Here is a 114235-nt window from a genome sequence, read left to right as displayed (position 1 = left end):
TGTCCAGTGCCATTGAAAAGCGCGTGCCGTTGGGGCACCTGGAAGGCAATGGGAAATGACACTGATCAACTGTGGAGCGAGCTTGCTCGCGATGGCGGAGTGTCAGTTACAGAGAAGCTGACTGATCCGACGCTATCGCGAGCAAGCTCGCTCCCACAGTTGTCCGGCGGTGTGCCTAAAAGCCGCGATGGCGCTTGAGATGCTCGTTGATCTTCGCCGCCGGCACTTTCTGCAAGCTGCACAGCAAATCATGGGACAACTCCCGCAACCCATGCTTTTGTCGCAACTCCGAGGCCAGGTGCGCGGTGAGGTTGGCGGCCATTTCGGCGTCGGCCATGGCCCGGTGGGCCTGGCCGGTATGGGGCAGGCCGGCGAAGGCGTTGAGCGTACCCAGCTTGTGGTTCGGCGCCGTCGGCATCAGGCGCCGGGCCAGCAACAGCGAACAGGCGAAGTTCTGCAGGCGGGTGCGTTTGATCCGCCCCAATTCGAAATCCCAGAATTTCTGGTCGAACGCGGCGTTATGGGCCAGCAGCGGCGTGATGCCGACGAACTCGTTGACCTCGTTCATCACCCGCTCGGCCGGCGGCGCGCTGCGCAGCATGGCATTGCTGATGCCGGTCAGTTGTTCGATGAACGCGGGCACCCGCACACCGGCATTCATCAGGCTCTGGTAGCGGTCGACGATGCGGCCCTGTTCGAGAATCACCACGGCGATCTCGGTGGCCCGGCAACTGCTGCTGGGGGTGATACCGGTGGTTTCAAAGTCGATGACTGCGATGCGTTCCAAACCCGTGTGAACTCCGTAACGATCAATTCTTGAGCAGCAACGCGCCTTCGATGGGCACGTAGCGACTGGCGGCGCGGATCAACGAGTTGGCCGTCAACCCCGGTACGCCATAGGCCACGGCCTGGACACCGTGCTTGCGGATGATGCGTTCGAGCAGCATGTCGAAATCGCCGTCGCCGGAAGCCAGCACCACTTCGTCGACGTGGTCGGCGGCGTCCATGATGTCGAGCGTGATGCCCACGTCCCAGTCGCCCTTGGCCGAACCATCGCTGCGCTGGATGTAGGGCTTGAGTTTCACGGTGAACCCCAGGTTGCGCAGGATCTGCTGGAATTGCTGCTGCTTGCTGTCACCGCGGTCGATGGCATAGGCATAGGCCTCGACGATCTGACCTTGCCTGCTGACATCGGCCCACAAGGCCGCATAGTTGAAATGGCAGCCATAGGCCTGGCGGACGGTGTAATAGAGGTTCTGGACATCGGCGAACACAGCGATTTTTTTCACCGCGGATCCTCTTGAATGCACAAGCGCGCAGGCTCTGGGTCAGGCCACCAGGCCCGAAAGGCGCCCAGTATGCCAGCCCCGGGGATCGTTCCGCGAATAATCGGTCCGAGGTGCCTGGCACCCCGGACGAATGGCGGGCTCAGACGAAGGAATCGTCGTCGCCGAAGAAAGACGAATCGTCGCTGTAGTCCGCGTCGCTGAAACCGTCCTGGTCACTGCCCCAGCTCTGGTTGTCGGCGACGCGCTGCTCGTCGCCCCAGCCGCTGTCGCCGCCACCGGTGTCATTGACCGGCTGGGCCGGCTCTTGCTGGAGAATCTCGACGATTTCCTGAGGCTGCTGGCTGTTATGGAACAGGCTGCTGATGCCCTGCGCCAACATCACGCCACCGGCCACGCCCGCCGCGGTTTTCAGGGCGCCGCCCAGGAAGCTGCTCGTCGCCGGGGCCTGCTGCTGCGGCGCGCCGTAGCCAGCCGCAGGCGTGCCGAAGCCCTGTTGGGCCGGGGCGCTATTGAAGGACGGGCGCGCAGGTTCGCGCCAGCCGCCGGAAGCCGGAGCGACCGGAGCGACCGGAGCCGGAGCCGGAGCCGGAGCCGGCCGGGAATCGCGGTTGCCGCCGAAAATGCTCGAGAGAAAGCCACCACCGCCGCTGGGCGCCGCGCCCTGGTTGCGGGCATTCTGCAGGTCGGCCTGCAATTGTTCCACCTGCTGGGCGAGCTGCCGATTCTGTTCGTCGAGGCGCTTGATCGCCGCCTCCTGCACCAGGATCGCCTGGGCCATGAAATAGCCCGCCGCCGGCTGGTTGACCATATGCTCCTTGATCCGCGCCTCGGCCTGGGCATCGCGCGGGGCTGAGTCCTTTTCGGCCTGTTGCAGCCGTGAAAACAGTCCATCGATCAGGGTTTGTTCTTCGCTGTTCATGGCGACCTCATCAGATTGCCGGGTAAAAAACCATGCCGGTCCCGCAGGACCGCTGCCAGCCAGTAATGGGGCTCGCCGGGAAGGTTTCAATGCTCTTTACCAGATGTTTACGTTTGCTTGTGCGGTGGCTTGATCGGTTAAAGTGTCAGACCGCTTTGTTGAACTGCGATACCGACCCATGAATCCGTTAGACGTGCTGCGCGACTCCCTGTATTTCTTCAAGCGCCATCTGGGCCGGATTGCCGGCTTGTGCCTGCCCCTGGTGATACTCGAAGCCGTGCTGCAGCAAGGCGTGGACAGCGCCGTCGGTCCCGACGGATTTCCTGGCTACAGCCTGATCGTCGGGCTGCTGGTATATCCGCTGTACACCGCTGCACTGATCCTGTTTCTCGATGCACGCAGCCGCGGCGAATCGCCCCGCGCCCGTGACCTCCTGGCCGCCGCCCTCACCCTGTGGCCACGCTTCGCCGTGCTGACAGCCCTCAACACGCTGCTGATCCTGCTGGGTATCTCGCTGTACCTGCTGCCGGGCCTGTGGCTGATGGTGACGCTGGCATTCAGCGAATACCTGCTGGTGCTCAGGGGCCTGGCGCCCCTGGCGGCGATGAAGCAAAGCCTGCGCATGAGCCGCGGTCGCTTCTGGCGGATCCTGTTGTGCATTCTTGGCGTGATGGGCCCGCTGTGGCTGCTCAAGGGGGCCAGCGTCTCGGTGTATCCGCCACCGCAGAACCCCTGGGTCACCTTGCTGATCGACAGCGTCCATAGCTTCCTGCAGCTGTTCACCAGTGTGGTGCTGTTCCGGATGTTCATGCTGATCGAAGAAAAAACCGACAACTCGTGACAGGTGCCATGCAGGTATCGGGGTTGGGCCTGGGAAGCGCTCTCGGTTATGCTCGGGATCACTTTTGCGTACCGCCCAAAGCCGAGCCATGACCCGTTTACTGCGCTACACCCTGCTGGGCCTGCTGTCGATCCTCTGCCTGGCCGCCCTGTCGATCTACAGCCTGACCTGGCGTCCGCAGGACCGGGAAACCCTGCCGGTCAGCTGCACTGCCAATGCGGCGCCGCTGATGCCCGGCCAGGCCTTGAAGGTGATGACCTGGAACGTCCAGTTCCTGGCGGGCAAACGCTATGTGTTCTGGAACGACCTGGCCCGGGGCGACGATGAAAGCCCGACCCTGGAAGACATGGCCTTCAGCCTCGATGAAGTGGCACGTGTCATCCGCGACGAGCAGCCGGACATTGTCCTGCTCCAGGAGCTGGACAACGGCGCCAAGGCCAGCGACTACCAGAACCAGTTCAAGTTGCTGCAAGAGCGGCTCGCCGATCTCTATCCATGCAGCACCAGCGCCTTCGACTGGAAAGCCGACTTCATCCCCAACCCGCGGATCTTCGGCAGCGTCGGCCGGCAACTGGCGACGCTCAGTCGCTACCGCATCGACCACGCCGAACGGGTGCAACTGCCCGTTGCCAACGCCAATGTCGTCAGCCGCCAGTTCCAACCCAAAAATGCCTTGCTCATGAGCTACCTGCCACTCAACGGTGGCGGTCAGTTGGCAGTGCTCAACACCCATCTGGAACGGGCTGACGAGTCGGATGAAACCCTGCCCAAGCAGGTCGCGGCCGTGGCCAGGGCCCTGGACAGGCTCGAATCGGCAGGCACGCCCTGGATGATCGGCGGCGACTTCAACCTCCTGCCCCTGGGCCAGTACCTGCGCCTGCCGGTCGAACAACGCACGCCCTATTCCGCAGACAGCCCGCTGCATCTGCTATGGGACAAATACCCGATGATTCCCACCAACAACGAGGCCAGCGGCATCGACCGCAAGCACTGGCTGACCCACTATCCGAACGACCCCGGCCTCAACGGCCCCGACCGCACCGTCGACTACCTGTTCTACAGCCCGCAGATCAAGCGGGTCGCAGCCAGGGTGCGGCAGGACGATACCTTGCGCATTTCCGACCATCTGCCGGTGATTGCACGGTTCCTGCTGCCGGCATCGCCTTGACCCAGGCCGCATCGCCGCCACAACTGGACCTGCGCCGGGGTCAGCTCACTTGCGCGGCTTGACCCGTGCCGTCGCTTCGGCCACCAACGGATCATCCGGCCAGTAATGCTTGGGGTAGCGCCCCTTCAAATCCTTCTTCACTTCGACATAGGTGCTGCGCCAGAAGTTGGCCAGGTCCTGGGTCACCTGCACCGGCCGGCGTGCCGGCGACAGCAGGTGCAGCTTGACCACCTGGCGTCCGCCGGCGATGCGCGGGGTATCGGCCAGGCCGAAGAGCTCCTGCAAGCGCACCGCCAGGATGGGTGGATGCTCACTGTAGTCCAGGCGAATCGACGAGCCCGAGGGCACGCTCAAGTGATGGGGAGCCAGCTCGTCCAGGCGCTGCGGCAATGGCCAGGGCAGCAGGTTGTGAACGATGCTGGACAAATCCAGGTTGGCGAAATGACTGAGGCGCGAGACTCGCCCCAGATAGGGCATCAACCAGTGTTCGAGGCTGTCCAGCAACGCCCCGTCGCTGACATCGGGCCATTCGCTTTCGCCCTTGGCGTCCAGGTCGAGCCGACGCAGCAGCGCAACCCGCGCCTGCCATTGTCGCAGCTCCGGGGTCCAGGGCAGCAGCTCCAGGCCCTTGCGCCGAACCAGGTTCACCAGCGCCTGGCTGCGCGCCGATTCGTCCAGGCCGGTCAGCGGTTCGCGGCTGAGGACCAGCTCACCGACCTTGCGCTGGCGCTCGGCCCGCAACACGCCTTCGCGTTCATCCCAGTCCAGTTGATCCACCGTGCGAACCTGCTCGGCCAGCACCGAATCGAACAGCGTCGGGTCGAAATCCGTCGCCAGATAGATGCGCTCCTCCCGCTGGCCCTGGCGGCTGCCGAGGTCGGCGATCACCAGCCACGGTTGCTTCATCAGGCTGTCAGCCTCGGCAAACAGCGCGGCACGGCCGTTGGCCAGGCGATATTCCGCACCACCGGGCCGCCGCTGCTGGGCGACGCGATCCGGATAGGCCAACGCCAGCAGCGCACCGAGCCAGCGCGGATGATCGGGGTCGGCTACGGCCTCTTCGGCCTTGCCCCGCAGATAGCCGCGATATTGCCGGGCCAGTTGCCGCGCCCGTTGCACCCCGCCCTGGGCGCCGCGTGCCGCACGCTCTTCGCCGGACAACAGGGCCAGGCGATTGTGCAGGTCGGCGCCGGCGCCCCGGAGAATGTCTCGCTCACCCAACAGCGCCGCGACGTTGCACGCCATCTCCGCCAGCCCCAAGGCCTGGCCGCGCAGCAGCAGATGGGCAATGCGCGGATGGGCCGGCAACTCGGCCATGGCCTGGCCATGGCGCGTCAGTTGCTCGCCTTCCAGGGCGCCTAGGCGTTGCAGCAGGTCCTGGGCCTGGGCGTATGCGGCGGCAGGCGGGACGTCGAGCCAGACCAGCTGTTGCGGCGCCACGCCCCAACGTCCCAATTGCAAGGCCAGCCCGGCCAGATCCGCCGAAAGAATCTCGGCGCTGCCGTAGGCCGCCAGTTGTTCGTGCTGGTCCTCGGACCACAAGCGGTAGCACACCCCCGGCTCCAGCCGCCCGGCGCGACCGGCCCGCTGGGTGGCGCTGGCCCGGGAGATACGCTGGGTGTCGAGGCGGGTCATGCCGCTGCCCGGGTCGAAACGTGGCACTCGGGCCAGTCCGGCATCGATCACCACCCGCACGCCGTCGATGGTCAGGCTGGTTTCCGCGATATTGGTGGCCAGCACCACTTTGCGTCGGCCCGCTGGCGCGGGGTCGATGGCGGCGCGCTGGGCCGCCAGGTCCAATTCGCCATGCAGCGGGCACAGCAGCACATCGCCGCTCTCGCCCAAGGCATCGGCCAATTGCTGATGGACGCGGCGGATCTCCGCTTGCCCAGGCAAAAACACCAGTACGCTGCCCGTTTCATCGTGCAGGGCTTGCAGCACTGTCTGCACCAGCCGCGGCTCGATGAATTCGCCGGGCTGGAACGGACGGCCCCAACGCACCGTCACGGGAAACATCCGCCCCTGGCTGCGCAGGATCGGCGCGCTATCCAGCAGCCCGGCCAGGCGCTCGCCTTCGAGGGTGGCGGACATCAGCAGGATCTTCAGCGGCTGCTCTTCGCGAAACAGCTCCCGGCCGTTGAGGCTCAAGGCCAGGGCCAGGTCGGCATCGAGGCTGCGTTCATGAAACTCATCGAAAATCAGCAAGCCCACGCCTTCCAGCGCCGGATCGTCCTGCAGGCGGCGGGTGAGGATGCCTTCGGTGACCACTTCGATACGGGTTTTCGGGCCTACCTTGCTGTCCAGGCGAATCCGGTAGCCCACCGTTTCACCGACCTTTTCCCCCAGTTCGCTGGCCAGCCGCTCGGCCGCCGCCCGGGCCGCCAGGCGCCGGGGTTCGAGCATCAGGATGGTCTGTCCGGCCAGCCAGGGCTCGTTCAGCAAGGCCAGGGGAACGCGGGTGGTTTTACCGGCACCGGGCGGTGCTTCGAGCACGGCTTCGTGGCGCGATGCCAAGGCTTGGCGCAGGGCGGGTAAAACTTCATCAATCGGCAAAGAAATCATGCGGGTGGCCTGTACGGTTAATTCAAGTGCTCAACTTCGAGTGCCAAGGCTTGTCAGGCAAGGCGCATGACGACTCGTAGCCCGCTACGGCGAGGATTGGCAACGCAGCCTGGCAAGTTCTGGCGCCGAAGTTGAGTGCACAAATTAGCCACACAGGCCACTAGCTCCAGAACGGAGGGCCGAGTATAACGGCGAACTGTTTCGCGTGGTCTGGACTCCAACCAGCAACGCCTTTACCTGCTCGGGAGATTGTTATGCGTATGCCATTTCGCGTGATCGGCGGCGTCCTGGTCGCCACCCTGCTGACCCAGCTCAGTGCCTGCGGCTCGATCTTCTATCCCGATCGCCGTGGACAGATCGATGGCAAGATCGACCCGGCCATCGCCGCCCTCGATGCCGTCGGCCTGCTGTTCTACATTATTCCCGGCCTGATCGCGTTCGCCGTGGACTTTGCCACCGGCGCCATCTACTTCGAACCGGGCAAGAGCGCCCAGATCGCCCCGGAGAAACTCAAGCCGGCCATCAACGCCGACGGCAGTGTCGACAACCATAAGCTGCAAGCGATCCTGGAAAGCGAACTGGGCCGCAGCTTCCCGCTGGACGATCCACGGCTGATCCAGCACAAGGGCAGCGCCCAGCAACTGGCTGCCTTCGGCCTCAAGCCTGCCGCATGAAGGGCGCCGCCGAAGGAACGAGCGCGTCATGACTACCAGCACCGAGCATGCCCGTTTGCTGCGCCTGGCCACCCGCGCCTCGGTGGCCGTGGCGTTGATCCTGATCGTCGCCAAGGCCCTGGCCTGGTGGTTGAGCGGGTCGGTGAGCATGCTCGCCGGCCTGACCGACTCGGCGCTGGACGGTGTCACCTCACTGCTCAACCTGTTGGCGGTGCATTACGCCCTGCGCCCCGCCGACGACGACCACCGCTACGGGCACGGCAAGGCCGAGTCCCTGGCCGGCATGGCCCAGGCGCTGTTCATCGGGGGCAGTGCCGTGCTCATCGCGCTGCAGGCGTTCGAACGCATGAAAGCGCCGGTCCCGGTGGATGCGCCCTGGCTGAGTGTCGGTGTGATCGTGTTTTCGTTGGTGCTGACCCTGGCGCTGCTGGCGTTGCAGCATCGAGTCATCCGTGCCACTGGCTCCAACGCGGTGCGTGCCGACTCGCTGCATTACCGCTCCGACCTGTTGCTCAATGGCAGCATCCTGGTAGCACTGGTGCTGGCCGGGCTCGGCTGGTTCCAGGTCGATGCGTGGTTCGGCCTGGGCATCGCCGCGTACATTCTGTGGAGCGCCGTGCAGATCGCCCGGGAAAGCTTCGCGGTGCTGATGGACGAGGAACTGCCGCCCGATGTCAGCCAGCATATGCTGGAACTGGCTTGCGCCGTGCCGGGCGTGCTCGGTGCCCATGACCTGCGTACGCGAATCTCCGGCAACCACTGGTTCGTGCAGTTGCACCTGGAGTTACCAGGGGACCTGACCCTGTCCGTGGCCCATGGCCTCAGCGACCAGGCCGCCGACGCCATCCACCAGGCCTATCCGAAGGCAGAAGTGTTGGTCCATGCCGATCCGTCGGAAGTGGTGAAGCACACCAGCGCTTGATGCCGGACACAGAAGCAGGTGTCGACGCTGATTCGGTTGTGGGTATCAGTAGGTCACCTGATACCCACGGCTGCTCAAGCAACCACCCTGGGCCTGGCGATAGGTCTGTACCACTTCCGGTGCCGGCGGGTAGGTGTAGTTGCGCGGGTCGAAGCCGCTCTGCTGCACTGCCCAGCGATAGCACTCGTAGCCATCCTGGTTGACCTGTTCGGGGGACTGGCCGTTGGCCGGATAAGCCAACACGTCGAAACCGTTACCTTGGGGCTGCGGCTGCGGGTTGGCCACCGGCGCGTCGACCACCACATAATCCCGGGTGTTGGCTTCATAGATGTAATAGGCCCCGGCAGCGAGGAAAAACAGCGAACTGCCGATCCACACTTCCCGGGCGTAATCGGGCAGATAACGGGTACGAATGCCTCGTGGCGGCTGCACCACGACGTAGCGCGGCCCCTGGGGTCGATACCAGTAGCCACCCGAATAGAAATAATCCTCGCCGCGATAGGGCACGCGATAGTGACGGTCCGGAAAACGGTCGATCACATACCCGGGACGATACTGCGGCCCTGGGCCCCAGCCGTTGCCATGCCCGTCCGGTCTACCGGCCCAGTGCGGATCGGGACGGCTGTCATGGCCAGGTCGCGACCCATTGGCCGGGTAACCCTCGCTGCGGCGCGGAATATCGCGGTAGTAACCCGGTTGCGGCTCCCGGGTCTGGGTCACGCTGTCGGGACGGCCCTGGATCGGCAGGTTGTTGCCGGGTTGCTGCTGCGGCGGGCGACCGTAGGCGTTGGGATCGTGAGGTGGACGAACGTCCTGCTGCCCACTGGGGTACTGCGGCTGGACCTCGAACTGCCGACTGTTATCGCCACGAATGATCTCGTTGCCTTGGGGCCGGGGCTGGCCTGGGTAACCCTGCAGGCCGCCACGATTCTGCTGATCGTCGGCCATTCCCTGCGCACTGACACTTGCCCACAACAGACCAACACCTGCCAAACGCCAGATGCGCGACTTCATGAAATTCCTCACACGGGTTCAGGGCCTGAACATGAGACTGGAAAAGCCCAGGCCGGTTCTGCACAGATTATCAGCCCCGGGGCTTATTTCGCAGGCATAAAAAAGGGAGGCCCGTCGGCCTCCCCTTGTGAATTTTGTCCGTGCTCGACGCTTTTGACGTCGGCTCACCTCACGCCGTCTTCTGGACAGTGTGCAGCTCGGGGGCCTGCCGGCACCGGTGGGTGCCGCGACCGCAGCCGGCCTGATTCGGCGGGCTGCACTGGACTGTTTGTCCGAGCAGTGATCTTGGTGATAAGGATAGGCTTCACGGGCCGACAGATGATTGCGAAGATTGCTGCTTTAAACATCACTTGCGCAATTTTTAACCCCAGAGAGATAATCTGCCGCAATTATCAAGATAAAGGCCCGACCGATGAGCAAACTCGACCGTTACGACCTGAGCATATTGGCGGAATTGCAGCGCGATGCGCGGATCTCCAACCAGGAACTGGCCGAGCGCATCGGTCTGTCGCCCTCCCCTTGCTCGCGACGAGTCAAGCAGCTGGAAGACGACGGTTATATTTCACGCCAGGTCGCCCTGCTCGATCGCAAGATGCTCGGCCTGAGCCTGACGGCCTATGTGCTGATCGGCATGGATCGCCACACGCCCGAGCGTTTCGAGAATTTCGAGGCGGCCATCCGCAACCTGCCGCAGGTCCTGGAATGCAGCCTGGTGACCGGCATGGACGCGGACTACCAGCTCAAGGTGGTGGTACCGGACATGGACCATTACCAAAAGCTGCTGCTGGGACACCTGACCCGGATCGACGGCGTAACCAGCGTGCGTTCGAGCTTCGTACTGAACCAGGTGCTCAACAGCACCGAGTTGCCGTTGACTCACCTGCGTAACTGAACATCCCTCTGAAATCCTGAGCAAGCGATGGCGGTGGACCGGCCAAATCACTGACAGCGGTAATGCCGCCATCGCGAGCAAGCTCGCTCCCACAGGGGGGCCGGGCGCATGGATATTGCGCTTGTCATAAATCCAACGTGGGAGCGAGCTTGCTCGCGATCGCGTCAGCCCAGGCGATGAATAGCTGCGACACACCGCCGCAGGCCAATCCCCCGCGCTTGCACCATGCCGTATACTCGCCGCGCCTTTTCAACCCCGCCCACGCCGGAGTGTTTCGATGGATCCTGCCGTTTTCGAAGAGTGGATGATGACTGGCCTGGTCAGCATCCTGATCATTTTCATGGGTTTCATCGTCTGGGACCTGGCCAAGAAATCCAAGGCCGGACGCTTCGGCTCGTTCATCCTGTTCTTCGTGCTGGGCCTTGGCGTGGCAGCGTTCATCATCAAGAGCGTGGTGATCGGCCTGATCGAATCCGGGACGCTATAAGCGCGCCGGCACTTCCTTCCACTGACCCTGGTCGAGCCCTTCGATCGTCCAGTCGCCGATCCTGACCCGCACCAGGCGCAACGTCGGCAAGCCCACCGCAGCAGTCATGCGCCGGACCTGGCGGTTGCGCCCCTCGCGAATCACCAATTCCAGCCAGCTCGTAGGCACGCTCTTGCGAAAGCGCACGGGTGGGTTGCGTGGCCACAGCTGCGGCTCATCCAACTGCCGCGCCTCGGCCGGCAAGGTCATGCCGTCGTTCAACTCCACGCCATCGCGCAGACGCTGCAACTGCCCGGCACTCGGCTCGCCTTCCACCTGCACCCAATAGGTCTTGGCCAGCTTATGCCTAGGGTCGGCAATGCGCGCCTGCAATTGCCCATCGTTGGTGAGCAGCAGCAACCCTTCACTGTCGCGATCCAATCGCCCGGCCGGATAAATGCCCGGTATGTCGATGAAATCCTTGAGCGTCGCCCGCCCCTGGCCATCGCTGAACTGGGTCAGCACATCGAAGGGTTTGTTGAACAGGATCAGCTTCGGCTCCGCCGGCGGGGCCTTGGCCACGCGGCGCGGCGCGGTTGCCTGTGGCTTCGCGCCGGGACGATGGGAAGCGGGACGAGGAGAACGGGGCATAGTGGCACGGCATCTAGCGATCAGGGCCGCCAATGCTAGTGGCCCGACCGCTAAATAACCACCGTCACATCAGCGGAACGGAGGCTCGTCGAAGCTGCGCAGCTTTCGTGAGTGCAAGGAGTTCAGCTCGGTGCGCAGCAGGTCCAGCGCGGCGATGCCGATCTTCAGGTGCTGGTTGACCGCCCGTTCATAGAACGCGTTGGCCGAACCGGGCAGCTTGATCTCGCTGTGCAGCGGCTTGTCCGAAACGCACAGCAACGTGCCATACGGCACCCGCAGGCGATAACCCTGGGCCGCGATGGTGCCGCTCTCCATATCCACCGCCACGGCGCGAGACAGGTTGATCAACGGACGTTCCTGGGCCCAGCGCAGTTCCCAGTTGCGGTCATCGTAGGTCAGTACCGTGCCGGTACGCAGGCGCTTCTTAAGCTCGTCGCCCTTCTCGCCGGTGATATTCGCCGCGGCCTGCTGGAGCGCCAGTTGCACTTCCGCCAGGGCCGGAATCGGAATGTTCGGCGGTACCACCCGGTCGAGGATGCCATCGCGGCGCATGTAGGCGTGGGCCAGGACATAGTCGCCGATGGTCTGGGACTGCCGCAGGCCGCCGCAGTGACCGATCATCAGCCAGCAATGCGGTCGCAGTACCGCCAGGTGGTCGGTAATGTTCTTGGCGTTGGACGGACCCACCCCGATGTTCACCAGGGTCACGCCATGGCCGTCGCTGGCCTGCAGGTGATAGGCCGGCATCTGGTAGCGGTGCCAGACCACGCCGGCGGCGATGGCCGAGGCTTCGCCGTGGTCCATGTTCTTGTCGATGATCACGTTGCCCGGCAGGACCATACGCACGAAACGCGGATCGCTGCGCAACTGCTCCAGGCCGTGGACGATGAACTGGTCGACATAGCGGTGATAGTTGGTCAGCAGGATCCAAGGTTGCACATGGCGCCAGTCGCTACCGGTGTAGTGCACCAGTCGGCGCAGGGAGAAGTCCACGCGGGCGGCATCGAACAGCGCCAGGGGCAGCGGGTCGGTATTTTCCCAGTCATAGAGCCCGTCGGCGATGCCGTCGGTGGCGGCCGACAGGTCTGTGCTGGGGAAAACCCGCGCCAGCACCGCTGCCGTCACGCCGGAGCCGGCCAGTTCGTCACCCTGCTCGACCACGTACGGGTACGGGATGTTCTGTTCGCTGACACCCACTTCCACGGTGACGGTAAAGTCATGCATCAGCGGGACGAGCTGTTCCAGCAGGTATTTACGGAACGCGGCAGGGTGGGTAACGGTGACGCAATAAGTGCCCGGCAGCTGGACCTTGGCGTAGGCCCGGGTGGTTTGTGGGACTTCGCCGTGGCAATGGTAGGTCAGGCGCAGGGCGGGATAGCGAAACAAGGCCCGCTGCTCGGCATCCGGTTCGATTCGATCCTTGAGGTAACGCATGAGCGCCTGGTTCAGCGCGGTGGTCGCACGCTCGTGCAGTGCCGCGAGCCGGTCTACGGCTTGCTCGGCGGTTTGAACGACAATAAACGCTTCGGTCACGATCAGCTTCCTGTGTTCTGACTTGCAGGCCTTCATCTTGCCTGCATCGCCGCCCGACGGGAACAGTGGCGTATTGGCGCGCTCGACCATTCACCCACAATTGATCTTCAGCCCCTGTGGAAGCCAGCTTGATCGCTCCCACAGGGAGAGGCGGTGTTTCTAAAAGCCATGCGGAGTCGAGCGCGCCACGATCGCCTCGACATTCAACCCCCGAGGCAGGGCTCCATACGCCCGGCCGGTCGAACCCAGGCGACTGGCGATGAAGGCATCGCTGACCTCGCTGTTCCCCGCCTCCAGCAACAGCCTGGCTTGCAGGCCCACGGCGATGTCTTCGGTCAACTGCCGGGCACGGTACTGGATGTCGTCGGTGTCCTTGAACGCCGTGTGCAGTCCCTCGATATGGGCGGCCAGGCGTTTGTCGCCGTGGCCGTCGCCCAGTTCGCTGAACAGCACTTCCAGCACCCCCGGCTCCTTGGACAGGGCCCGCAATACATCCAGACATTGCACGTTGCCGGAGCCTTCCCATGTCGAGTTGACCGGCGCTTCCCGGTACAGGCGCGGCAGGATGCTGTCTTCCACGTAACCGGCACCGCCCATGCATTCGGCGGCCTCGTTGATCATCCCGGGGGCGCGCTTGCAGATCCAGTATTTGCCCACCGCCGTCACCAGCCGGGCGAACCTGGCCTCGTGCTCGTCACTCAAGTGATCCAGCGCCCGGCCCATGCGCAGGCTCAGGGCCAGGGCGGCCTCGCTTTCCAGGGCGAGGTCGGCCAGGACGTTCTGCATCAGCGGCTGCTCGCTCAGCAACCGGCCGCCGACCTGGCGGTGCGCGCAATGATGGCTGGCCTGGGTCAGGGCCTGGCGCATCAGGGCGCTGGAACCGACCATGCAATCGAAGCGTGTCATGGCAACCATCTCGATGATGGTCGGTACCCCCCGCCCCTCTTCGCCCATCATCCAGGCCAGGGCCCCACGGAACTCGACTTCGCTGGAGGCATTGGAACAATTGCCCAGCTTGTTCTTCAACCGCTGAATGTAGAACTGATTGCGGGTGTCGTCCGGGCGGTGGCGCGGCAGCAGGAAACAGCTCAACCCCTTGTCGGTCTGGGCCAGGGTCAGGAAGGCATCGCACATCGGTGCCGAACAGAACCATTTGTGACCCACCAGCTCATAGGCCTGCCCCGGACCGCTGGCGCCCACCGGATAGGCCTTGGTGGTGTTGGCGCGCACATCGGTGCCGCCCTGTTTCTCGGTCATCGCCATGCCAAGGGTGACCCCGGCCTTGTGCGCCATGCCGACATTGCGCGGGTCGTATTCGGTGGCGAGCACTTTCGGCAGCCAGCGCTCGGCCAGGTCCGGTTGCAGGCGCAACGCCGGCACGCTGGCGAAGGTCATGGTCAACGGGCAACCGGTGCCCGCTTCGGCCTGGCTATGCAGGTAGGTCATCGAAGCCCGGGCGACGTGGGCACCGGGTTGCGGATGGGCCCAAGGCAGACTGGGCAGGCCATGCTCGATGGCGGTGCGCATCAACTGATGGTAGGCGGGATGGAATTCCACCAGGTCGATGCGGTGGCCATAACGGTCATGGCTGGAAAACACCGGCTTGTTCTGGTTGGCCAGGAAGCCCGCCTCCATCAACGGCCCACCGGCCAGCGCGCCGTACTCATCGATCCGCGCCTGTGCCCAGCCAGCGCCAAAACGCTGCGACCACTGTTGCAGCGGCAGGTCGATGCGATACAGGTTGGCACCGTCCAGGGAGGGGGGCTGATTGGTGACGTCGTGGGTTTCGGCGAACTGGTGCAGGTTCATGACGGGGCTCCTCGGTCGGCCAGCAGACATTCAGTTAAGCACCGCCTCCAGGCCGAACAAAGTGTCATACCTGCCTAAATATCGGCGCTTTCACCCTGCTTCGGACAAAGCACCCGCCGTTGCAGGATCGTCTGCAACACCTCGAATTTCACCGGTTTGCTCAGGTAATCGATCAAGGAACCCGAGGGACAGAAAGGCTGCTCCAGGGAGGGACTGACCACCAGCACCGGTACATCTTCACACCCGGCCAAGGTACGGATCTGGCAGCAGACCGCCGCCCCGTCCAGCGGGGGCGACTGGCAGTCGAGCAACACCGCATCGAAACTGTCTTGCTGCAACAGTTCCAGTGCCGCATGCCCGTTGTCGACCGTACGCACCCGATAGCCAAGCTTGAGCAACATGCCGCGCATGACCAACTGATCGACGCTATTGTCATCGGCCAACAGCACCGTGCAGTCCTGGGGCCGGCGAGCGCCCTGCCGAGCGCCGAACGAAAACGGCGTGGGCACGGACACGGGCAGTGCCGTCTCGAATTCGACGTCCAGCTGGAAACGGCTGCCACGGCCGGGCTCGGAGGTATGGGTCAAACGGCCACCGAGCAACTCCACCAGTTGCCGGCAAATCGCCAGGCCGACGCCGAGACCACCGAACTCACGGGTCATCGAGCCGTCGAGCTGGAAGAACCGCTGGTACAACGTCGCCTCGCCCAGGTCGGTGAAGCCGATGCCGGTGTCGATCACGGCGAAGGACAGCGCCCATCGATCGAGCGCCGTAGGCTTGCCACTGACTCGCAGCGCAAGGCCCCCCACCCGGGTGAACTTGATGGCATTGTCCAACAGGCACTCCAGGCATTGCGCCAGCTTGCCGCTGTCCCCCAGCAGGCGATCCACCACGCCGGATGCCACGTCAACCTTGAAATCCAGCCCCTTGGCCCCGGCATTGCTGCCGAACTGCACCTGCAGGGCATCGATCATCCCGCGAAGGCTGAACGGTGCCGGCGAAACCTTGAGCTTGCCCGCCTGCAACTCGGTGAGGGTGAGCATACCGTTGACCATGCGCATCATGTCCCGCGCCGAACCGGCGGCGGTCTGCTGGTACTGGATCAGCTCCTCCCCCATTTCGACGGTTTCCATCAGCTCCAGGGAACCGATCACACCATTCATGGGGGTACGCAGCTCGTGGGTCAGGGTGGCGAGGAATTCGTCCTTGAGCTTGTTGCCCTGGGCCAACTGCTGGTTGAGCATTTCCAGTTTCTGCCCGGCGTCGAACAGCGTCTGGGCCTGCTGTTCACGCATGGCGTTGATGCGGTCGGCCAGGGCCAGGGACAACAGCGCCACCTCGATGGCCGAGCCGATCTGGCTGGCGTACATGGTCAGGAAGACGTTCGGCAGGTAGCCGAGCACCATCATCGTGTTGACGATGCCCCCCAGCAAGAACGCCGACCAGGCGATGATGAAGTAACGAGCCACCCGCAACCCGCGCCACCAGGCGAACAACCCGGCGGCAAAGATCACCACGGTGAAGACCAGCGCCAGTAGTGTCGCCAGACGCAGTGCCAGGGCGTAGCTGGTCATCAAAGACAGGCCGATCACCACGGCGCTGTAGGCGATCAAGGCCAGCAACAGCCGGTCCATCCAGCGGCAGTACTGGGTGGTCTGCAGGAAGCTGCGGGCGAACTGGCTGCCGAACAGTCCTGCGCAACCGATGAAGAACGGCGTCGCGGCGTTGGCCCACCAGGGGCTGTCCGGCCAGAAGAACTCCACCGCCGCGCCGTTGACCGACAACTGATAGAGGCCGAACGAAGCGATGTAGACGATGTAATAGAGGTAGCTGGTGTCCCGCACGCTCAGGTAGATGAACAGGTTGTAGACCAGCATCCCCAGCAACACGCCATAGATGATCCCCAACACATACAGGCGCACCGGTTGCTGTTCGAGGTAAGCGGTGCTGGACCACAGCGTCAGCGGCGCCTGGATCGACCCCTCGCTCTGCAGGCGCAGATACACGGTCTGGCGCTGGTCGGGCTTGAAGTCCAGGCTGAAGACATAGTTGTTCTGGCGAATTTCCCGGGCGGCGAACGGCAGCGCATCGCCGGTCCGGCGAACCAGGCGATACGCTCCCGTGGCGTCCGGCAGGTACAGGTCGAGGTGGTCCAGCGGCGGATACGCCAGCTCCAGCAGCCAGGTGCGCTGGGCCTGGGGATTCTCGGGACGGTAGTGCAGGTCGATCTTCAGCCAGAACGCCGACCGTGAATAACCGGCGTTGAGGGTGTCCTTGCCATGGGGCTTGAAGCCACCGGTTGCGGCCTGGGCCATGACATCGTCGAGGGTGGCCGTGCCGTTGACGTCTTCGAAAACCTGCATGGCCTGACCCAGGGACAGGCGTTGGGTGAACTCATTGAATTCGAGGGCGCTCGCCAAGGGGGGCAAGCACAGCAGCAACATCAGCAAATAGCGCATTTAAGCCCCAGCGTGGCCTGTCCGGTTGAGTCAGGAAGCCCCCCATTCCCTGAGTAGACGTAAAACCGGCATTACCTGTTATGTGTTGGATCCATCTTTAGCATAGCCGCTGATGGCCAATCTGCACCATTGAAATTTTTCCACCAGAACGCTCTAGAACGGGCGTTTCAGCGCAATGCATTGAGCTAGAGCTGTTGCTTTGGTCAGATTGCGATGCGCCCCTGCAGCCAGGCTCGAGGGTGGCGAGGGGAATTTAGCGTTTCGCCAGGCTCTGTACGAAAAGTCTTGAGACGAAGGTCAGGCAGTGCGGGGCAGTTTTCAACGCAGCATGAACAGGCATCAAGGCTTTTGGTACAGGGCCTTGGATCCCTCGCCACACATAAATCCTGCCTGCAGCTGTTTCCCCTGCTACAGGCGTGCGCCGATCGAATGGGTTTGGTGGTAAGCTCGCGCACCATGAATATCTACAGCTCTCGCCCCGTTGTCCTCTGTCTCTCCGGCCACGACCCCAGTGGGGGCGCCGGCCTGCAGGCAGATATCGAAGCCTTGCTCGCCCAGGGTTGTCACGCCGCTGCGGCGGTTACCGCGCTGACCGTGCAAGACACGGTGAACGTGAGCGATTTCCGCGTACTCGACCGGGAGTGGGTCCTGGCGCAAGCCAATGCCGTGCTCAACGATTCGTCGGTGGCGGCAGTCAAGCTGGGCATGCTCGGCTCGCTGGAAATGGTCGACACCGTGGTCGAGCTGCTCCAGGCGCATCCGCATTTGCCGACGGTCTGCGACCCGGTGCTGCGCGCCGGCGGCGGTGGTCGCCTGGGCAAGGATGAAGTCGGCTACGCCATGCGCGAACGCCTGTTGCCCTTGTCGATCATTGCCACCCCCAATCTGCCCGAAGCCCGCATCCTCGCCGAACTGCCCGAGGGCAGCGCGGATGAATGCGCCGAAAAACTGCTGCCCTTCGTCAAGCACCTGTTGATCACCGGCGGTCATGGCGACGAACATGAAGTTCACAATCGCCTGTATAGCCGGGACGGTCGTCGCGAAACCTTTACCTGCCAGCGCCTGCCCGGCAGCTACCATGGCTCCGGCTGCACCCTGGCCAGCGCCCTGGCCGGCCGACTGGCCCAGGGCGAACAGCTTGCCAGCGCCGTGAAGACAGCCCTGGACTACACCTGGCGCACCTTGCGCGATGCCGAACAGCTGGGCAAAGGCCAGTTCGTGCCGCGTCGCCTGCCGCTGGATTTCTGCTCCTAGCACCGGAGGCCTGCTGCATGAAACTACGTGGCCTTTACGCCATCACCGATAGCCAGTTACTGGCCGGCAAGTTCCTCGCCTATGTCGAAGCGGCACTGGAAGGTGGCGTCACCCTGCTGCAATACCGCGACAAGAGCAGCGACGAAGCACGGCGCCTGCGCGAAGCCGAAGCGCTGCGCAACCTGTGCGAACGCTACAAGACCCAGCTGATCATCAACGACGATGCCGAGCTGGCTGCGCGCCTGGGCGTCGGCGTGCACCTGGGACAGACCGATGGCCCGCTGGCACCGGTGCGGGCGCTGCTCGGGCGCAAGGCGATCATCGGCTCCACCTGCCATTCCAGCCTGGAGCTGGCCGAACAGGCGGCCAGCGAGGGTGCCAGCTATGTCGCCTTCGGACGCTTCTTCAACTCCAACACCAAGCCCGGCGCGCCCAGCGCAAACCTTGAACTGCTCGAACAGGCCCGCGTCAAACTGCATATCCCGGTATGCGCCATTGGCGGCATCACCCTGGACAATGCCGCCCCGCTGGTGGCCCACGGTGTCGACCTGCTCGCCGTGGTCCACGGCCTGTTCGGCGCCGACAGCACCGCCGAGGTGACGCGCCGCGCCCGCGCCTTCAACAGCCTGTTGCACATCAACTGATTCCGATTTCGAGAGACCGACCATGTCCCGTTCCGAAACCCTGTTTGCCAACGCCCAGAAACATATCCCCGGCGGCGTGAACTCCCCCGTCCGTGCATTCAAGAGCGTCGGCGGCACCCCGCTGTTCTTCAAGCACGCCGAAGGCGCATATGTCACCGACGAAGACGACAAGCGCTACGTGGACTACGTGGGCTCGTGGGGCCCGATGATCCTCGGGCACAGCCATCCGGACGTGCTGGATGCCGTACGCCGGCAACTGGAGCACGGCCTGTCCTACGGTGCCCCGACCGCGATGGAAACCGAGATGGCCGACCTGGTCTGCTCCATCGTGCCGTCCATGGAGATGGTGCGCATGGTCAGCTCCGGCACCGAGGCGACCATGAGCGCCATCCGCCTGGCCCGCGGCTACACCGGTCGCGACAGCATCATCAAGTTCGAAGGCTGCTACCACGGCCATTCCGACAGCCTGCTGGTCAAGGCCGGTTCCGGCGCGTTGACCCAAGGCGTGCCCAGCTCGGCCGGCGTGCCGGCGGCATTCGCCAAACACACCCTGACCCTGCCGTTCAACGATCTGGAAGAAGTCGAGAAGATGCTCGGCGAAGTCGGCCAGGAAGTGGCGTGCATCATCGTCGAGCCGGTGGCCGGCAACATGAACTGCGTTCCGCCGGCCCCAGGTTTCCTCGAAGGCTTGCGCAGCCTGTGTGACCAACATGGCGTGGTGCTGATCTTCGATGAAGTGATGACCGGTTTTCGCGTGTCCCTCGGCGGAGCCCAGGCCCATTACGGGGTGACTCCGGACCTGAGCACCTTCGGCAAGATCATCGGCGGTGGCATGCCAGTGGGCTGCTTCGGCGGCAAGCGCGCCATCATGGAATGCATCGCGCCGCTGGGCCCGGTCTACCAGGCCGGCACTCTGTCGGGCAACCCGCTGGCCATGGCCGCCGGCCTGACCACCTTGCGCCTGATCAGCCGCCCCGGCTTCCACGCCGAGCTGACCGACTACACCACCCGCCTGCTCGACGGCCTGCAGATTCGTGCGGACGCCGCAGGCATCCCGTTCGTGACCACCCAGGCCGGCGGCATGTTCGGGCTGTACTTCAGCGGCGCAGACGACATCGTGACCTTCGAAGATGTCATGGCCAGCGATGCAGATCGCTTCAAGCGCTTCTTCCACCTGATGCTCGAAGGCGGCGTCTACCTGGCACCGAGCGCATTCGAAGCCGGCTTTACCTCCATCGCCCATGGCGAGGCCGAGCTGAAGATCACCCTCGATGCGGCCGAACGAGCCTTCGCTGCGCTGAAGTAAGCCTGTGGATAACTGACGCTGGCTGACACCAGCGTCAGTGATTGACGATAGCCCCCGGCCTCTTTTCCTACGCCTTTACCCCTGAAGCCGCCATTGATGCCCATCAGCAGCAGAAAAACGAGTAAAGACTTTGTAAGGATGGCCCTGCTTATTTCATAATGCGCGCTTATTGGATCCCCCGGAGGGTCCGCGCGCCCCTCAGAGGTAAGTCGATTCCCATGAACCGCACCGGCCGCACCCTTGCCCTGGGCTGCCTGTTGCTCCTTCAGCCCCTGCTGGCGAATGCACAGGCAGGCGGCAACTCGTTGTTGATCCCGGCGATGGGCCGTTGCACGCTCAACACCCAGCCACAAGATCTCGCACCGGCGCTCGACGCCTGTCGAAAAGCGGCGGACGCAGGCGATGCTCAAGCGCAATACGAGCTGGGTGAGTTCTACTACGACGGCAAGGCCGCGCCACGCGACCTCAAGCTGGCCCTCGACTATTTCGAAAAAGCCTCGCTGCAAGGCCATGCCCAGGCGCAGTTCAAGCTGGGCGGCATGTTCTTCCATGGCGAAGGCGTACCCGCCAATAACGTCCAGGCCTACATTGTCCTGAAGATGGCAGCGGTCAATGGCGCCGAAGAAGCCCTGGACACCGCCGACGAAGTCGCCGAGCAGATGCCCCGCGACGAGCTGGAAGTGGCAACCCAGGTGCTGGGACAGATCTTCCGCAAATACCTGATGGAATTGCAGAACGCCGACGGGCGCACGCCTTTTTCACCACTGCCCTGACTATTCTTCGGCCTTGATGGCCTCATCGCGAGCAAGCTCGCTCCCAAATGGGCTCTCTGTGCGCACAAGTTTGCGAGCATCGACAATCCAGTGTGGGAGCAAGCTTGCTCGCGATTGGGAGCACCTCGGTCTTGACTTACTTCTCGGGCATCGGCATCGGAAATGGCATCACGTTGCCAACCGTGCCACGGGCTTCGCTGATTTTCGGGGTGCCCAGGCGCTCCACCTCGTCGATACGCACGATCGAGTGCATCGGCACAAAACTGCGCACCACGCCTTCGAACTGTGCCTTGAGCTTTTCTTCACTCGGATCGACGACCACCTGCGTGCGCTCGCCGAAGACGAACTCTTCTACCTCCAGGAAGCCCCACAGATCGCTCTGGTAGATCTGCTTGGCGTACATCTCGAACACCTGGCCCTGGTTGAGGAAAATCACCTTGTAGATTGGAGCTTCACGTTTGGTCATGGCAGGCGAAACACATCGGCGGGTAAAAATGAGGGCGCGAACTATAGCATAGCCGTTGCTCGCACAGCGGTAGGAACCGGGGGACTTGTTCCCTATAATGCGCGGTTCTTTGAATCACGTGAGACCCAGGTCCATGGCCAAGAAGCTTTACATCGAAACCCACGGTTGCCAGATGAACGAGTACGACAGCTCGCGCATGGTGGATCTGCTGGGTGAGCACCAGGCCCTGGAAGTCACCGCGCGCGCTGAAGACGCGGACGTGATCCTGCTCAATACCTGCTCGATCCGCGAACGCGCCCAGGACCGGGTCTACTCCCAGCTCGGCCGCTGGCGCGAACTCAAACTGGCCAACCCGGAGATGGTCATCGCCGTGGGTGGCTGCGTGGCCAGCCAGGAAGGCGCGGCGATTCGTGACCGTGCGCCGTACGTTGACGTGGTTTTCGGCCCGCAGACCCTGCACCGCCTGCCGGAAATGATCGACGCGGCGCGCATCACCAAGCTGCCGCAGGTCGACGTCACATTCCCCGAGATCGAGAAATTCGACCACCTGCCCGAGCCCCGCATCGATGGCCCGAGCGCCTATGTCTCGGTCATGGAAGGTTGCAGCAAGTACTGCACTTTCTGCGTAGTGCCCTACACCCGGGGCGAAGAAGTCAGCCGGCCATTCGACGACGTGATCGCCGAGATCATCCATCTGGCGGAGAACGGCGTTCGAGAAGTCACGCTGCTGGGGCAGAACGTCAACGGTTATCGTGGCCTGACCCATGACGGCCGGCTCGCGGACCTCGCCGAACTGATCCGCGTGGTCGCGGCGGTGGACGGCATCGACCGTATTCGCTACACCACTTCGCACCCCCTGGAGTTCTCCGACAGCCTCATTCGCGCCCATGCCGAGGTGCCGGAACTGGTCAAGCACCTGCATCTACCGGTGCAATCGGGTTCCGACCGGATCCTCGCGGCCATGAAACGCAACCACACGGCGCTGGAGTACAAGTCCAAACTGCGCAAACTGCGGGCGGCGGTTCCGGGGATCTGCATCAGTTCGGACTTTATCGTCGGTTTTCCCGGCGAAACCGAGAAAGACTTCCAGCAGACCATGAAGCTGATCGAAGACGTGGGTTTCGACTTTTCCTATTCCTTTGTCTATAGCCAGCGCCCCGGCACTCCGGCGGCCGACCTGGCGGACGACACCCCCGAGGAATTGAAAAAGGAACGGCTCAACGCCTTGCAGCACCGTTTGAACCAGCAGGGTTTCGAGATCAGCCGACAAATGGTCGGTACCATCCAGCGGATCCTGGTGACCGATTACTCGAAAAAAGACCCTGGCGAACTGCAAGGACGGACCGAAAACAACCGCATCGTCAATTTCCGCTGCGACACCCCGGCCCTGATCGGCCAGTTCGCCGACGTGCACATCGACTCCGCGCAACCGCACTCCCTGCGGGGTTCGCTGGTCCAGTAACCCCCCATTGCCTGTGGGAGCGAGCCTGCTCGCGATAGCGGTGGATCAGTTGATGCCAATGTCGACAGACACTCAGCCACCGCGAGCTGGCTCGCTCCCATAGGGATAGTGTCGAGCCCTGTGATCGTTTAAGACCTTTCACACCCAGCCTACTGGCGTTATCCTTGATTTCACTTCAATTGCCCCGGGCGGCTAAAAACGACCTTGAACGCACCCATCGAACCCCATCGCTTTATCCTCGAGCCCTTTGAGGCTCGCCGCTTCGCCAATCTGTGCGGGCAATTCGACGAGCACCTGCGCTTGATCGAACAGCGCCTGGCCATCGAGATCCGTAACCGCGGAAACCAGTTCGAGCTGATCGGCGAACCCAAGCACACCACCTCCGCGGAAAACCTCCTGCGCCGTCTCTATCGGGAAACCAAAGGGAGCGAGCTGTCGCCGGACACGGTCCACCTGTTCCTGCAGGAATCGGCTGTCGAAGAACTCGACAACCACGCCCCGTCGGAACCTGCCGTGGCCCTGCGCACGAAGAAAGGCATGATTCGCCCGCGCGGCTTGAATCAACAGCGCTACGTGAAGGAAATCCTGGGCAACGACATCAACTTCGGCATCGGCCCGGCCGGTACCGGCAAGACCTACCTGGCCGTGGCTTGCGCGGTGGACGCGCTGGAGCGCGAACAGGTCCGGCGCATCCTGCTGGTGCGGCCGGCAGTCGAAGCGGGTGAAAAGCTCGGTTTCCTGCCGGGCGACCTGACCCAGAAGATCGACCCGTACCTGCGGCCCCTGTATGACGCGCTCTACGAAATGCTCGGCTTCGAACATGTCGCCAAGCTGATCGAGCGCCAGGTCATCGAGGTCGCGCCGCTGGCCTACATGCGCGGTCGTACATTGAACAACAGCTTCATCATCCTCGACGAAAGCCAGAACACCACCGTCGAACAGATGAAAATGTTCCTGACCCGGATCGGCTTCGGCTCAACCGCCGTCATCACCGGGGACATCACCCAGGTCGACCTGCCTCGTGGCACCAAGTCCGGGCTGCACCATGTGATCCAGGTGCTCAAGGACGTGCCGGGTATCAGCTTCACCCATTTCATGCCCAAGGACGTCGTGCGCCATCCACTGGTACAGCGCATCGTCGAGGCCTATGAGCGCTTCGAACAGCGCGCGGCCGAGGACACGCATGACGGCAAAGGCAATCGTCCCGATGCTTGAACTCGACCTGCAACTGGCCAGTGAACACCCCGCGCCCCAGGAAGCCCAGTTCCGCCAGTGGTGCGAGCTGGCGTTGCGCCAGCGCAGCGCCGACTCGGAGCTGACGATCCGCCTCGTGGACGAACCCGAAGGCCGCGAGCTGAACCACACCTGGCGGCAGAAAGACTACGCCACCAACGTGCTGTCGTTCCCCGCCGACGTGCCCGACGATCTGCTGGACATTCCGCTACTGGGCGACCTGGTGATCTGCGTGCCGGTGGTGGAGCGCGAAGCGGCCGAACAGGGCAAGAGCCCCGAGGCCCACTGGGCCCATCTGGTGATTCACGGCTGCTTGCATCTTCTGGGGTACGACCATATTGAAGATGAAGAAGCCGAGGAAATGGAAGCGCTGGAACGAACGTTGCTAGCTGAGTTGGGTCATCCCGACCCCTACGCCGACGACGAACACTGATACATCAACCTGTAACGACAAAGGATTCAGAGTAATCGCTATGAGCGAAGATCGATCGACCAACGGGCAGAAGTCATGGCTGGGCAAGCTCACCCAGGCTTTTGCCCATGAGCCGAAAAACCGCCAGGAGCTGCTGGAGCTGCTGCGCGATGCACACCAGAACAAACTGCTGGACAGCGAAGCGCTGGCCATCGTCGAGGGCGCCATCCAGGTCGCTGACCTGCAGGTACGGGACATCATGGTCCCGCGCTCGCAGATGATCAGCATCAAGGCGACCCAGACACCCCGCGAATTCCTGCCAGCCGTGGTGGACTCGGCCCACTCGCGCTATCCGGTGGTCGGCGAGAGTCACGACGATGTCATGGGCGTGCTGCTGGCCAAGGACCTGCTGCCGCTGATCCTCCAGGAGAACGGCGACAGCTTCAACATCAAGGACCTGCTGCGTCCGGCCACCTTCGTGCCCGAATCCAAGCGCCTCAATGTGCTGCTGCGCGAGTTCCGCGCCAACCACAACCACATGGCCATCGTCATCGACGAGTACGGCGGCGTGGCCGGGCTGGTCACCATCGAGGACGTGCTAGAGCAGATCGTCGGCGACATCGAGGACGAGCATGACGTGGAAGAAGACAGCTACATCAAGCCGTTGCCCAGCGGCGACTTCCTGATCAAGGCCCTGACGCCGATCGAGAACTTCAACGAGTTCTTCGACAGCCAGTTCTCCGACGACGAGTTCGACACCGTCGGCGGCCTGGTGATGAGCGCCTTCGGCCACCTGCCCAAGCGCAACGAAACCACGGAAATCGGTTCCTGGCGCTTCCGCATCCTGAACGCCGACAGCCGCCGGATCCACCTGCTGCGCCTGTCACCCATCGCCCGTTAAACCACTCGAGACCCGCTAAGGACATACATGCGCTGGATAACCCGCCCCGGCTGGCCCGGTAACCTGCTGGCCGTGGCGGCCGGCGCGATCACCACCCTGGCCCTGGCGCCTTTCGACATCTGGCCCCTGGCACTGCTGGCGGTGGGGTTGTTCTACGCAGGGTTGCGCGAGCTTTCCCCTCGCCAGGCCCTGGGCCGCGGCTGGTGCTTCGGCTTCGGCCTGTTTGGCGCCGGCACCAGCTGGATCTACGTCAGCATCCATAACTTCGGCGGCGCCTCGGTATTGCTTGCCGGGCTGCTGATGCTGCTGTTCGTTGCCGCCATCGCCTGGTTCTTCGCCTTGCCCGCCTGGCTCTGGGCCCGCTGGCTGCGGCGCAACGAAGCCCCGTTGGCCGACGCCCTGGCCTTCGCCGCGCTCTGGCTCGGCCAGGAGGCCTTTCGCGGCTGGTTCCTCACCGGGTTTCCCTGGATGTATTCCGGCTACAGCCAGCTCGACGGTCCGCTGGCCGGCCTCGCGCCGCTGGGCGGAATGTGGCTGATTTCCTTCACCCTGGCCCTGACCGCTGCGCTGCTGTACAACGCGCCCCGGCTGATCCGCGCCAGGCGCAAGGGATTCATCGCGGCCGGCGTGGCATTGCTGGCGGGCCCGTGGATCGTCGGCATGGCGCTCAAGGGGCATGCCTGGACCAGCCCTTCGGGCGACCCGCTGAGTGTCGCGGCGATCCAGGGCAACATCGAACAGAACATGAAGTGGGACCCCGATCAGCTCAACGCCCAACTGGCCCTGTACCGCGACATGAGCTTCGCCTCCAAACGCGTCGACCTGCTGATCTGGCCGGAAACGGCGGTCCCGGTGCTCAAGGAATCTGCCCAGGGCTATCTGGACATGATGGGCAACTTCGCCGCCGAGCGGCAATCGGCGCTGATTACCGGCGTGCCGATTCGCCAACTGGTGCGCCACGAGAAGCGCTATTTCAATGGCATCACCGTGACCGGCGAAGGCGACGGCACCTACCTGAAGCAGAAGCTGGTGCCGTTCGGCGAATACGTGCCCCTGCAGGACCTGCTGCGGGGCCTGATCGCGTTCTTCGACCTGCCCATGTCGGATTTCGCCCGCGGCCCGTCCGACCAGCCATTGCTGCAGGCCAAGGGTTACCAGATCGCGCCGTTCATCTGCTATGAAGTGGTCTATCCAGAATTCGCCGCAGGCCTGTCGGCCCGCAGCGACCTGCTGCTGACCATCAGCAACGACACCTGGTTCGGCACGTCCATCGGCCCCTTGCAACACTTGCAAATGGCCCAGATGCGTGCCCTGGAAGCCGGTCGCTGGATGATCCGCGCCACCAACAACGGCGTGACCGGCCTGATCGACCCCTTTGGGCAAATCACCGCACAGATCCCTCAATTCGAGCGAGGCATCCTCTATGGCGACGTGGTGCCGATGCATGGACTGACACCGTACCTGCAATGGCGCTCGTGGCCATTGATCATCCTGTGTGTGTTGCTGGTGGGCTGGGCGCTGATGGCGGGGCGGATGGCCAAGACCGTCTAAGGCCTTTTCCCGCCCCCATGGAGAGCGGCTTTATCCCCGCTGGGGCGCGAAGCGCCCCCCATTCAAACTGTCTGGCACACCACAGTGTCGGTTCTTTTTCGGGGCTGCTTCGCAGCCCAGCAGGGATAAAACCCCCTCGCCACAGACAGGCCATTCATCACAAGGCCGTTCAGCGATAGAACAACCAATACCCCACCAGCCCCACCGCCTCGTTCATCAACTGCCCTGATTGCCAGATCGACTTGAACTCCGGCATCCAGCCACCCAGCGGTCGCGCATTGTCCTGCCCCAGGAAACCCACCGGCGCCGGCACCACTTCAAATCCCGACCGTTCGAAGCTCATGACCGCCCGTGGCATGTGCCACGCCTGGGTCACCACCACGACCCGCTTGATACCCGCCGGCAGCAGGATCTCGGCGCTCATCCGGGCATTTTCCCAAGTGGTGCGGCTGCGCCCTTCCTGCCAGCGCACGGTGACGCCGAAATCTTCCCGCATCGAATCGGCCATCAACTGTGCCTCGGAGGGCGGGCTGCCGTAGTGCAGGCCGCCGGAGGTCAGCACCGGCAGTCCCGAGGCCTTGGCCAGGCGCGCCGCATAACGCTGGCGCTCCAGGCCGACACCAGTGGGCTGGTCGGCGCCCCAGGCCAGGTCGCCGCGCTCGCGGCCCGAGCCCAGTATCACGATGGCATCGGCCCGCTGGGCCAGACCTGCCCATTCGCTGTGCAGCAAAGGCGGTTCGCGCTCCAGGGCCTTGGCACTCCACTGCACCACCACCGGCAGGCTCATCAGCCAGAAACCGCCCAGCCCCACGATAAAACACAGGCGGGCCAGGCGCGGCCGGGAATCACGCCACCACCAGGCAAGCGCCAGCAACAGCAACAGAAGGCCGGGAGGTAATAAAAGCTGTTTGATGAAATAGCGAAACGGCATCGGGCATCTCCATAGATGCCCGAAGCCTAGGTGGGTTGACGCAAAGCGACAACTGATTCGAAAAGACCTTGAATCAAAAAAGCAACACGCGTGAATCCGGCTTACTTGAACTGCATGGACCGGACCTTTGCAGCATCCTTGTCGGGCGTCCGATCCTTGAGCCAGACAACCTTGGCCGAACGGGGCGCATCGAGACGCTGGAGTACCTGGGCCCCGCTTGTGCGGGCCTGATGTCCGACCTGTTCGAGGTAAGCCTTGACCAGTTCGAACTCTGCGGGGCTCAAGCCACGCAGTTCCAGCTCTGCCGGACGCTCATCACGCAAGCGACCGGCGGTTCTTGCAGCGTCCAGGGCCACCCCGAGACGATCGATCAGTTTTTCATACAACTCCGGTGTAGCGACTTTTCGTTGTGATTCAACCATCCCTCACCTCATTGAAGATAAGACTCACTCCCCATTGAGAAGCTTAGCTTCGCTGGGCAAACCGGCAGGACGCCGCGACCAACGGCCCTGAACGCTCGGTGGCGCCGGCTGTCGACACGGTCCGACACGCAATCAGGGTTTCCCTCCGCGGAGCGCGGTCATGTATGCTACGGCGCTTCCTGTAACTCCACTTCCAGCTCCGCTGGGCATCGAAAGCGCCACATTTGGCGTCGTTCGCGTCCAGCATGGCAACGAAGCGGATTGGGCCACCCCATTCAGTACAAAAGTAGCCATGCACGAACACTACCAGCCCCGTGAAATCGAAGCCGCCGCCCAGTCTTTCTGGGACGAGCAAAAGTCCTTTGAAGTCAGCGAACAGCCAGGCAAGGAAACCTACTACTGCCTGTCGATGTTCCCTTACCCCAGCGGCAAGCTACACATGGGGCATGTGCGCAACTACACCATCGGCGACGTGATCTCCCGCTACCAGCGCATGCAAGGCAAGAACGTCCTGCAGCCCATGGGCTGGGACGCCTTCGGCATGCCGGCGGAAAACGCCGCGATGAAGAACAAGGTGGCCCCTGCCAAGTGGACCTACGAAAACATCGCCTACATGAAGTCCCAGCTGCGCAGCCTGGGCCTGGCGGTGGACTGGTCCCGCGAGGTCACCACCTGCAAGCCCGACTACTATCGCTGGGAACAGTGGCTGTTCACCCGCCTGTTCGAAAAAGGCGTGATCTACCGCAAGAACGGCACCGTGAACTGGGACCCGGTGGACCAGACCGTACTGGCCAACGAACAGGTCATCGACGGCCGCGGCTGGCGCTCCGGCGCGCTGATCGAAAAGCGCGAGATCCCGATGTACTACTTCAAGATCACCGCCTACGCGGATGAGCTGCTGGAGAGTCTCGACGAACTGACCGGCTGGCCCGAACAGGTCAAGACCATGCAACGCAACTGGATCGGCAAGTCCCGGGGCATGGAAGTGCAGTTCCCGTACGATGTCGCCTCCATCGGCGAAGCCGGTACCCTGAAAGTCTTCACCACCCGCCCGGATACGCTGATGGGCGCCACCTACGTCGCCGTCGCCGCCGAGCACCCGCTGGCGACCCTGGCGGCCCGGAACGACTCCGAACTGCAAGCCTTCATCGCCGAATGCAAGAGCGGCAGTGTGGCCGAAGCCGATGTCGCCACCCAGGAGAAAAAAGGCCTGCCGACCTCGCTGTTCGTCGAGCACCCCCTGACCGGTGAGAAACTTCCGGTATGGGTCGCCAACTACGTGCTGATGCACTACGGCGATGGCGCCGTGATGGCGGTGCCGGCCCACGACGAGCGTGACTTCGAATTCGCCCACAAGTACGACCTGCCGGTCAAGCCGGTGGTCCGCACCAGCGCGGGCGACCAGACCCCGGCCCCTTGGCAGGACGCCTACGGTGAGCACGGCGAGCTGATCAACTCCGGCGAATTCGACGGCCTGGACTTCGCCGGCGCGTTCGACGCCATCGAAGTGGCCCTGATCAAGAAGAACCTGGGCGCCTCCCGCACCCAGTTCCGCCTGCGCGACTGGGGCATCAGCCGCCAGCGCTACTGGGGCTGCCCGATTCCGATCGTGCATTGCGACGCCTGTGGCGACGTCCCGGTGCCGGAAGACCAGTTGCCGGTGGTCCTGCCGGAAGACGTCGTACCCGACGGTGCCGGCTCGCCCCTGGCCCGCATGCCCGAGTTCTACGAGTGCAGTTGCCCGAAATGCGGCGCACCGGCCAAGCGTGAAACCGACACCATGGACACCTTCGTCGAGTCCTCCTGGTACTACGCCCGCTATGCCTCGCCGCGCTATGAAGGCGGCCTGGTAGACCCGGCGGCAGCCAACCACTGGCTGCCGGTGGACCAGTACATCGGCGGTATCGAACATGCGATCCTGCACCTGCTCTATGCGCGCTTCTTCCACAAGCTGATGCGCGACGAAGGCCTGGTCAATTCCAACGAACCGTTCAAGAACCTGCTGACCCAGGGCATGGTGGTCGCCGAGACCTACTACCGCCGCGAGGCCAACGGCGCCTACACCTGGTACAACCCGGCGGACGTGGAGCTGGAGCGTGACAGCAAGGCCAAGGTCATCAGCGCCAAGCTGATCGCCGATGGCCTGCCGGTGGAAATCGGCGGCACCGAGAAGATGGCCAAGTCCAAGAACAACGGCGTCGACCCACAGTCGATGATCAACCAGTTCGGCGCCGACACCTGCCGCCTGTTCATGATGTTCGCCTCGCCACCGGACATGAGCGCGGAATGGTCCGACTCCGGCGTCGAAGGCTCGCACCGTTTCCTCAAGCGCGTCTGGCGCCTGGCCCAGGCCCACGTCACCCAGGGCCTGCCGGGCAAGCTGGATATCACCGCCCTGAACGACGAACAGAAGGCCATCCGCCGCGCGATCCACCTGGCCATCAAGCAGGCCAGCCATGACGTCGGCCAGAATCACAAATTCAACACCGCCATCGCCCAGGTGATGACGTTGATGAACGTCCTGGAAAAAGCCGCCCAAGGTACCGAACAGGATCGTGCGCTGCTGCATGAAGGCCTGGAGGCCGTTACGTTGCTGCTGGCTCCGATCACCCCGCACATCAGCCATGAACTGTGGAATCGCCTGGGCCACGCGGACCCGGTGATCGACGCTTCCTGGCCCGTGGTGGATGAAAGCGCGCTGGTTCAAGACAACCTGACCCTGGTCATCCAGGTCAACGGCAAGCTGCGCGGGCAGATCGAAATGCCGGCCAGCGCCAGTCGCGAAGAAGTCGAAGCCGCCGCACGGGCCAACGAAAACGTGCTGCGCTTCGTCGACGGCCTGACGATCCGTAAAGTGATCGTGGTGCCCGGCAAACTGGTCAATATCGTCGCAAGCTAATTGGATCGGGCGCCCGGCCGCGGCCGGGCGCCGAATATGACCTGCGGGGCCGCACTGCCGGCCCATAGGGTTTCAAGGGGAGCAACAAGATGATCAAACGTAATCTGCTGGTCATGGGCCTGACCGTCCTGCTGAGCGCCTGCGGCTTCCAGCTGCGGGGCACCGGCACCACCCAGCTGGCCATCACCGAGCTGGATCTCAGCGCACGGGATGCCTATGGCGACACCGTGAAAATGCTGCGCCAGACGCTGGAGAGCAGCGGCGTGAAAATCAACAGCGGGGCACCGTACAAACTGGTCCTGACCAACGAGCAGCAAACCCAGCGCAGCTTGAGCTACGCCGGTGCCGGCCGTTCGGCCGAGTACGAGCTGTCCAGCGTGCTGAGCTATGAAGTGCGCGGCCGGAACAACCTGATGCTGCTGGACGACAAGCTCCAGGTGCAGAAGGTCTACCTGCACGACGGCAACAACATCACCGGTTCCGACCAGGAGTCCAGCGAAGTGCGCGGCGAAATACGCCGTGACCTGGTACAGCGCATGATGCTGCGCCTGCAGCGACTGACGCCCGCCCAACTGGATCAACTGCAGCAGACCGCCGATGCCCGAGCCAAGGCAGAAGCCGAAGCGCTGGAAGCGGCACGCAAGGCTGAGGCGCAAACCCCGCAGCAGTCGCCCCTGCAGATCCCTTCTGAATAAGCCTTGCGGGGCGCCCTCGCGCCCCGCTCGCCCTCTCTTATGAACCGTCTATGAAGCTGGCCCCCGCCCAACTCGGTAAACATCTGCAAGGTGCCCTCGCGCCGGTCTACATCATCAGCGGCGACGACCCGCTGCTGTGCCAGGAGGCCGCCGACGCCATCCGCTGCGCCGCCCGCCAACAAGGCTTCGACGAGCGCCAGGTATTCGCCGCCGACGCCAGCTTCGACTGGGGCACCTTGCTCCAGGCCGGTGCGAGCATGTCCTTGTTCGCCGAGAAACGCCTGCTGGAACTGCGCCTGCCGTCCGGCAAACCCGGCGACAAAGGGGCCGCCGCGCTGATCGAATACTGCTCACGACCGGCCGAGGACACCGTACTGCTCATCAGCCTGCCGAAACTCGACGGCAGCGCGCAGAAGACCAAGTGGGGCAAGGCCCTGGTCGAAGGCCCACAGACCCAGTTCGTGCAGATCTGGCCGGTGGACGTCAGCCAGTTGCCGAGCTGGATCCGTCAGCGCCTGTCCCAGGCCGGCCTATCGGCCAGCCAGGACGCAGTGGAACTGATCGCCGCCCGGGTCGAAGGCAACCTGCTGGCCGCCGCCCAGGAGATCGAAAAGCTCAAGCTGATGGCCGAAGACGGGCAGATCACCGTGGAAACGGTGCAAGCCGCCGTAGCCGACAGTGCGCGCTTCGATGTCTTCGGCCTGACCGATGCGATCCTCAACGGCGAAGCCGCCCATGCCCTGCGCATGCTCGAGGGTTTGCGGGGCGAAGGCGTCGAGCCGCCGGTGATCCTCTGGGCCCTGGCCCGGGAGTTGCGCCTGCTGGCCAACCTGTCGCTGCAATACAGCCAGGGCGTCCCCCTGGACAAAGCCTTCAGCCAGGCCCGCCCCCCCGTGTGGGACAAGCGCAAACCGCTGATGAGCAAGGCCCTGCAACGCTATTCCGCACCGCGCTGGGCGCAGTTGCTGCTGGAAGCCCAGCGCATCGATGCGCAGATCAAGGGCCAGGCCGCAGGCTCGCCGTGGATGAGCCTGAGCCGGTTGACGCTGTTGATGGCCGGCCAGCGCCTGCCGTTACCCGCCGAATAAACACACGGCAAGGGCACACTGCATACCGTTGACTGGAGACTTACTCGGCAGGGGACTACCCGTGGTGAAGAGATTCATCTGTGGCAACGGGATTTATCTGTGGCGAGGGGATTTATCCCCGCTGGGGCGCGAAGCGCCCCCCTTGATCCCACCTGTAACCCCGCAGCACCAGACTCCAGCGCGGCTTCACACCCCGACAGGAATCCCCTCGCCACAGACAATCTCTCACCACAAATTGCCTGTCCGTCTGAACGTCACTTCCTGCACAATGCAGGGACTGGACAAAAACCCAGTCCTGTCCCATGATTTGCCTCGCAAGAAATCATCCCTCAGGAGAGATCCGATCATGCGCAAAAAGCCATCCAGGCATGGCCCCAACAAGGCCAAGTCCATCATCGCCCAGCCCCTGTTCCGAAGCCGTCAGGAACGACCCGCCAAGGGCAAGGGCAGCTACCGCCGCGAAGCCTTCCAGTCTGAAAACTGGGAGGCTTCTTGCTTTGTGGCGGCTTGAAACATCGGGACCAGCCCAATTGTGCCTCGCCCATGATAAGGTCAGCATCTGATCTGTATTTCTGGACCCCTGCATGCCCTTCTGTCTTTCTCGCCGCTGGCCCCTGCGCCAATTGGCTGCTGCCACAAGCCTCGCGCTGCTAGTCGCCTGCGCAGAAAAACCCACCGCCGCCGACGCCCAACCACTCCAGACCGTTCCCGCCGTGACCGCTCCGGCCGTGGTCCCACCTGTGGTGCCCACCGGCGACAACCTCGACATCGCTCCCACCCAGACCTTCGCCGAATGGCAAGCGAGCTTTCGCAAGGAAGCCCTGGCCGCCGGAATTCGTGCCGACCTGTTCGATCGCGCCTTTATCGGCGTGAGCCCGGACATGAGCGTGATCAAGGCCGATCGCAGTCAGCCGGAGTTCACCCGGCCGGTCTGGGAATACCTCGATGGCGCGCTGTCCCCGTTGCGAGTCAGCAAAGGCAAGAACCTGATCCAGCAGAATGCCCAGGTCCTGCAGAACATCGAGCAGCGTTATGGCGTGGATCGCCAGGCGCTGGTGGCGGTGTGGGGGATGGAGAGCAACTTCGGCCAGTTCCAGGGCAACAAGTCGGTGATCAACTCCCTGGCGACCCTGGCCTATGAAGGGCGGCGCCCGGGCTTCGCCCACGCGCAACTGATCGCCGCGCTGCAAATCCTGCAACAGGGCGACATCACACCGGAAAAAATGCTCGGCTCGTGGGCCGGCGCCATGGGCCAGACCCAATTCATCCCCACGACCTACAACACCCACGCAGTGGACTTCGACGGCGACGGCCGCCGCGACATCTGGGGCAGCGCCACCGACGCCCTGGCCTCCACCGCCCACTACCTGCAAAGCTCCGGCTGGCAACGCGGCCAGCCGTGGGGGTTCGAGGTGCGACTCAAGGATGGGTTCAACTACCCCTTGGCCGATGGCTCGGTCCGCAAGCCGGTCTCCGAATGGCTGCAACTGGGGGTCAGCCTGCCGAGCGGCAGCCAGGTCCCGCCCGGCACCGAACAACTGTCGGCGGCCCTGCTGCTGCCCGCCGGTTATCGCGGCCCGGCGTTCCTGGTGCTCGACAACTTCCGCGCCATTCTCAAGTACAACAACTCCTCGTCATACGCTTTGGCGGTGGGCCTGCTGTCGGAGCGGTTCAGAGAGGGGGGATTGATCTACGGCCAGTGGCCCAAGGATGACCTGCCTCTGAGTCGCAGCGAACGCATCGAACTGCAGACCCTGCTAAGCAAGCACAATTACGACGCAGGCAACCCCGACGGCATCATCGGCGCCAACACCCGCAAGGCGATTCGCAGTGCCCAGCAATCCTTCGGCTGGCCGGCGGATGGGTACCCGACCCACCAATTGCTGGAAGGCCTGCGCAACCGCTGATTCACCTTGCGGCCGCAAGCTCGCTTCCACATGGAAACCCGGCTCAAACGGGCTGTCTCCAGGAGTTGGACACACATCCAACCCCTGGGGCAGTTCAACATCAAGCCTGACGGTCAGCCACCACATCCTGTTCCAATACCAACCGCTTGCCCCCCACATCCAGCTTCACCAAGGCCCCCATGGGCAAGGTCAAGTTCGGATCGCAGTGCCCGCTACGCCAGCCGGACAACACCGGGATGCCGTAAGGTTCGAAGGTCTGCTTGAGCAAGCGATTCAGCGCCTCGCCATCCACCCCGGCCACATCCCCCACCAGCACGCCGTTGAGCCGCGACAAGGTGCCGGCCAGGCGCAACTGGGTCAGTAACCGGTCGATGCGGTACAGCGGCTCGTTGACGTCCTCGATGAACAGAATCACCCCGTCGGCATCGATCTGATAAGGCGTGCCCATGGTGGCCGCGATAATCGACAGATTCCCCCCCAACAGGCGCCCCTGGGCGATGCCAGGCTTCACGACGGTCAACGGATAGGCCTCGGGATGGATCATGACGCTGCCCGCCTTCATCTGCCCGCGCAGGAAGCTGAAAAACGAAGTGACGGTGGAGGGCTCCTTGCCCCCCAGCAGATCGGCGTTGAGCAACGGCCCATGGAACGTGACGAAACCCGCGTATCGGCTGATGGCCAGGTGCAGCGCGGTAATATCGCTGTAGCCAACAAACGGCTTGGCGTTGTCGCGCAGAAGCTGGAAATCGATGCGATCCAGCAAGCGCGGCGTGCCATAGCCACCGCGCAGGCAAATGATGGCCTTGACCTCGGGGTCGGCGAAGGCGGCGTGGAAGTCGTCGAGGCGAACGTCGTCGCTGCCAGCCAGGTAGCCATCCTTTTCATAGACCCCGGGGAATATCCGCAACTCGTGGCCACGGGCACGCATCCATTGCACTGCCTTTTCCGTGTCCAGCACGCCGGGACCGGCCGGCGCGATCACGGCGATCACTCCCTCGGGCGGCAACGCGGGGACCGGCTGGTGAGGACAAAGGGCGTGCGTGGGTCGAACGGTCATCCATGGATCTCCCTGGGAAGTGATGCACACACAGTAGTCAGGAACGAGCCCGAACAGAAGGGATCGCCGCCGGTTGCTACAAGAAAGGCTGAATTTACAGAAATCCGAGGCAAAAAAATGCCCGCTGGCGAGACACCGCGCGGGCATTCTGGAGGCTGGCCGCCGAATCAGGAACCCAGCAGCTCGGCCTTGACCAGCTTCGCCTGCTCGTCGGCATGGTACGAGGAACGCACCAACGGACCGGAAGCGACGTTCTTGAAGCCCATCCGGTAGCCTTCCTCGGCGAACCAGGCAAAGGTATCCGGGTGCACGAAGCGCTGGACCGGCAGGTGGCTGCGCGACGGTTGCAGGTACTGGCCCAGGGTCAGCATGTCGATGTCATGTTCACGCATGCGCTTCATGACCTCGATGACTTCGTCGTCGGTTTCCCCAAGGCCCAGCATCAGGCCGGACTTGGTGGGGATGTGCGGCATCATTTGCTTGAAACGTTGCAGCAGGGTCAACGACCACTGGTAGTCCGACCCCGGACGCGCGGCCTTGTACAGGCGCGGTACGGTTTCCAGGTTGTGGTTGAAGACATCCGGCGGCTCGGCGGCGGTGATTTCCAGGGCGATGTCCATGCGGCCACGGTAGTCCGGCACCAGGGTTTCGAGCTGCACGTTCGGCGACAGCTTGCGGATCTCGCGGATGCAGTCGGCGAAGTGCTGGGCACCACCGTCACGCAGGTCGTCGCGGTCCACCGACGTGATGACCACGTACTTGAGCTTCAGGTCGGCGATGGCGACGGCCAGGTTTTCCGGCTCGCTTGCATCCAATGGTTTCGGACGGCCGTGGCCCACGTCGCAGAACGGACAACGACGGGTGCAGATGTCACCCATGATCATGAACGTCGCGGTGCCGCCGGAGAAGCACTCCCCCAGGTTCGGGCAGGAAGCCTCTTCACAGACACTGTGCAACTTGTGTTTGCGCAACAGCGCCTTGATCCGGTCGACCTCCGGGGAAACCGGGATACGCACGCGGATCCAGTCCGGTTTCTTGGGTAGCTCGGTGGTCGGGATGATCTTGACCGGGATGCGTGCAACCTTCTCGGCGCCGCGCAGCTTTACGCCGGCCTCGACCTTGGCACGCGGAGCCGGACGTTCGGTAACATCCTGCGTCGGGATCATGGTTTGCACTGCATCAGTAGTCATATCAGTCGATTCCGCCCGTGAGGGTCGTCTGCTCAGCATAGTCGAGGTGTTTGACGAGCTGCGCGCGCAGCCGGGCACTTACCTCGGCAAATTCAATCGTTCCTGTGTGATCGCGCAGCTGGGTCATCGCCAGCCCCGCATAACCACAGGGATTAATCCGTCGAAACGGCGAAAGATCCATGTCCACGTTCAACGCCAGGCCGTGAAACGAACAACCGTGGCGGATCCGCAGGCCCAGGGAAGCGATTTTCGCCCCGTCGACATAGACGCCCGGTGCATCCGGCTTGGCTGCGGCGCTCACGCCGTAGCTGGCCAGCAGCTCGATCAGGCAGGTCTCCATGCGCGTCACCAGCTCACGCACGCCAAACCCCAGCTTGCGCACGTCCAGCAGCAGGTAGGCGACCAGCTGGCCGGGGCCATGGTAAGTCACCTGCCCGCCGCGGTCGACCTTCACCACCGGAATATCCCCCGGCAGCAGCAGGTGCTCGGCCTTGCCGGCCTGGCCCTGGGTGAACACCGGCGGGTGTTCCACCAGCCAGACTTCGTCCGCGGTGGTGTCACCGCGTTCGTTGGTAAAGCGCTGCATGGCATGCCAGACCGGTTCGTAAGCCATCCGGCCCAGCTCGCGAAAGCCCAGCGTGCCCGGCATCACAACACCATGTGCACGAAACCGGTCGCCCGCAGTTCGCTGTTGATGTCGTACAGCTGTTCCTGGCCGGTGGCGATGATGTGCAACTGAATCGTGGTGTACTTGCCGTTGGTGCTCTGGCGCTCGGCCAGGCTCTTGAGATCAACGGTGGCGTGCTTCTCGACGATGGCGACGATCCTGTCCTTGAAGCCCACCCCTGTATCGCCGATTACCTTGATGGGGTAATCCGCGCACGGAAATTCGATTTTTGGCGCCTTTACTTCAGAGTCTGTCATGGCGTACGGCCTCACAAGCCGTGGTAACGAACATGGCCCCGCGCCGGACAGGAACGGGGCCATGAGGGTCAACACTCGAATCAGTTGAACAAGCCGTAGAAGAATAGACGGATGCTATCCCACATGCGGCGGAAGATACCACCTTCCTCGACCGCGTCCAGGGCGATCAGGTCGGCGCTGTGCACCACTTTGTCTTCCAGTTTGACTTCCACCTTGCCGATCACGTCACCCTTGGCGATAGGGGCGGTCAGTTGTGGATTCATGGTCATGCTGGCGGCAAGCTTCTTGAGCTGGCCTTTTGGCAGGGTCATGGTCAGGTCCTGGGCCAGGCCGGCCTTGACCTGGCTGCTGGTGCCTTTCCAGACCTGGGCCTGGGCCAGTTCGGTGCCCTTCTGGTAGAAGGTCTGGGTTTCGAAGAAGCGGAAACCGTAGGTCAGCAGCTTCTGGGTCTCGGCGGCACGGGCCACTTCGCTGTTGGTGCCGAAGACGACCGCGATCAGGCGCATGCCGTCACGAACCGCCGAAGACACCATGCAGTAGCCGGCCTCTTCGGTGTGGCCGGTCTTCAGGCCGTCGACGGTCTTGTCGCGCCACAGCAGCAGGTTGCGGTTAGGCTGCTTGATGCCGTTCCAGAAGAACTCCTTCTGGGAATAGATGGCGTAGTGCGCCGGGTCTTCGTGAATGATCGCCCGCGCCAGGATCGCCATGTCGTGAGCCGAGGAGTAATGCTCGGGGTTCGGCAGGCCGGTGGGGTTCATGAAGTGGCTGTTGGTCATGCCCAGGTCGGCGACCGTCTTGTTCATCATGTCGGCGAACGCGTCTTCGCTGCCGGCAATGTGCTCGGCCAGGGCGACGCTGGCATCGTTGCCGGACTGGATGATGATGCCGTGCAGCAGGTCGCTGACGGTCACTTGCGAACCGACCTTGATGAACATCCGCGAACCGCCGGTGCGCCAGGCGTTTTCGCTGACGGTGACCGGGTCGTTTTCGCCGATCTGGCCGCGACGGATCTCCAGGGTGGCGATGTACGCAGTCATCAGCTTGGTCAGGCTGGCCGGAGGCAGGCGCTGGTCACCATTGCTCTCGACCAGCACGTTGCCGCTGCTGGCATCCATGAGCACAAAGGATTTGGCCGCCAGTTGTGGAGGCGACGGCATCATCTCGGCCGCGAACGCGGTGGGAGAAAGAAGCAGCGGGACTAGCAGGCAAAGGCGCTTGGCAAAGGTGGTGATGTTCATCCGTCTCTCGAAATCGCTAATGGGACTGCCCAAAGGCAAAACTAAACAGGCAGCCCTGGAGCTGCCGCGTATTTAAGTTGCTCACTCACATCCCTTGCCGGGCTTTTGTTATTCATGGAGCCAACAACCTGACCCGCTCGAACCGCAAGCGGGCCTTGAATCAAATCATTCGGCGGTGACCAGGCTCGGCGAACCGAGATTGGCCAGGCGCACGCTGTTCTGGACCTGCTGGACCTCACCCGGAGAACCGATCGGCCCCAGGCGCACCCGATGCAGTGTCTGCTGGTTGCGCACGATCGAGCTGATGAACACCGGAGCGCTCACCATCGTGCTCAGCTTCGACCGTAGCAGTTCTGCAGCGTCCGGGTTGGCGAACGCGCCCACTTGCAGATACTGGCCAGACGCCGTTGCAGAAGCGTTTTTTTTTGCCTCGACCTGCATCGGCACGACGGCCGCGGCGTGCTGCTGCGGCGGAGGCGTCCACTGCTCCACCGTTCCGGTGGAAGCCGTCACCGCCGGCGCCGCATTCTGCGCCACTTTCGGCTCGTTGAGCATCAAAGGCGCCGGACGGCCTCGCTGGGCCCACCATTCCTGCGGGTCGATGCCCTCGACCTTGACCCGCGCGGTGCCGATTTCAGCGTAACCGAGTTTTTTCGCCGCCGCATACGACAGGTCGATGATACGGTCGGAATAGAACGGCCCGCGGTCGTTGACCCGCAGGATCACGCTCTTGTTGTTGTCCAGGTTGGTTACCCGGACATAACTGGGCAGCGGCAGGGTCTTGTGGGCCGCGCTCATGCCATACAGGTCGTACACCTCGCCATTGGCGGTGTTCTGGCCGTGGAACTTGGTGCCATACCAGGAGGCCGTGCCCGAAGCGACATAACGCTTGGAATCGGCCATCGGGAAGTAGGTCTTGCCCAGTACCGTATAGGGGTTGGCCTTGTAGGGACCGGTGTGCAGGGTCGGCGTGGCATCGGGAATGCGCGAGACATCCACGTCCCACCACGGCGCGCCGTCCTTGTGGGCACGGTTGATGTCCAGGCCCGGCGTGGCACGCACGGCGGTGCTGTTCTTCTGGGCCGGCGCGCGGCTGGTCGAACAGCTGACGACCAGCAACGACAACGCGGCCAATGCCACGAGCTTCAGGGGTTGACAGGTAGGCAATGCCCGCATTATTTGACGCCCCGTGCTTTTACCAGCTCTTCAGACAGCTGATGCACGGCCATGGCGTACATCACACTGCGGTTATAACGCGTGATCGCGTAGAAATTCTTCAGGCCCATCCAGTATTCGGGCCCTTGTTCGCCTTCCAGGCGCATGGCGGTGACCGGCATGTCATCACGCAGCGCATCATGACTCGACCAGCCCAACGCTCGCAACTCCCCGACGGTTTTCGTCGGCTCGATGCCCTCGCTCAACCCCTGGTCCACCTGGTCGCCACGCACGTCGGCACGGCTGACCACCGGCTGGCCGGCTTCCCAGCCGTGACGCTTGAAATAGCTGGCGACGCTGCCGATGGCATCGGTGGGGTTGGTCCATATATTGATGTGGCCGTCGCCGTCGAAATCCACTGCATAGGCGCGGAAACTGCTGGGCATGAATTGCGGCAGGCCCATGGCCCCGGCGTAGGAACCCTTGAGGGTCAACGGATCGACCTGTTCTTCGCGGGCCAGCAGCAGGAATTCACGCAACTCCTTGCGGAAGAACTCGGCGCGCGGCGGATAATCGAAGCCGAGGGTCGACAAGGCGTCGATGACCCGGAAGTTGCCGGTGTTGCGGCCAAAGAAGGTCTCCACGCCGATGATGGACACGATGACCTGGGCCGGCACACCGTATTCCTGCTCCGCGCGGGCCAGGGCGGCCTCATGCTGGCGCCAGAAGTCCACGCCCCGGGCGATGCGCGCCTCGGTGATGAACATCGGCCGGTACTCGCTCCACTGCTTGACCCGCTCGGCGGGCCGGGAAATCGCATCGAGGATCGACTGTTTGCGCTCGGCCTCGCGGAACACGCCCATCAGTTGCTCACCGGCGAAGCCATAGTCGCGGGTCATTTCACCGACGAATTCGGCCACCTGCGGCGAGCCTTCGTATTCGCCGGCCAAGGCGTGCGACGCAGCGCCCAGGAAGCCGACCAGGCCGATCCACGGAACATGTCGCGTCGACCAGCCACGCATTGCTTGCATTGAACTCTTCACCTTATTCAAACCTGAGCGATCCACTTGCGGTGTGTATGAATCGACATCAAAACCCCAAACGCTGACAGTAGCGTCACCAGCGAAGTTCCTCCGTAGCTAATGAAGGGCAACGGCACCCCCACCACGGGCAACAAGCCACTGACCATACCGATGTTGACGAAAACATAAACAAAAAACGTCATGGTCAGGCTGCCCGCCAGCAACTTGCCGAACAGGGTCTGGGCCTGGGCAGTGATGACCAGCCCCCGGCCGATCAGCAGCAGGTAGATCAGCAGCAGCAGGCAGATGCCCACCAGGCCGAACTCCTCGCCCATCACCGCGATGATGAAGTCGGTGTGGCTTTCCGGCAGGAAGTCCAGGTGCGACTGGGTGCCCATCAGCCAGCCCTTGCCGAACACACCGCCCGAGCCGATGGCCGCCTTGGACTGGATGATGTTCCAACCGGTGCCCAGCGGGTCGCTCTCCGGGTCCAGGAACGTCAGGACCCGCTGCTTCTGGTAGTCGTGCATCACGAAGTACCACATGGCCACCGACACCGGCACGGCGGCGGCGATCACGCTCAGGATCCAGCGCCAGCGCAGCCCGCCCATGAACAGCACGAAGGCGCCGCCGGCCAGGATCAGCAGCGACGTGCCCAGGTCCGGCTGGCGCACGATGAGGATGAACGGGATGCCGATCAGCAACAGGCTGATACACACATGCTTGAGTTGCGGCGGCAGGGAGCGCTTGGACAGGTACCAGGCGATGGTCGCCGGCATGATGATCTTCAGGAATTCCGAAGGCTGGAAGCGGATCACCCCGGGAATGTTGATCCAGCGCGTGGCGCCCATGGCGTTGTGGCCCATCACGTCCACGACGATCAGCAGGCTCACGCCGACGACATAGGCCAGGGGCACCCAGCGTGCCATGAAGCGCGGCTCCAACTGGGCGATGACGATCATCGACACCAGGCCGATACCGAACGAAGTGGCCTGCTTGGCCAGCAGGTCCCAGCTCTTGCCGCTGGCCGAATACAGCACGAACAGGCTGCCGGCGGCCAGGATGAGCAGCAGGATGAGCAATGGCCCATCGATGTGCATGCGTTGCAGCAGGGTGGCGCGACGGCGCATAACGTCTTCGCTGGAGAGGATCCGGTCGAAATTACTCTTCACGGGCCGTAGCCTCCGCGCTGATAGGGCTTGCGAATTCAGGCTTGAGCTGACCGTGCTCATCCAGCAGCCAGGCGTCCATGACCTGACGCACCACCGGCGCGGCGACGCCGGAACCGGACTCACCGTTCTCCACCATCACCGACACGACGATCTTGGGGTTCTCGGCCGGGGCAAAACCGACGAACAGGGCGTGGTCGCGATGGCGCTCCTGGACCTTGGAACGGTCGTACTTCTCGCCCTGCTTGATGGCGACCACCTGGGCTGTACCGCTCTTGCCGGCGATCCGGTACGGCGAGCCGATGGCCGCCTTGCGCGCCGTGCCCCGGGCGCCATGCATCACTTGCTGCATGCCGTTGTTGACCTTCTGCCAGTCCGACGGATTGCGCAGGATGATGTCCGGCATCGGATCCGGGTCCACGGGGGTCTGGCCCTCGATGGTCTTGGCCAGGTGCGGACGGTGCCATTTGCCCTTGCTGGCCACCAGGGCCGTGGCCTGGGCCAGTTGCAACGGCGTGGCCTGCATGTAGCCCTGGCCGATCCCCAGGATCAGGGTTTCACCCGGGAACCACGCCTGGCGGCGGGTCGCCCGCTTCCATTCCCGGGACGGCATCAGGCCCGGCGACTCCTCGAACATGTCCAGGGAGACTTTCTGGCCGATCCCGAACTTGGTCATGTAGGACGACAGCCGGTCGATCCCCAGCTTGTGGGCCAGGTCGTAGAAGTAGGTGTCGTTGGAACGCATGATGGCCGTTTCCAGATCCACGTAACCGTCGCCGGTACGGTTCCAGTTGCGGTACTTGTGATCGTAGTTGGGCAGCATGTAGTAGCCAGGGTCATAGACCCGGCTCGAGGCGGTCACCACCCCGGCGTCGAGGCCGGCAATCGCCACCGCGGGCTTGATGGTGGAACCCGGGGGATAAAGACCGCGCAGCACACGGTTGAACAGCGGCCGGTCGATGGAGTCGCGCAGCTCGGCGTAGGCCTTGAAACTGATGCCGGTGACGAACAGGTTCGGATCGAAACTCGGCTGGCTGACCATCGCCAGGACTTCACCGGTGTTGGGGTCCAGCGCCACCACGGCCCCCCGCCGCCCGCCCAGCGCCGCTTCGGCGGCTTCCTGCAACTTGATGTCCAGGCTCAGCACGATGTCCTTGCCGGGAATCGGGTCGGTGCGCTTGAGCACCCGCAGCACGCGGCCCCGGGCGTTGGTCTCGACTTCCTCGTAGCCCACCTGGCCATGCAGCTCGGCCTCGTAGAAGCGCTCGATGCCGGTCTTGCCGATGTGGTGCGTACCGCTGTAGTTGACCGGGTCGAGGGTCTTGAGCTCTTTCTCGTTGATCCGCCCCATGTAGCCCACCGAGTGGGCAAAGTGCGGCCCCTGGGGATAATGCCGGACCAACTGTGCCACCACCTCGACGCCGGGCAGGCGGAACTGGTTCACCGCGATCAGGGCGATCTGTTCCTCGGTCAGCTCGAACAGGATCGGCACCGGCTCGAACGGCCGCCGCCCCTGGCGCATGCGTTTCTCGAAGATGGCCCGGTCCTCGGGCGTGAGCTGCAGCACTTCGACGATCACGTCGAGCACCTTCTGCCAGTCGCCGGAACGCTCGCGGGTCATGCTCAGGCTGAAGCTGGGCCGGTTATCGGCCACCACCACGCCATTGCGGTCGAAGATCAGCCCGCGAGTCGGCGGAATCGGCTGGACATGCACCCGGTTGTTTTCCGACAGTGTGGAGTGATAGTCGTACTGGATGACCTGCAGGAAATAGAGCCGCGCAATCAGCACGCCAATCAGCGCCACCACAGTGATGGCACCGAACACGACGCGACTGCGCACCAGGCGGGCGTCTTTTTCGTGGTCCTTGATGCGGATCGGCTGGGGCATGAGGGCTGGATTACTTGTGGTAAGGATGCCCGGACAGGACTGTCCAGGCACGATACAGCTGTTCACCGATCAGGATCCGCACCAGCGGGTGCGGCAACGTCAGGGGCGACAACGACCAGCGCTGGTCGGCCCGGGCACAGACTTCCGGCGCCAGCCCTTCCGGACCGCCGACCATGAAGTTCACCGTGCGCGAATCCAGCCGCCAGCGATCGAGCTCCACCGCCAGTTGCTCGGTGCTCCAGGGCTTGCCATGGACCTCCAGGGTGACGATCCGCTCGTTCGGCCCGACCTTGGCCAGCATGGCTTCGCCTTCCTGGCGGATGAAGCGCGCCACGTCGGCGTTCTTGCCACGGGTGTTGAGCGGAATTTCCACCAGTTCCAGGGCCAGCTCGGACGGAAGACGCTTGGCATATTCATGCCAGCCCTCTTCGACCCACTTGGGCATGCGGGAACCGACGGCGATCAGGCGCAGTCGCACAGCGGTCCCTTATTGCTGGTCTTTGTTGAGCTTGGTGAAGTGCTCATGGGTGTTTTCCGGGCTGTGGTGACGGGCATCGGCCGCACGGCTCTGCTCGGCACCGGCCCACAGGCGCTCCAGGTCGTAGAACTGGCGTGCCGAGGCGGTCATCATGTGCACGATGGCGATGTCCAGGTCCAGCAGTACCCAATCGCTGTCGCCCTTGCCTTCTTCGCCCAGAGGCTTGAGGCCCTTTTTCTTCACCTCTTCACGGACCTTTTCCAGCATCGCGTTGATCTGGCGATTGGAGGTACCGGTGGCGATGATCATGTAGTCGGTGATGCTTTGCTTTTCGCGAACATCCAGAACCTGGATGTCCTGGGCCTTCACGTCTTCCAGGGCATCGACGATCACTTTGACCATCGGGTTCTCGATTACGGTGTCTTTGTTCGTCATATAAAACTCGTTTTGCTCATATGTTCGGGCGCTTCGTAACAGTGAAGCACGCCTTGTTCAGTTCGACGCACGGTACAGCCCGTGCGCATCGATGTAGGCCAGGACCGCGTCGGGCACCAGGAAACGTACCGACTTACCGCTGGCCAGCAGTTGACGGATCTGGGTGGCGGATACCGCGAGCGGCGTCTGCCAGACGAATGCAATCTGTCCGCTCGGCCCCTTCAGGGCCAGCGGGTCGCTCACCGAGCGGGCCGCCAGCAGGTTGCGCAAGGCATCCGGCGGCTCGCTGTCGGCATCCGGGCGCTGCAACACCAGGATGTGGCAATGCTGGAGCAACTCCTCCCAGCGATGCCAAGTAGGCAGGCCGCAAAATGCGTCCCAGCCCAGAAGCAGGAAAACCTGGGCATCGGCGGCCAGTTCGGCACGCATCAACTCCAGGGTGTCAATGGAGTAGGACGGCTTGTCCCGCTGCAATTCGCGGGCGTCCACCACCAGCGGCGGCACACCTGCCACCGCGCACTCGACCATCGCCAGACGGTCCTGTGCCGATACCTGCGGCGTTCCCCGGTGCGGCGGCCTGGCGCTGGGCGTCAGGCGCAGCTCATCGAGGCCCAGGGCATCGGCGACTTCCAGCGCACCGCGCAAATGGCCGATGTGCACCGGATCGAACGTGCCGCCCAGGATGCCGATGCGCCGGGGCGCGGTTGTCATCGTCGCAGCGACTGCCGGGTCGAGATCGCCCAAGTCAGACCGGCTCCTGTCCGCGCAACTGGCCGTCACCGACCACAATGTACTTCTCGCAGGTCAGGCCTTCGAGGCCCACCGGGCCGCGGGCGTGCAGCTTATCAGTAGAAATGCCGATCTCGGCACCCAACCCGTATTCGAAACCGTCGGCGAAGCAGGTCGGGGTATTGATCATCACCGACGCCGAGTCCACCTCGGCCACGAAGCGCCGGGTTTCGCCCTGGTGCTCGCTGACGATCGAGTCGGTGTGGTGCGAGCCGTGGCGATTGATGTGCTCGATGGCTTCATCCAGCCCGTCGACCACGCGGATCGACAGGATCGGCGCCAGGTACTCGGTGTCCCAGTCTTCCTGGGTGGCCGCAACGGCCTCGATGACCGCGCGGGTGCGCTCGCAACCGCGCAGCTCGACGCCTTTTTCGCGCAACTGTGCAGCCATGGGCGGCAGGAAGTCCCGGGCCACGGCCTGGTCCACCAGCAGGGTTTCCATCGCGCCGCAGATGCCATAGCGATAGGTCTTGGCATTGAAGGCGATACGCTGGGCCTTGGGCAGATCGGCGTGGGCACTGACATAGACGTGGCAGATGCCGTCCAGGTGCTTGATCACCGGCACGCGGGCGTCGCGGCTGATCCGCTCGATCAAGCCCTTGCCACCACGAGGCACGATGACATCGACGAACTCGGGCATGGTGATCAGCGCGCCGACAGCGGCGCGGTCGGTGGTGTCCACCACTTGCACCACGGCCGCCGGCAGGCCGGCTTCGGCCAGGCCGCGCTGGATGCAGGCGGCAATGGCACGGTTGGAATGAATCGCCTCGGAACCGCCACGCAGGATGGTCGCGTTACCGGACTTCAGGCACAGGCTCGCCGCATCGATGGTCACGTTCGGCCGCGACTCGTAGATGATCCCGACCACGCCCAGGGGCACGCGCATCTTGCCGACCTGGATGCCCGACGGGCGATAGCTCATGTCGCGGATCGCCCCCACCGGATCCGGCAGCGCCGCGACCTGGCGCAGACCGACGATCATGCCGTCGATGCGGGCCGGCGTCAGCGCCAGACGCTCGAGCATGGCCGGCTCGAGGCCGTTGGCCCGGCCGGCGGCCAGGTCCAGCTCGTTGGCGGCGGACAGCTCGGCGCGCGCAGCGTCCAGCGCATTGGCGGCGGCCTGCAGGGCGCGGTTTTTCTGCGCGGTGCTGGCCCGGCCGATGATGCGCGACGCTTCGCGAGCGGCGCGACCCAGGCGGGTCATGTAGTCAAGAACGGACTCAGTCATGGTCTGTGTGGTCTTGGCGAGGGAGAAAGCGGCAGATTATAACTGTCGTATCCCTCGACTAACAGCGTGGACTCGCAGCGGTGACCGGCGGAAGCACAAAACCGGCACAAATTTCACCTGTTCAGCGGTGATTAAGATTGGCATTGCTATCATCGCGCTTCCTTTGGCCTCACTTCGTCCATCGTCATGACCGACTCGCCTTCTACGCCCACTGCCCTGCCCCACGCCTTCTTCGATCGCGACGCCCAGGTACTGGCCCAGGACCTGCTGGGCAAAGTCATCCGCCACAAGGTTGGCGAACTGTGGCTCAGCGCGCGGATCATCGAGACCGAGGCGTATTACTTTGCCGAAAAAGGCAGCCACGCCTCGCTGGGCTACACGGAAAAACGTAAGGCTTTGTTTCTGGATGGCGGACACATCTATATGTACTACGCCCGGGGCGGCGATTCGCTGAACTTCAGCGCACAGGGCCCGGGTAACGCCGTGTTGATCAAATCGGCCTACCCTTGGGTCGATGGCATTTCCGGACCCCAGAGCCTGGCACAGATGGTGCTCAACAACCCCGACGCCCAGGGTCGCCCGCGCACGCCGCAAAAGCTCTGCGCCGGCCAGACCCTGCTGTGCAAGGCCCTGGGTCTGAAAGTGCCGGACTGGGATGCCAGGCGCTTCGACCCCGAACGCCTGCTGGTGGAGGACGTGGGCGTACCGACAGTCAATGTGATCCAGACCACCCGCCTGGGCATCCCATTGGGGCGCGACGAACACTTGCCCTATCGCTTCGTCGATGCGGCCTATGCCCCCTGGTGCACTCGCAACCCGTTGCGACGCGGCCAGGTCGAAGGTCGCGACTATTTTTTGCTTGGATGAACACAGCACCGCCGAACCCTGGGGGAGCGAGCTTGCTCGCGATAGCGTCGGATCAGCAGAATGGGGGGCTGACTGACCCACCGCCATCGCGAGCAAGCTCGCTCCCACAAGGGTCTCGGTGACCACGGTCTCTCGCTCCCGCAAGGGCCCGGAGCAGGAAAGGTTGCATGCCGATCACTTTTCAACGGAGTTGTTCTTATGGGCCCATGGCTCGATAGCATCACAGGATGGCTGGCCGCCAACCCGCAATGGCTTGCGGTAGCAGTATTCATCGTTGCATGTGTGGAATGCCTGGCAATCGCCGGGCTGATCGTGCCGGGTACCGTGCTGCTGTTTGCGGTGGCGGTGCTGGCCGGCAGCGGCGCGCTGTCCCTGGGCGAGACGTTGCTGCTGGGCCTGCTGGGGGGCTTGCTCGGGGACCTGGTGTCGTATTTCCTGGGGCGGCACTTCCACCAGAACATCCGGCGCCTGCCGGGGCTGCGCCATCACCCGGAATGGATGAGCGCCGCGGAAAACTATTTCCAGCGCTACGGCATCGCCAGTCTGCTGGTGGGCCGCTTCATCGGCCCGCTGAGGCCGATGCTGCCGATGGTGGCCGGGATGTGCGACATGCCGTTCCCGCGCTTTGCCGCCGTCAGCCTGCTGGCCGCAGCGGGCTGGAGCGTGGCGTACCTGCTGCCGGGCTGGGCCACCGGGGCGGCGTTTCGCCTGCCGCTGCCCGAAGGCTTCTGGCCCCAGGCCGGCGTGGTTATCGGCAGCATCGCCGTGATGATCGGCTTGAGCGTCAACAGCAGCCTGCGCCGCCATCGACATGCCGCGGCATTGATCGCCGGCCTGGGCCTGGTGATCCTGATCGGCCTGTTCATCGGGTTCCGCTACCTGAGCGCCTTCGACCAGGGCCTGATGGCGCTGGTCCAGGAGCATCGCAGCCCGAACCTGGATGAAATCGCCGTGACCTTCACGCTGATCGGCGAATTCCGCTACATGCTGATTTTCAGCGTACTGCTTACCGTCCTGCTGCTGGTGGCACGTCAATGGCGACAGGCAATCTTCGCCGGCTCGACGATGCTGATCACCGCCTTGGCCAATACCGGACTCAAGCATTTCTTCGCCCGCATGCGTCCGGAAATCCTCACCGAACCCCTGACCAGCTACAGCATGCCCAGCGGCCATGCCTCCGGCTCGTTCGCGATGTTCCTGGCCCTCGCCGTCCTGGCCGGGCGTGGCCAGCCGCCGCGCCTGCGCCTGACCTGGCTGTTGCTGGGCTGCATGCCGGCCCTGGCCATCGCGCTGTCACGGGTATACCTCGGCGTCCACTGGCCGAGCGACATCCTGGCTGGCGCCATGCTCGCCGCCTGCGTCTGCGCCGCCATGCTGTGGCTGAGCCAGCGCCAGGCGCCGCTGCAGGCCATGCCGCCGAAGATCTGGTGGCTGGTCCTGCCGGCCCTGGTGGCGGGGTTCAGCTTCTTTGCATTGCGACACCTGCCCCATGGGATGCTGCGGTATGCCTATTAGGCAATCCAGAGCAAGCTCGCATCCACAGGGGATCGGTGCTGTCTGGTGGCGTCAGGCGAAGAGTTCGCCCTGCAACTCGTCGAGCAAGGCCTGGATGGCGTCCAGGCGCTGCTGGGGATCGTCGAGCTGCAGCAGGTCGAGCTTGTCCAGCTCATTGAACGGCAGCAGGTAGGCCAGTTGGTTGGCCAGCGATTGCTGGCCGGTCGCTTCGGTGCCCATGTTCAGCGCCTCGACCATCGGATGCTCGGCCAGGGCCTTGAGCAACGCCACCAGGTCGGCGTCCTCGTCCTGCAACGGTTGCTCCGGCTCTTCCTCCAGCCACTCCACTTCAGCGACCGTCAGTTGATCCGGCTGCACCGTGCTGCTGTGCACGATGAAGCGGCGTGCGCCCTGTACGCGAATCCCCAGCAGGCCGTTGTCCTGCTGGGAAAAGTCGGTGATCCGCGCTTCACAGCCGACCCGCGCGTAGCCTTGCGGCGCGATACCGACTTCCTGGCCATCGAGGATGCACACCACCCCGAACCCCTCACCTTGCTTCATGCAGCGGCCGATCATGTCGAGGTAGCGCGCCTCGAAAATCTGCAGATCGAGGATGCACCCGGGAAACAGCACCGTGTTCAACGGGAAAAGCGGCAACGTCATAACCCAGTTCCTTAGACGGTCATCGATACAACCAGCGGCAGCAGCACCGCCGTGGCCACGCCCATCAGGCTCATCGCCAGCGCCGCGAAGGCTCCGGACTCCTCGCTTTCCTGCAATGCCACCGAAGTGCCCACCGCATGGGCCGTCAGGCCCAACGCCATGCCCCGCGCCTCAGGGCTGCGCACGCCCAGGCGGTCCAGGATGCCCGGCCCCAGGATCGCCCCCAGCACGCCGGTGATCAGCACGAACACCGCGGCCATGGCCGCCACGCCGCCGATCTGCTCGGCCACCAGCATGGCGATCGGCGATGTCACCGACTTGGGCGCCATGGTCATCAGGATCATATGCTCGGCCCCCAACGCCCACCCCAGCAGCACTGCGGACCCGGTGGCGAACACTCCGCCTATCACCAGCGTAGTAAAAATCGGCCAGAACAATTGCCGGATCCGCCGCAGGTTCAAATACAGCGGCACCGCCAGGGCGACCGTGGCCGGGCCCAGCAGGATGCTGAGGATCTCGGTGCTCTTGCGGTATTCGGCGTAGCTGATGCCGCAACCGACCAGCACACCGATCAGCACCAGCATCGACATCAACACCGGTTGCAGGAATATCCAGCGGGTCTTTTCGAACGCTGCCAGCACCAGTTGATAGGCACCCAGGGTGATGCCGATGCCAAACAGTGGATGATGGATCACCGAGGTCCAGGCGCCTTGCCAATCGAGCATCATTGCGAGTCCTCCGGCGCCGGAGCGTGACGCCGGGCCAGGCGCTGCATCAGCACGCCGGTCAGCGCCACGGAGAAGACCAGCGACAACGTCAGCGCCCCGACGATGGCCCAGAAGTCGGCGGCGATGGCCCGGGCATAGACCATCACCCCCACCGCCGGCGGTACCAGCAGCAAGGGCAGGTACCGCAACAGGCTGCTGGCGGCCAGGCTCAGCGGCTCGCTGACCTCGCCCCGCATGACCAGGTAACCCAGCAACAGCAGCAGGCCGATGATCGGCCCCGGCAGCACCGGCAAGAACAAGTGATTGATGGCGGTGCCCAGCAATTGGAACAGCACCAGCCAGGTCAGGCCCCGTAACAGCATCCGCTCTTTCCCCCGCGACATGTCCCCATTGAATGCGCCCGCATTATAAGCATGCCCGCGCTATGGTCCGGCATTCGTAAAAAGCATGGTCGATGACCTGCCCGGTCCGTCATGTTGATCTACAGTGGTTCTCCGGGGACCCAGGTCCCCGCTCCAGATAAAACCGATGAACCAAGGAGAGTCTCAATGCCCTATGTGCCTGTTGCAGCGCTCAAAGATTATGTCGGCAAGGAACTGGGACGTTCCGAATGGCTGAGCATCGACCAGGACCGCATCAACCTGTTCGCCGAAGCCACTGGTGACTTCCAGTTCATTCACGTCGATCCGGTCAAGGCGGCACAGACCCCGTTCGGCAGCACCATTGCCCACGGGTTCCTGTCGCTGTCGCTGATGCCCAAGCTGATGGAAGACATCCTGATCCTGCCCGAGGGCGTGAAGATGGTGGTCAACTACGGACTCGACAGCGTGCGTTTCATCCAGCCGGTGAAAGTCGATTCCAGGGTCCGGCTCAAGGTCGACCTGGTGGACGTGACCGAGAAAAAACCCGGCCAATGGCTGCTCAAGGCCACCGCCACGCTGGAAATCGAAGGTTCGGACAAACCGGCCTACATCGCCGAGCCCCTGTCGCTCTGCTTCGTGTGAACCCAGGCGGAAGCGAAGCCGCCCAGGCAGTTTCGCACCGCTTCTCTATATCCAGAAGGCGCAGCTGCGGCATACTCGTCGCCTGATTACCTGGATCCCCGTTATGCGCTCACTTGCTCCCTTGGCCCTGACCCTCTTGCTGACTGCCTGCGGCGACGGCGAATCGCTGCTGCCGCCCGACGCTCGCCTGCCCGATGGCGGCCGCTACCGCGGTGAGCTGGTGAACGGCGTGCTGCAAGGCCAGGGGCGCGTCGACTACCCCAACGGCAGCTGGTACGCCGGGCAGTTCGACCAAGGCCAATGGCATGGCAACGGAGAATGGCACGGCAGCAACGGCGAGGTCTATCGCGGCCAGTTCCAGCATGGGCTGTTCCATGGCCAGGGCAGCCTGAGCACGCCCAACAGCAGCTACAGCGGCGGGTTCAAGCACGGCCGGCGGGACGGGGAAGGCACGCTCAAGGAAAACGGCATGACCTACCGCGGCGAATTCAAGGCCGACCGGTATTCAGGCCTCGGACGCCTTGAGCTCGCCGATGGCAGCCAGTACCAGGGGCCCTTCACCAACGGCAAGCCCAACGGAGAAGGCCAACGCTTGGATGCCGCCGGCAATCAGTTCACCGGAAACTTCGTCGACGGCCAGCTGCAAGGCCGGGGCACCTTCAACAGCGCCGATGGCGATGTCTATGTCGGCGGGTTCAAGGACAACCAGCTCAGCGGCCGCGGTCGCTACGAAAACGCCGATGGCGATGTCTGGATCGGCCAGTTCAAGGAAGGCGCCCTCACCGGCAAGGGCGAACTGATCGGTGCCGATGGCAGCCATTACCGCGGTCAATTCAATGAATGGCGTTTCACCGGCCAGGGCCGCCTGAACCTGCCCGATGGCAGCTTCTACATCGGCCAGTTCGAAAACGACAGCTATAACGGTCGCGGCACCCTGGCGCTCACCGACGGCACGGTACAGAGCGGTATCTGGGCCAATGGCCAGCGGGTGCGCGACGCCGACGGCAAACCGCTGCCGGATGTGCTCGAACTCGGCCTGCTGGCCCAGGGCCGGCTGCTGGACGACGCACTGGCCGACATCCCCGCCTCGACGGCAGCGGTGGAGCTCTACAGCCTGACCCTGGGCGGCGACGGCAAGCAGAGCGTGTTCCTGCGCGAATCCGACTATGTCGCCAACATGCTCACCAGCCGCTTCGGTGCGTTCGGCCAGATCCGCCTGGTCAACCATCGCGACCACCTGGGCGACCGTCCCATGGCCACCCGCGAAAGCCTGCGGCGCGCCGCCCGCACACTGGCCGAGCGCAGCGGCCCGGAAGACCTGGTGTTCATCTACCTCACCAGCCATGGCACCAGCGAACACGAACTGGTCCTGGACCAACCGCGCATGGAACTGGCCGACCTGCCCGCCGATGAACTGGCGGCGGTGCTGGCGCCCCTGAAAAACCGCGACAAGATCGTGGTGATCTCGGCCTGCTACTCAGGGGGTTTCATTCCGGCCCTCAAGGACGAACGCACCCTGATCATGACCGCTTCCCGGGCGGACCGGGTGTCCTTCGGCTGTTCCGAGGAGGCCAACTTCACTTATTTCGGCGATGCGCTGTTCGCCCAGGCACTGAACCAGACCGACGACCTGGAACAGGCTTTCAAGCTGGCCAAGGCCACCGTTGCCGAACGGGAACAGGCGGACAATTTCGAAGCCTCCGAACCGCAGATCTGGGCGCCCAGGACGGTGCTTTCCCACTGGCAACTGCTGCGTAAACAGCAGGCGCGCAAAGCATTGCAAAGTACCGCACTGAACGACGAGGGCCAAAAGAGCAACTAAGCTGAACCGTATCAAGGGGGAAACACCATGTACTTGACGCCTCAGCATGTCTTGCTCGCCGGCGCTACCGGGCTGACCGGGGAACACCTACTGGACCGGTTGCTCAACGAACCGACCATCAGCCGGGTCCTGGCGCCTTCACGCCGGCCATTGGCGGAGCACCCGCGCCTGGAAAACCCGGTCGGGGAGCCGGCCGACGTACTGCCGCGACTCGACGGCCAGGTCGATATCGCCTTTTGCTGCCTCGGCACGACCCTCAAGAAAGCCGGCTCCGAACAGGCCTTCCGCGCGGTGGACCTGGACCTGGTCGTCGCGTTTGCCAAGCGTGCCCGGGAACTGGGGGCCCGGCACCTGATCGTCATCAGCGCCTTGGGGGCCGATCCAAAATCGTCGATCTTCTACAACCGGGTCAAAGGCGAGATGGAAGCGGCGCTCAAGGCCCAGGACTGGCCGCAACTGACCATCTGCCGGCCTTCCCTGCTGCTGGGGGAACGGCCCGAGCCTCGCCTGGCCGAGCAACTGGCCGGCCCCTTGTCGAAGCTGATCCCGGGCAAGTACCACGGCATCGAAGCCTGCCAACTGGCCCGCGCCATGTGGCGCCTGGCCCTGGAAGAGCAGGATGGGGTGCGGGTGGTGGAGTCGGATGAGTTGCGCAAGCTGGGCAAGTAGGCTGGGCAAGCGGCCCCGTATCCAAGCCAAGCGCTTGTGGTGCGAGGCAATTGTGGCGAGGGGACTCATCCCCGCTGGGCCGCGACGCGGCCCCAAGGCAGCCAGCTCGATCGGCCTGATATACGCCTGTTGCGGTTTTGGGACTGCTGCGCAGCCCAGCGCGGATAAATCCCCTCGCCACGGGAGTGCTTTCGTGCAGCTACCTCTTCTGAGCCCTACATCCCGCCAGTCGCCTGGAACCCCACGCCCATTGCCGTGAACAACGACAGCGGCAGCAACAGGGTGTCGAGCAACGCACTGGCCGGCAGGTCGACGCCTGGATAGCGCGGGGCCTCGGCGCCGAAGCGGTCCTTGGCGCAACAACCGCCATTGAGGGCATAGAGATCCAGCCGCGTCCCGGCATATACCACCGGCGCACCAGGCTTGGCGGCGTCGAGGGTACGAGCGGTGGCACAGCCGGCCAGTTGCAGCGCCAGCGCCAGGACCAGCAGCTTATTCATCGCTGCTCAAATGATGCTCCCCCCAACGCGGCAACATGTCCTGGGGAATGTTCAGCAGATTGAGGACTCGCGCGACCACGAAATCGATCAGGTCGTCGATGGTCTGCGGCTGGTGATAAAACCCGGGGGAAGCCGGCAGGATGGTTACGCCCATGTTCGACAGCTTGAGCATATGCTCCAGATGAATACTCGAGTACGGCGCCTCCCGAGGCACCAGGATCAACTGCCGGCGCTCCTTGAGCGTCACGTCCGCGGCCCGCTCGATCAGGTTGTTGCAGGCACCGGTGGCGATCGCCGACAGGGTTCCGGTGGAACACGGCACCACCACCATCGCCGCCGGCGCGCCGGAGCCGGAAGCCACCGGCGACATCCAGTCCTCCTTGCCGTACACACGGATCTGCCCCGCCGCAGCTCCCGTGTATTCGGTGAGGAACGCCTGCATCATCTGGGTCTTGGCCGGGAGGCTCACGTCGGTCTCGGTGGCGATCACCAGTTGCGCCGCCTTGGAGATGAGGAAGTGCACCTCGCGATCTTCCCGCACCAGGCAATCGAGCAGGCGCAAGCCGTACTGGGCGCCGGAAGCTCCAGTCATTGCCAGTGTGATGCGTTCGGGGCCATTGTCCCCCAGGCGAGTATTCATTTGAGCGCCTCGGCCAGTTTGCCATGCAGGCCGCCAAAGCCACCGTTGCTCATGATGACCACGTGCGTGCCGGGCTGTGCCTGGCTCTTCACGCGCTCGATGATGCCTTCCAGGGAATCGCTGACAATCGACGGCACCGTGCACAACGCCGCAGTGGCTCCCAGGTCCCAACCGAGGTTGGCCGGTGAGTACCAGATCACCTGATCGGCATCCACCACGCTTTCGGGCAGGCCATCACGGTGCGCACCAAGCTTCATGGAGTTGGAGCGCGGCTCGATAATGGCAATCAACGGCGCATCGCCGATGCGCTTGCGCAAACCGTCGAGGGTGGTGGCGATGGCGGTCGGGTGGTGGGCGAAGTCGTCATAGAGGGTGATGCCGCGCACTTGGGCGACTATCTCCATACGCCGCTTGACGCTCTTGAATGCGCTCAATGCGGCGATGCCCATGGAAGGCACCACACCGACATGCCGGGCCGCCGCCAGTGTCGCCAGGGCGTTGGCGACGTTGTGCTGGCCGGTCAACGCCCACTCCACCACACCCTGGGATTGGCCTTCAAACATGACCTCGAACTGCGAGCCATCTTCGCTGAGCAATTTCACTTGCCACTGCCCGCCCGCGCCGGTGGTCTGCACCGGGGTCCAGCAGCCCATCTCGATGACGCGCTGCAAGGCCGGTTCGGTGGTGGGGTGGATGACCAGGCCTTCGCTCGGGATGGTACGTACCAAGTGATGGAACTGCCGTTCGATGGCGGCCAGATCAGGGAAGATGTCCGCATGATCGTATTCAAGGTTGTTGAGAATCGCCGTGCGGGGACGGTAATGGACGAACTTCGAGCGTTTGTCGAAGAACGCGCTGTCGTATTCGTCCGCCTCGATCACGAAAAACGGCGTGCCGCCCAGGCGCGCCGATACCGAGAAATTCTGCGGCACGCCGCCGATCAAGAAGCCCGGGCTCATGCCGGCGTGCTCCAGGACCCAGGCCAGCATGCTGCTGGTGGTGGTCTTGCCGTGGGTGCCGGCCACTGCCAGGACCCAACGGCCCTGCAGCACATGGTCGGCCAGCCACTGCGGCCCCGACACATAGGGCAGGCCCTTGTTGAGCACGTATTCCACCGCCGGGTTGCCACGGGACATGGCGTTGCCGATGACCACCAGGTCCGGCGCGGGGTCCAGTTGCGCCGGGTCATAGCCCTGGGTCAGTTCGATGCCCTGGGCTTCCAGCTGGGTGCTCATCGGTGGGTAGACGTTGGCGTCGGAGCCAGTCACGTGATGGCCCAGCTCCTTGGCCAGGACCGCCATCGAACCCATGAAAGTGCCGCAAATACCGAGAATATGGATGTGCATAGTCGACCTCGTAAAACATGGCCGCAGGTTAGCCTAGGGAGGGGGAAATCGCACCTTGTGTTTCGATCTCACGCCGCCTTACAGGTGCCTGCCAGACTTGCAAACAGCCCATACCCCCTGCTCGCGATAGCGGTGGGTCAACTTGCGTTGATGCTGGAGGTGCCGCCGCCATCGCGAGCAGGCTCGCTCCCACAGTTGACTGCATTCCTTCAGGGTAGATGCGCTGCGGCTCAGCGGGCGATGGCGTGTTTACGCAATTTTCGGTAAAGGGTATTGCGGCTGATCCCCAGTTGTTCCGCCGTGTGGGTCATGTGCCAGCGCTGACGCTCCAGGGCATCGAGCAACGCCAGGCGCTCGGCATCTTCCAGGGGCCGTTCTGCCACCGTTTCGACCACGGCAACCGGGCGCTGGCGGATCATCGCCGGCAAGTCTTCCAGGCCGATCCGCCCGCCTTCGCACAACGCGGCCAGGGTGCGCAGGACATTGCGCAACTGCCGCACATTGCCCGGCCAGTCGAACCCCAGCAACGCCTGGCGTGCCGGTTCATCGAGGTTGATCGTGTCGGCACCAGCCTCTTCGGCCAGCAGGAAATCCAGCAACTGGGCCTTGTCGCTGCGCTCGCGCAATGGCGGCAAGGCAATCTCCAGGCCGTTGAGCCGGTAATACAGGTCCTCGCGGAAGCTGCCATCCCGGACCCGCTCGAGCAATTGCCGGTGAGTTGCGCTGATGATGCGCACGTTGACAGGCTCGGGCTCGCCGCCAATGGGCACCACCTGGCGGTCTTCAAGCACGCGCAACAGCCGGGTCTGCAAGGCCAGGGGCATGTCGCCGATCTCGTCCAGGAACAACGTTCCGCCGTCGGCCTGCTGCAGCTTGCCGCGCATGCCTTCCTTGCGGGCCCCGGTGAAACTGCCGCCGCGATAACCGAACAGTTCGCTCTCGATCAGGCTTTCCGGGATGGCCGCGCAGTTGAGGGCGACAAAATGCTTGCCGGCGCGCTGGCTGGCGTGGTGCACGGCCTTGGCGAACGCCTCCTTGCCGGAGCCGGTTTCGCCATGGATCAGCAGCGGCACGTCGCGTTCGAACACCCGCAGCGCCTTGCGAAAATGCTCCTGAAGCGTCGTATCCCCCAGGCAGATCCCCGACGCCCGCGCGGGTTCGATGGCCTTGAGCGCCGGCGCGATCGGCACCGGCACGCTGCGCGCCTGGCCACGCAAGACAGCGAACAGATGCCGCCCATCTCGGCTGCGCAGTGGCCAACTGGCGCTGGCCTGGGGACTGGCCCGGCCCAGCAATTCGTCCAGGGAACAGTCGAAAAAGTCCTCGACCCGCTGACCGATCAAGCCACCGCGCATGTGCCCAAGCAGGTTCAGGGCGCTCTGGTTGACCGCGCGGATCCGCCCTTCGCCATCGAAAGCCAGCAGCCCTTCGCTGAACAGGCCCACGGATTCGGCTTGCAAATGGAAGCGCAACAGCCATTGATCGTCGAAGCAACGCAGGAAGTAGCAGCTCTCGATCATCTTCGCCGACAGGTTGACCAGCGCCATGGTGTGGAACTGGCTCTGGCGCGACACGTCGGGCCGGGCCGAGGACACGTCGAGCACCGCCATCAGTTCGCCGTGCGGGTCGAAGACCGGGCTCGCCGAGCAGGTCAGGCCGGTATGGCGACCGCGAAAATGTTCTTCCTGGTGGATGGTCAGGGCCTGGCGCTCCACCAGGCAGGTGCCGATGCCGTTGGTGCCTTCGCAGGCTTCGCTCCAGTCGGCGCCGAGCCAGAGACCGGCCCGTTCGAAGATCTTGCGTTCGCTGGGAGCGGTGACGCAATTGAGGATCACCCCCCGGGCGTCGGTGAGCAGCACCGCATGACCGGCGCCGGAGAGTTGCTGGTGCAGGCTGGTCATTTCCGTGCCGGCGATATGCAGCACCTGCTGCAGGCGCTCGCGGCTCTCCAGCACCCGGCCATGCTCGAGCACCGTCGGCGCCAGGTTCTGGGCCGGGTCGAGGTGATAATCCTCCAGGCAGCGCAGCCAGGAACGGGCGATCGATGGATCGCTGCCAGGGCCCTGCAAATGGGCCTTACCCTGGGTGACCGTGAAGACTTGCTGGGCATGGCGGGTCAAATGGTTGCTGTGCATTTCTTATTATTCTCCCCGAAGGTTGCGGCCTTGTTGGAGTAACGGTCCGGACACCTGATGCTTTATCTGACACTTAACCTGTACGTGACGCTTGAACCTGGTTGGGCACTTGACCCCGGGGCTGGCACTTAACCTGTGGCGAGGGGATAGATCCCTCGCCACAGGTACATCCACTCACCAAAAGATACCCCTTCGCCATAACGGTGTTCGGCAGGCCATCTGGCGCATGCCCCAGCATCCTCCAGCCCAACCGGCAATGCAATGCTGGCGAGACCCGGCAGTCACAGACTGTCTCACCCATGGCACAAAGTGTCACACCCGCCGTATCGCTATCGTCACACCAGCCATCCGTTTGTCCGACGAACTCCTCCTGAAGTCTTGGTTTACGGGCCTTGCAAGGCAATGGCCCAACCTTTGCTCTAGGCTTAAATACCGGCGCTCGATTTGCGCGGCCTCCCGTATAAGCACAAAAGCCAAGGAGAACTCATCATGCGTTACGCTCACCCCGGTACTGAAGGCGCTATCGTTTCGTTCAAGAGCAAATACGGTAACTACATCGGCGGCGAGTTCGTCGCGCCTGTCAAAGGTCAGTACTTCACCAATACTTCCCCGGTCAATGGCCAGCCCATTGCCGAATTCCCGCGCTCCACGGCCGAAGACATCGAAAAGGCCCTGGACGCCGCCCATGCTGCCGCTGATGCCTGGGGCGCCACGTCGGCCCAGGCGCGCTCGCTGATCCTGCTGAAGATCGCCGACCGCATCGAACAGAACCTCGAGACCCTGGCGATCACCGAATCCTGGGACAACGGCAAGGCCGTACGCGAGACCCTCAACGCCGACATCCCCCTGGCAGCGGATCATTTCCGCTACTTCGCCGGCTGCCTGCGGGCGCAGGAAGGGGCGGCCGCCGAGATCGATGGCAACACCGTGGCCTATCACATCCATGAGCCACTGGGCGTGGTCGGGCAGATCATCCCGTGGAACTTCCCACTGCTGATGGCCGCCTGGAAACTGGCCCCGGCCCTGGCCGCCGGTAACTGCGTGGTGCTCAAGCCGGCCGAGCAAACCCCTCTGGGCATCTGCGTGCTCATGGAACTGATCGGCGACCTGCTGCCGCCCGGCGTGCTCAACGTGGTGCAAGGCTTCGGCAAGGAAGCGGGTGAAGCCCTGGCCACCAGCAAGCGCATCGCCAAGATCGCCTTCACCGGCTCCACCCCGGTGGGCTCGCACATCATGAAATGCGCCGCCGAGAACATCATCCCGTCCACCGTGGAACTGGGCGGCAAGTCGCCGAACATCTTCTTCGAAGACATCATGCAGGCTGAGCCAAGCTTCATCGAAAAAGCCGCCGAGGGCCTGGTGCTGGCGTTCTTCAACCAGGGCGAAGTCTGCACCTGCCCTTCCCGTGCCCTGGTGCAGGAGTCGATCTACGACGAATTCATGCAAGTGGTGATGAAGAAAATCGAACAGATCAAGCGCGGCGACCCACTGGACACCGACACCATGGTCGGCGCCCAGGCTTCGGAGCAGCAGTTCGACAAGATCCTCTCGTACCTGGAGATCGCCAAGGGCGAAGGCGCGCAATTGCTCACCGGCGGCGCGGTGGAAAAACTCGAGGGCAACCTGGCCAGCGGTTATTACATCCAGCCGACCCTGCTCAAGGGCACCAACAAGATGCGCGTGTTCCAGGAAGAAATCTTCGGCCCGGTGGTGAGCATCACCACCTTCAAGGACGAAGCCGAAGCCCTGGCCATCGCCAACGACACCGAGTTCGGCCTCGGTGCCGGCCTGTGGACCCGCGACATCAACCGGGCCTACCGCATGGGCCGGGCCATCAAGGCCGGGCGCGTCTGGACCAACTGCTACCACCTGTACCCGGCCCACGCCGCGTTCGGTGGCTACAAGAAGTCCGGTGTCGGCCGTGAAACCCACAAGATGATGCTCGACCACTACCAGCAGACCAAGAACCTGCTGGTGAGCTACGACATCAATCCGCTGGGGTTCTTCTAAGCCATTGGGGCAAGGCAGGTTCTCCTGCCTTGCCCCTTAGATAGCTATCGCGAGCAGGCTCGCTCCCACAGTGGATCTGTTGCCAACCCTGGAAAAAGAGTTATCCACAGATCCCTGTGGGAGCGAGCCTGCTCGCGATAGCGCCCTCACTGACAACATCAATTTACCGCCCACCGCTCTGGCATGAGCCTTGCGTGCCCGCTCCACCACAAACCCGAAAGTCCAACAGATCGAACAATAAAAAAGAAGAGAGGACTTATGACAACCACGACTCAACTCAAACCCACACTCGGCACCCTGCATTTATGGGGCATTGCCGTCGGCCTGGTGATTTCCGGCGAGTACTTCGGCTGGAGCTACGGCTGGGGAACCGCAGGGACCCTGGGCTTTCTCGTCACCGCCCTCATGGTGGCGCTGATGTACACCTGTTTCATCTTCAGCTTCACCGAACTGACCACCGCGATTCCCCACGCCGGTGGGCCTTTTGCCTACAGCCGTCGGGCCTTTGGCGAGAAAGGCGGATTGATCGCCGGCATCGCCACCCTGATCGAATTCGTCTTTGCGCCGCCGGCCATCGCCATGGCCATCGGCGCCTACCTCAACGTGCAATTTCCGGAACTGGATCCCAAGCTCGCGGCCGTCGGCGCGTACGTGATCTTCATGACCCTGAACATCCTCGGCGTCAGCATCGCCGCCGCCTTCGAACTGGTGGTCACGGTGCTGGCGGTCGCCGAACTGCTGGTGTTCATGGGCGTGGTCGCGCCGGGCTTCAGCTTCAGCAACTTCGTGCTCAACGGCTGGGCCGGCTCCAACGAGTTCAGCCTCGCCTCGATCCCGGGCATTTTCGCGGCGATCCCCTTCGCCATCTGGTTCTTCCTGGCCATCGAAGGCGCGGCCATGGCCGCCGAAGAAGCCAAGGACCCGAAACGCACCATTCCCCGGGCCTATGTCAGCGGCATCCTGACCCTCGTCTTCCTGGCCATCGGCGTCATGATCATGGCCGGCGGCGTAGGCGACTGGCGGCAACTGTCGAACATCAATGACCCGCTGCCCCAGGCCATGAAAGCCGTGGTCGGCAACGACTCGACCTGGATGCACATGCTGGTGTGGATCGGCCTGTTCGGCCTGGTGGCGAGTTTCCACGGAATCATCCTCGGCTACTCGCGCCAGTTCTTCGCCCTTGCCCGGGCCGGCTACCTGCCACGGGGCCTGGCCAAGCTGTCCCGCTTCCAGACTCCGCACCGGGCGATCCTGGCCGGCGGCGTGATCGGCATCGCGGCGATCTACAGCGATGGCCTGGTGAACCTGCAAGGCATGACGCTGACGGCGGCGATGATCACCATGTCGGTATTCGGCGCCATCGTGATGTACATCATCAGCATGCTCAGCCTGTTCAAATTACGTAAGACCGAACCGAACCTGGAACGCACCTTCCGCGCCCCGGGCTACCCGATCGTACCGGGCATCGCGCTGTTCCTGGCGGTGGTGTGCCTGGTGGCGATGGCCTGGTTCAACCCGGTGATCTGCCTGGTCTTCCTCGGTTTCATGATTGCCGGCTACCTGTATTTCCAACTGACCGCCAAGCAACGCTCCAACGCCCCGGCGGACGCTATGCTCACAGGTATCTGAAGTTGCACCGGCACCGGGCCGAGGGCCCGGTGCCTGCCATATAGAAGTGCATGCCAACCCCCTGTGGGAGCGAGCTTGCTCGCTCCCACAGGATCACGGGGTGTATTCAAGTTATTCAGAGAATCAGGAGGACACCGCCCATGGCCGCATTCGCCCATTCCGTCGGCGCCCAGACCTATCGCTTCGACAGCCTCAAGGACTTGATGGCCAAGGCCAGCCCGGCGCGTTCCGGGGATTTCCTGGCCGAGGTCGCCGCACTCAACGATGGCGAGCGGGTGGCCGCGCAAATGGCCCTGGCCGACCTGCCCCTCAGCCATTTCCTGCAAGAAGCACTGATTCCCTATGAGGCCGACGAAGTCACCCGGCTGATCGTCGACACCCACGACAAACAGGCCTTCGCAGCGGTCAGCCACCTCACCGTCGGTGGGTTTCGGGACTGGCTGCTCAGCGATGCCGCCAACGAGCACAGCCTGCGGGCGCTGGCCCCGGGCCTGACGCCGGAAATGGTGGCGGCGGTGTCGAAGATCATGCGCGTCCAGGACCTGGTGCTGGTGGCGCAGAAAATCCGCGTGGTGACGAAATTTCGCGGCACCCTCGGCCTGCGTGGCCGGCTGTCCACACGCCTGCAGCCCAACCACCCCACCGACGAGCCCGCCGGAATCGCCGCCAGCATCCTCGACGGCCTGCTCTTGGGCAACGGCGACGCCATGATCGGCATCAACCCGGCCACCGACAGCACGGCCTCGATCTGCGCCATGCTGGAAATGCTCGACGCCATCATCCAGCGCTACGACATCCCCACCCAGGGCTGCGTGCTGACCCACGTCACCACCTCCATTGAAGCGGCCAACCGTGGCGTGCCCCTGGACCTGGTGTTCCAGTCCATCGCCGGCACCGAAGCGGCCAACGCCAGTTTCGGCATCAACCTCAACGTGTTGAAAGAAGGCTACGACGCCGGGCTCAGCCTGAATCGCGGCACCCTCGGCAACAACCTGATGTATTTCGAAACCGGCCAGGGCAGTGCCCTGTCGGCCAACGCCCATCACGGCGTGGATCAACAGACCTGCGAAACCCGAGCCTACGCCGTGGCCCGGCATTTCAACCCATTCCTGGTGAACACGGTCGTAGGATTCATCGGCCCGGAGTACCTGTACAACGGCAAACAGATCATCCGCGCCGGCCTCGAAGACCATTTCTGCGGCAAGCTGCTGGGCGTGCCCATGGGTTGCGACATCTGCTACACCAACCACGCCGAAGCCGACCAGGACGACATGGATACCTTGCTGACCCTGCTGGGGGTGGCCGGGATCAACTTCATCATGGGCATTCCCGGCTCCGACGACATCATGCTCAACTACCAGACCACCTCGTTCCACGACGCCCTCTACGCCCGCCAGACCCTGGGCCTGAAACCGGCGCCGGAGTTCGAACAATGGCTCGCCAACATGGGCATCTTTACCCAGGCCGATGGCCGGGTGCGGTTCGGCGACAACCTGCCACCGGCGTTCCGTCACGCCTTGGCACATTTGGGATAAGCCGCATTTGGATGAGTATTGGCCGATGGATAAAAAACCTGTCGACACGCAAAACCCCTGGTTGGAACTGCGCCGCCTGACACCGGCGCGCATCGCCCTGGGCCGCACCGGCACCAGCCTGCCCACCCAGGCACAGCTGGATTTCCAGTATGCCCACGCCCAGGCCCGGGACGCCGTGCACCTGGCGTTCGATCACCAGGGCCTGCGCACGCAACTGAGCGAGCGCGGTCGCGAGAGCCTTTTGCTCCACAGCGCCGCCAGCGACCGCCACAGCTACCTGCAGCGCCCGGACCTGGGCCGACGGCTCGACGAAGCGTCCGCCCGGACCCTGCAGGACTACGCCGCCGCCCACCCCGGCGGCGTGGACCTGGCCATCGTGGTGGCCGACGGCCTCTCCGCTCTTGCCGTGCATCGCCATACCCTGCCCTTCCTGGCGCGCCTGGAAGAGCAGATCGCCGCCGAAGGCTGGTCGGTTTCGCCGGTGGTCCTGGTGGAACAGGGCCGCGTCGCCGTGGCCGACGAAGTGGCGCAGCGGCTCGGCGCAAGAATGTCGGTGATCCTCATCGGCGAACGCCCCGGCCTCAGCTCCCCCGACAGCCTGGGGCTGTATTTCACCTACAACCCCAAGGTCGGCCTGACCGACGCCTATCGCAATTGCATTTCCAACGTCCGGCTCGAAGGCCTGAGCTACGGCATGGCGGCCCATCGCCTGATCTACCTGATGCGCGAGGCCTGCCGCCGACAGCTCTCGGGGGTCAACCTGAAGGACGAAGCCCAGGTTCACACTCTAGAGTCGGAAAAAAACGCCGATATGAAAGGTAACTTCCTACTGATGCCGCCCCAAGACTGATCCGGCGCCCGATTGCGTTTCTGATGCGCTTTCAGGCAGCATCGAAGCACGACAAGGCACCATCGTTGTCAGAACTTCTGTCGACCTTTTGTTAGCGAGACCTACCATGCGGATTATCCAAGCGACCCTGGAACACCTGGACCTGCTGACGCCCTTGTTCGTCAAATACCGTGAATTCTACGGCTCACTGCCGTACCCGGACTCTTCCCGGGCCTTCCTCGAGAAGCGCCTGCGCCGCAAGGAGTCGGTGATCTACCTGGCCTTGCCCGATGACGACGACAACAAGCTGCTGGGCTTCTGCCAGCTCTATCCAAGCTTCTCGTCGCTGTCCCTCAAGCGCGTGTGGATCCTCAACGACATCTACGTCGCCGAAGACGCCCGCCGCCAGCTGGTGGCCGACCACCTGATCCGCACCGCGAAGAAAATGGCCAAGGAAACCAACGCCGTGCGCATGCGCGTTTCCACCAGCAGCAACAACGAAGCGGCGCAGAAAACCTACGAGTCCATCGGCTTCAAGGAAGACACCGAGTTCAAGAACTACGTGCTGCCGATCAGCGAAGGGATCTGACCCTGTGGCTGAGCCCCCTGCCACAACATCACCCCCTTTGTGGCGAGGGGATTTATCCCCTCGCCACAAGAGCCTTCACCCAGCCTTCACCCCGCCACAACATCACCGAAATCCCTAGCTACAAACTCACCCCGCACCTCCCCCTCCAGACCGTATAATGCCGCTCTTCCCGGCTTGTAAGAAAAAGCTACACACGCTGTAGTCATACTCAAAGCCCGACCCAAAGCCTGCCGAGCCAGGCCACCACCACAGGTGTTTTGCATGGATTTCAACCCCCTCGACCTCATCCTGCACCTCGATGTGTACCTCGACATGCTGGTGACCAACTATGGGCCGTGGATCTACGCCATCCTGTTTCTGGTGATCTTCTGTGAAACCGGCCTGGTGGTGACGCCTTTCCTGCCGGGGGATTCGCTGCTGTTCATCGCCGGCGCCGTGGCGGCGGGCGGCGGCATGGACCCCTGGTTGCTGGGTGGCCTGCTGATGCTGGCGGCGATCCTCGGCGACAGCACCAATTACCTCATCGGCCGCACGGCGGGGGAGCGCCTGTTCAGCAACCCGAACTCGAAGATCTTCCGCCGCGACTACCTGCAACAAACCCACGACTTCTACGACAAGCACGGCGGCAAGACCGTGACCCTGGCGCGCTTCCTGCCGATCATCCGCACCTTCGCCCCCTTCGTCGCCGGCGTGGCGAAAATGCCCTACGTGCGCTTCTTCGGCTTCAGCGTGCTCGGCACCGTGCTGTGGGTCGGCGGCCTGGTCACCCTCGGCTTCTTCTTCGGCAACGTCCCATTCATCAAGCAGAACCTGTCGCTGCTGGTGGTGGGCATCATCCTTTTGTCGCTGTTGCCGATGGTCATCAGCCTGGTCCGCAGCCGCCTGGCCCGCGGTTCCAACGCCGCATCGCGCTGACCCATCATGTGGTCCCTGAGCACTTGGCGTCGCCGACGCACCCTCGCCAGGCACCCCGTTGCCGATGAAACCTGGCAGCGAGTGCGTCATCAACTGAGCTTCCTCGACGGCATCAGCCCCGCCGAGGACCAGTGGCTGCGCGAGGCCTGCGTGCTGTTCCTGCATGACAAGCACCTGACCGCCCTGCCCGGCGTCGAACTGCACCAGGAGCAGCGCCTGTTGCTCGCGGCCCAGGCCCAGCTCCCGCTGATGCACCTGGGGGATCTGAACTGGTACCAGGGCTTCCACGAAATCGTCCTCTACCCCGACGACTTCCTCAGCCCCCAGCGCTACCGGGACGCCAGTGGCATCGAGCACGAATGGGATGGCGAACACAGCGGCGAAGCCTGGCCCCAGGGGCCGATCATCCTGGCCTGGGACGGCGTCATCGCCAGCGGCGGCTGGGACGGCTACAACCTGGTGATCCACGAACTGGCCCACAAACTCGACATGCTCAACGGCGACGCCAACGGCCTGCCGCCGCTGCATGCCGACATGCGGATCCAGGACTGGGCCGAGGCCATGCAACAGGCCTTTGACGACCTCGATCGCCAGTTGGACCGGAATCCGGATGCACAAACCCTCATTGATCCCTACGCGGCGGAAAACCCTGCGGAATTCTTCGCCGTCACCAGCGAATACTTCTTCAGCGCCCCGGACCTGCTGCACCAGGCATACCCCAGGGTGTATGAACAGCTACGGCTTTTCTACCGCCAGGATCCGTTGGCCCGGCTGCGGCAACTTCAGGCCGAAGATCCGGTCTACCAGGCGTCATACCAAGGTCTCTAAGACCCTTGATACGTGGCATCAGCGGCTGAATATGCCTATAATCGCCGCCACTTTTGGTCAATCCGACCAGCCTTTTGGTCAACTAACGGGGGCACCGCCCAATGAGCTACAGCAAGATTCCGGCTGGCAAAGACCTGCCGAACGACATCTACGTTGCGATCGAAATCCCGGCCAACCACGCCCCGATCAAATACGAAATCGACAAGGACAGCGATTGCCTGTTTGTTGACCGTTTCATGGCCACCCCGATGTTCTACCCGGCCAACTACGGTTACATCCCCAACACCCTGGCCGACGACGGTGACCCCCTCGACGTACTGGTGGTGACCCCTTACCCGGTTGCCCCAGGTTCGGTCATCCGCGCCCGTCCGGTCGGCATCCTGAACATGACCGACGACGGCGGCGGCGATGCCAAAGTCATCGCAGTGCCACACGACAAACTGTCGCAGCTGTATGTTGATGTGAAGGAATACACCGACCTGCCAAAACTGCTGATCCAGCAGATCGAGCACTTCTTCGAGAACTACAAGGATCTCGAAAAGGGCAAGTGGGTCAAGATCGAAGGCTGGGCTGGTGCTGACGCCGCCCGCGAAGCGATCACCAAGTCGGTTGCCGCCTACAAGGGCTGAGCCTGAACTTGCAGAAGAACCCCGGTTTTCACCGGGGTTTTTTATGCCTGGAGCGTCGCTTAATACTTCAATGTATTAATAGTGCCGAACAACGTTTATCTGCGTTTAGCTCACTCAATTCAATTCCCGCAAACGGAAAGATCGTCTTATAAATTTGCACGACATGTTTATTGCTCAAAACACAGTCGCCCCTAAACTTTCCGTTTATGAAAAAGATCTCCAGTGGCGACCGCTTCAGAGCCCTTCTTAAAGAAGCCAATATCCGCTCCGCCGACTTCGCGAAGTTATACGGCGTGAAATCGCAGCACGTGAACAACTGGTTCAACCGTGGCATCCCACCCGGGCGCATCCATGGCATCGCCGGCCTGCTGACCGTCAGCCCCCAATGGCTCGCCAACGGCGAAGGCCCGCAAACCCCGCTGGGGCTGGGGCCCGGCACCACCTACGATGCCGCCGAAAACCAGGGCGTCTACAGCGTGCCGGAAGCCACGGACATCGAACTGCCCTACTACAAGGAAGCCCCCATCGCCCCCGGCGCGATCAAGACCCACGTCATCGAGATCCCCGGCCAGACCACCCGCCTGCCCCGCAGCCACCTCGAATCCCTGGAAATCAACCCCAGCGACGCCATCTGCACCACCATGGTCGGCGACAGCATGGCCGAACGCATCGAAGACGGCTCCACCCTCGCCATCGACCGCGGCCTGACCCAAATCGTCGACGGCCAGATCTACGCCCTCGAACACGACGGCATGCTGCGCATCAAGTACCTGCACCGCATCCCCGGCAACCGACTGCGCCTGCGCAGCCACAACAGCGTGGCTTACCCGGACGAAGTTTTCAGCACCGAACAGATCGAAGCGCAGAACATACGGGTGATCGGCTGGGTCTTCTGGTGGTCCACCCTCAACAAACAGAGACCGCCGGTGTTCGATTGACCACCCCACCGCAAGACAACCACCGAAGCCCCTGGTAGTCAGGCGCTTCAGTGGCGAGCGCATCTGTGCTGAGCACATCTGTGGCGAGGGGATTCATCCCCGCTGGGCTGCAAAGCAGCCCCCGCTTTTCCCCTTGGATCAGCGATAACCCAATGATTCCACACCACTTACCACTGGGATTCTGCCAAAAACCCGCGTATCCTCCGCCCCACATTTGCGAGCCCAAGCCTCGCACCGACAAGGCAGATCACTTTCTGACCAAGTCCCACAGCCGGCCGCAAGAGCTGGATGTACGTTTTGAAGGCTGGTGAGGTTTGTCAAAAACGAACTGAGTCAGTCAACGAGAAGCCGGCCATAAGCCGGCTTTTTAATGCCCGGACTTTATCCATCCCCATCCAAATCTCGCCTGATGACCAAACAACGTCGCTCGTAAGTATCCCCGCGCTCGACAGCAAAGGTCATCGAACACCGTATGATTCCCAAATGCTATCAGAAGAGAATATTCTGACGACATATTGCGCTGCGTCCTACAGCGAAACGGGAACCCTACGGAAAGCCCCCCCGCCATGTCCTCTTTACCCACCAGCAATCAATCCAATCCGCCTTGGAGCCGTGACGAACTCGTCCTAGCTCTGAACCTTTACATGCTGTACCGCAATGGCTTACCTGGCGTTAACCATCCAGAAGTCCGAGCCCTATCACAGAGCCTCAATCTCATTGGCAACGCCATCGGTGTGAGCAAGAACGAGAGTTTTCGTAACGCCAACGGTGTTTATATGAAGCTCAACAACTTCCGTCGCTGGGATCCGAGCTACACCAACACTGGTCGCACAGGTCTTGCAAAAGGCAATAAGGACGAGGAATTGGTATGGCTGGAATTCGCGGATAACCCCGAGCGCTTAGCCGAAGTCGTAGCAGCCATCAAGGCGAACGTCGGAACCACTCCTACTACGCCAATAAATCTAAGCGAGGAGGAAGAACCGGGCTTCTTCGAAGCAGAGGAAGGAAGAGTGTTAACCCGCGTACACCGTGTACGGGAAAGGGACAAAAAACTCGTCAAACGAAAAAAGGACGAAGCCCTCAAGAAGCACGGTGTTCTCCAGTGCGAAGCCTGTGGCTTCAACTTCAGCAAAACATATGGTCCGGACGTCGAAGGCGTTATCGATGTGCACCACACCAAGCCGCTGCACACGCTCCAACCTGGCGATAAAACCAAGCTCGTGGACCTCGCTTTGCTATGTGCCAATTGCCATCGAGTGGTGCATTCACGCCGTAAGTGGCTGAGTGTGACCGAGGTCAAGGACCGCTACCAAGCCGCCAAAAACAAAGCCTGAACTGGGCCTAAAACGACATCTTTTTGAAAACTCACGACAGCCCTGTCTGATGCTGCAATTATTGAAAGGACTCAACATTGAAACTGATCGCCAACCGCATCAATGGAACACACCTTAGGGATTTATTGCCTACGTTGTCAGGTGAGACGCAAGTGGATAGCGTACTGGCTGCCGTGGCTTACGGTAGGAGCGCATCAGATATCACCCGAGATCTGGTGGGGCACTCGGTATTCAATAAATTACGGCTTGATTTATGGATGCGCTACGACCATACGGTGCCGGTCTCGATTGAGCTACTAAACCGCCTGTTCAAGCACCAAAAAGACAATGTGTTCACTCGGTTCGTACCGGACCGTTTCCACCCCAAAGTAATCTGGTGGAAAGGCTATGGCGCTTACATTGGTTCTGCAAATCACACTGACAATGGCTGGTTAACCAATATCGAAGCGGGGATATTTATCAACGAGGATGAACTGGTTGCCAACGGCATGGACACTGAGCTGGAGGATTTTTTCGATTATTTGCGCGAACTTGATGTTGCCATCCCCATCTCTGCGGACTACATCGCCGAAATGGAACGTCTGAATGCCTTGAACAAGGATGCTTACGCCGCAGCGAAAAAAGCCAGAGAACATGAAGAATGGCATGACCCTAGCTTTATAGGGGACAAGGTTGCCTTTGATCGGCGCAAAGAAAATTTCAAAAAAGAGTGGTTGGAGACACTAGGGATATTGCAAGGTATCCAGCAACAGCTTTCAGACTACCGTCCCATTTGGGTAGATGAAAATGTCCCAACAGCTTGGCAGGTAGACCAATTCCTTCACGCCTACTACTACAACCATGTAGGTGACAACTTGCGTAAGCCTTATGAGGACTACTACAAACGACATCATGCCGATCCTCAATCTGCCCTGAAAGCAGAGCTCAAGTGGTGGCAAGGCCTGCAGTTCGCACCTTCGTACGAGGATTTAACGCTTTACGAAGGAGCACCGAAAATCCGCAAACTGCTTGACCAGGAAAAAGTACTTAGCCTGAGCATCGATGAGGTCGAAATGCTGTGCCGTAATACTCACGCCACAATGACCACGTCATCAAAATCCCCATGTCCGTGCTAGGCCTTCCAAACGTGCAGTCCATGGACAAAGAGGGCCGCGTAAAATTGTTCGCCTCGCTCATCATGAGCGAGCGTAATAGCAAAGGATGGGATATTCGCAAGCTGCTGCACTACGTTCTTTATGAAGGCGCGTCATCAACCATATGGGAGCGTCTTTACCATGCAGGTCGTGATCCAAATTACACCATTCCCCGCTACGGATTGAACTCCATTGCTGAGGTTGTCGGGTGGGCAAGACCCGAAGTGGTGCCGCCTAGAAATGGTCGTACCAGCAAAGCCCTGCGTGCCTTGGGGTTCGATGTGAAAGTCTATTGAGACCTTCCTGGCCCCGGCAGCCTACAAGCTATCGCGAGCAAGCTCGCTCCCACAGAGGGGCTTGTGTACATACGTCGCAGGCAAATGCATTCGCGACTGGCTGCATCCTTGCAGCCAGTCGCGAAGAAGGCTACGACTCGTTGTTCAACGGGGCTCGCGACCAACATCGCAATGAATCAGGCGGGATATCTCGATCATATCCACAACGGTTTTGTCATCGACCTCAAAACCGTTGCCTGAAAGCCCCGTACCGCTATTACTTGAGCGTAACGTCAAGCATCGGCGGGATGTACCCATAGTCGTACTCGGCCACGACAAACGTCTGCTGCCCTTTTATCTTCAAGCCCACCGTGGGTGCCTCGGTGCCACCCACGCGAACCTGCGTGCCGGTTTCGTCGGTCGGTACGCTGTCGATGAAGGAGGTCACCAGGCCGTTTGGCATCACGTAGTGCGAGTAGGTCTGGAATGGCTGGGAGGATGGGTTGCCCAGCACCAGGCCGGAGCCGTTGAGCGGCACGTAGGGGCCGAACAGGGAGTCTGCGACAAAGCCGTATACGCCATCCGGCCCGGTCACGCCGTCGGCATAGGTGAAGGTGTGGCTGATCGTGAACAGGTAGTACTTGCCGTCCTGGAACACGAAGTGCGGGCGTTCGGTCTGGTCGTTGACGCCCACGGCGGTCAGCAGGGGCGGCAGCATTTCCCAGTCGTCGCCGTCCGCGTCGCGGGCCACGGCGATGCCGACGCAGGCGGTCTGGAAGCGGGAGTTGCCGACATCTTCATAACCCGGCGGCACGTCGCCGATTTCGGCCTCTCCCACTTTGTGCGAGCCGCGCTCACCGGCCACGTTGCCCTCGAACAGCATGTACAGCTTGCCATCTTTCGGGTCGCGGAAAGGCCATGGGTCGCGGAAACCCCAGAAGGCGTTTTGGGCTTCGGTCTGGTACATCTTGCCGTCGGCCTCGAACAGCGGCTTGACCTTCTCGAAGCCGACCATGCTGACACCATGTTCAGTTGTCACGACCCGACCGCGCACCTTGACGATGGTCGCGCCTGGGGTGACGGCGGTGTAATACAGGTCCACTTCACCTCGGTCGTTCAACAGAATCGGTGTGCCGGCCCATTCGCGAACGGTCGGCGAAACGCCTTCGGCCATCACACGGCCACCAAATTCCCAGTCCTTGCCGGTACGGGAAAACCAGAAGTACATCTTTGCCCGACCGTGACGATCGTTCCAATCGCGCAGGATGTCGTAGTTACCGTTCTCGTCCAGGTACTGCGGGTCGTTTGGATGACGGTCAGCCGTCAGGGTGAAGATCACCGACCAGCCGTCGACGGACGTCACGTTACCGTCCAGGTCGCGCAGGGGCATGGTGTCCCAGATAAACACGTCGTCGCTCAATACGGGAAAATCCGCGCTGACCAGAGGCTGGGTGGTGGTGGGATCATCCGCCCGGACTTTCAACGCATCGGCGCGGGTCCAGAGGCTGGGTTGATGGGGGGTTACACCGATTTTTTCAGCGTTGGTTTTCATAAGCTATTACCTCGTCCATGAATGGATTGAACTGAATAAAGATTGGTAAATACTGTATGTACATACAGTGAAAACAACCTTATAGAGGCTCCCCAAAGGGGTCAAGAAAAAAATGCATTTATGCATATTCAGAGTTTTTCCTGGATGCTGATACGTTTCAGCGATGAGTATTCCTGGAAGTTCATTCATGGCGAGATCGAAGACGTTACCTTCACATTAGTGTTTTTCACGGCAGGCGGGACGAGTTGCATTCGGGCATAAAAAAAGGCCTTGCCGTGGCAAGACCTTTTTCCTATCCGGGGCAGCGTGTCCGCTGACTACCTCACCTCAACGATATCCAACGCTCGATTGGCCAACAGTTCACTCAACTCGATCACCTGCTGGATCCCCAACGCCACATGCCGCCTGGACCCGTCCAGGTCGAAGGCCAGGTCGCTGATCATGGCGTTGGCCGAAGCCAGGTTCTCGCTGAGGCTGGCCAGCAGGCATTCGGAATCGACATCGGAAACGATGCGAAAGAGGGTGTTGAGAGTGTCGGACGTTTCCTTGTCGGGCTTGGGTTTCAGGTAGAAATCCAATGCTCGGGTGGCTGCGTCGTCGATTTTCCTGTTGCGGGCAGTCTGGGCGCGGGAGACGTGTTCGTCGTTGACTGGGGGGTTCGGTGTAATTTTGACCATGGCCTTAGCTCTCGTTTGGTTAAGGCTACAACCCGCTCGCGACTAAACGATTGGGAGGCAGCTGTACGCAGGTTAGTCGACCGACGAGCTAAGAAATCGGCGCGCCCAAAGGCGCCCTGCGCACAGCCACCATCAAGTGCAGGGATGGGGAGATCCCTGACTGAAGGACGCTTGAGCGACTTAGCAACAACGGGCGACTAAACCCGATCACTGACAATCAGTGACAGGTCCCAAGCTACCGACGCGACCCCAGGCGCACAAGCCGGCGGATTCTGGCGTAGTTGTAGGCAACGGCGCAAGGCGGTGTCGGTTGGGTATTGCAGCGGTGTCGGGTGGCGGGCCGATGCGGCATGACCGTTGTTTGCCCGGATCCACGGCGAGTAGACTGCCTCACGGTGTGCAGGACGCTCCCCACGGCGGCGTCGAACGGACGGAGGGCATTTCGCTGCCGTCGTACTCAAGGAGAATGACCATGAACCTACCGCCCGACGGGCTTCCCATCTACCGGGTGCTGACAGGCCCCGACGATGCCGCATTCTGTCATCGGGTCAGCGATGCGTTGAAAATGGGCTATACGCTGCATGGTGGCCCGGCCGTTACTTTCAATGGTGAGCGGACCATCGTCGCCCAGGCGATTCTCTGGCCGACAGGCACCCTCACCGCGCCCCCTTTCGCTGACGCCCGATAGCACCGCAAAGCCATGACTCGGCCCGCCGAATGGATTGGATCCAGGGCTTGTCTCAAGGGGCGTTATGGGTCTATTTTGTTCGCATAACAATATAGCCGTTCGGACTATGCCGACGGCTCAGGCGCAAGCGACGTGATTCGTATCGAACAGGAAATACGAACGCAACGCCCCACCCTATGGGGCGCGCTTGTGATTTGATCAACTGGGGCAGCGTTCCCCATGACAGTCTTCCTTATTCAAACGATCCGACGTTTTCGGATTGCCGCTGCCAATGAAAATGTATGTGGGGTGGCCAGTCAGCCACGAGCACACGGATGTTCATGACCCTGCGTTATTGGCCTGATAACGCAGTGGCTTACAGGGAGGTTGTCATGCTGGATCGCCAACAGTTGGAAGCGTTTGCCTGCGTCATCGAACACAAGAGCTTTGAACGCGCGGCCTCGGCGCTCAACATCACCAGCGGTGCCATTTCGCAACGAATAAAGTCGCTGGAAAACTCGCTTTCAACCATCCTGGTCATTCGCGAAAGACCCATTCATCCCACATCGGCCGGCCAGGCCTTGTTGCAGCATGTCTCGGCACTGCGTTCGCTCGAACATGATGTGCTGAGGTTGCTGTCGCGCAAAGGCAATACGAACTCCAAGATTGCCATCGGTGTACACCCCGACTCGCTCAATACCTGGTTCGCCCCGCTGTTGATCGAGTTGATGCGGGCCGAACAGGTCTGTGTCGAAATCATTTCCGATGATCGTTGCTCCAGCCTGAACATTCTCAAGCGCGGGGATGTCCAGGGGTGCGTGTCGGTGGTCGCCGATCCCCTCGATGGGTTTGAAGTCCATCCGTTGGGGGCCATGGAATACAAATGTGTCAGCACCCCCGACTATATGCGCCGCTATCTGGCCCGCGGCATGGGCACGCATTCGCTGCTCGACGCGCCGGCGATCACGCGGGGGCGCAATGACACGCGCCACACCGCCTTCCTTCGCGAACTGCTCGGCGTCTCGATCGAGCGGTTCCCCTGTCATTACTTGCCTTCATTGCCCATGGTCCAGGATGCGGTCCTGGCGGGGCTGGGCTATACGCTGATGCCCGCGGATGTCGCCGCGCCGCTGCTCGAAGAAGGACAACTGGTGGACCTGATGCCGGACAGCAGTTACCGCGAACCGCTCTACTGGCATGGCTGGATGAACCACTCGGTGGTCAAGGACCTGGTGGGAAGGCGCATCATCGATACCGCCAGCAAGTCCCTGCAACCGGCGCCCTGTTGAGCGATCCGCCACGGCGTCAAGGCTCGTTAAGCGTTACTGGCGTGGCTTTAAAAAATCTAACGCGCCGTTTGCACGACATGCTTGGGCGTAGACTCGAACGGACATCAAGACTGGGTGAGTGAGGGGGCTCGTCATCGTGAAAAGTACTGGATCGGATGCTTACCACGCGCACCCCATGGCCCCCGATGCAATCTTGAAATGCCTGACCGACAGCATGGGGAGCGACGCCTGGACACGGGTCCTCGCCCAGCGCTTTTCCAGCCCGGCGGAGTGTGTCGCGGAGATATTCAATCCGCACCGGCCGGGGGGTGCTTATGCTTGCACGCGCCGCGATGGCGTTGCATCGGGTTGGGCCGTGTACTTTCGGTTCCACGAACGCGCCGGTTATGACGGAAGCATGAAGCTGGTGCTGCACAGCGAAGACGAGGATGCCAGTTCCAGCGTTTTCGATGTGCTGTCCAGCGCGTGCGCCTCAAGGGGCAAAGAGCAAGGCGTGCACACGCTGATCAGTGTGGTGGACAGCCATATGCAACGCCACGCCTCATGGTTTTCCGACAGCCCCTTTCTGTTGGGCGGCGCGGTGGGAGCGAGCGGAAATTCGACGCTGAACGTGTTCTACAGGAAGTTATCAGATGATTCGGCCGGCCACTCCCGATGATTTGCCCTCCATGGTGGAAACCTACAATCAGGCCATTGCCGACAAGGTTTTCGCCAATTGTGACGTTCCCCACCACACCCATGAAAAATTCGCCCTGACCTACTTCGGAAAGAACCGGCGTTTCGCCGTTCTCGTTTATCTGTCGAGTGACGGCGAGACGGTCGCGTGGGGTGCCCTGAAACCCTTTTCCGCACGGCCCGACGACGAAACCATGGCGGAAGTCGCCGTGTATGTACGACGGGACATGCGTGCCCGCGGGGTCGGGATCCGATTGCTGCAGGCCCTGGAGGTCTCGGCGAGAGAGGCCGGTTTCGAGTCGCTGGTGGCCATTATCCTGGGGCCGAACCACGCCAGTGCCCGCGGGTGCAAGTCTCAGGGTTTCTCCGAATGTGTACGGATTCCTCGGATCGCAAGGCTGGAGGACACTCTGGTCGACATAGTCTGGCTACAGAAAAAAATGGAAGGGAATGCTCATGGTTTTGATCGTTGACGAGTCGTATCAGCTGGGGACCTTTCGCGACAATGAAGACTCCCTGCGTCGCCTGAAATCCCAGGCCGGCATTGCGCTGGACCTGGAGTTCGATCATCTGAGGCAAGCCGGGCTGACCCAGGGACAACGGGTCCTGGATGTCGGCTGCGGCCCGGGCATCATCACCACCCAGATTGCGCTTCGGGCCCGGCCCAGCCGGTTGATGGCCCTGGACTGCAACGAAACCAGCATCAGCGAGACGCGCAAGCAATTGGCCGGTGCCGGCATCGACGAAGCCCAGGTGCGCCAATGCAACCTGTATGACGAAAGCCTGACCGAGCCGGGGCAGTTCGATTTCAGCTATGCGCGCATGGTTTTCCAGCACCTGTCGGAGCCCCTGAGCGCCTTGCGCAATATCCACCGCAGCCTGGCCATCGGCGGGCGCCTGTGCATCTGCGACATTGACGACCGCTGGTTCGGCGCCTCGCCCCAGCCGCCCGAGCTGCAGTCGTTCCTCGCCCGCGTGGCCAGGGCCCAGGCCGCTCGCGGAGGCGACCGTCACGTCGGCAGCAAGCTGGCGAGCTATTTCGAACAGGCCGGCTATGGCGATATCCGCTGCAGCATGTTGCTGGTATCCACGTCGCTGATCGGGGCGAGCGCTTTCTGCGACCTGGTCTTTGGCTACAAGATGGAAGTGATTCCAGAAGACGAACTCGAACTGGCCCGGCGCGAGATGGCCGTGATCACCCAAAGCATCGAGAGCCCGGGCGGCTGGGCGGGGATCGGCGTATTCTTCGTCTCTGGAGAAAAACAGTAACGCAAAGGAATCTGCGCATGCCTGGCAAAGCCAAACTCAACCAGAAAATCGCCCCCACGGCGCGGATTGCATCGAGCGCCGTGCTCGAAGGCAATGTGTCCATCGGTGCCGGAACGGTGATCGGACACGGTGCGGTCCTCGTCGCGGAAGGTGGCGCGCTGACGATCGGGGAAAACTGCATCGTCATGGAAAACGCCGTGATCCGCAGCACCGCCCATGACGACTGCCACATCGGCAATCACGTGATGGTGGGCCCGCATTGCCATCTGACCGGCTGCCGCATCGACGACGAGGTGTTCGTCGCGACCGGTGCGTCGGTCTTCAACGGCGCTCGCCTGGGCAAAGGCGCGGAGGTGCGCATCAACGGCGTGGTGCATATCAAGACCGTGCTGGAGCCAGGCGCCACGGTGCCCATCGGCTGGATCGCCGTGGGCGACCCGGCACAACTCTTTTCCCCCGACCAGCATGATGAACTCTGGGCGGTGCAGAAGGAGCTGGATTTCCCCCGCTACGTTTTCGGCGTCGACCGCGAAAGCGAAGGCGTCGTCAGGCAGATGATGGAGCGCTACGCCCGCTTCCTGCGCCAGCAGCAGGTGGGCGATGAGTGACACACCCGGGGGCACTGACGAACCGACGCTCATCGACGGCCACAGCCATATCGCTTCCACACGCTTCACACCGCTGAGTTTCCTGGAGGGGGTGGCCGACAATATCGAAGTGAAGCTGCGGGCCAGTGGATTCCCGGTTTCTCGCACGAGGATCCTCGATCAGTTCCAGCGCGAACTGGCCGATCACCAGGGAGATGCCCAGATCGCGGCGATGGACAGGGCCGGAATCAGCCGCTCCGTCCTGCTGCTGCCGGACTTCTCCTTCGCCTTGCCGGATACCGAGCTGACCATCGACGAGATGTTCCAGGAACACCGGGCCATTCTCCAGCGCCATGCCGGACGTTTCGCGGTCTTCGCCGGCGTGGACCCACGCTGGGGGCGAGACGGGCTCGACCTGTTCATCCGCGGCATCGAGCAATACGGCTTCAGCGGCATGAAGCTCTACCCGCCCTGCGGCTACCAGGCCGATGATCCGGCGCTCGCGCCGTTCTACGAATACTGTGACGCCCACCACCTGCCCGTACTGCTGCACATCGGGCCCACCTCCCCCGCCCTGTCCTTTGCTCCCGCCCAGGCCATGTGGGTGGACGAGCCCGCCCGTCGCTACCGGAACATCCCGTTCATCCTCGCCCACGGCGCAGTCAACGACCAGGTGCAGTGCATCCAGCTGTGCAAGTACCGCCCCAACGTCTACCTGGACTTGAGTGGTGCCCAGCACGCGATCGACGCCCGCGGCCGTTCGCCGGTGCTGAGCACGCTGCTGGAAAGCGAGATCAATCACAAGATCATCTTCGGGACAGACTGGCCCATCAACAATCATGAGGCGATCAACAAGCGACTGCGCGCCTTCATTGTCGATCCGGACCAGGCCATCAGCGATCACGATGCGCGCCTGATCCTTTCGGGGAACCTGCAGCGCCTGCTCGACGGAATCATTTCCCCGCAGCGCTGAAGAAAGTGCATTGCACCCTTGGGCGCAATGCCTTTTCCGGCTCGGTCATGCGCGCAGGTGGATCGGCTCCTCGTCCTGCAGACGGTCGACGAAGAACGTCCGAAAAGGCGAAGGATGACGCAGGCTGCGTCCTTGTTGGATGAGCTGCCTGGCACGGTCGAACTGCCGGGCCCGTATGGCCGCCTCGATGGTGGTCAACTCCAGCAGGTCACGCTGCGCATTGCTGCCGCCTATGGCCCGCACCGCCGGCAGGATCTTGCTCAACAGATCCAGGGCGCTGTCGTAGTCCTCCTGCTGGAAGGCAATCAGCCCCCGGCAAACGGTGCGTGTCACGTTGGCGATCATCGGGACCTTGGCATACGTGGAGTCGATGCGTCGCAGGATGCGCTGCACCAGCACCTGGTGATTGGAGCTGGCCATCGCCATGATCGAATGCACATCGTTGAACCAGTACTGCGACTGATCGATGGAAGGCATCCAGTATTGCGCCACTTCCTGCCACAGCTCGGAAACATCCACCCCCGTCAGCGACAAGCGCCACAACAGGCTGACTGCGTCCAGGTCCTCGTACCCGTCGGGGTCGTTCTTGATCCTGATTTTCTGATGGAACGTCTGCAGGACCGCCTCCGGGCGCTGCATATAGAGGTTGAACAGCGCGTGATGCCACCACAGGTGGATGCGCATGCAGAGGTTGTCGCCCCAGTTGTCCTCGGTGTCGTCCAGCCACTTCAGCGTCTGGGCGTACTGCCCGCGCTCGTAGCCGACGTGACAGGCGGCATGGATCGCATAGATGTCCCGGGGGTTGATCGCCAGCGCGCATTCGGCCGCGACACTGGCGGCGTCATAGTCGCCGTTTTCCACCAGGGCAAAGGCTTCGATGCCGCGCACGTATCCATACAAGGGATGCGCGGGCCCCCAGAAGGGTCTTATGGTGAGCACCGTTTCGCGCATCCGCTCGGTCCACCCCATGTTGAACTCCAGCATGTGCACGCTGAACAAGGCCACCACATCCCGCGGATGCTGGGCCAGCAGTTCGCGCCAGCAGGCATGGGCGAGTTCGTAGTCCTGATTGACCCAATGATTGCAAGCCGCCAGGTGCCCCTGCTCGCGGGGGTTCAAACACTCGGGATCGAGACCGCCCAGCAGCAACGTGGCCTGCTGGATCTGCCGGTCCTCCATGCTCGATAACCTGACGACGCTTTCGATCAACCGAGAAATCGGGCAACGCACTTCGCGCCGCTGCAACAGTGGAAGTGGATCGAACTCCATCCCAAGAATGCCTGTCAGGGCAGTCTCCAATTCGTCTGCTTCGTCGGCGTCCTGCACTCGCACAGGCACACCGCGAGAATCAATGAACTCGATCATAAGAAATCCTTCCCTGTGGGTCTCTGCGTCGGCCTGGGCATGCTCAGGCGGCCAATTCAGCGAGCCTGGCCGGGGTGATGCCGTTGACCAGCGCGGCCGGGTTGATCTCGCGATCGAGCCGTTCGTGGATCAGGTTCAGTATCGCGATCAACAGCATCGAGTTGCCCCCGGCGTCGAAGAAGTCCGCCTGGTCGGTCTGCGCCGGGTGCTTGAGCACTTCCGCCCAAATGGAGTGGACCGTGGACAACGGGCCGGTGTCGGTCTGAGTGTGCAGTTCCTGGGTTGGCATGTTCATGGGCGTTCCTCCAGAGAGCGGGATTGGCTGAATCACGGTTGAGGTGTGTATTGGGCAAGCAGATTGGCGCGCAGGTTGGGCGCGTCGATCGAGAACAGGAATTTCTGGCCCTCGGCGGGAGTGTTTTGCCGGGCGTAATCGACGTAGTTGATCATCGTGTCTGCCGAGAAGCAGTGCCCGCAGCGCACCACGTTATCCAGGTACAGCTGGCGACGCGAAAACCCGAGGCGGGTTTCCTTGAGCTGCGTCACGGGGCGGAAGATGTTGTTGCAGAACACTTTGCTGATATCGGCCAGGGTGATCCCGGAAGTCTCCAGGACTTCATTCAGGATTCGCCCGTAGAGTTCGGGCTCGTCCTTGCCGTGGTTGGAGGTGATCGGATCCTGGCTGACGCCGAAACGCGAAGACACGATCTCCAGGCCCGGCCCATCGCACCGGGTGACCAGGCAACTGGCCGCCGAATCGCTGAGCAAGGCGAAGTTGTTGAAGCGTATGGACTCGTCGTAGACCTTGTCGGCGGTGATGATCAGGATGTTGTTGTAGACACCGGCGCGCACCATGCTCTCAGCCATCACGATGGCACTCATGAAACTGATGCAGTTGTTGAGGGTGACGCCGATGGGAAAGGCCTTTCTCAGTTCGAGACCTTCATACAGCCGAACGTTGAAATTGATGTACTCGATCTCGTTGCCGGGAAAGCAGGTCGAGCAGAACATGACGAAGTCGATATCGCCGGCAGACACGCGGCTCTGGGCCAGGGTCTGGCGAGCGGACCTGATACCCAGGTCGAATATATCGCCGTCGGTCTTGAAGTAGCTTCCCCAGCCGAATACCCCCGGCTCGTCCGGATAGCCGAAGCGATCGAGCATAGCCTTGAAGTCAGGCACATCGTGATAAGGACGTTCGACTTCACCCAGGGCGTAGGAACAAGCGTCAATCATTATGCGCATGCGCATTCGTCCTTTTACGGAACAGGGCCGCAGATGCTCCGGCCCTGGAGTCTTCAGGCAGGGATGAACGGCTCGCCCAGCATGTTCGTTTCGCGGATACGGTTATGGGTGTAGCGGTTCTCGCCCGACACCACGACAGCACCGTAATTCTCCAGGCTGACCTCGCCACCGAACTCGTGGAGCATGTCGGTATCGGGGTGGATAAGGACTTCCGGGGGTACGTAGCGGGCGGAGTATCCCAGGCGCATCTTGTCGGTCAGGCCCAGGTGCGGAAGCGAGGAATGCAGCACCGTCGACCAGAAGATCACGCACTCGCCGGCCTTCATCTCGAAGTAGACCGCCTTGGACTCGTCGGGCTTCCAGTCCGGATCGACTTGCAGGTCACGGTAATCGTAGCCCCACAGCCCACGACGGACGCCGTCCTTGACGAGGTTGTTGTTCTTCTCGGGGTTGAAGATCAGACGCTTCTCTTCGTCGTAATGCATCATGTTGTGGGTGCCGGGGACAATCGCCATGCAGGCGGTGTCTTTCATCGTGTCGGTGAAAGCGGTCCAGGCGGTCAGGGTCCCGCGACGTCCCGAGTCATCGGGCCAGACGATATGGGGACGCCCCGCCACGCCGGCGAAGGTATTGGCCTGGTGCCAGTCGGTGCCCGCATCGCCGGGGTACTTGGAGAAGAACTCGGTGCGCCAGCACAGCAGGTCCTTGCCCATGAGGCTGCGCACCTTGTGCACGATCCTGGGGTTGCAGACATGCTGGCCGAGGAAAGGGATGTCCAGGTGCCGGTCATAGTTGGCGAGGTTATTGTTGCCGGCGTTGGAGATTGTATTGTCGGCATACACGGCGTTGCTGCGGTCCAGTGTCTGCAGCCGCACCGTTCGCCATTGCCGCTCCATCTCTTCCGGTTCATAAACCTTGAACGGCTTTACGTATCCATTCTTGAAGAAGAAAGCAATTTCCTCATCGCTAAGTCCGAAGTCTTCTTTTAACGCGTCCAAGGTAAATCTCCTTGCCTGCTCAGTGTGGAAGATCAATGTTTGCGTGACGACTCAGTTGAATACGCAAGTTTCGTATCGGGACGATATGTTCTTGCGCCGCAGCTTCAGGTTCCGGGTCAGCAAACCGTTCTCGGCGGTAAACGGCTCGGTGGACAGGAAATAATTGCGGATCGGTACGCTGGCACCGGCGTTGTAATCGTCGATGGTCTTTTCGATCAGTTGCCGGGCGCTCGAATCGATCTGTTCGACCACCAGCAACATTCCCAGGTGGGGACGGCGGGCTCCCAGCGCCACGGCGTACTGCACGCCAGGCAGGCTGTTGAATGACTGCTCGACGGCCGTGGGGTGAATTTTCTGGCCACCTGATGTGATGATCGTGTCGTTCTTGCGGCCTTCAATGAAGATATAGCCGTCGGCATCGATACGGCCGACGTCGCCGGTGGCAATGACGACTTCGTCCCGATACACCGCCCTGGCGACTTCTTCTGGCTGGTCCACGTATCCGCAGGTCAGCCGCCGATGCGACCTGAGCACAATCTCCCCGTCGCTTTCCAGGGTCACGCTGCCCGGCACCAGTGCCCGACCGACCGAACCCGGTCGATTGTGCTGGAGGGTGTTGACGGCGATGGGGCCGTACTCGGTCATGCCATAGGCTTCCAGAAGCGGCAGGCCCGCCGTGTGATATCCGTCCAGGACAGCCTGCGGCAACGCAGCCATGCCGCTCCACATCTGTCGCATGTTCGAGCCGAACAGTTCGCGCAGCTTCTGGCCATTGCCATCGGCCAGGCGCCACATCGCGTCGTAAAAAAGCGGAGGGGCCAGGAACAGGCTCGGGGAGGTCTGCTTGAGGGCTTGCATGGCGGTCTGCATGCCACTGAGCACGATGTCGATGCCGGCATCGATGCACCCGTAGATCAACAGCTTCTGCTGATAATTGGACAGGGGCAGGAAGATCAGGAAACTGTCGTCCGGCCGGGCGTCGATGGCCGAGAAGAACTGCCGGGCATTGAGCAGGACGGTGGCGTTGTTGACGCGAATCTTCTTCTCTTTGCCGCTGGTGCCGGAGGAGAAAATGGTGGGCCCCGCAACCGCAGCGAAGGCATTCGGACACGCCCGGTTCCGACACAGCCTCAAGCCATGGAATGTTCCAACGGGCTCCCATGAACCAGGGTCCACCTCGTCGCGGTACAAGGCGCTGACCAGCACAAAGGCAATGTTCTGCTGGCCGATGTCGGCCAGGGCGCTGCGGGCGGTTTTCTCGGGAATCTGCAAGGCGATGCAGCCGATATTCAATAAAGCGAGGTCCAGTAAAAAAGCCGCCTTGCCGTTCTCGGCGATCACCGCGACCTGCATGCCCGCCTGAAGGCCTACCTCGGCGAGCTGGCGCGAAACCAGCGAAACCTCCTGGTACACGTCAGCGAACCGGACACGTTCCATTTCCGTACGTTGATGAAACACAACCCCATTGCGCGGGTTGCCTTTCAACTTTGAAATCAGTGTTTGCAGTCCTTCACTTTCCACGCCGCTCGCTCCTGCGTCCGATGGCATCGGTCGTCAGAGCCTACTACTGGCAAACACCCTCGTGGCGTTGCGTTAGGTTTTTGCAGTGGCCTTTAGTTTTGCTAACGCAAGTTGCGCCGCGTGTCGGGGCCTGGGTATTTTCAGGCGTCCTCGTCGCGCCCTCTCTGCCGATCATCAAGGCTGTGGCGGGCGGGTTTGCTTCGAGGCGCTCGTTCGACGATCCACGCCCTGGTCACTCGCCCGTCACGCGGTTGACCCCACCGGAGTTTCATTCATGTCGTCGCGAAACTTGCTGTTCTACGGTGTCGTTGCGCTGTCCACGGCTTGCGACCAGGCCGTATTGACCGGCGTGATCTGGATGTCGCTCAAGCTCTCCGGTTCCAGCGTCCCCCTTGGCGTGGTCCTGTGTCTCTCGGTCGCCGTTCCCTTCGCGCTGGATCTGCTGAGTCGAGGACGAGCGGCCAACGTCGACGCCCCTTGGCTGGTGGCGTTGCGTATCTCGGCCTTTGCCATTGCGGCACTCTTCGCCTGGTCCGGACTGGCCTCGGCCCTGGGTGTCTTCCTGTTGATCGCCTTGCTGGTGGGGACAGTCGATTTCCTCACGGCCAGTTCCCTGGAAATCGAGAACACCCGCCGGGTCGTCGCCGGCTGGCTACCGGCGGACGATGCCGCGCGCTATATGCAAACCGCCATCCAGGTCGGCGGTTTCTCGGGGTCGTTGGCCGGTGGCGCGCTGCTGGGCCTGCTCGACGATTCGGTCTTTCTGATGGCCGTGGCGTTGACGGGGGCGGCCCTGAGCCCGGCGTTGCTGGCCGGCCGGATGAGGCGCAGCGTCATCGTCGAGGCCCCGGGCCCTGCCCCTCGGCAGGCCAGGCAAAGCCAGGACGATACGTTCGAAATGCCCTACGGCTGGATGGCCTGCCTCGGGTTGATCGCCCTGCACATCGGCGCTTTCAACAGCATGATGCCGGTCGTCTACCAGCAAGTTAACCATTGGAGCCCCACCAGTTTCGGCATCGCGTCCGGCGTCGCGGGCATCGGGGCTTTCCTGGCCGCGCTGCTGCCCCTGGGCAAGCACCGCCTGGTGCTGTTCGCCAGCGCCCTGATCGTGGTGGATGCGCTGATGGTCCTGGCGCCCCTGGTGCCGCTGTCGCTGGTCGGGGCGTTCCTGGTCGGATTCGTCACCAACCACCTGCGAATCGCCGTTCGCAGCCAATTGATGCGCTGCGCGAACAACGATGCCCAGGCGGCATTGGTGGGCAGTCGCAGCACGTTCTGCGCCTATTCGATGCAGGCCACCGGCCCCTTGTTATTGACCTTTGCGACCTCCGCATCGGTCTTGGGCCCGACATCCGGCCCGGCGCTGATGATCGGCACCGGCCTGGTCACCGCCATCGGGCTGCTGGGACTGGCCCAGTTGCGTCGCCCCGCGCAGCCCGTTCCGCTGGCGCGCTCATGATTGATTGATGGAGGCATCCGATGAGTTCCACAGAGCTTGAAACCGATCGACAGACCGTGCTCGCGCAGGTCTACGCGCTGATGAAGGAAGTGGCGCCCCAAAGCGTCCAGGTCGACCCGCAGCTGTCTTTTCTCGAAGCAGGGGTGGACTCGATGAAGCTGATGCTCCTGGTGACGCGCCTGGAGGATGCCTTTGAGATCGAGTTCGAAACCGACCATCTGGCCCCCCAGTTCCTGGGCAGCCCGGCAGCTGTCGCCGGGCTTCTCCTGGAGCACTACCTGACTGCCTAGGCGAGGATCGCCCGTCATGGAAGAACAACCGTTTGCCTACGATGTGCACCTGTACGACCGACGTTTCCTCAATTGCTTCCAGCGCCATGCCGTTGTGTTCATGAAACGCCTGGGCATAGAAGTGGACTGGCTCTTCTACAACGCCTTGCCGGCGGTGGACGATATCTTCCAGCAGATGGTGGTGCAGAACAAAGCCAAGTACGCGCTGCAAAGCGGTTATTTCGCCGACGACGACCTGGCGCTGCTGGGCGTACGTTTTCATGAGCGCAAGGCCGAACACCTGGATGAGCTGCTGCCGGTCATCCACCAGCAGATCCAGGCCTACGGTTGCGCCTTCCTGTCGGGGGACGTGTATTACTTTGCACACTGTCCCGAATACCGCAGCTCACATGCCCAGCACGTTGTCGTGCTGCGCCAGGCCCATGCCGACGGCACCTGGGACATCGTCGATGACAATGCCGCCAGTGTGCTGTGCGAATACCGCTACCCCCAGGAAGTGATCGACCAGTTCTTCCAGAACGAGGGCAGTCGCCGCATGTTCTGCCTGGAGTGGACACCACCACGACACAGTGTCGAGCGTTCATTCCGCCAGCGCCATCAGGCATTCCTGGACGGCTTCAAGGTGGAACCCTGGTTCTACGGCCACCTCGAAGCGCTGCTGGACAACCCCCTGGCCTGCGACACGACCAAGTTTCGCGCGCTGCATGACGTGTTCACGCTCCTGGCTGGCTCGCGCAATTGCTTTGCCCGCTACCTGTCGATGACCGGCGTACCCGAGGCGACCCTCGAACGGGTCCAGCGGTTTGCCCAGGAGGCCGGTGTGCTCAAGGGCTTGATGGCCATGGCGCAGATCACCGGCAAGGTCCGTCGCCGCGACTTGGTCACGCGGTGCGCTGCCCTGGAAGGCCTGGAGGCTGACTACCTCGACGACCTTCGCTCGATGCATCGACAAACGGTGGCCCAGGCCTGACCGCTCAGGTACCCGGACGAATCAGCACCTTGCCCCGCGCGTGGGCGGTGGCGACCTTCTCCAGCGCCGCGCGGGTGTCGGACAAGGTAAAGCTCGAATCGATGATGATTTGCAGCCGGCCCGCACTGAACTGCCTGACCGCCTCGGGAAGGAACGGCACTGCGCTGGCGAAGAAGACGAATTCGCCTGTGCAACCGTCCCGTCCCTGGATGTTGAACTCCACCAGGGTCGAGATGTGTCCCCCGGGGCGCAGCACCTGCCAGGACTCTTCGAGCGTCTCGCCGCCCAGGGTATCGAGCACCAGGTCGATATCCCGCACACCTTCAAGGGTCTGGCTCCGGTAGTCGATGACCTCGTCGGCGCCCAGGCTTTTCACCAGCTCGATGTTCTTCGCCGATGCGGTTGCGATCACATGGCAGCCGGCAAGATGGGCCAGCTGGATGGCCATGCTGCCCACGCCCCCGGCCCCGGCATGGATCAGGACCCGCTGCCCTGGCTGCAACTTGCCGACGTCGAACAGCGCCTGCGCGGCGGTGCCATAGGCCGTTGGTAAGGCGGCGGCCTGTTCGAAACCCATCGACGCGGGAATGACGCAAAGCTCGGCGGCGGCGATGACCAGCCGCTGCGCGAAGGCGCCACCGTGGCTGGGAGTGGTGCGGCCGACGACCCGGTCGCCGGCCTTCAGGTGCCTCACCCGCTCGCCCACCGATTCGATCACGCCACTGAAATCCGTGCCTGGCGCATAGGGAAACGTCACGGGAAAGATCGGCTGCATGTAGCCGGCGATGATCTTGACGTCCAGCGGGTTGACGCTGGCGGCCTCGACGCTGACGACGACTTCCTCGGGTTGAGGGGTTCGCAGGGTCGCTTCACCAGCGACCAGCACATCCGGGCTACCGAACTCGTGAATCAAAGCGCTCTTCATTTGGCAGACTCCTCTTCAGGCCTGGGTGGGGAACCGGCCAAGCTGGATGAACACGCCGAACCAGTCTTCCAGGTGCCATGTCGTCGTCAGCTTCGCGTCGTGGAAGCGGTGGAATTCATGGATGGGGAAACTGACTTGCCTGCCGGTGGCGGCGATGCCGAAAAGCTCACCGTCATGGGTGCCGCTGATTTGCGCGCGCACGGCCATTTTTCCAGGCTCCTGGACCACGTCGTGAATAACGATCCGCACATCGGGGAACGCCTGGACAACGCTGCGGATGATGGTCTTGATGCCTTCAGGGCCGGGGGCCTGCCCCGGCGCCAACGGGATGTCGTCCCAGTGCGTGGCCAGCACTTCGTCGACCAGATCCGGTTGTTTGTCGCTGAACGCGCGGTAGAACGTTTCGACCGCCAGGCGCTCGGCGCGCAGTTGGTCGGCAAGGCTGATGCTGGAGATGTTCATCGGTTTCTCGCTGTGGCCAGGTGGGGTAGCGAGATAGTGCGAGGGCGGGATACGATCCGTCTAACAAATAACCGATATGGATGTTTATTTGATTCATGGATTTTCATGGCATCGATTTGAACCTGCTGGTGGCATTCGACGCACTGATGACCGAGCGCAACGTCACGCGGGCCGCGGCTCGGGTGGGGGTCAGTCAGCCGGCGATGAGCGCGGCCCTGGCCAGGCTTCGCAAACTGTGGGGCGATCCGCTGTTTGCCCGCAGCGCCGACGGTCTGTTGCCGACACCCAGGGCCCGGGAACTGGCGGTGCCGATCGCCCAGGCGTTGCATCAGTTGCAGGTGGCACTGGTGGAGCGCCCCGCGTTCAACCCTGCCGAGGCTCGCGCGGTATTCAAGCTCGGCCTGTCGGACTACCCGGCCTATGTGCTCCTGCCCGCCCTGTTGCAGGCCCTCGCCGAACAGGCGCCGGGGGTTTCGGTGAATGTCCATGCGTTCAACGACCGCGACCATACCGTCGACATGCTGGACAACGGCCTGATCGACGCGGCGGTGGGCGTGCCGCCGACCCAGGCTGCGGCGAGGATCCTGAATCGGACCGTGCTCAGGGACGAATTCGTCACCATCGTGGCCCATGACCATCCGGTTGCCCGCCGCGCCATGACCCTCAAGGCTTACCTGGCGCTGCGCCATGTCCTGGTGTCTCCCGAGCAAGACTTGTACGGCGTGGTGGACCAGGCTCTCGCCCAGCAAGGAAAACAGCGGGAGCTCGCCCTGACATTGCCGCAGATGTTCGCCGTCCCCTCGCTGATCGCCCGTACCCGGCTGACCGCCACGGTGATGCGAAGAGTGGCGATGAGCGCGGCCGGCAGCCATAAGCTGGTGATGTTCCCGCCACCGGTGACGCTGCCGCCGATGACCTTCGACCTGATCTGGCACAGGCGCAGCGAGTCCCATCCGGCGCAGCAATGGTTCAGGGAATTGATCGCCGAAGTCGCCGGGCAGCTATGACGCCACGGCCAGCGTGGCGGCCATGGGGACGGTCCCTCTTGCTCCCCGGCACGCGATACCAGCCAGGCCTTTCACGGCAAGATGTAGACCTGAGCCCAATCTGGAGAAATACCCCACCAGCCAGGCCATGACCTGTCGTAATCTCGCACCTGCATTCATCACGTCCGCCAACGTCCCGAGACCATCGCGATGCCCTCGATCTACCAACTCAAACCCGCCTTCCAGAACCTGCTGCGGCCCATGGTCCAACGGCTCTACGACAAGGGCGTCACCGCCAACCAGGTCACCGTGCTGGCAGGTGCCGTTTCAGTGCTGGTCGGCGCGATCGTCGCCGGGTTCGCCCAGCACCCCTGGGTGTTCGTATTGGTGCCAGCCTGGATGTTCCTGCGCATGGCCTTGAACGCCGTGGATGGCATGCTCGCCCGGGAGTTCGGCCAACAATCGCATCTGGGCGCCTACCTCAACGAGCTATGCGATATCATCGCCGACGCTGCCCTGATCCTGCCTTTCGCCCTGATTCCCGATGCCAGCCTGTTGCTCGTGTTGTCGGTCACGCTGTTGGCGTTGTTCAGCGAATACGCCGGTGTGCTGGGGCCGATGGTCGGGGCTTCGCGACGCTACGACGGGCCGATGGGCAAGAGTGACCGGGCCTTCGTGCTGGGCGTGCTGGCGACTGGCATCGCCCTGGGTTGGCTCGGGGCTCCCTGGGTCGATGGTGTGATGGCGGTGGTTGCCGCCCTGCTGGTTTATACCTTGGTCAACCGGGTGCGTCATGGCCTGGACCAAGTGAAGGAAAACGCTCCCTCAGCATAAAGGATCTTGCAATGCGCGAAGCCCAACACCGGACATTCACCACCCATGACGGCGTGGAGCTGTTCTACCGACACTGGCCGGCCGTCGACGTGGCCCCGGGCGAACCCCGCCAGGCCGTGCTGCTGTTTCACCGTGGCCACGAACACTCCGGGCGCATCGCGCACCTGGTGGACGAACTGGACCTGCCCGGCTTCGACTTTTTTGCCTGGGACGCCCGGGGCCATGGCCAGTCCCCTGGCGAGCGGGGCGACAGCCCGAGCTTTGCCACCAGTGCGCGGGATGTACAGACGTTCTGCGACCACATCGGCGCGCAGCACCAGATCGATGAACAGAACATCGCCGTGGTGGCGCAAAGCGTCGGCGCGGTGATCGCCGCGACCTGGGTCCATGACTATGCACCGCGCATCCGTTCGCTGGTGCTGGCATCGCCGGCGTTCAAGGTGAAGCTCTACGTGCCTTTCGCCCGTCCGGGCCTGGCGCTGATGCGCAGGTTTCGCGGCAATTTCTTCGTCAACAGCTACGTCAAGGCGAAATTCCTCAGCCATGACCCGCAGCGCGTGGCGTCCTACGACAGCGATCCGCTGATTACCAAGGCCATCTCGGTCAATGTGCTGCTGGGCCTGTACGAAGCCGCCGAGCGGGTGGTGGCCGATGCCCAGGCGATCCAGGTGCCGACGCAGTTGCTGATCTCCGGTTCCGACTTCGTGGTGCACCGCAAACCCCAGGAGCAGTTCTTCGAGCGACTGGGCAGCCTGCAGAAAGAGAAGCACATCCTGCCGGGTTTCTTTCACGACACCCTGGGGGAGAAGCACCGCGCACCGGCCATTGCCAGCGCCCGGCGCTTTATCCTGCAGAATTTCGAACGCCCCCTGGAGCGCCCTTCCCTGCTGGATGCCGACCGCCTGGGCGCGACCTGCGCCGAAGCCGAATCCCTGGCAACGCCGCTGCCGCACAATTCGCCGCGCGACCTGTACTGGCGCATGACCCGCGCCAGCATGCGCCTGGGCAGCACCCTGTCAGCCGGCGTGAAGCTGGGCTTCGACACCGGTTTCGACTCCGGCAGCACCCTGGATTATGTCTACCGCAACCGCGCCACCGGTACTTCGGCGCTGGGGCGGCTGATCGACCGGAACTACCTGGATTCCATCGGCTGGCGTGGCATCCGCCAGCGCAAGCTGCACGTGGAAGAACTGTTGCGCCTGGCCATGGGCAAGCTGCGCGAAGAGCAGCGCGAAGTGCGCATCGTCGATATCGCCGCCGGCCACGGCCGCTACATTCTCGAAGCGCTGCAGGGTGTCAGCCCGTTGCCGGAGTCGATCCTGCTGCGGGACTACAGCGACATCAACGTGCGTGATGGCAGCGCACTGATCCAGGAAAAAGGCCTGGGGCACATCGCCCGTTTCGTCAAAGGCGATGCTTTCGATCGCCAGGACCTGGCGGCCCTGGAGCCCAAGCCGACCCTCGCGGTGGTGTCCGGCCTGTACGAGCTGTTCGCCGATAACCAGATGGTCGGCGGCTCCCTCGCGGGCCTGGCCGAAGCGGTGGAACCGGGGGGGTTCCTGATCTACACCGGCCAGCCGTGGCACCCGCAGCTGGAGCTCATTGCCCGCGCCCTCACCAGCCACCGCGCCGGGCAGGCGTGGGTGATGCGTCGGCGCAGCCAGGCGGAAATGGACCAACTGGTGGAGGCTGCAGGCTTTCGCAAGATCACCCTGCGGGTCGATGCGTGGGGCATCTTCAGCGTTTCGCTGGCCCAGCGAGTGCAGTGATGAGCGCTGTCATCGCCCCCGCCCGGGAGCCGGCGCTGCTGAAGCCGGCGGTGTTCTGGCTGCTGTTGCTGGCCCCGCTGTTCTTCAGCACCTACGGCTTCGCCACCTGGGTCACGTCCCAGCGCGACGATGTCGGCAGCCTGGTGTTCGGCTGGGAAAGCCACATGCCGTTCATGGCCTGGACCATCGTGCCGTACTGGTCGATCGACCTGCTGTATGGCTTGTCCCTGCTGCTGCCCAACAGCCGCGATGCCCTCAAGCGACACGCCTTGCGCCTGCTCACGGCCCAGGCGATCGCGGTCAGTTGCTTCCTGCTCTGGCCGCTGCGCTTCACCTTTGCCCGACCGGAGATGGATGGGGTGTTCGGTTGGCTGTTCGACGTGCTGGCCGGTTTCGACAAGCCATTCAACCAGGCGCCCTCGCTGCACATCGCGTTGCTGGTCATCCTCTGGGTTTGCTACCAGCGCCATCTGCAAGGTATCTGGCGCTGGCTGATGCACGGCTGGTTCGCCTTGATCGGCGTGTCGGTGCTGACCACTTACCAGCATCATTTCATCGACGTTCCCACCGGCGCGCTGGCCGGCTGGCTGTGTGTCTGGCTGTGGCCGCTGGATCGGCCCAGCCCGTTGCGAAGCGCGCGCCTGAGCCATGACCGCGCACGCCTGCGACTGGCCTTGCGTTATGCCTTGGGCGCGGCAGCGATGTTCATTCCGGCGTTTGCCTTCGCCGGCGCCTGGCTGTGGCTGGTCTGGCCGGCGGTGGCGCTGCTTTGGGTGGCGCTCAATTACCTGCTGTTCGGCGCCGACGGGTTCCAGAAGCGTGCCGATGGCCGGCTGAACCCCGCCGTACGCTGGATGCTGGCCCCCTACCTGGCAGCCGCCTGGGTCAATTCCCGTTGGTGGACACGCCAGCATCCGCAGCCGGATCAGGTCACGGATGGCGTCTGGCTGGGGCGCGTGCCTACGTCGGCGGAATTGAAGGGCAGCCCGTTCGGCGGCGTGCTCGACCTCTGCGCCGAACTGTCCGTGGACAGCACTGGCATCGCCTACCGCTCATTGCCGGTGCTCGACTTGACGGTGCCGACAGCCGGGCAATGCCTGGAAGCGGCGCAGGCGATCGAGAACTTGCGCCCATACGGGCCGGTGCTGGTCTGCTGCGCCCTGGGCTATTCACGCAGCGCCACCGCCGTGGCCGCGTGGCTGCTGCACAGTGGCCGGGCGGCGAGTGTCGATGACGCCATCGGGCAAGTCCAACGGGCCCGCCCGGGCGTCGTACTGCATCCGGCCCACCGCCGGGTTTTGACGCAACTGGCCGAGGAGCACCAGCGATGATCAGCGACATGGAACTGCATACCGTCGCGAGCCTGTTGCGCCGCGGTCACGCCCTGGACCAGCTGTCCACCGGGCTGACGCTGCTGGCGGCGCTGCTGGGGTTCGGGCAATGGCTGGTGGGCGTGATCGACCCATGGTTGCTGCTGTTGAGTGCCACATTGATCGTCCTCGGCTTGCTGGAAAAATACTGGGCGCTGCGCGTGGCATTCGATGCCGATCTGTTCCAGCGCATGGCCGACAGCGCCCATTCGCTGGCCGAGCGCACCTTCGCCCTGGATCAGGCCCTCACCACCCTGGGCCTGCAGCCGGCCGAACGCGCCGGCCGCCTGTGGAGCGAACGCCAACGAGGCGCGTTGATGCTGTTGCGTCGACAGTCGCGCCTGCTGGGGGCACAAGTTGTCTTGACGCTGGGCTTCATCCTGGCCAGTCCCTGGCTAGCCTTTTCAGGATAAGGAATCCTCATGTTCGAACCCGTGGTCGCCAACCTCATCACCTCCGCCGCCCGCATGGTCACGGGCGCCCGCAGCCTGTGGCTCGGTTGCGCGCCGCGGCCGGTGCAGCGGATCTATTTCGCCAACCACAGCAGCCATGGCGATTTCGTGCTGCTCTGGGCGTCCCTGCCGCCGGCACTGCGCAAGCTCACTCGCCCGGTGGCCGGTGCCGACTATTGGCAGACCAGCCCGCTGCGCCGCTACATCATCAACCGGGTGTTCAATGGCGTGCTGGTGGACCGGGAGCGCAAGGATCCCGGGTACAACCCGCTGCAACCGATGCTCGATGCCCTGCACAACGGCGACTCGCTGATCATCTTCCCCGAGGGCACGCGCAACCCAGACGAAGGCCTGCTGCCCTTCAAGAGCGGGATCTATCACCTGATGAAAAGCCATCCCGAGGTCGAAGTGATCCCGGTATGGATCGCCAACCTCAACCGTGTCATGCCCAAGGGCCGGGTGCTGCCTTTGCCCCTGTTATGCACCACCAGTTTCGGTGCACCGCTGTGCATCGAAGAAGGCGAAAGCAAAGAGCAATTTCTTGAACGCAGCCGCGCCGCACTGCTGGCACTGGCCCCGGAGCACGTCTGACATGGATCGATACACCCTGATGTTGTTTGGCGGAATCGGCGCGATTCTGGTGCTGGCGTCCGTCATCGGCTTCATCCTCAAGCTGCGGACCAAGGGCGCACCGAACTCGGTCATCGATAACCTCAACGCGCGAATCAATGCCTGGTGGATCATGGTGCTGGTGATCGGCATCGCGTTCTGGCTCGGCAATGCGGCGGTCATCCTGCTGTTCTACGCAGTGTCGTTCTACGCCCTGCGGGAATTCCTGACCCTGACGCCCACCCGACGCAGCGATTACCCGGCCCTGGTGGCCGCGTTCTACCTGGCGCTGCCGCTGCAATACCTGCTGATCTACTACGACTGGTACGGATTGTTCTCCATCTTCATCCCGGTGTATGTGTTCCTGCTGCTGCCGATCCTGGCGTCCCTGGGCGGCGACAGTACGCACTTCCTGGAGCGTGCTTCGAAGGTGCAGTGGGGATTGATGATCGCGGTGTTCTGCATCTCCTTCGTCCCGGCCTTGCTGACCCTGGACATCGCCGGTTTCGAGGGCCGCAACCTGTTGCTGATCGCGTACCTGGTGATCGTGGTGCAGCTGTCGGATGTGTTGCAGTACGTGTGCGGCAAGTTGTTCGGCAAGCGCAAGATCGCACCGAACCTGTCGCCTTCGAAGACCGTGGAGGGCTTTGCTGGCGGCATCCTGCTGGCCTCGCTGATCGGCGGCGCGCTGTGGTGGATCACGCCGTTCAACTCCTGGCAGTCGTTCCTCATCGCCTTGCTGATCAACCTGCTGGGGTTTGCCGGGGGCATCGTGATGTCGGCGATCAAGCGCGACCGCGGGGTGAAGGATTGGGGCCATATGATCGAAGGCCACGGCGGCATGCTCGACCGACTGGACTCGGTGTGTTTCGCGGCACCGATCTTCTTTCATCTGGTCCGGTATTGGTGGACCTGAAAAAAGCCCACTGAAAGTGGGCGAAGGGAAAGCAGCTGTTCGGCAACATCAGGCCAGCGTCAGGTTGACTGCTTGCCCGTGGCCGACGGCATAGCACTGGAGTCGACCCGCAGCTTGCGCGCCCGGGCCACGGCTCGTTCCCACTCCCGGACGTCGTGGCTGCAAAAGATCTCGACAGGTTGATGATCCCGGGACAATGCCAGTTCCCGCAAACGACTCTGGTTATGCAGGCGTGCCGGACGGTCCGTGTCCATCATGTACTGATAAAACCGCATGCCCGGCGGACAATGGCGTTCGGGTTGATGGACTTCATCGTGAAAGAAATACGCATCGCCGGCGTGAAGCATCCAGCCGCCGGGGGTGCGCAGGGCGATCCCGGCGTGACCGGCCGTATGGCCCTGCAACGGCACCAGGAAAATATCCTCTTCTTCCGCCCCGATCAGCGCCCGCACCGAGTCGAAGCCAAACCAGGTGTCGCCTTCAGTGGTGTAGAACTCCCAACTGTCCACACCCTGCCACTGCCGGGCCTGGAACCGACGCCGACTGATCCAGGTGTTCGCGGAGCGGGCCACCGCCATCTCGTCGCGCATCACATGCACCCGCGCCTGGGGAAAATCCTGGAGCCCGCCGGCGTGGTCGAAATCCAGGTGAGTCAAGAGAATGTGTCGCACATCGTGGGCGTCGAAACCCAGGCGTCGGATCTGTTCCAGCGCCGTGAGCCGATGCTCGAACCGGATGTTGTTGAACGTGCGAAAGAATCGGCTCAGCCGCTCGGGGGTCTGGATATCCCGCTGGCCGAATCCGGTGTCCACCAGGATCAGGCCGTTGGTGTCTGTTTCGACCAACAGGCAGTGACACACCAGGCACGCCGTCAGCCCACGACTGTAGCCATCGAACAACGCCCCGCCCACCGGGCACATGCAGCCGCAGTTCAGGTGATGGATGCGCATGGATGGCCTCCTTTCGCGGGGTGGGGCGTTTGTTTCGGTTTTGTAGGGGCTCTCTGGAATCGACTGGAAGGGGGGTTGGGAATTCAGGGAAGGCGACAGGCGGTGACAGTCTCCTGCCTGTCTACCACCCACGATTGTCCAATAGCTGTTGGCCAATTCTCCTCACGGATAACTAAAACTTTTCACCAGGGTCAACTCCCCCGGCGCCCGCATCGGGACCACGAACGTCTCCATTTTTTCGCTCGGCGTGCCCTCTTCCGTGATCACGGTGATCTGCGCCGTGGTCAGGGCTTGTTTCGCCTGCTCGACTGATTCTGCGTCTTCATCGCTTTCCTCGTTGCGATAACCGCCGCCGTAGTAGTTGACGTAGACCTGGTACTGCCCCTTGATCGGTGCCGGCATGGCGAAGATCTCCGGGCCGTAGCCGGTGGTGACGTCGACGTCGAGCGCGGCACCGTTGGGAGCGACCCGGTCGCCGTACCAGATGTGGGCACCGTCGGGCGTGAGCAGGTGCAGGTCCAGGTCGGTGCCGTCGCTGTCCCAGGTCAGCAAGACCCGCAGCTTGGCCGGCGTGGCGCCGCCACTGGTGTTGAGGAACTGGGTGCGGTGACGATGCTGGCCATCGGGACTGCGCACTTCGACGCTGTTGGTGCCGTTGGGAAACGAGAATGGCCGGTCGAAGCGCCCCTCTGGATCGAGCTTCAACGGCAGGCTCACGCCGTTGACGATGAGTTTGCCCGGCTCGCTCGTGTCCTTGGGCATGGCCTTGATCTGGCCGGTAATGCGGGCCGTGCCGGCCTGGCCCTGGGGCGTATTGACCGACGAGGCCGGGTAGTTGACGGTCTGGCTGAAGTTTTCATCCTCGCCGCCCGGTGCGCCGCTGCGCCAGCCGCCGACCGGGGTGTCGAGTTTGATGCCGTCAGCGGCAACGGCCAGGGGCAACGCGGTCATGGCGCAGAGCAACAGCAAGACCTGTGGATAACGGAGTGTCATGGTCTATTCCAGCAAGAGGTGACGGGCGAGCCCTTCGATATAGTCTTCGTCCTGGCCGTTGGGATGAGCTTCGAAGGCCAGGTGCAGGTATTCATGAGTCAGGTCGAGGCGGTCTTGGAGCGATAGCACGCCCCGAACGTAGATGCGCTGGCGCTCGCGGTCGACATAAGGCCGGCCGAAGGCGAGACGGCATACTGCCAAAGCGCTGATTTCGTTGTAGCCCACTTCGCTTTCCAGCCGAGGACGCCAGCCTCGACGCTGCTTGAGCAGCCATTGCTGGGCAGCCGGCAACGCTTCGCAGGACGCCACCGGATTGTCCCAGCGACTGAGGCTGGCGCGTGGATAGGCATGCAGCAGGATGGCGTCGTAGCGCTGCCCGGCGCTGGCTTGTTCCACCGCCTGCTGCCAGGACAGCTTGTCCGGACCTGGCTGGTCGGAGTGATAGGTCACATCGGTGCCGGCCAGGACCAGGTCGTTGGTCCAGGCGGCGATCGACCGGGTTTCGGCCGTCGCCGGGCGCGGGGCGACCCGTTGCCGATGGCTGCTGTCGTCGATGCTCAGGCAATCGCCGTTGCGCTGGGCGTTCTGCAACAGGTAGGTGCGAATCGCCACGGCCAGGGCCTTGGCCGCTTCGGAGGGTTCGGCCTTGGCTTCGCGCTGCAGGACCCGGGCGACGTATTCCTCCCGGTCCAGCCGCGCCACCAGCTTGCCGGGCGTCAGGAACAGCTCGCCGTCGCTATGGATATCCAACTGGTTGCCGTTGGCGAACTCGACGCGGTAATCACCGCGCAATTGACCCGGCGCGACCGGCCGATCACCCGACATGACACGCTGCAACGGGTATCGGGCAAACAGGCCCACTTCCACGCAACGTCCCGTTTCGGCCGGCCAACGCACCGGCAGCGCCGCGGCCAGCCCGTCACCGAACACCTTCAGGACCTGCTGGCTGGTGCCCCGCCCCCCGGCCCATACGGGCGTCCCATCGGCCAGCCAACCGGCGAAGCCACCCTGGCGCGATGCCGGCCCCTGCTCGCCGAGCCAACTCCAGGTCTTGACCCGCAGGCGACTGCCCAATTGACCGACAAGCCGGCCATCCGAGGCGTTGAGCACCACATCCAGCAGCACCCGACGGGCCTGGTCCTGGGCCGGCAACGTGGCCAGCGCCTCGAGCAGCTCGACGACGGGCACCTGCTTTTGCGGTTGCAGGGCGGGCAGGTCCAGCAGCCAGGACGGCGCCTGGCGAGCCTGCCAGTAGTCGCGCCAGTCCGTGGCCCCCAGCCCGAGCCGCTGCGGCTCGAAATATAGCCCACAGGACTTCACCAGGGCCTGGTCGCGACCGATGCTCTTCCCGGCGCTGCAGCAATACACTTCTTCCTTGGACTGGCCGCGGCACTCGTAGGCCGGTTCCTGTGCATGGGTGTCCACCAGCCAGGCGTAGACGAACAGCTTCCACAGGCTGCCCAGTGGTGCCTGCAGGGAATCGGGCAACGGCTGGCGGTCCAGCACCTGGCCCTGGCCCACCCGCAGCAGCTGGCCGTCGAAGGCCAGGCGCAGTGGCTCGTCCTGCGCTGTCGCCAGCGCAGGAATCAAGCACAACAGCCACCCAACCAGCAGGCCGCGCATGTCAGTCGACCGTGACCTGACCAAGCGCCGGTTTCTTTTCCCAAGCCTGGTTCTGCGGTGCATAGACCTGGGTGAAGCGCACCGGCGGCAGGTTGAACTGGCCCTTCTGGGAGAAGCGCACCAGATGCCGCAGGCGCAGTTCGCCACTGAGGGCATCCACCGGCACCGCGTAGGCCATCTGGCCGGGTTCGAAGCGGGCCTTTTCCAGCGAAGTCGGCTCGCTGCCGGCCTTGCCCAGCAACTGGATGCCCCAGGTGGTGCGCTCCACATCGGCACCCGGTGGCAACGGTACTTCGAGCATGCCGTAGCGCAGCGGGGTCGACGCCTTGCTGTTGATGATCACCTCATCCAGATAGAGGCCGTCGCTGGACAACGGCTTGCTGCCCACGGCTTCGAGGGTGAAGGTGTAGGCATCGACACCCGGCACCAAACGCGACAGGCGACGGGTGATGGACACCGCCATCGGTGCCATCGGCGGTTGCTGGCTCTGGAAGCTCAGCGCGGCCTGCAATGGACGCTCCTGGGCGCCGCTGAGGGTCAGCACGGTCGGGACTTGGGCGCCTTGCCACTGCCAGTAGGTTTCCCCGGTGGCGCCTTGTCGGGCTTTCCAACCCTCGCCTGGGGTCAATGCCACGGCCGGCGCAGCCTGTTCGATGCTGCGTTGCAGCCAGGTCAAGGCCAGGGCCCGTTCCAGGGTCGACTGTTGCGGCAGCAGGCGTTCCAGCAGGGCGGCGGAGCGCGCCTGATCGAAGGCTTGCAACGACGCCAGCAGCGCCTCGACGAACGGCTGCGAGCTGACATCCAGTTGCTGCTGGGCAGCGGCCAGCTGACGGTTGAAGGCGTCCGGCAGCGGCACCTTCGCCTGGCGGGCCAGGGAGGCGGTCAGTACACGGGCACTGGCCAATCCGAGGGCCGAATCCGGGGCGCTCATGATCAGGCTGTCCGCGCCATCCTCCATCACGCTCCCGGCGCTGCCCTCGCCTGCCTTCGCCAGATCTTCCATCAAGCCGCTGAGCAAGGTGTTCACCGGCAATTGCATCTGCCGGGCGAACGACAGGATCAACGCACGCTGCAACAGCGCAGTGTTGCCCGCCTGCTTGGCGTAGACCTCCAGCACCCGCTGCCAGTGTTCCGGCGGCAGGTTCAGGTCCAGGGCCTTGCTGGCGTGCCAGTCGGCGTAATAGGCGTAGGCGGTCAGGAAGGCATCCGGCTCCCCTTCCTGGCCCCACCAGGTAAAGCTCGCCGAAGGACCGGCCATCTGCACCAGGCGCAGACGGCTGTTCTGCATGACCAGGCGCAAGCGGTCGCGGGTCTGCGAATCCGCGGCCAGGGTCGGGTAAGCGATGCTCAACGGCAGCAGACGGCTGGCAGTCTGCTCGACGCCGCCGTACGGGTAGCTCAACAGGTCGTCCAGGGCCGAACGGAACAGCGCTTGGGGGCTGTCGTCCAGGCGCAGGCGGATATCGCTGGCATCTGCTGGCAATGCCAGAGGGGTATCCCCCGTGGCCACGTCGAGGCGCTGGTTCTGGGTGACTTGCCAGCCGTTACCGCTGGCGTTCAGGCGAACGGCCAGGGCGTCCTGGGTTTCACCGTTCAACTGCAACTGCACGTCCAGGTCGCCGTTGCTCAACGCCAGCGCCGGCAGCGCGACATAGTTGATGCCGTGTTTCAGCTCGGCCACCACGCGTTGTTCAGTGCCTGCGTAGCGGATCAGCAACTCGGCCTTCAGCGGCTTTTCCGACTGGCTGAAAGCGAACAGGCCCAACTGCGGCTTGTCGCCGTTGCGGAACCGGGTCGGACCGCTCCACTTCAGGTACAGCGGCTTTTGTGAAGCGATGAACTGCTTTTTCTGTCCCACTTGGCCGTCGTCGGAAATGGCACGCGCGGTGATGCGCCAGCGCGTCAGCGAGTCCGGCATCTTGAAGGTGAAACGGGCCTTGCCGTTGGCATCGGTTACCAGTTCCGGCTGCCAGGCGGCGGTGTCCACGTCCTCGCGACGTGGTCGCTCCAGCACCTTGACACCACGCTCGCTGCGGTTGGCCTTGCCCGGCGCGCCGGGGCTGCCCGGCAACGCGACGTCGTAGCTGATGAACGAGAGGCTGGCGCTGGTGCGTACGTTGTTGCGCCGCGGGTGATAGAAGAACTGGTCGATGGTCGGGGCCACCTCCGGTTGCAGGGCATAGACCATTTCGTCCACGACGCTGACCGTCAGGTGGGCCGGTATCGCCTTGCCGGCGAACTGGGTGCTCAGGTCGACGGTCACCGTGTCACCGGGCCGGTAAGTGGCCTTGTCGGTGGTGACGGCGACGTCGATCTGTGGCGCGACCACCTTGATGCCAGCATTCTGGAAGCTGTATTGGCCGCCCTTGGTGTACAGGACCGAGAAGGTCATGTTCGGCGCGAAGGCGTCCTTGACCGGGATGCGCGCGCGGTATTGGGTGGGGCTGAGGCTTTCCATTTTCAGCCAGTCGCCCCCCTTCGACAGCAGCGCCGTGGCCTCGACCTTGTCCCGCTCCAGGGACAACAGTGCGTCAGTGACCGGCTCAGGGAAGGTGATCAGCGCCAGCGCTTCGTCTCCAGCCTTGTACTCGGGTTTGTCGAGGACAATCTCCACGGTACCCGGCACCGCCTTGACGCCTTCACCGGTCACCGAATGCCCGGTGGCGCCAATGACTCGACCATGGTCATCCTTGAGCGTGAGGTTATAGGTACCGGGCCGCTCGAAGGCCAGGCTGAAGCCCTTGTCCTTGGCCGTCAGCTTGCCTTCGCCCGTGCTCTGGTCTTCCAGTCTCACCCAGGCGTAGCCGGCCGGCGTCACGGCTTTGCTCGGCTCGTTGCCGCCTTCGTTGACATAGCTGAAAGCGACCTTCTCCCCCGCCGCACTGAAGCGCTGGGGGGCGCTCAGGCGAAAGTTCGCCGCACCACGGTCGATGAGGATTTCCTTGGTGGTCTTGACCCGATAGGCCGCGCCATCGCTGGCGAATACCGTCAGGGTGTAGCGACTCGGTTTGTCGGCGGCCGGCAGGTCGAGGGTCGCGACGCCCTGCTCATCGGTGGTCACTTCGCTGCTGGTCAGCTCCACCGGGAACTGCCCCAGGTATTGCAGCTCGTTGTCCACCATCGACAATTGCTGGGCCCGCAGGCTCAGGCTCACGGTAGCGTCGGCCACCGGCTTGCCGTCCGGATACAACAGCACCAGCTTGCCCTTGACCGGCTCGCCCGTGCGGTAATCCTGCTTGTCGAGGTTCAAGGCGATTTCGAAATGCGGCTTGATGTACTCGGCCACGCGAAAGGCGCTGCTGTAGAGCTGGTCCTTGTAGCTCAAACGCAGCTCGTAACCACCGGCCACGGCGTTTTCCGGCAACTGGAAGCGTCCCTGGGTACCGGCCTTGGCGTCCAGCTTCAGGGCCAGGGTCTGCAACGCGGTGCCGGTGGCATCCAGCACGCTGACGTTGACGTCAGCCGCCGCCGGCTGCACCGAATCACGGGCATTCTTGAATTCGCGGCCGACGATCTTCAGCGACACCCAGTCTCCAGGGCGATACAGCGGCCGGTCGGTGAAGGCGTAGAGCTTGGTGTCGTAGATTTCGCTGTCGTAGTAGAAGTTCTCGGAGACGAATACGCCGCCCTCCTCGTCTTCGCCAATGACGAAGGAACGCTCGGGGCTGACGTGCTTGAGACGCAGCAAGCCGTCTTCATCGGTGGCACCGCTGCTCATCACGCCCAGGCCATCGGTCCAGAGCACGTTGACCTTGGGCACCGAACGACCTTCATGCTTGCGCGCGGCCCAGACCAGCAGTTCGTCGCCGGCGATCTTGCTCACCGCCACGGTGTTGGAAACGAAGACCATGGTGGTCGCGCGATATTTGCCGATCAGCGCCTCCACCAGATACAGGCCAGGCTTGAGCTGCCCCAGGGGAATATAGACGTTGCCCGGCGCGACGCTGACGAACTCACTGGAAGAACCGGCCAGATTGACGCCTGCCGGCGGCTGGATCGGCTTGGCCTGCCACAGCGGGTAACGGAACTGGCTGACCACCGGCAGGCCCGGGATCAAGGCGAATTGCGGCGAGGCCTCGTAAGGCGTCGGCGCGACCATCGCATCGCCCATTTTCAGCTCGGGCACTTGTTCGGTGACCTGTTGGCGGGACTCGTAGGAGAACGCCCGCTGCATCACCCGACGTGACTTGCGATACCAGTTGTCCCACAGGTACGCGAGGGTATTGGACAGGCCTTCGCCCTTGAACTGACCGTCGCTGACCACCCGGTGCAGGTTTTTCTGGCGCTTGAGGAAGTCCAGGGGTTTTTCGATGCGATAGACCCGGATGTCGGCGCCGCCGTAGGGCTCCATGCGAAACCGGCGATAATCGCGGCCCGGCGCTTCGAGGCGAACCATGGCCTGCTCGTCGCTGGCGAAACTGCTGTCGGCCAGCAGGAAAAAGCTTTCACCGGCCACGGGTGTGTAGCCGCTGGGCTCCACGGTGTCTTCGGCATTGACGACAGGGGCCAGCAACAGGGCAAACAGCAGGGGCAGTTTCGAACACAAGCGCAGCATGCGGGCACCGGTCATTGGGAGAGAAAGTTGAGTCGATAGACGCCGATGAAGTTGGGGTTGGCTGCGTCGGGTATCCATCGGGTGTCCTTCCAGTTCATGAGTTGTTGCAGGCTTGCGGAGCGCATGCCGTTGTCGGTAGGGGTAGTGGTGCCGGTGTGATAGGCGATGTAGCGGCCCATCCAGATCATCAGGTGCTGGTCGTCGCCCTGATCGAAGAACATCAAATCGCCGGGGCGGGCCTGGGTCACGTCACGGCCCACGAGGCGACTGTTGAACTGGATCAGCTTGATGGCGTTGACGTAGGGCCCGACCTTGCCGCCACCCTGCTGCCACTGCTGGGCCAGGCGTCGCTGGGCGTCGCTCAGTTCGAGCTCCGGCGGCAGGTAGCGGTTGGACATGCCGTTGCTGCGCAGCCATTTTTCGTTATGGACCTTGAGCGCTTCGTTGGCGGCGAAACGCACCAGGCCGGCACAGTCCTGCTGGTACCAGCGCGGACTCGGGCCACGACTGAGCTGTTCCTGGGCGATGCGCACGAACCAGGCACGAAAGACCTGGGATTGCTGGACATCCAGAGGCGGCGTCTCGACGGCGAACGCCGGTCCGCCCAGCAGCAACACGAGCGTCAGCACCCAGTGGCGATTGCGGAGCAGTCCGATCACAGCGCTTTCCATTCCAGCGGCAGCCATTGCCAGTGGCCGTCCGGCTCGCTGCCTTCGGGCAGCGTCAGGGCGTACTTGCCATAACCGCCGAGGGTGCGCAGTTTCGGGATCAGGTAGGTCTGCGCGGCGTTGTAGAACACCGGTTCCATGTCCTGGGGCAGGCTGTCCAGGGTTTCACGCTGCATCAGTTGCGCCATGGCGTCCGGGCCGAAGTAGACCGGCATCAGCACATCCTTGGGCAAGACGTCGGCCATGGGCGGGAAGCGCTTGTCGAGCGTGCCGAGGGCCTTGTCCACCAGCTTGTCGTCCAGGGAAAACAGCAGGGTGGAGCCGTGACGCGCCAGGCTGACCCGCATGAAGGCCTTGCCGGTGATGGATTCGGGCTGCAGCGAGTCCTTGGCCAGGTAGGGGCCGAAGTTGGAACTCACCTGGCGTTGCCAGTGATGCATCGGGCCTTCCTGCTTCTCCACGACCGGGAACGCGTGCTCGGCGACATTGTTTTCATAGGCGCCCACCATCGAGCCGAACAGGCCGCCCAGGTCGGCGTCGAGCTTGCCGTCGTCCGCGTTCAGGCTCGCTACCAGCAGCGGTGTGTACAGCCGCGAATCGGCGTACCAGCACAGGCCCGCCGCGCCGGCCATGTGTTCGGTCATGGCCTGGGCGGCTTTTTCATCGGCGCCGAGTTTCACCAGCAGCGGCTTCTGTTGTTCGGCCGCCAGGGGCAAGGACACGCAGGCGCTGGCGCCCATGGGCATGGCTTGCCAGATTGGCTTGAAGTCGAAGTCCGGCTGGTTCTCCAGCTCATCCAGGGCCAGGAAGCTGTGCCAGCCCTTGTCGTCCATGTCGAAACGCACCCCGGCGAAATTCGGGATGAAACGCTGGTAACCCATGGCGAGGACGCTGGCATTGACCGCGATGCGTTGCTTGACCTCAGGCGCCCTGGGCGGCAGGCCGAAGGCTTCCGGAAAGAGTTTTTCGCCACTGAGCAAGGCTGCCAGGGCGGTCGTCGAGACACTGCCGCGCTCCTGCGAGGGCCCGTTGGCCGGGTCATAGAGCTTCGTCGGGTTGGACAGCACCACCAGTTTGTCGCCATGGGACGCGAAGACCAGTGATTTGCTGGCGTTGTAGCTGAGTTGATAAAGCGCGACCTCATCGCCACCGACCTTCAGGTCGCTGAGCTTGCTCAACTGCGTGTCGTCCAGCGCGACTTTCGCCAGGGGCTCCAGGACCTTGGCCAATCCGCCGCGATCCATCACCAGCAGGAAATCCTTGAGGCGACCATCGGCACCGCGCCACAGGGCCACGTCGGCCGGCTGGTCGAACAGTTCCTCGATCAGGCTGTCCTGCAACTTGAGGTCATGCTCGTAGATGATCCGGCGCAGGCTGCCAATCAGCCCGAGGCGGTCGGCATGGGCCTGGTAATAGAAGACGAAGTCCTCGGTGAGCGTGGCCTTGAGAAATGGCACCGCCAGCAGATCCTTGGGCAACTGGCTCAGGGAGTGGGCCTCGAGCAAGCCATCGGGGCGACTCAGGCCGAGCTTTTCCAATGCCAGCGCCATGGGCGGCGCCTTGGGCTTGTTCATGAACCAGCCCAGCCCGGCAGCCACACCGGCAACCAGGCACAGCCCGATCAGCATCGCCGGCCAGCGGCGCGCAGGTTTAGCGACAGGTGTCGGCGTGGTCGGGGAAGCAGTGTTGTCGCTCATATTCACAAGGGCCTATTCATCCGTGGAGCGGGATACTTAATAGTTGAAAGTCTTGACCAGCAGCAGGTCGCCGATGGCGCGCAAGGGCACGACGAAGGTCTCGCGTTTTTCATCGACAGTGTTTTCGTTGAGCACCAGGTTGATCTGGGAAGTGATCACCTCGTTCTGGTTGCTGGTTTCGTCGAAGTTGTAGCCGCCGCTGCCGTAGTTACCCCAATAGTTGACGTAGACCAGGTACGTGCCGTGCATGGGCGCGGTCATGGTGAACATCTCGGGGCCGGGGCCATCGACGCCATCCGGGTCGAGGCCGCCGCCATTGGTCAGTGCCGGGCGACCGAAGAAGGCATGCTGGCCGTCGGGTGTGACGATATGCAGATCCAGCTCGGCCTTGGGATCGTCCCAGCCCAGCACTACGCGAATCTGCGCCGGCGTTCGCAGGTTGTTGGCTTCATAGAACTGCACGCGCTTGAGGGACTTGCCTTCTGAGCTGCGCACCTCGACGCTGTTGGAGCCAGCACCGAACGCGTAGGGCCGGCCGAAACGCCCCTCATCGTCGGTATAGAGATTCAGTGGATTGCCGTTGACCGCCAGGCTGTGGGGTTGTCGGGCCGTGCCGATGTCCTTGAGCCGGCCTTCGATCATCGTGCGATTACGCTGCACGCCCCGGTCGATGGGCGGCGTGGGATAGGCCACCTGCGGGTTTTCAGTGCGATCGAGCAGACCGTTGAAGCGCCAGCCGCCCACCGGCTCCGACATCTCGGCCGCAGGCTCCGCCCACGCCAACGATGCGGCCATCAGCGCGATCAGCAATGAAAGAAAACGCATGTATGCCTCCTGCCATGCGCAACGCAACCTGGCGCCCTTCCTCGGCGCATTGATTATCTTTTTTCAGGTTTCGTCAGGAGCCCGCCATACGGGGGCTGTAGATGGCGCGAAGGTTAGCGATTCGGCGCATTATTCACAATCGGGGAACGCGTGATTCTGTGTGGGAAATCACGTCTTGGGGAGAGCGTGAGCCGATTAGCGAAGTTATTCGGCTCAAGAAATGAGCCGAATAACGTTATTATTCGGCTCATCCCCGGTATGGACAGGCTCATGGAACCCTATTGGATCTGGCAACAGCCCGACTGGCCCAACTTTCACTGGCAGCCCGAAACATTGGCGGCTCTGCTACGCGAATGCGTGCAAACCCAAGGTCAACTGCTCGGCATGACCGGCGCTGTCACCGCGTCGCTCAACGCCCAGAACGAATTGGATGCGTTGTTGCAGAACATCGTGACCTCATCGGCCATTGAAGGGGAGCAATTGAATGTGGGCTCGGTGCGGTCGTCTCTGGCCCGACGCCTGGGCCTGGAGCGGGCCAGTGACACTCCGGTCAGCCCGCGCAGCGAGGGCCTGGCGAACCTTTTGCTGGATGCTACCCGACACTTCGGCCAGCCCCTGACCGTCGAGCGGCTGCTTGAATGGCACGAGTGGCTATTCCCTGAGCAGGCGAGCGACCTGGCCCATCAGCACATTCGCGTAGGTTCGCTGCGGGGAGACAAGCCAATGCAAGTGGTCTCGGGCAGATTGGACCGTCCCACTGTTCATTTCGAGGCCCCGCCTCGCCAAGGTCTCGAACAGCAACTGCAAACCTTCCTAGACTGGTTTGAGGCCAGCCGTCATCAATCCGGACTCGATCCTTTGTTGCGCGCCGGTATCGCCCACTTCTGGTTTGTCACCCTGCATCCGTTTGACGATGGCAACGGGCGCCTGACACGCACCCTCACCGATCTCGCACTGGCCCAGGGCGAAGCCCAGGCGATCCGTTTCTACGCCATGTCCGTGAGCATTCTTGATGACCGCGCTGGCTACTACCGAGCACTTGAAAGCGCTCAGAAAGCCACGCTGGATATCACCGATTGGCTTACCTGGTTTTTGCGGACCCTGTCGCGCAGCTTGCACAAAGCCATGGCCCAGATCGAAAGCGTGTTGGGCAAGGCTCGATTCTGGCAGGTTCACCGCGCCTCGGGACTCACCCCAGAACAGACCAAAGTGCTGAACCGGTTGCTCGATGGTGGTGAAAAAGGTTTTGAGCACGGTATCAGCGCAGCGCAGTACCAGGCCGTGGCCAAGGTTTCCAAGGCAACCGCAACCCGACACCTGGCGGAATTGCTGGAAAAAGGCTGTCTGGAGCGATTACCGGGAGGAGGACGCAGTACTCGGTACCGAATCCATTATCCAGCTGCGTGAGACTGTGTTTGTGGTAAGCGGAGGTTGCTGCGGCAAAGACACGCCACAGAGGAACACTCCCCCTCCAGCCCTGTCCTGATTTGCCCCGAACCCCCATGTCTGCTAGTGTCGCGCCGGTTTAACAGTCAACCGGAATCAGCCGCCATGGCCCGCAAAAAAGCTGCATTGGACTTCGAACAATCCCTGGCCGACCTGCAAACACTGGTCGAACGGCTGGAGAACGGCGAATTGTCGCTGGAAGACTCGCTGACCGCCTTCGAGCAAGGTATCGGCCTGACTCGCGACTGCCAGGCGGCGCTGGCCCAGGCCGAGCAGAAAGTGCAGTTGCTGCTCGAACGCGACGGGGAATTGGCCGAAGAGCCCTTCGACGCGGAACAGCCTGAATGATCGGCGCGTATCAGGCCAGCAGTCAGGCCCGGGTCAATGCTGCGCTGGAGACGTTGTTCAACGCCCCGAGCCCCGAGCTGGCCCGCCTGTATGAAGCCATGCGCTACAGCGTGATGAACGGTGGCAAGCGCGTGCGTCCGTTGCTGGCCTATGCCGCCTGCGAGGCACTGGGCGGCCAGGCCGAGCAGGCCAACGGCGCGGCGTGCGCGGTGGAACTGATCCACGCGTATTCCCTGGTCCATGACGACCTGCCGGCCATGGACGACGACGACCTGCGTCGCGGCCAGCCGACCACTCACAAGCAGTACGACGAAGCCTGCGCGATCCTGGCCGGCGATGGCTTGCAGAGCCTGGCGTTCAGCGCCCTGCTGGACCCGGCCCTGAGCGATTGCCCGGCGCAGACCCGCCTGGACATGGTCAGTACCCTGGCGCACGCGGCAGGGCCCGCCGGGATGGTGGGAGGCCAGGCCATCGACCTCGGCTCGGTGGGACTCAAACTCGACCAGAATGCCCTGGAACAGATGCACCGGCACAAGACCGGCGCACTGATCGAAGCCAGCGTCCGGCTCGGCGCCCTCGCCAGCGGCCGGGCCACCCCGCAGCAGTTGCAGGCCTTGCAGGTCTATGCCCGGGCAATCGGCCTGGCATTCCAGGTGCAGGACGACATCCTCGATGTGGAAAGCGATACCCAGACCCTGGGCAAACGCCAGGGCGCCGATATCGCCCGGGACAAACCCACCTATCCGGCCCTGCTCGGCCTGGATGTGGCCAAGGCCTACGCCCTGGAACTGCGCGACCAGGCCCTGGCCGCGTTGCGACCGTTTGCCGCGGCGGCCGAGCCGCTGCGCGATCTGGCGCGATATATCGTCGAGCGTCGCAGCTGATCACAGGTAGCCAAGTTCCGGCCAACGCGTGGGCAGTTGGCGATGCATGAGGTAAACTGCCGCCTCTTTTATACCTATAACGATTCGCCTGATGCCCACGACGTTCCAAGAGATTCCCCGCAAACGCCCGACCACGCCCCTGCTGGACCGCGCTGCCACGCCGGACGGCCTGCGTCGGTTAGGTGAAGCCGAGCTGGAAACCCTGGCCGATGAGCTGCGTCTGGAGCTGCTTTATACGGTCGGCCAGACCGGCGGGCACTTCGGTGCCGGCCTGGGCGTCATCGAGCTGACCATCGCGCTGCACTACGTCTTCGACACGCCAGACGACCGGCTGGTGTGGGACGTCGGCCATCAGGCTTACCCGCACAAGATCCTCACCGGTCGCCGCGAGCGCATGAGCACGCTTCGCCAGAAAGGCGGCATCGCCGCGTTCCCACGGCGCTCCGAAAGCGAGTACGACACCTTCGGGGTCGGTCATTCCAGCACCTCCATCAGCGCTGCCCTGGGCATGGCGATTGCCGCCCGCCTGCAGAACAGCGAGCGCAAGGCCATTGCCGTGATCGGCGACGGCGCGCTGACGGCGGGCATGGCTTTCGAGGCGCTGAACCATGCGCCGGAAGTCGACGCCAACATGCTGGTGATCCTCAACGACAATGACATGTCGATCTCGCGCAACGTTGGCGGGCTGTCCAACTACCTGGCGAAAATCCTCTCCAGCCGCACCTACGCCAGCATGCGCGAAGGCAGCAAGAAGGTCCTGTCGCGCCTGCCCGGCGCCTGGGAAATCGCCCGCCGCACCGAGGAATACGCCAAGGGCATGCTGGTGCCCGGCACGCTGTTCGAAGAGCTGGGCTGGAACTACATCGGCCCCATCGACGGCCATGACCTGCCCACGCTGATCGCCACCCTGCGCAACATGCGCGACCTCAAGGGGCCGCAGTTCCTGCACGTGGTGACCAAGAAAGGCAAAGGCTTCGCCCCGGCGGAAGTCGACCCCATCGGCTACCACGCCATCACCAAGCTCGAACCGCTGGATGCACCGGCTGCCGCGCCGAAGAAGGCCGGCGGTCCGAAGTATTCCGCCGTGTTCGGCCAGTGGCTGTGCGACATGGCGGCAGCCGATCCGCGCCTGCTGGGTATCACCCCGGCGATGAAGGAAGGTTCGGACCTGGTGGCGTTCAGCGAACGTTATCCACAGCGTTATTTCGACGTGGCGATCGCCGAGCAGCACGCCGTGACCCTCGCCGCCGGCATGGCCTGCGAAGGGGCCAAGCCGGTGGTCGCGATCTATTCGACGTTCCTGCAACGCGGCTATGACCAACTGGTGCACGACGTCGCGGTGCAGAACCTGGACGTGCTGTTCGCCATCGATCGCGCGGGCCTGGTGGGCGAAGACGGCCCCACCCACGCCGGCAGCTTCGATCTTTCGTACCTGCGCTGCATCCCCGGCATGCTGGTCATGACGCCGAGCGATGAAAACGAGCTGCGCAAGATGCTCACCACCGGCCACCTGTTCGATGGCCCCGCAGCGGTACGCTACCCTCGTGGCAGCGGCCCGAACGCGACCATCGAAACCGACCTGGAGCCCATCGAGATCGGCAAGGGCGTGATTCGTCGCCAGGGCAGGCAGACCGCCCTGCTGGTGTTCGGCGTGCAACTGGCCGAAGCCATGAAAGTGGCACAGACCCTGGATGCCACGGTGGTGGACATGCGTTTCGTCAAACCCCTGGACGAAGCCCTGGTGCGCGAGATGGCCAGCCATCACGAATTGCTGGTGACCATCGAGGAAAACGCCATCATGGGCGGCGCCGGCGCGGCGGTCAGCGAATTCCTGGCCCGGGAGAATATCCTCAAGCCCGTGCTGCACCTGGGCCTGCCGGACATCTACGTCGAACATGCCAAGCCTGCGCAGATGCTGGCTGAGTGCGGGCTGGACGAGGCCGGGATCGAGGCGTCGGTGCGCCAGCGGCTAAAGCTGCTGGGCCTGTAAGTTCAGCCAACACAAACTCCCTGTGGGAGCGAGCTTGCTCGCGATAGCGGTGTGTCAGCCAATGGATGGCTTGACTGATCTTCCGTCATCGCGAGCAAGCTCGCTCCCACAAGGGTTTGTGCAGACCAGAAATATCCGGAACACCCATGAAACTCCGCCTCGCCCTCACCCTGACCCTACTGCCAACCCCCGAACTGCTGGCCGACACCTTCGAACGCGAGCAGGCCCTGAAACTGCCGGACGTGGTCATCAGCGCCAACCGCCAGGTCGAGGCGCGCAATGACAGCAGCGCTGCCAACACAGTCTTCACCCGCGACGATATCGACCGCCTGCAACCGGCCAGTGTCACCGACCTGCTCAGCCGTGTGCCCGGCGTGCAGGTGGCGCCCCAGGGTGGGCGCGGCAGCCTGCCGGGCATCTACATTCGCGGCACCAAGTCGGCCCAGAGCCTGGTGCTGGTGGATGGCCAGCGCATCGGCAATGCCACCTCCGGCGACAGCAACCTGCAGCGCCTGGACATCAACCAGATCGAACGGGTAGAAGTGCTGCGCGGCTCGCGCTCGGTGATCTACGGCGCCGACGCGGTGGGCGGGGTGATCCAGATCTTCACCCGACGCGGCAATGAACCCGGCCTGCAACCGCGCCTGCACCTGGGGGCCGGTAGCCACCGGACCTGGGAGCGCAGCCTGGGCCTGTCCGGTGGGGACGAGCGGACCCGCGTCAACCTCGGCGCCAGCCTGACTGAAACCGCCGGGGCCAATCGCACCCATGACTCCTATGGCAGCGACCGGGACCGTGACGCCAATCGCAACCAGTCCTTGAGCCTGAGCTTGAGCCATGTCATCGACGAGAACGTGGAAGTCGGCCTGAACCTGCTGGATAACCGCGGCAAGAACGAGTTCGACAACCCGTTCGGCCGCTTCGACCCGACTGCATTCGAATCACTGCCCCAGCAGCCCTACAGCGATTTTGCCGTGAGCAGTTTCAGCAGTTACGTGGATGGCCGGATCAACGACGCCTGGAAATCCCGCCTGGAACTGGGTCACAGCGAGAACCGCGAGAAAACCTTCGACAAGCTCAGCGATGTCCGGGAAGTATTCAATACCTACCGTGACTCGCTGACCTGGCAGAACGACCTGGCGCTGGATGCTCGCAACAGCCTGATCCTGGGAGGCGACTGGTACCAGGACCGGGTCAACAGCAGCACACCGTTCGACGAAGACAGCCGCTGGAACCGCGCGGCGTTTATCCAGCATCGTTTCCAGGCTGAAACCTTTTCCACCGAACTGGGCCTGCGCCGCGACCAGAACCAGCAATTCGGCGGCCAGAACAGTTGGAGCGCTACCGCCACCCTGCCGGTTGACCCGCGCAACGACCTGCTGCTGACCTACAGCGAAAGCTTTCGCGCGCCGACCTTCAATGATCTCTACTACCCACAATTCAGCAACCCGGACCTCAAGCCCGAGACCGCCAGAAGCTACGAGCTGCAATGGCGTAGCCAATTGGCCGATAACACCCGCCTGGAGGCCTCGCTGTACCGTACCGACCTGCAAGACGCGATCATTTTTGGCAGCGACTCACGTCCCCAGAACGTCGCCTCGGCGCGCATCGACGGGTTTGAAATGGCACTCCTGCAGGACTTTCACGGCTGGCAAAGCAACCTGGGCCTGGCGGTGATCGACCCACGGGACCGGGACAGCGGCCACACCCTGGCCCGTCGCGCCCGCCGGACCTTGAGCCTGGACCTGGACCGGCAATTCGACCGACTGGGCCTGGGTGCCACCTGGCAAGCGGTCAGCAGCAGCTATGACGACGAAGGCAACCGCAACACCCTCGGCGGCTATACACTGCTCGGGCTGCGCGGCAGCTGGGCACTGACCCGGGAAGTGAAGTTGGAGATGAAGGTGGATAACCTGCTGGACAAGGCTTACAGCCGGGCGTTGTACAGCCATGAAGGTGGGCAGTATGGGTATCGGGAGGAAGGTCGGGCCTGGTTGTTCGGGGTGACTTGGACACCGTCACTCTGATCCACGATCTTCAGTGCCGGCAGCGCCCCTTTCGCGAGCAAGCTCCCACGGACCTGGGGCTGGCAAAAAATCCAACATGCCATGCATTGCAAAACGCCCATGCAAGAGCGGGCATGCTCGCCAAGGGCGCACCGCGCTCTA

The 114235-nt window shown here is 62.9% G+C and carries 109 protein-coding genes (2 of these 109 running past the window's edge); 60 read left to right on the top strand and 49 right to left on the bottom strand.

Annotation, left to right across the window (positions count from 1 at the left end):
- Positions 1 to 59 carry the 3' end of an Lrp/AsnC family transcriptional regulator gene (locus tag BT179_RS19345; RefSeq protein ID WP_072431388.1) on the top strand. The gene continues 394 nt to the left of window position 1, outside the view, so the window shows 59 of its 453 coding nt (coding positions 395–453); its start codon lies beyond the left edge, outside the window; the stop codon is at positions 57 to 59.
- Positions 60 to 175: 116 nt separating this feature from the next.
- Here BT179_RS19345 and BT179_RS19340 read toward each other — a convergent pair whose 3' ends face one another.
- The 3 genes from BT179_RS19340 to BT179_RS19330 form a co-directional block, all read right to left on the bottom strand.
- Complete coding sequence (locus tag BT179_RS19340) at positions 176 to 787, bottom strand: 3'-5' exonuclease (RefSeq protein WP_072395925.1); 612 nt, start codon at positions 785 to 787, stop codon at positions 176 to 178.
- Positions 788 to 809: 22 nt separating this feature from the next.
- Positions 810 to 1289: a LabA-like NYN domain-containing protein gene (locus BT179_RS19335; RefSeq protein ID WP_072395923.1), complete on the bottom strand. Its 480-nt coding sequence runs from the start codon at positions 1287 to 1289 to the stop codon at positions 810 to 812.
- Positions 1290 to 1428: 139 nt separating this feature from the next.
- A complete protein-coding gene (locus BT179_RS19330) occupies positions 1429 to 2208 on the bottom strand; it encodes a DUF2076 domain-containing protein (RefSeq protein ID WP_072431389.1) in 780 nt (259 codons plus the stop codon).
- A gap of 178 nt (positions 2209 to 2386) precedes the next feature.
- On the opposite strand from BT179_RS19330, the gene BT179_RS19325 reads away from it, so the two are divergent.
- Together BT179_RS19325 and BT179_RS19320 are read left to right on the top strand one after the other, a co-directional pair.
- On the top strand, positions 2387 to 3049 hold the full coding sequence (locus BT179_RS19325; protein WP_072431390.1) for a YciC family protein: 663 nt from the start codon (positions 2387 to 2389) through the stop codon (positions 3047 to 3049).
- A gap of 88 nt (positions 3050 to 3137) precedes the next feature.
- A complete protein-coding gene (locus BT179_RS19320) occupies positions 3138 to 4217 on the top strand; it encodes an endonuclease/exonuclease/phosphatase family protein (protein ID WP_072395916.1) in 1080 nt (359 codons plus the stop codon).
- Positions 4218 to 4262: 45 nt separating this feature from the next.
- On the opposite strand, the gene hrpB is transcribed toward BT179_RS19320, so the two are convergent.
- On the bottom strand, positions 4263 to 6779 hold the full coding sequence (gene hrpB / locus BT179_RS19315) for an ATP-dependent helicase HrpB (RefSeq protein WP_072431391.1): 2517 nt from the start codon (positions 6777 to 6779) through the stop codon (positions 4263 to 4265).
- A gap of 254 nt (positions 6780 to 7033) precedes the next feature.
- Here hrpB and BT179_RS19310 point away from each other — a divergent pair, with 254 nt between their 5' ends.
- Positions 7034 to 7453 carry a hypothetical protein gene (locus tag BT179_RS19310; protein ID WP_053151726.1) on the top strand — a complete coding sequence of 140 codons (420 nt, stop codon included), beginning with the start codon at positions 7034 to 7036 and terminating at the stop codon, positions 7451 to 7453.
- A gap of 28 nt (positions 7454 to 7481) precedes the next feature.
- The gene (locus BT179_RS19305) at positions 7482 to 8375 is read left to right on the top strand and encodes a cation diffusion facilitator family transporter (protein WP_072395912.1); all 894 of its coding nucleotides are present in this window, start codon (positions 7482 to 7484) and stop codon (positions 8373 to 8375) included.
- 45 nt (positions 8376 to 8420) lie between these two features.
- Here the strand turns inward: BT179_RS19305 and BT179_RS19300 are convergent, their stop codons facing one another.
- Entirely contained in the window at positions 8421 to 9389 is a 969-nt protein-coding gene (locus tag BT179_RS19300) for a DUF6515 family protein (protein WP_072431392.1), read from the bottom strand.
- A 412-nt stretch (positions 9390 to 9801) separates the two neighbouring features.
- On the opposite strand from BT179_RS19300, the gene BT179_RS19295 reads away from it, so the two are divergent.
- Both BT179_RS19295 and BT179_RS19290 read left to right on the top strand, forming a co-directional pair.
- Complete coding sequence (locus BT179_RS19295) at positions 9802 to 10281, top strand: Lrp/AsnC family transcriptional regulator (protein ID WP_072395908.1); 480 nt, start codon at positions 9802 to 9804, stop codon at positions 10279 to 10281.
- A 277-nt stretch (positions 10282 to 10558) separates the two neighbouring features.
- Complete coding sequence (locus BT179_RS19290) at positions 10559 to 10768, top strand: DUF2788 domain-containing protein (RefSeq protein ID WP_039594082.1); 210 nt, start codon at positions 10559 to 10561, stop codon at positions 10766 to 10768.
- Here the strand turns inward: BT179_RS19290 and BT179_RS19285 are convergent.
- The 4 genes from BT179_RS19285 to BT179_RS19270 all read right to left on the bottom strand — a co-directional run bounded on the left by BT179_RS19285 (position 10763) and on the right by BT179_RS19270 (position 17199).
- Positions 10763 to 11329 carry a pseudouridine synthase gene (locus BT179_RS19285; RefSeq protein WP_176776517.1) on the bottom strand — a complete coding sequence of 189 codons (567 nt, stop codon included), beginning with the start codon at positions 11327 to 11329 and terminating at the stop codon, positions 10763 to 10765. The two genes, BT179_RS19290 and BT179_RS19285, sit on opposite strands and share 6 nt — an antisense overlap.
- A 138-nt stretch (positions 11330 to 11467) precedes the next feature.
- Positions 11468 to 12967, bottom strand: coding sequence for an AMP nucleosidase (amn, locus tag BT179_RS19280; RefSeq protein ID WP_165887859.1), 1500 nt, complete (start codon positions 12965 to 12967; stop codon positions 11468 to 11470).
- Positions 12968 to 13090: 123 nt separating this feature from the next.
- The gene (locus BT179_RS19275; protein ID WP_072395904.1) at positions 13091 to 14740 is read right to left on the bottom strand and encodes an acyl-CoA dehydrogenase family protein; all 1650 of its coding nucleotides are present in this window, start codon (positions 14738 to 14740) and stop codon (positions 13091 to 13093) included.
- Positions 14741 to 14814: 74 nt separating this feature from the next.
- The gene (locus BT179_RS19270) at positions 14815 to 17199 is read right to left on the bottom strand and encodes a hybrid sensor histidine kinase/response regulator (RefSeq protein ID WP_072431394.1); all 2385 of its coding nucleotides are present in this window, start codon (positions 17197 to 17199) and stop codon (positions 14815 to 14817) included.
- Positions 17200 to 17655: 456 nt separating this feature from the next.
- Here BT179_RS19270 and BT179_RS19265 point away from each other — a divergent pair, with 456 nt between their 5' ends.
- The 4 genes from BT179_RS19265 (at position 17656) to BT179_RS19250 (ending at position 21176) form a co-directional block, all read left to right on the top strand.
- On the top strand, positions 17656 to 18453 hold the full coding sequence (locus BT179_RS19265) for a bifunctional hydroxymethylpyrimidine kinase/phosphomethylpyrimidine kinase (RefSeq protein ID WP_072395892.1): 798 nt from the start codon (positions 17656 to 17658) through the stop codon (positions 18451 to 18453).
- 17 nt (positions 18454 to 18470) lie between these two features.
- Positions 18471 to 19097: a thiamine phosphate synthase gene (gene thiE / locus BT179_RS19260; RefSeq protein WP_072395890.1), complete on the top strand. Its 627-nt coding sequence runs from the start codon at positions 18471 to 18473 to the stop codon at positions 19095 to 19097.
- A gap of 22 nt (positions 19098 to 19119) precedes the next feature.
- The gene (gene hemL / locus BT179_RS19255; RefSeq protein WP_072395888.1) at positions 19120 to 20403 is read left to right on the top strand and encodes a glutamate-1-semialdehyde 2,1-aminomutase; all 1284 of its coding nucleotides are present in this window, start codon (positions 19120 to 19122) and stop codon (positions 20401 to 20403) included.
- 218 nt (positions 20404 to 20621) lie between these two features.
- On the top strand, positions 20622 to 21176 hold the full coding sequence (locus BT179_RS19250) for a tetratricopeptide repeat protein (protein WP_072395876.1): 555 nt from the start codon (positions 20622 to 20624) through the stop codon (positions 21174 to 21176).
- 136 nt (positions 21177 to 21312) lie between these two features.
- On the opposite strand, the gene BT179_RS19245 is transcribed toward BT179_RS19250, so the two are convergent.
- Positions 21313 to 21642 (bottom strand): DUF1820 family protein, encoded by a 330-nt coding sequence (locus BT179_RS19245; RefSeq protein WP_024780849.1) that lies wholly within the window; start codon positions 21640 to 21642, stop codon positions 21313 to 21315.
- A 133-nt stretch (positions 21643 to 21775) separates the two neighbouring features.
- Here BT179_RS19245 and miaB point away from each other — a divergent pair, with 133 nt between their 5' ends.
- The 5 genes from miaB to lnt all read left to right on the top strand — a co-directional run bounded on the left by miaB (position 21776) and on the right by lnt (position 27201).
- Positions 21776 to 23104, top strand: coding sequence for a tRNA (N6-isopentenyl adenosine(37)-C2)-methylthiotransferase MiaB (miaB, locus tag BT179_RS19240; protein ID WP_165887259.1), 1329 nt, complete (start codon positions 21776 to 21778; stop codon positions 23102 to 23104).
- Positions 23105 to 23308: 204 nt separating this feature from the next.
- Complete coding sequence (locus BT179_RS19235) at positions 23309 to 24319, top strand: PhoH family protein (RefSeq protein ID WP_072395872.1); 1011 nt, start codon at positions 23309 to 23311, stop codon at positions 24317 to 24319.
- Positions 24312 to 24770, top strand: a complete 459-nt coding sequence (gene ybeY / locus BT179_RS19230) for an rRNA maturation RNase YbeY (RefSeq protein WP_072395870.1) — start codon at positions 24312 to 24314, stop codon at positions 24768 to 24770. Before BT179_RS19235 ends, ybeY begins: the two co-directional genes overlap by 8 nt.
- Before the next feature lie 40 nt (positions 24771 to 24810).
- Positions 24811 to 25650: an HlyC/CorC family transporter gene (locus BT179_RS19225; protein ID WP_072395868.1), complete on the top strand. Its 840-nt coding sequence runs from the start codon at positions 24811 to 24813 to the stop codon at positions 25648 to 25650.
- 27 nt (positions 25651 to 25677) lie between these two features.
- Entirely contained in the window at positions 25678 to 27201 is a 1524-nt protein-coding gene (lnt, locus tag BT179_RS19220) for an apolipoprotein N-acyltransferase (RefSeq protein ID WP_072395866.1), read from the top strand.
- Positions 27202 to 27370: 169 nt separating this feature from the next.
- Here the strand turns inward: lnt and BT179_RS19215 are convergent, their stop codons facing one another.
- Together BT179_RS19215 and BT179_RS19210 are read right to left on the bottom strand one after the other, a co-directional pair.
- Positions 27371 to 28132 (bottom strand): YdcF family protein, encoded by a 762-nt coding sequence (locus BT179_RS19215; RefSeq protein ID WP_072395854.1) that lies wholly within the window; start codon positions 28130 to 28132, stop codon positions 27371 to 27373.
- Between the two features lie 101 nt (positions 28133 to 28233).
- On the bottom strand, positions 28234 to 28554 hold the full coding sequence (locus tag BT179_RS19210; protein ID WP_072395842.1) for a hypothetical protein: 321 nt from the start codon (positions 28552 to 28554) through the stop codon (positions 28234 to 28236).
- A 292-nt stretch (positions 28555 to 28846) separates the two neighbouring features.
- Between BT179_RS19210 and leuS the strand changes: the two genes are divergently transcribed.
- The 5 genes from leuS (at position 28847) to BT179_RS19185 (ending at position 35143) form a co-directional block, all read left to right on the top strand.
- Positions 28847 to 31453 carry a leucine--tRNA ligase gene (gene leuS, locus BT179_RS19205; protein ID WP_072395840.1) on the top strand — a complete coding sequence of 869 codons (2607 nt, stop codon included), beginning with the start codon at positions 28847 to 28849 and terminating at the stop codon, positions 31451 to 31453.
- A gap of 89 nt (positions 31454 to 31542) precedes the next feature.
- On the top strand, positions 31543 to 32148 hold the full coding sequence (gene lptE / locus BT179_RS19200) for an LPS-assembly lipoprotein LptE (RefSeq protein ID WP_072431395.1): 606 nt from the start codon (positions 31543 to 31545) through the stop codon (positions 32146 to 32148).
- Between the two features lie 50 nt (positions 32149 to 32198).
- Positions 32199 to 33236 carry a DNA polymerase III subunit delta gene (holA, locus tag BT179_RS19195; protein ID WP_072395836.1) on the top strand — a complete coding sequence of 346 codons (1038 nt, stop codon included), beginning with the start codon at positions 32199 to 32201 and terminating at the stop codon, positions 33234 to 33236.
- A gap of 346 nt (positions 33237 to 33582) precedes the next feature.
- Entirely contained in the window at positions 33583 to 33747 is a 165-nt protein-coding gene (gene arfA, locus BT179_RS19190; RefSeq protein ID WP_072431396.1) for an alternative ribosome rescue factor ArfA, read from the top strand.
- A 73-nt stretch (positions 33748 to 33820) separates the two neighbouring features.
- Entirely contained in the window at positions 33821 to 35143 is a 1323-nt protein-coding gene (locus BT179_RS19185) for a lytic murein transglycosylase (protein WP_072431397.1), read from the top strand.
- A 100-nt stretch (positions 35144 to 35243) separates the two neighbouring features.
- On the opposite strand, the gene BT179_RS19180 is transcribed toward BT179_RS19185, so the two are convergent.
- The 13 genes from BT179_RS19180 to BT179_RS19120 all read right to left on the bottom strand — a co-directional run bounded on the left by BT179_RS19180 (position 35244) and on the right by BT179_RS19120 (position 47716).
- A complete protein-coding gene (locus BT179_RS19180) occupies positions 35244 to 36200 on the bottom strand; it encodes a S66 peptidase family protein (RefSeq protein WP_072431398.1) in 957 nt (318 codons plus the stop codon).
- Positions 36201 to 36367: 167 nt separating this feature from the next.
- The gene (gene lipA, locus BT179_RS19175; protein ID WP_072395828.1) at positions 36368 to 37390 is read right to left on the bottom strand and encodes a lipoyl synthase; all 1023 of its coding nucleotides are present in this window, start codon (positions 37388 to 37390) and stop codon (positions 36368 to 36370) included.
- 1 nt (position 37391) lies between these two features.
- Entirely contained in the window at positions 37392 to 38039 is a 648-nt protein-coding gene (lipB, locus tag BT179_RS19170) for a lipoyl(octanoyl) transferase LipB (RefSeq protein ID WP_072395827.1), read from the bottom strand.
- A complete protein-coding gene (locus BT179_RS19165) occupies positions 38039 to 38314 on the bottom strand; it encodes a DUF493 domain-containing protein (protein ID WP_072395826.1) in 276 nt (91 codons plus the stop codon). The genes lipB and BT179_RS19165 overlap by 1 nt, the downstream gene beginning before the upstream one ends.
- A gap of 80 nt (positions 38315 to 38394) precedes the next feature.
- On the bottom strand, positions 38395 to 39552 hold the full coding sequence (locus BT179_RS19160; protein WP_072395825.1) for a D-alanyl-D-alanine carboxypeptidase family protein: 1158 nt from the start codon (positions 39550 to 39552) through the stop codon (positions 38395 to 38397).
- Between the two features lie 165 nt (positions 39553 to 39717).
- The gene (locus tag BT179_RS19155; protein ID WP_072395824.1) at positions 39718 to 40728 is read right to left on the bottom strand and encodes a septal ring lytic transglycosylase RlpA family protein; all 1011 of its coding nucleotides are present in this window, start codon (positions 40726 to 40728) and stop codon (positions 39718 to 39720) included.
- Positions 40728 to 41738: a lytic murein transglycosylase B gene (mltB, locus tag BT179_RS19150; RefSeq protein WP_072395815.1), complete on the bottom strand. Its 1011-nt coding sequence runs from the start codon at positions 41736 to 41738 to the stop codon at positions 40728 to 40730. The genes BT179_RS19155 and mltB overlap by 1 nt, the downstream gene beginning before the upstream one ends.
- A gap of 17 nt (positions 41739 to 41755) precedes the next feature.
- Complete coding sequence (rodA, locus tag BT179_RS19145) at positions 41756 to 42859, bottom strand: rod shape-determining protein RodA (protein WP_165887857.1); 1104 nt, start codon at positions 42857 to 42859, stop codon at positions 41756 to 41758.
- Positions 42860 to 42890: 31 nt separating this feature from the next.
- Entirely contained in the window at positions 42891 to 44786 is a 1896-nt protein-coding gene (gene mrdA, locus BT179_RS19140; protein WP_072395811.1) for a penicillin-binding protein 2, read from the bottom strand.
- Between the two features lie 10 nt (positions 44787 to 44796).
- Complete coding sequence (gene rlmH, locus BT179_RS19135; RefSeq protein WP_003185785.1) at positions 44797 to 45264, bottom strand: 23S rRNA (pseudouridine(1915)-N(3))-methyltransferase RlmH; 468 nt, start codon at positions 45262 to 45264, stop codon at positions 44797 to 44799.
- 9 nt (positions 45265 to 45273) lie between these two features.
- A complete protein-coding gene (rsfS, locus tag BT179_RS19130) occupies positions 45274 to 45699 on the bottom strand; it encodes a ribosome silencing factor (RefSeq protein ID WP_072395809.1) in 426 nt (141 codons plus the stop codon).
- A 57-nt stretch (positions 45700 to 45756) separates the two neighbouring features.
- On the bottom strand, positions 45757 to 46410 hold the full coding sequence (gene nadD, locus BT179_RS19125) for a nicotinate-nucleotide adenylyltransferase (protein WP_168199065.1): 654 nt from the start codon (positions 46408 to 46410) through the stop codon (positions 45757 to 45759).
- Between the two features lie 34 nt (positions 46411 to 46444).
- Positions 46445 to 47716, bottom strand: a complete 1272-nt coding sequence (locus BT179_RS19120) for a glutamate-5-semialdehyde dehydrogenase (protein WP_072395804.1) — start codon at positions 47714 to 47716, stop codon at positions 46445 to 46447.
- Positions 47717 to 47902: 186 nt separating this feature from the next.
- Here BT179_RS19120 and BT179_RS19115 point away from each other — a divergent pair, with 186 nt between their 5' ends.
- A complete protein-coding gene (locus tag BT179_RS19115; protein ID WP_072431400.1) occupies positions 47903 to 48583 on the top strand; it encodes a DNA-3-methyladenine glycosylase in 681 nt (226 codons plus the stop codon).
- A 198-nt stretch (positions 48584 to 48781) separates the two neighbouring features.
- Positions 48782 to 50098 carry a bifunctional DedA family/phosphatase PAP2 family protein gene (locus BT179_RS19110; protein WP_072431401.1) on the top strand — a complete coding sequence of 439 codons (1317 nt, stop codon included), beginning with the start codon at positions 48782 to 48784 and terminating at the stop codon, positions 50096 to 50098.
- A gap of 51 nt (positions 50099 to 50149) precedes the next feature.
- On the opposite strand, the gene BT179_RS19105 is transcribed toward BT179_RS19110, so the two are convergent.
- From BT179_RS19105 to BT179_RS19095, 3 genes are read right to left on the bottom strand one after another with little or no spacing between them, the layout of a single operon-like run.
- A complete protein-coding gene (locus tag BT179_RS19105; RefSeq protein ID WP_072395798.1) occupies positions 50150 to 50740 on the bottom strand; it encodes an LON peptidase substrate-binding domain-containing protein in 591 nt (196 codons plus the stop codon).
- A gap of 11 nt (positions 50741 to 50751) precedes the next feature.
- Positions 50752 to 51468 (bottom strand): LrgB family protein, encoded by a 717-nt coding sequence (locus BT179_RS19100; RefSeq protein WP_072395787.1) that lies wholly within the window; start codon positions 51466 to 51468, stop codon positions 50752 to 50754.
- Positions 51465 to 51830 (bottom strand): CidA/LrgA family protein, encoded by a 366-nt coding sequence (locus tag BT179_RS19095; protein WP_072395785.1) that lies wholly within the window; start codon positions 51828 to 51830, stop codon positions 51465 to 51467. The genes BT179_RS19100 and BT179_RS19095 overlap by 4 nt, the downstream gene beginning before the upstream one ends.
- 186 nt (positions 51831 to 52016) lie before the next feature.
- On the opposite strand from BT179_RS19095, the gene BT179_RS19090 reads away from it, so the two are divergent.
- The 3 genes from BT179_RS19090 to BT179_RS19080 all read left to right on the top strand — a co-directional run bounded on the left by BT179_RS19090 (position 52017) and on the right by BT179_RS19080 (position 54963).
- Entirely contained in the window at positions 52017 to 52472 is a 456-nt protein-coding gene (locus BT179_RS19090) for a MaoC family dehydratase (RefSeq protein WP_072395783.1), read from the top strand.
- Positions 52473 to 52575: 103 nt separating this feature from the next.
- On the top strand, positions 52576 to 54294 hold the full coding sequence (locus BT179_RS19085) for a C13 family peptidase (protein WP_072431402.1): 1719 nt from the start codon (positions 52576 to 52578) through the stop codon (positions 54292 to 54294).
- 27 nt (positions 54295 to 54321) lie between these two features.
- Positions 54322 to 54963, top strand: a complete 642-nt coding sequence (locus BT179_RS19080) for an oxidoreductase (protein ID WP_072395779.1) — start codon at positions 54322 to 54324, stop codon at positions 54961 to 54963.
- 215 nt (positions 54964 to 55178) lie between these two features.
- Here the strand turns inward: BT179_RS19080 and BT179_RS19075 are convergent, their stop codons facing one another.
- From BT179_RS19075 to BT179_RS19060, 4 genes are all read right to left on the bottom strand, one after another.
- Positions 55179 to 55463 (bottom strand): YceK/YidQ family lipoprotein, encoded by a 285-nt coding sequence (locus tag BT179_RS19075; RefSeq protein ID WP_072395777.1) that lies wholly within the window; start codon positions 55461 to 55463, stop codon positions 55179 to 55181.
- Positions 55456 to 56103, bottom strand: coding sequence for a flavin prenyltransferase UbiX (gene ubiX / locus BT179_RS19070; protein WP_072395775.1), 648 nt, complete (start codon positions 56101 to 56103; stop codon positions 55456 to 55458). Before ubiX ends, BT179_RS19075 begins: the two co-directional genes overlap by 8 nt.
- On the bottom strand, positions 56100 to 57449 hold the full coding sequence (mpl, locus tag BT179_RS19065) for a UDP-N-acetylmuramate:L-alanyl-gamma-D-glutamyl-meso-diaminopimelate ligase (protein ID WP_072395773.1): 1350 nt from the start codon (positions 57447 to 57449) through the stop codon (positions 56100 to 56102). The genes ubiX and mpl overlap by 4 nt, the downstream gene beginning before the upstream one ends.
- A gap of 230 nt (positions 57450 to 57679) precedes the next feature.
- Complete coding sequence (locus BT179_RS19060) at positions 57680 to 59584, bottom strand: sigma-54-dependent Fis family transcriptional regulator (protein WP_072395771.1); 1905 nt, start codon at positions 59582 to 59584, stop codon at positions 57680 to 57682.
- 489 nt (positions 59585 to 60073) lie between these two features.
- Between BT179_RS19060 and BT179_RS19055 the strand changes: the two genes are divergently transcribed.
- From BT179_RS19055 to BT179_RS27020, 12 genes are all read left to right on the top strand, one after another.
- Positions 60074 to 61594, top strand: coding sequence for an acetaldehyde dehydrogenase ExaC (locus tag BT179_RS19055; RefSeq protein WP_072395758.1), 1521 nt, complete (start codon positions 60074 to 60076; stop codon positions 61592 to 61594).
- 258 nt (positions 61595 to 61852) lie between these two features.
- On the top strand, positions 61853 to 63223 hold the full coding sequence (gene eat / locus BT179_RS19050; RefSeq protein WP_072395756.1) for an ethanolamine permease: 1371 nt from the start codon (positions 61853 to 61855) through the stop codon (positions 63221 to 63223).
- Positions 63224 to 63363: 140 nt separating this feature from the next.
- The gene (locus tag BT179_RS19045; RefSeq protein WP_072431403.1) at positions 63364 to 64758 is read left to right on the top strand and encodes an ethanolamine ammonia-lyase subunit EutB; all 1395 of its coding nucleotides are present in this window, start codon (positions 63364 to 63366) and stop codon (positions 64756 to 64758) included.
- A 25-nt stretch (positions 64759 to 64783) separates the two neighbouring features.
- Positions 64784 to 65608 (top strand): ethanolamine ammonia-lyase subunit EutC, encoded by an 825-nt coding sequence (gene eutC, locus BT179_RS19040; RefSeq protein ID WP_072431404.1) that lies wholly within the window; start codon positions 64784 to 64786, stop codon positions 65606 to 65608.
- Positions 65609 to 65714: 106 nt separating this feature from the next.
- A complete protein-coding gene (locus tag BT179_RS19035) occupies positions 65715 to 66176 on the top strand; it encodes a GNAT family N-acetyltransferase (RefSeq protein WP_072395750.1) in 462 nt (153 codons plus the stop codon).
- A 261-nt stretch (positions 66177 to 66437) separates the two neighbouring features.
- The gene (locus BT179_RS19030) at positions 66438 to 67091 is read left to right on the top strand and encodes a DedA family protein (protein ID WP_072431405.1); all 654 of its coding nucleotides are present in this window, start codon (positions 66438 to 66440) and stop codon (positions 67089 to 67091) included.
- A 6-nt stretch (positions 67092 to 67097) separates the two neighbouring features.
- Positions 67098 to 67919, top strand: a complete 822-nt coding sequence (locus tag BT179_RS19025) for a M90 family metallopeptidase (protein WP_072431406.1) — start codon at positions 67098 to 67100, stop codon at positions 67917 to 67919.
- Positions 67920 to 68020: 101 nt separating this feature from the next.
- A complete protein-coding gene (ppa, locus tag BT179_RS19020; RefSeq protein WP_072395734.1) occupies positions 68021 to 68548 on the top strand; it encodes an inorganic diphosphatase in 528 nt (175 codons plus the stop codon).
- A gap of 206 nt (positions 68549 to 68754) precedes the next feature.
- Positions 68755 to 69486: a LexA family transcriptional regulator gene (locus BT179_RS19015; RefSeq protein ID WP_072431407.1), complete on the top strand. Its 732-nt coding sequence runs from the start codon at positions 68755 to 68757 to the stop codon at positions 69484 to 69486.
- 566 nt (positions 69487 to 70052) lie between these two features.
- Positions 70053 to 70820, top strand: a complete 768-nt coding sequence (locus tag BT179_RS26565; protein WP_143148719.1) for an HNH endonuclease — start codon at positions 70053 to 70055, stop codon at positions 70818 to 70820.
- A gap of 77 nt (positions 70821 to 70897) precedes the next feature.
- A complete protein-coding gene (locus tag BT179_RS19005; RefSeq protein WP_256343854.1) occupies positions 70898 to 71935 on the top strand; it encodes a phospholipase D family protein in 1038 nt (345 codons plus the stop codon).
- A gap of 20 nt (positions 71936 to 71955) precedes the next feature.
- Positions 71956 to 72249: a hypothetical protein gene (locus tag BT179_RS27020; protein ID WP_256343853.1), complete on the top strand. Its 294-nt coding sequence runs from the start codon at positions 71956 to 71958 to the stop codon at positions 72247 to 72249.
- Positions 72250 to 72505: 256 nt separating this feature from the next.
- Here the strand turns inward: BT179_RS27020 and BT179_RS19000 are convergent, their stop codons facing one another.
- Together BT179_RS19000 and BT179_RS18995 are read right to left on the bottom strand one after the other, a co-directional pair.
- Complete coding sequence (locus tag BT179_RS19000; protein WP_072431408.1) at positions 72506 to 73780, bottom strand: glycoside hydrolase family 68 protein; 1275 nt, start codon at positions 73778 to 73780, stop codon at positions 72506 to 72508.
- Positions 73781 to 74097: 317 nt separating this feature from the next.
- Entirely contained in the window at positions 74098 to 74457 is a 360-nt protein-coding gene (locus BT179_RS18995; RefSeq protein ID WP_072431409.1) for a DUF6124 family protein, read from the bottom strand.
- 472 nt (positions 74458 to 74929) lie between these two features.
- On the opposite strand from BT179_RS18995, the gene BT179_RS18990 reads away from it, so the two are divergent.
- From BT179_RS18990 to BT179_RS18960, 7 genes are all read left to right on the top strand, one after another.
- The gene (locus BT179_RS18990; protein WP_072431410.1) at positions 74930 to 75145 is read left to right on the top strand and encodes a DUF1737 domain-containing protein; all 216 of its coding nucleotides are present in this window, start codon (positions 74930 to 74932) and stop codon (positions 75143 to 75145) included.
- A 371-nt stretch (positions 75146 to 75516) separates the two neighbouring features.
- On the top strand, positions 75517 to 76413 hold the full coding sequence (argP, locus tag BT179_RS18985) for an HTH-type transcriptional regulator ArgP (RefSeq protein ID WP_072396092.1): 897 nt from the start codon (positions 75517 to 75519) through the stop codon (positions 76411 to 76413).
- Between the two features lie 175 nt (positions 76414 to 76588).
- Positions 76589 to 77071 (top strand): hypothetical protein, encoded by a 483-nt coding sequence (locus BT179_RS18980; RefSeq protein ID WP_072395709.1) that lies wholly within the window; start codon positions 76589 to 76591, stop codon positions 77069 to 77071.
- Positions 77046 to 77561 (top strand): GNAT family N-acetyltransferase, encoded by a 516-nt coding sequence (locus BT179_RS18975; protein ID WP_072431411.1) that lies wholly within the window; start codon positions 77046 to 77048, stop codon positions 77559 to 77561. The genes BT179_RS18980 and BT179_RS18975 overlap by 26 nt, the downstream gene beginning before the upstream one ends.
- On the top strand, positions 77545 to 78357 hold the full coding sequence (locus BT179_RS18970) for a class I SAM-dependent methyltransferase (protein ID WP_072449272.1): 813 nt from the start codon (positions 77545 to 77547) through the stop codon (positions 78355 to 78357). Before BT179_RS18975 ends, BT179_RS18970 begins: the two co-directional genes overlap by 17 nt.
- 17 nt (positions 78358 to 78374) lie before the next feature.
- Entirely contained in the window at positions 78375 to 78965 is a 591-nt protein-coding gene (locus BT179_RS18965; RefSeq protein ID WP_072431413.1) for a gamma carbonic anhydrase family protein, read from the top strand.
- On the top strand, positions 78958 to 79917 hold the full coding sequence (locus tag BT179_RS18960) for an amidohydrolase family protein (RefSeq protein WP_072431414.1): 960 nt from the start codon (positions 78958 to 78960) through the stop codon (positions 79915 to 79917). Before BT179_RS18965 ends, BT179_RS18960 begins: the two co-directional genes overlap by 8 nt.
- A 45-nt stretch (positions 79918 to 79962) precedes the next feature.
- On the opposite strand, the gene BT179_RS18955 is transcribed toward BT179_RS18960, so the two are convergent.
- From BT179_RS18955 to BT179_RS18935, 5 genes are read right to left on the bottom strand one after another with little or no spacing between them, the layout of a single operon-like run.
- Positions 79963 to 81282, bottom strand: coding sequence for a tetratricopeptide repeat protein (locus BT179_RS18955; protein WP_072395699.1), 1320 nt, complete (start codon positions 81280 to 81282; stop codon positions 79963 to 79965).
- Between the two features lie 43 nt (positions 81283 to 81325).
- Positions 81326 to 81577: an acyl carrier protein gene (locus BT179_RS18950; protein WP_072395690.1), complete on the bottom strand. Its 252-nt coding sequence runs from the start codon at positions 81575 to 81577 to the stop codon at positions 81326 to 81328.
- A 32-nt stretch (positions 81578 to 81609) separates the two neighbouring features.
- Positions 81610 to 82527 (bottom strand): beta-ketoacyl-[acyl-carrier-protein] synthase family protein, encoded by a 918-nt coding sequence (locus BT179_RS18945; RefSeq protein WP_072431415.1) that lies wholly within the window; start codon positions 82525 to 82527, stop codon positions 81610 to 81612.
- Between the two features lie 53 nt (positions 82528 to 82580).
- Entirely contained in the window at positions 82581 to 83525 is a 945-nt protein-coding gene (locus tag BT179_RS18940) for a chlorinating enzyme (RefSeq protein ID WP_072431416.1), read from the bottom strand.
- 51 nt (positions 83526 to 83576) lie between these two features.
- On the bottom strand, positions 83577 to 84962 hold the full coding sequence (locus tag BT179_RS18935) for an AMP-binding protein (protein WP_177305130.1): 1386 nt from the start codon (positions 84960 to 84962) through the stop codon (positions 83577 to 83579).
- 358 nt (positions 84963 to 85320) lie between these two features.
- On the opposite strand from BT179_RS18935, the gene BT179_RS18930 reads away from it, so the two are divergent.
- From BT179_RS18930 to BT179_RS18920, 3 genes are read left to right on the top strand one after another with little or no spacing between them, the layout of a single operon-like run.
- Positions 85321 to 86505 carry a hypothetical protein gene (locus tag BT179_RS18930; RefSeq protein ID WP_072431418.1) on the top strand — a complete coding sequence of 395 codons (1185 nt, stop codon included), beginning with the start codon at positions 85321 to 85323 and terminating at the stop codon, positions 86503 to 86505.
- A gap of 20 nt (positions 86506 to 86525) precedes the next feature.
- On the top strand, positions 86526 to 86795 hold the full coding sequence (locus BT179_RS18925; protein ID WP_072395663.1) for an acyl carrier protein: 270 nt from the start codon (positions 86526 to 86528) through the stop codon (positions 86793 to 86795).
- 16 nt (positions 86796 to 86811) lie between these two features.
- Entirely contained in the window at positions 86812 to 87765 is a 954-nt protein-coding gene (locus BT179_RS18920) for a hypothetical protein (RefSeq protein ID WP_072431419.1), read from the top strand.
- A gap of 4 nt (positions 87766 to 87769) precedes the next feature.
- Here the strand turns inward: BT179_RS18920 and BT179_RS18915 are convergent, their stop codons facing one another.
- Complete coding sequence (locus tag BT179_RS18915; protein WP_072431420.1) at positions 87770 to 88690, bottom strand: NADP-dependent oxidoreductase; 921 nt, start codon at positions 88688 to 88690, stop codon at positions 87770 to 87772.
- Positions 88691 to 88705: 15 nt separating this feature from the next.
- Positions 88706 to 89152, bottom strand: a complete 447-nt coding sequence (locus BT179_RS18910) for an ester cyclase (protein WP_072431421.1) — start codon at positions 89150 to 89152, stop codon at positions 88706 to 88708.
- A gap of 95 nt (positions 89153 to 89247) precedes the next feature.
- Here BT179_RS18910 and BT179_RS18905 point away from each other — a divergent pair, with 95 nt between their 5' ends.
- The 7 genes from BT179_RS18905 (at position 89248) to BT179_RS18875 (ending at position 96088) form a co-directional block, all read left to right on the top strand.
- Positions 89248 to 90159 (top strand): LysR family transcriptional regulator, encoded by a 912-nt coding sequence (locus BT179_RS18905; RefSeq protein WP_072431422.1) that lies wholly within the window; start codon positions 89248 to 89250, stop codon positions 90157 to 90159.
- A 189-nt stretch (positions 90160 to 90348) separates the two neighbouring features.
- Positions 90349 to 90972: a CDP-alcohol phosphatidyltransferase family protein gene (locus tag BT179_RS18900; RefSeq protein WP_072431423.1), complete on the top strand. Its 624-nt coding sequence runs from the start codon at positions 90349 to 90351 to the stop codon at positions 90970 to 90972.
- 11 nt (positions 90973 to 90983) lie between these two features.
- Complete coding sequence (locus BT179_RS18895) at positions 90984 to 92741, top strand: bifunctional alpha/beta hydrolase/class I SAM-dependent methyltransferase (RefSeq protein ID WP_072431424.1); 1758 nt, start codon at positions 90984 to 90986, stop codon at positions 92739 to 92741.
- Positions 92741 to 94072 carry a phosphatase PAP2/dual specificity phosphatase family protein gene (locus tag BT179_RS18890; protein ID WP_072431425.1) on the top strand — a complete coding sequence of 444 codons (1332 nt, stop codon included), beginning with the start codon at positions 92741 to 92743 and terminating at the stop codon, positions 94070 to 94072. Before BT179_RS18895 ends, BT179_RS18890 begins: the two co-directional genes overlap by 1 nt.
- Positions 94069 to 94524, top strand: a complete 456-nt coding sequence (locus BT179_RS18885) for a hypothetical protein (protein WP_072431426.1) — start codon at positions 94069 to 94071, stop codon at positions 94522 to 94524. Before BT179_RS18890 ends, BT179_RS18885 begins: the two co-directional genes overlap by 4 nt.
- Before the next feature lie 9 nt (positions 94525 to 94533).
- On the top strand, positions 94534 to 95154 hold the full coding sequence (locus tag BT179_RS18880) for a lysophospholipid acyltransferase family protein (RefSeq protein ID WP_072395636.1): 621 nt from the start codon (positions 94534 to 94536) through the stop codon (positions 95152 to 95154).
- A 1-nt stretch (position 95155) separates the two neighbouring features.
- Positions 95156 to 96088: a phosphatidate cytidylyltransferase gene (locus BT179_RS18875; RefSeq protein ID WP_072431427.1), complete on the top strand. Its 933-nt coding sequence runs from the start codon at positions 95156 to 95158 to the stop codon at positions 96086 to 96088.
- A 59-nt stretch (positions 96089 to 96147) separates the two neighbouring features.
- On the opposite strand, the gene BT179_RS18870 is transcribed toward BT179_RS18875, so the two are convergent.
- The 7 genes from BT179_RS18870 to BT179_RS18840 all read right to left on the bottom strand — a co-directional run bounded on the left by BT179_RS18870 (position 96148) and on the right by BT179_RS18840 (position 107399).
- Positions 96148 to 97038, bottom strand: coding sequence for an MBL fold metallo-hydrolase (locus BT179_RS18870; RefSeq protein ID WP_072395632.1), 891 nt, complete (start codon positions 97036 to 97038; stop codon positions 96148 to 96150).
- Between the two features lie 162 nt (positions 97039 to 97200).
- Positions 97201 to 98031, bottom strand: a complete 831-nt coding sequence (locus BT179_RS18865) for a YfaP family protein (RefSeq protein WP_072395630.1) — start codon at positions 98029 to 98031, stop codon at positions 97201 to 97203.
- 3 nt (positions 98032 to 98034) lie between these two features.
- Complete coding sequence (locus tag BT179_RS18860) at positions 98035 to 99654, bottom strand: DUF2300 domain-containing protein (RefSeq protein ID WP_072431428.1); 1620 nt, start codon at positions 99652 to 99654, stop codon at positions 98035 to 98037.
- Position 99655: 1 nt separating this feature from the next.
- Complete coding sequence (locus tag BT179_RS18855; RefSeq protein ID WP_072431429.1) at positions 99656 to 104224, bottom strand: alpha-2-macroglobulin family protein; 4569 nt, start codon at positions 104222 to 104224, stop codon at positions 99656 to 99658.
- Positions 104221 to 104880 (bottom strand): DUF1175 domain-containing protein, encoded by a 660-nt coding sequence (locus BT179_RS18850; RefSeq protein WP_072395616.1) that lies wholly within the window; start codon positions 104878 to 104880, stop codon positions 104221 to 104223. The genes BT179_RS18855 and BT179_RS18850 overlap by 4 nt, the downstream gene beginning before the upstream one ends.
- Positions 104865 to 106574 (bottom strand): DUF2138 domain-containing protein, encoded by a 1710-nt coding sequence (locus BT179_RS18845; protein ID WP_072395605.1) that lies wholly within the window; start codon positions 106572 to 106574, stop codon positions 104865 to 104867. The genes BT179_RS18850 and BT179_RS18845 overlap by 16 nt, the downstream gene beginning before the upstream one ends.
- A 36-nt stretch (positions 106575 to 106610) precedes the next feature.
- A complete protein-coding gene (locus BT179_RS18840) occupies positions 106611 to 107399 on the bottom strand; it encodes a YfaP family protein (RefSeq protein WP_072395603.1) in 789 nt (262 codons plus the stop codon).
- Positions 107400 to 107669: 270 nt separating this feature from the next.
- Between BT179_RS18840 and BT179_RS18835 the strand changes: the two genes are divergently transcribed.
- The 5 genes from BT179_RS18835 (at position 107670) to BT179_RS18815 (ending at position 114094) form a co-directional block, all read left to right on the top strand.
- Complete coding sequence (locus BT179_RS18835; protein WP_072431430.1) at positions 107670 to 108806, top strand: Fic family protein; 1137 nt, start codon at positions 107670 to 107672, stop codon at positions 108804 to 108806.
- A 144-nt stretch (positions 108807 to 108950) separates the two neighbouring features.
- Entirely contained in the window at positions 108951 to 109193 is a 243-nt protein-coding gene (locus BT179_RS18830; RefSeq protein WP_072395599.1) for an exodeoxyribonuclease VII small subunit, read from the top strand.
- The gene (gene ispA / locus BT179_RS18825; RefSeq protein WP_072395597.1) at positions 109190 to 110077 is read left to right on the top strand and encodes a (2E,6E)-farnesyl diphosphate synthase; all 888 of its coding nucleotides are present in this window, start codon (positions 109190 to 109192) and stop codon (positions 110075 to 110077) included. Before BT179_RS18830 ends, ispA begins: the two co-directional genes overlap by 4 nt.
- Before the next feature lie 91 nt (positions 110078 to 110168).
- Positions 110169 to 112067, top strand: a complete 1899-nt coding sequence (gene dxs, locus BT179_RS18820; protein ID WP_072431431.1) for a 1-deoxy-D-xylulose-5-phosphate synthase — start codon at positions 110169 to 110171, stop codon at positions 112065 to 112067.
- A gap of 146 nt (positions 112068 to 112213) precedes the next feature.
- Positions 112214 to 114094, top strand: coding sequence for a TonB-dependent receptor domain-containing protein (locus BT179_RS18815; protein WP_072395593.1), 1881 nt, complete (start codon positions 112214 to 112216; stop codon positions 114092 to 114094).
- A gap of 138 nt (positions 114095 to 114232) precedes the next feature.
- Here the strand turns inward: BT179_RS18815 and BT179_RS18810 are convergent, their stop codons facing one another.
- Positions 114233 to 114235 carry the 3' end of a helical backbone metal receptor gene (locus BT179_RS18810; protein ID WP_072431432.1) on the bottom strand. Its footprint extends 795 nt past the window's final position, so the window shows 3 of its 798 coding nt (coding positions 796–798); its start codon lies beyond the right edge, outside the window; it ends in the stop codon at positions 114233 to 114235.

The sequence above is a fragment of the Pseudomonas sp. NFACC43 genome (assembly GCF_900119645.1).
Taxonomy (GTDB): domain Bacteria; phylum Pseudomonadota; class Gammaproteobacteria; order Pseudomonadales; family Pseudomonadaceae; genus Aquipseudomonas.
This window is presented reverse-complemented; position numbering and strand designations above follow the sequence as displayed.

Coding starts and splice junctions, on each gene's coding strand:
- BT179_RS19330 (WP_072431389.1), bottom strand. CDS start 2,208: ATGAACAGCGAAGAACAAACCCTGATCGATGGACTGTTTTCACGGCTG.
- BT179_RS19325 (WP_072431390.1), top strand. CDS start 2,387: ATGAATCCGTTAGACGTGCTGCGCGACTCCCTGTATTTCTTCAAGCGC.
- BT179_RS19320 (WP_072395916.1), top strand. CDS start 3,138: ATGACCCGTTTACTGCGCTACACCCTGCTGGGCCTGCTGTCGATCCTC.
- hrpB (WP_072431391.1), bottom strand. CDS start 6,779: ATGATTTCTTTGCCGATTGATGAAGTTTTACCCGCCCTGCGCCAAGCC.
- BT179_RS19310 (WP_053151726.1), top strand. CDS start 7,034: ATGCGTATGCCATTTCGCGTGATCGGCGGCGTCCTGGTCGCCACCCTG.
- BT179_RS19305 (WP_072395912.1), top strand. CDS start 7,482: ATGACTACCAGCACCGAGCATGCCCGTTTGCTGCGCCTGGCCACCCGC.
- BT179_RS19300 (WP_072431392.1), bottom strand. CDS start 9,389: ATGAAGTCGCGCATCTGGCGTTTGGCAGGTGTTGGTCTGTTGTGGGCA.
- BT179_RS19295 (WP_072395908.1), top strand. CDS start 9,802: ATGAGCAAACTCGACCGTTACGACCTGAGCATATTGGCGGAATTGCAG.
- BT179_RS19290 (WP_039594082.1), top strand. CDS start 10,559: ATGGATCCTGCCGTTTTCGAAGAGTGGATGATGACTGGCCTGGTCAGC.
- amn (WP_165887859.1), bottom strand. CDS start 12,967: ATGAAGGCCTGCAAGTCAGAACACAGGAAGCTGATCGTGACCGAAGCG.
- BT179_RS19275 (WP_072395904.1), bottom strand. CDS start 14,740: ATGAACCTGCACCAGTTCGCCGAAACCCACGACGTCACCAATCAGCCC.
- BT179_RS19270 (WP_072431394.1), bottom strand. CDS start 17,199: ATGCGCTATTTGCTGATGTTGCTGCTGTGCTTGCCCCCCTTGGCGAGC.
- BT179_RS19265 (WP_072395892.1), top strand. CDS start 17,656: ATGAATATCTACAGCTCTCGCCCCGTTGTCCTCTGTCTCTCCGGCCAC.
- thiE (WP_072395890.1), top strand. CDS start 18,471: ATGAAACTACGTGGCCTTTACGCCATCACCGATAGCCAGTTACTGGCC.
- hemL (WP_072395888.1), top strand. CDS start 19,120: ATGTCCCGTTCCGAAACCCTGTTTGCCAACGCCCAGAAACATATCCCC.
- BT179_RS19250 (WP_072395876.1), top strand. CDS start 20,622: ATGAACCGCACCGGCCGCACCCTTGCCCTGGGCTGCCTGTTGCTCCTT.
- BT179_RS19245 (WP_024780849.1), bottom strand. CDS start 21,642: ATGACCAAACGTGAAGCTCCAATCTACAAGGTGATTTTCCTCAACCAG.
- miaB (WP_165887259.1), top strand. CDS start 21,776: ATGGCCAAGAAGCTTTACATCGAAACCCACGGTTGCCAGATGAACGAG.
- ybeY (WP_072395870.1), top strand. CDS start 24,312: ATGCTTGAACTCGACCTGCAACTGGCCAGTGAACACCCCGCGCCCCAG.
- BT179_RS19225 (WP_072395868.1), top strand. CDS start 24,811: ATGAGCGAAGATCGATCGACCAACGGGCAGAAGTCATGGCTGGGCAAG.
- lnt (WP_072395866.1), top strand. CDS start 25,678: ATGCGCTGGATAACCCGCCCCGGCTGGCCCGGTAACCTGCTGGCCGTG.
- BT179_RS19215 (WP_072395854.1), bottom strand. CDS start 28,132: ATGCCGTTTCGCTATTTCATCAAACAGCTTTTATTACCTCCCGGCCTT.
- BT179_RS19210 (WP_072395842.1), bottom strand. CDS start 28,554: ATGGTTGAATCACAACGAAAAGTCGCTACACCGGAGTTGTATGAAAAA.
- leuS (WP_072395840.1), top strand. CDS start 28,847: ATGCACGAACACTACCAGCCCCGTGAAATCGAAGCCGCCGCCCAGTCT.
- lptE (WP_072431395.1), top strand. CDS start 31,543: ATGATCAAACGTAATCTGCTGGTCATGGGCCTGACCGTCCTGCTGAGC.
- holA (WP_072395836.1), top strand. CDS start 32,199: ATGAAGCTGGCCCCCGCCCAACTCGGTAAACATCTGCAAGGTGCCCTC.
- arfA (WP_072431396.1), top strand. CDS start 33,583: ATGCGCAAAAAGCCATCCAGGCATGGCCCCAACAAGGCCAAGTCCATC.
- BT179_RS19185 (WP_072431397.1), top strand. CDS start 33,821: ATGCCCTTCTGTCTTTCTCGCCGCTGGCCCCTGCGCCAATTGGCTGCT.
- BT179_RS19180 (WP_072431398.1), bottom strand. CDS start 36,200: ATGACCGTTCGACCCACGCACGCCCTTTGTCCTCACCAGCCGGTCCCC.
- lipA (WP_072395828.1), bottom strand. CDS start 37,390: ATGACTACTGATGCAGTGCAAACCATGATCCCGACGCAGGATGTTACC.
- lipB (WP_072395827.1), bottom strand. CDS start 38,039: ATGCCGGGCACGCTGGGCTTTCGCGAGCTGGGCCGGATGGCTTACGAA.
- BT179_RS19165 (WP_072395826.1), bottom strand. CDS start 38,314: ATGACAGACTCTGAAGTAAAGGCGCCAAAAATCGAATTTCCGTGCGCG.
- BT179_RS19160 (WP_072395825.1), bottom strand. CDS start 39,552: ATGAACATCACCACCTTTGCCAAGCGCCTTTGCCTGCTAGTCCCGCTG.
- BT179_RS19155 (WP_072395824.1), bottom strand. CDS start 40,728: ATGCGGGCATTGCCTACCTGTCAACCCCTGAAGCTCGTGGCATTGGCC.
- mltB (WP_072395815.1), bottom strand. CDS start 41,738: ATGCAAGCAATGCGTGGCTGGTCGACGCGACATGTTCCGTGGATCGGC.
- rodA (WP_165887857.1), bottom strand. CDS start 42,859: ATGCGCCGTCGCGCCACCCTGCTGCAACGCATGCACATCGATGGGCCA.
- mrdA (WP_072395811.1), bottom strand. CDS start 44,786: ATGCCCCAGCCGATCCGCATCAAGGACCACGAAAAAGACGCCCGCCTG.
- rsfS (WP_072395809.1), bottom strand. CDS start 45,699: ATGACGAACAAAGACACCGTAATCGAGAACCCGATGGTCAAAGTGATC.
- nadD (WP_168199065.1), bottom strand. CDS start 46,410: ATGACAACCGCGCCCCGGCGCATCGGCATCCTGGGCGGCACGTTCGAT.
- BT179_RS19120 (WP_072395804.1), bottom strand. CDS start 47,716: ATGACTGAGTCCGTTCTTGACTACATGACCCGCCTGGGTCGCGCCGCT.
- BT179_RS19115 (WP_072431400.1), top strand. CDS start 47,903: ATGACCGACTCGCCTTCTACGCCCACTGCCCTGCCCCACGCCTTCTTC.
- BT179_RS19110 (WP_072431401.1), top strand. CDS start 48,782: ATGGGCCCATGGCTCGATAGCATCACAGGATGGCTGGCCGCCAACCCG.
- BT179_RS19105 (WP_072395798.1), bottom strand. CDS start 50,740: ATGACGTTGCCGCTTTTCCCGTTGAACACGGTGCTGTTTCCCGGGTGC.
- BT179_RS19100 (WP_072395787.1), bottom strand. CDS start 51,468: ATGATGCTCGATTGGCAAGGCGCCTGGACCTCGGTGATCCATCATCCA.
- BT179_RS19095 (WP_072395785.1), bottom strand. CDS start 51,830: ATGCTGTTACGGGGCCTGACCTGGCTGGTGCTGTTCCAATTGCTGGGC.
- BT179_RS19090 (WP_072395783.1), top strand. CDS start 52,017: ATGCCCTATGTGCCTGTTGCAGCGCTCAAAGATTATGTCGGCAAGGAA.
- BT179_RS19085 (WP_072431402.1), top strand. CDS start 52,576: ATGCGCTCACTTGCTCCCTTGGCCCTGACCCTCTTGCTGACTGCCTGC.
- BT179_RS19080 (WP_072395779.1), top strand. CDS start 54,322: ATGTACTTGACGCCTCAGCATGTCTTGCTCGCCGGCGCTACCGGGCTG.
- BT179_RS19075 (WP_072395777.1), bottom strand. CDS start 55,463: ATGAATAAGCTGCTGGTCCTGGCGCTGGCGCTGCAACTGGCCGGCTGT.
- ubiX (WP_072395775.1), bottom strand. CDS start 56,103: ATGAATACTCGCCTGGGGGACAATGGCCCCGAACGCATCACACTGGCA.
- mpl (WP_072395773.1), bottom strand. CDS start 57,449: ATGCACATCCATATTCTCGGTATTTGCGGCACTTTCATGGGTTCGATG.
- BT179_RS19060 (WP_072395771.1), bottom strand. CDS start 59,584: ATGCACAGCAACCATTTGACCCGCCATGCCCAGCAAGTCTTCACGGTC.
- BT179_RS19055 (WP_072395758.1), top strand. CDS start 60,074: ATGCGTTACGCTCACCCCGGTACTGAAGGCGCTATCGTTTCGTTCAAG.
- eat (WP_072395756.1), top strand. CDS start 61,853: ATGACAACCACGACTCAACTCAAACCCACACTCGGCACCCTGCATTTA.
- BT179_RS19045 (WP_072431403.1), top strand. CDS start 63,364: ATGGCCGCATTCGCCCATTCCGTCGGCGCCCAGACCTATCGCTTCGAC.
- eutC (WP_072431404.1), top strand. CDS start 64,784: ATGGATAAAAAACCTGTCGACACGCAAAACCCCTGGTTGGAACTGCGC.
- BT179_RS19035 (WP_072395750.1), top strand. CDS start 65,715: ATGCGGATTATCCAAGCGACCCTGGAACACCTGGACCTGCTGACGCCC.
- BT179_RS19030 (WP_072431405.1), top strand. CDS start 66,438: ATGGATTTCAACCCCCTCGACCTCATCCTGCACCTCGATGTGTACCTC.
- BT179_RS19025 (WP_072431406.1), top strand. CDS start 67,098: ATGTGGTCCCTGAGCACTTGGCGTCGCCGACGCACCCTCGCCAGGCAC.
- ppa (WP_072395734.1), top strand. CDS start 68,021: ATGAGCTACAGCAAGATTCCGGCTGGCAAAGACCTGCCGAACGACATC.
- BT179_RS19015 (WP_072431407.1), top strand. CDS start 68,755: ATGAAAAAGATCTCCAGTGGCGACCGCTTCAGAGCCCTTCTTAAAGAA.
- BT179_RS26565 (WP_143148719.1), top strand. CDS start 70,053: ATGTCCTCTTTACCCACCAGCAATCAATCCAATCCGCCTTGGAGCCGT.
- BT179_RS27020 (WP_256343853.1), top strand. CDS start 71,956: ATGGACAAAGAGGGCCGCGTAAAATTGTTCGCCTCGCTCATCATGAGC.
- BT179_RS19000 (WP_072431408.1), bottom strand. CDS start 73,780: ATGAAAACCAACGCTGAAAAAATCGGTGTAACCCCCCATCAACCCAGC.
- BT179_RS18995 (WP_072431409.1), bottom strand. CDS start 74,457: ATGGTCAAAATTACACCGAACCCCCCAGTCAACGACGAACACGTCTCC.
- BT179_RS18990 (WP_072431410.1), top strand. CDS start 74,930: ATGAACCTACCGCCCGACGGGCTTCCCATCTACCGGGTGCTGACAGGC.
- argP (WP_072396092.1), top strand. CDS start 75,517: ATGCTGGATCGCCAACAGTTGGAAGCGTTTGCCTGCGTCATCGAACAC.
- BT179_RS18980 (WP_072395709.1), top strand. CDS start 76,589: ATGGCCCCCGATGCAATCTTGAAATGCCTGACCGACAGCATGGGGAGC.
- BT179_RS18975 (WP_072431411.1), top strand. CDS start 77,046: ATGATTCGGCCGGCCACTCCCGATGATTTGCCCTCCATGGTGGAAACC.
- BT179_RS18970 (WP_072449272.1), top strand. CDS start 77,545: ATGGTTTTGATCGTTGACGAGTCGTATCAGCTGGGGACCTTTCGCGAC.
- BT179_RS18965 (WP_072431413.1), top strand. CDS start 78,375: ATGCCTGGCAAAGCCAAACTCAACCAGAAAATCGCCCCCACGGCGCGG.
- BT179_RS18960 (WP_072431414.1), top strand. CDS start 78,958: ATGAGTGACACACCCGGGGGCACTGACGAACCGACGCTCATCGACGGC.
- BT179_RS18955 (WP_072395699.1), bottom strand. CDS start 81,282: ATGATCGAGTTCATTGATTCTCGCGGTGTGCCTGTGCGAGTGCAGGAC.
- BT179_RS18950 (WP_072395690.1), bottom strand. CDS start 81,577: ATGAACATGCCAACCCAGGAACTGCACACTCAGACCGACACCGGCCCG.
- BT179_RS18945 (WP_072431415.1), bottom strand. CDS start 82,527: ATGCGCATAATGATTGACGCTTGTTCCTACGCCCTGGGTGAAGTCGAA.
- BT179_RS18935 (WP_177305130.1), bottom strand. CDS start 84,962: ATGGAACGTGTCCGGTTCGCTGACGTGTACCAGGAGGTTTCGCTGGTT.
- BT179_RS18930 (WP_072431418.1), top strand. CDS start 85,321: ATGTCGTCGCGAAACTTGCTGTTCTACGGTGTCGTTGCGCTGTCCACG.
- BT179_RS18925 (WP_072395663.1), top strand. CDS start 86,526: ATGAGTTCCACAGAGCTTGAAACCGATCGACAGACCGTGCTCGCGCAG.
- BT179_RS18920 (WP_072431419.1), top strand. CDS start 86,812: ATGGAAGAACAACCGTTTGCCTACGATGTGCACCTGTACGACCGACGT.
- BT179_RS18915 (WP_072431420.1), bottom strand. CDS start 88,690: ATGAAGAGCGCTTTGATTCACGAGTTCGGTAGCCCGGATGTGCTGGTC.
- BT179_RS18910 (WP_072431421.1), bottom strand. CDS start 89,152: ATGAACATCTCCAGCATCAGCCTTGCCGACCAACTGCGCGCCGAGCGC.
- BT179_RS18905 (WP_072431422.1), top strand. CDS start 89,248: ATGGATTTTCATGGCATCGATTTGAACCTGCTGGTGGCATTCGACGCA.
- BT179_RS18900 (WP_072431423.1), top strand. CDS start 90,349: ATGCCCTCGATCTACCAACTCAAACCCGCCTTCCAGAACCTGCTGCGG.
- BT179_RS18895 (WP_072431424.1), top strand. CDS start 90,984: ATGCGCGAAGCCCAACACCGGACATTCACCACCCATGACGGCGTGGAG.
- BT179_RS18890 (WP_072431425.1), top strand. CDS start 92,741: ATGAGCGCTGTCATCGCCCCCGCCCGGGAGCCGGCGCTGCTGAAGCCG.
- BT179_RS18885 (WP_072431426.1), top strand. CDS start 94,069: ATGATCAGCGACATGGAACTGCATACCGTCGCGAGCCTGTTGCGCCGC.
- BT179_RS18880 (WP_072395636.1), top strand. CDS start 94,534: ATGTTCGAACCCGTGGTCGCCAACCTCATCACCTCCGCCGCCCGCATG.
- BT179_RS18875 (WP_072431427.1), top strand. CDS start 95,156: ATGGATCGATACACCCTGATGTTGTTTGGCGGAATCGGCGCGATTCTG.
- BT179_RS18870 (WP_072395632.1), bottom strand. CDS start 97,038: ATGCGCATCCATCACCTGAACTGCGGCTGCATGTGCCCGGTGGGCGGG.
- BT179_RS18865 (WP_072395630.1), bottom strand. CDS start 98,031: ATGACACTCCGTTATCCACAGGTCTTGCTGTTGCTCTGCGCCATGACC.
- BT179_RS18860 (WP_072431428.1), bottom strand. CDS start 99,654: ATGCGCGGCCTGCTGGTTGGGTGGCTGTTGTGCTTGATTCCTGCGCTG.
- BT179_RS18855 (WP_072431429.1), bottom strand. CDS start 104,224: ATGACCGGTGCCCGCATGCTGCGCTTGTGTTCGAAACTGCCCCTGCTG.
- BT179_RS18850 (WP_072395616.1), bottom strand. CDS start 104,880: ATGGAAAGCGCTGTGATCGGACTGCTCCGCAATCGCCACTGGGTGCTG.
- BT179_RS18845 (WP_072395605.1), bottom strand. CDS start 106,574: ATGAGCGACAACACTGCTTCCCCGACCACGCCGACACCTGTCGCTAAA.
- BT179_RS18840 (WP_072395603.1), bottom strand. CDS start 107,399: ATGCGTTTTCTTTCATTGCTGATCGCGCTGATGGCCGCATCGTTGGCG.
- BT179_RS18835 (WP_072431430.1), top strand. CDS start 107,670: ATGGAACCCTATTGGATCTGGCAACAGCCCGACTGGCCCAACTTTCAC.
- BT179_RS18830 (WP_072395599.1), top strand. CDS start 108,951: ATGGCCCGCAAAAAAGCTGCATTGGACTTCGAACAATCCCTGGCCGAC.
- ispA (WP_072395597.1), top strand. CDS start 109,190: ATGATCGGCGCGTATCAGGCCAGCAGTCAGGCCCGGGTCAATGCTGCG.
- dxs (WP_072431431.1), top strand. CDS start 110,169: ATGCCCACGACGTTCCAAGAGATTCCCCGCAAACGCCCGACCACGCCC.
- BT179_RS18815 (WP_072395593.1), top strand. CDS start 112,214: ATGAAACTCCGCCTCGCCCTCACCCTGACCCTACTGCCAACCCCCGAA.